Below are 112,866 nucleotides of genomic sequence, written 5' to 3' on the forward strand. Positions count from 1 at the left end.
TATACCGTCGTCGATCCGGCGACCGTCGTCGCAACCCACCTCAACAACAGCATCGTCGCCGCGTCGTCCGACCTGTTCGGTATCGACGATGCACAGGCGCTGATCGACAATCTCAAGGCCCAATATCCGCAGCTCGCGGCGAGCCTGACCCCGGCGGGCTATGCGCTGCCGCGCATCGCCAGCCTGTGCAAGGCGCTGCTGATCGAGCGCATCCCCTTGCGCGATTTCCGCAAGATCGCCGAGGCGATGGTCGCCTTTTCGGGCCAGCAGCTTGGCGAAAGCGACCTGGTCGAGGCGGTGCGCCAGCGCATCGGCGCGCTGATCGTCCAGACGATCGTGCCGAGCCGTATGCCGCTCCCCGTCGTGACCTTCACACCCGAGATCGAGATGCTGCTCAACCAGGCGGTGCGCGCCAATCCGGGCGCCGAATGGCCGTTCGAACATGGCATGGCGATGAAGATCGTCGGACAGATCGGCGAGGCGGTCGAACCGCTGCTGTTGTCGACGCGCAGCTTCGCGCTGGTCGCGTCGCCGATCTGCCGCCCCGCGCTGTCGCGGCTCGTCCGCGCGACGTTCCCCGACGTCGCGGTCATTTCCTACCTCGAAATTCCCGCCAGCAAGGCGACCGAGATCGTTGCGACGATCGGTGCCGATGTGCCGCGGCTAGCCGACGAAAGCGCCGAGCAGATGAAGGACCATCATCATGAGAATTGAGCCTGCCGAGCAATTCGCCGGCGCGGCGGCGCGCGCCGCATCGCCGCAGGGCTATGGCACCAGCGCCGAGGACCTGATCGACGAATATGCGCCGCTGGTGCGCAAGATCGCCTGGCAGGTGTTCTCGCGCCTGTCGCGGACGAGCGACCTCGACGACCTCGTCCAGACCGGGCTGATCGCGCTGATCGAGGCGAGCCGCCACTATGAAGAACGCGGTTTCGCCTTTGCCACCTATGCCTCGACGCGCATCCGCGGCGCGATGATCGACCAGCTGCGTCGCGAGGCCGATGTCGGGCGATCGGCGATGGTCGCCAGCAAGCGCATCGGCAGCGTCCGCGCGGCGCTCGAACAGAATCTGATGCGCGCGCCGACGACCGCCGAAATGGCGGCGGCGTTCGAAATGTCGGCGGAGGAATATTTCGCACTCGAGCGCAGCGCGACGCACGGGCGGTCGACCTCACTCGACGCGATGCTGGACGAAGGCAGCTTCCTGCTCGCCGACGACAGCGACGGGGCCGACGACCGGTGCGAACAGGACGATCTGCTCGAAGCGCTGGGCGAGTGTATCGCCCGGCTACCCGAGCGCGAGCAATTGGTGCTGCAGCTCTATTTTTTCGAGGAACTCAATCTGCAGGAAATCGGGCTGACGCTCGATGTCAGCGCGGCCCGCGTGTGCCAGATCAAGGCGGGCGCGATGGCCAAGATCGACCGGATGTTGCGCGATATCACCGAATAGGATGACCGGGCGCGGCGACCGGGGAGGCCAGCCGCCGCATCCCGGCCGGAGGGGACTACATTGCGAGCCGGCGACGGCTGTTCCACGCATGGCCCATTTTTTCGAAATAGCGCGTCATGCTGTCGACGCCATTGTCGGTGAGCCGCACGATCGAGCGGCGGCGGTCGCGTTCGTCGATGAAACGTTCGGCGAGATCGAGCTGTTCGAGCAGCGCGATCATGCGCAGCCCCGACGACAGCGGCACTCCGGCGCCGGTCGCGAGATCGCTGGCGCTGAGTTCGCGGTCATTGGTCTTGGCCAGCATCAGATCGAGCAGCATGTCCCAGGTCGGCCCGGTCAGCTGGTTGCTGCCGAAATGCGACTTGCGCGTGCGGCGCATCTGAAGACTGAAGTTGAGTTGCTCGATCAGGCCCGGAACCGGCGCGTCGATCCGGTCGGGCTGCGACACGACCGGGACCTGCCCGCCAGCACCGCTGCCAAGCATTTCCTGGATCTGGTCGATCCGCGATTTGATTTCCGCAATTTCAACATTCGAAAATTGCTGCATGGATTGGGACCCCCGGGGCGCCCGCTATGCGGTCGCCCTCACGTCACCCCTCTGTTCCGTCGATCCCGCCGCGTACATGATCACGAGCAGGATCGGATAGGATATATATATCGAAAGCAGCGAATAGGGACGCGCCAATATCTCCGAAAACATCAGCTTCTGGATATGCCCGAAAATCGCGATGAGCTGCCAACCGGTGATCCAATAGGGCCAGAAACGCTCTGTTTTGAAGGCGATGTACCAGAAACTTATCAAGACGATGAGGTCTATGACGAAGATATTGATTTCGATATTTGTCCATTCCGGAACGGGTGACACCAATGTGGAGCAGACCGATGCGATCAGCGCGGTGTAAGCCGCCCAGCGTTCCAGGGGACCGCCGCGCTTCATCGCGACGGCCACCGTGATCAACAAAACGCTGTAATAAATCGCAACGGCCCACATGTGGCTTTCGTCAACCTTCCGTAGTGATTACGAAGCCTTGGCCAGCGGCATTTCCACGACGTCGGCGCGAACCAGATCGTTGCTGCCCTCGTCGAGCGACGCGCTGGCGGGCTTTACTCCGGCGCCGAACATGCGGGTGCCGAGACCGACCTCTTTCTGCGTCACGGTCAGCGCGAGATGCGCATCGGTGAGCAGCTGGCGGACGTCGCCGGCGGCGGCCAGGGCGTGCGCGACTTTCGACATCGCTTCCTGACCGACGATCGCCGACATGTTGGTGTCGCGGCGCACGGTGGGCAGGGTCGCGGCGAGGTTGGCGATGCGGATCATCACCTCGTCGATGGCGTCTTCGGCCTGGTGCAATTCGGAAGCGATTTTTTTCGCGCCGGAGAGTCTTTGGTTCAGCATTTCTTGGTCCTTGAAAAAAGAATGCTACCGGTTCCCCCCCGCAGCATTCGGCTCGAACGTCAGGTCAACCGACCAAGTCCGACAAGGATCGAGTAGAGAGCGGAGAAGGCCAAAATCGTCACAAATGCGATCAAGATCGGCCAGATAATCCTTTCCAACAACCCATGCCGATTGATCGGCTGGGACTTGGTCGGAAACGGCAAACCAATGTTGAAGATCTGCCGAAACGACCCGTGCCCCGGGTCGCCTTCGTCGGCGGGCAGGGAATCGGAAAGGTTAACCGGTTGATATGTCAAAGGCTGATAAGGGGTAACATCTTCGAAGACACCGTTACGAGCCAATATCGTTGCGGCCTCTACCCTGTTAGAAACGTTGAGTTTTTTTAGAGACCTTCGCACGCGTTCGTCGACCGTGTGCGGCGACACGTTCATCAGCCGCGCGATCTCCTTGGAATTTTTATGCTCGAAAACATGCCGCAGCGTTTCGATTTGCGCGGCAGACAGCAGGCTGATGTAATTGTCAGGATCGCCTTGCACGGGTCGGGAATAGTACATCTCGAGTCGAAAGCAAGCTGGCTAACTAGGTGTTAACGCTGTGGCGCGCGCATGCGGCGACCGCACCGGCGGCCCGGCGATGCCGCCGTCCTGTTTCGACAAGATGTCAAATCGCTTCATTCTAGTCTCCGCTCGCTGTTGTGCTCATCGGCGGAAGCCGACCCGATTTTTATCTATGCCCCGCTGAATCACGAAGGGCGACCGAACGCAAGCCCGTTGTGACACCGGGTGTCCCGCGTTGCGTCGCCCGGACGGCGAGCAAAATCGCGCCAAGCGGCCCGGCATCCTGCTTCAGCGCCGGCGGAGCGACGATACACGACAATGCCGTAAGGTCATAATCGGCGATATAGATCACCAGTCTTTCGGCGGCGAGGATCGCGGCGCGCGCCACCACATCAGGCTGGCCGAGGGCGACGCTGCCGCCGACGATGATGCGGTCTGGCGACAGGGCGAGCATCAGCACGGCAAGGAGTTCGGCGAGGTCGGACGCGACCGCCGCCCAACCCGGATCGGCCGGATCGACGGTCGCGGGATCGCGCCCGAAGCGCGCGCGTAGCGCCGGCCCGCTCAGCAGCCCCTCGACGCAATCGCGGTGGAAGTGACAGGCGCCGACGAAACCATCGCCCGCGGCGCGGCGCAGCGACATATGCCCGATTTCGGGGTGAAGGCGCCCGGTCACCGGCTGACCGTTCACGATCACCCCGCCGCCGACGCCGGTGCCGATGGTCAGATAGACGATCGTCCTGCAGCCGCGCCCGGCGCCGAACTCGGCCTCGGCGATCCCGGCGCCGTTGACGTCGGTATCGAGCGCCACCGGACTGGCGAAACGCGAGGCGAAAGGGGCGACGACGCGCGCACCGGTCCAGCCGGGCTTCGGGGTGTCGAGGATCGTGCCATAGTCGGGCGCGGCAGGGTCGACGCGGATGGGGCCGAAACTGGCGATCCCGATCGCCGCGATCGGCGCCTGCCGGTCCCATGCGGCGACGATATCGACCGCGGCGCTCAGCGTTTCGTCGGGGCTCGTGGTCGCAAGGCTGCGCTGGTCGACGATGTCGAGCCCGTCGGCGAGGGTCACGACGACCTTCGTCCCGCCCAGTTCGACCCCGGCGAAACGGCCGGCCGGCGCGGGTGCGGTCGTCGTCATCGGGCGTCGCGCAGCCGCTCGCCGACCGAATTGGCGAAATGCCGCTCCATCGCGGCCCGCGCCCGCGCCGGCTCGCGCGCCGCGATCGCATCGGCGACCTCGTGGTGGAGGGTCAGCGATTCGGCGCGCTCTTCGGGCAGCGCACGCTCCTGCCAGGCGCGCGGGACGGCGCGCGCCATCATTTCCTCGAACGAACAGATGATCTGGTAGAACAGCGGATTGCCGCTCGCGGCGGCGATCACCTGATGGAATTCGGTATCGGCGGCGGTGCGCGCGACCTCGTCCCGATCGACCGCGAGCCGATGCGCGGCGGCCGATATCGCGCGCGCCTGATCGTCGCTGCGGTTGAGCGCGGCGAGTTCGGCGGTGCGCAGTTCGAGCGTGCGGCGCACGTCCCAGACGTCAGCGAGGCTGACCTGCGCGGTGTTGATCGCATGGCCCAGCGATGCCGCCATCGCCGACCCGTCGATCGCGCCGACGCGCGGGCGGCGGCCGTTGCCGACATCGACGAGGCGGAGCGCCGCGAGCGCCCCGAACGCCTCGCGCATCACCGGGCGGCTGACCCCCATTTGCGCGGCGAAGCTCCCCTCGCCCGGCAAGCTGTCGCCGACTTTCAGGTCGTGGGTGCGGATATGATCGCGCACCATCTCCATCGCGCGCTCGACGAGCGATCGGCTCGCGGTCGCATCGATCGCGGCGACGCGGCTCATGCCGCGACACCGATACGGCGCATCGCGGTCGGCGCCATGCCGAAACGCCGCGAAAAGGCGCGGGTGAAGCTGGCGTTGTTGAGATAGCCGCAGCGATAGCCGATGCTCGCCACCGGCAGGTCGCTCGCCGCGAGCATCTGCCGCGCCTGGCGCAGCCGCCGTTCGCTCAGCGCCTCGGCGACGGTGCAGCGATAGAGTTCGCGAAAGCCGCGTGTCAGCTTGTCGCGGTTGAGGCCGCAGCTCTTCGCGATATCGTCAATGGTCAGTTTTTCGTGCCAACGTTCGTCGACGATCCGCCGCGCCGCGGCGATGCGCGCGATGTCGCTTTCGCACAGGCTCGGCTGGCCATCGACCGGCACCATGCGCCCCGCGGCGAGCGCGGCGAAAAACTGGCAGAGCAGTTCAAGCGAGCGCGCGAGGCGCAGCGTGTCGGCGGCGCGCGGATCGCTGTCGGGCGCAACGATCGACTGGCCGAGCCCGCGCAGATCCGACGGCAGATACCAGCGCGCGGCGGGATCGGGCAGGTCGCCGAACAGGCGGCGGCACGCGGCGCGCGACACCGCGAAGATCAGCAGATGATCGTCGGCGACAGCATCGAGTTCGGCGAGACCGAGCGTGCTGACCACCGGTTCCTGCACCCCGCCAAAACCGAGCAGCAGCGCGTCGGACGGCAAGTGGCGGCGATCGCAGCCCCCCGACCCGACAAAACTCGTCATGTCCTGCGAAACGATCACCACATGCTTCGACGTCATGGCTGTTCTCCCATGCGTCGTTTAAACCTGTCAGACAGCTCTTGGCAACAGCTGTATGACAGGTTGGCCGCGCGCTTAGCTGGCCCCCGCCATCGCCGCGTCGGCACTCGCGACTTCGCGTTCGGCCTGGGTGAAGCCGTAAGCGGGAACAATCGCGCCGTCGCGGTCGATCACGCGCGGCAGTTCGGCGATCAGCCGCTGGCCCGCATCGGCACCGGCGCCGATATGGAGCCCCTGCGACAGCGTGACGTCGGCCACTGCGAAATGTCCTGCCCCGGCACACAGGATTATACGGGTCGGCGTATCGTCGACGACGAGCGGCAGCAGCGCCGGGCTGACCAGCGCCGGGTCGAGCCGGTCAAGGCTGGCGTCCGACAGCACCCCATGCGTCATCTGCGTCGCCGCGGTCGGCGCCAGCGCATTGACGCGGATGCCATATTTCTCGCCCTCGATCGCCAGCGTCTGCATCAGCCCGACAAGCGCCATCTTCGCGGCACCATAATTGGCCTGGCCGAAATTGCCCCACAGTCCCGACGATGAGGTGGTCATGACGATGCGGCCATATTGCTGCGCGCGCATCACCTCCCACACCGCCTTGCAGCAGATCGCGGCGCCGATCAGATGGACGTCGATCACGGTGCGGAAATCGTCGAGGCTCATCTTGGCAAAGCTCTTGTCGCGCAGGATGCCGGCGTTGTTGATCAATATGTCGATGCGGCCCCATTGGTCGAGCACCTGCCGTACCATCGCCTCGACCGCCGCTTCGTCGGTGACCGAGGCCGCGACCGCGAGCGCGGTGCCGCCGCCCTGCTCGATTTCGCGCACCACCGCCTGCGCCGGTTCGATCGCAAGGTCGTTGACGACGACGGCGGCGCCCTGGCTTGCCAGATACAGCGCGTGCGCGCGGCCGAGTCCGCCGCCCGCGCCGGTCACGATCGCCACCCGGCCGCCGAGCGACAATTCCGAACCCGATGTCGTCATCCTGAAAACTCCTTTGTTCACTCTCTAGTTAGTTAATATCTTTCGCAGCGAAGCTTTGGCGTGACGCGTGGAGCCCCCGCTCCCGCCTCAGGCCGTCTTGTGGCAGATCTGCAGGAAGCCCGCGGCCATGAACGAGGCCATGCGCGCCTTGATCGCTTCGAAATCCTCGGACTTGCAGACGCCACCCGACAATTTGTCGATGCGTCCCGTCCGCGCCAGCGTGACCATCAGCGCGCCGGTGACGAAGTGATAGCCCCAGAAGATGTCGCGCTCGGCGCAGTCGGGCAGCGCTTTCTTGAGCAGGTCGATCAGCCGCAGCACCACCGGGTCGAAATGGCTGTCCATCAAATCGGCGCCCCATTCGGGGGTGTTGGCGACGAGCGCGCCGAGCGCGCCGTAATTTTTCCAGCCCTCGCCGCCATGGATATAAAGGTCGAGGTCGGTGTCGAGAAAGGCATGAAGCGCACCCTCGACGGTCGGCGTGTCGCCCGCCAGTTTCTCATAATCGTCGAGCGCCTGCATCCGCCGCTCGCTGGTCACCACCGCACGGCGCGCGAAGACCGCGTCGAACAGGCTTTTCTTGTCGGCGAAATAATAGTTGAGCAGCGTGTGGTGGACGCCGACGCGCTTGGCGACGTCCTTCAGCGTGACGCCGTGCAGACCGTGCTTCGAGAAAAGATATTCGGCCTCGTCGAGCATCTGCTCGATCGTTTCGGCGCGCTGTTCGGCCTTGGTCGACCGCCGACGCGTTTTTGGCTCGTCTGCCACTGGCACCACTTCCGATCCCTGTTCCCCGGCGCCCCGCGCCGCAGTCCGCTCAACCCGCTCCATGCTCGTTCCGCAAGCGAATCTTATCGATTTTTCCGGTCGGCGCCAGCGGCATGGCGGCGAGCCGCACCACCGCATCGGGAATCCACCAGGTCGCGACGCGGCCCGCGAGCGGCGCGAGCAGCGCGGCGTCGTCGATCTCCTCGCCGCCGCGCATCTCGACCAGCAGCACCGGGCGCTCGCCCCATTTGGCGTCCTGCCGCCCGATGACGGCGGCGAGCGACACCTGCGGCAAGGCCCCGACCACCGCCTCGATCTCGGCGGGGTTGATCCATTCGCCGCCAGACTTGATCAGATCCTTGGCGCGGCCGGTGATGATCAGATTGCCGCGCGCGTCGATGCGCGCGAGGTCGCCGGTCGGGAACCAGCCCTCGACATCGGTCGCGGGCGCCTCCTCGCCGAAATAGCGGTCGACTACCGACGCGCCGCGTACGTACAAATGTCCCTCGCCGCCGCGCTGTTCGGGAAGCGGCGTGCCGCCTGCATCGGTCAGCCGCAGGTCGACGCCGATCGCCGGCCGCCCCGACACCGCCGCACTGCGTTGCGGATCGTCGGGCGGCGCGATGACGCCGAGCGGCGACAATTCGGTCATGCCCCAACTCGTCTGCACGGTGACGCCGAGCCGGCTTTCGAGCCGTTCCATCAGCGCCGGAGCCATCGGCGCGCCGCCGACGATCAGGCGTTCGAGCGACGGCAATTCGCCGCCGACCGCCTCGAGATGTTCGACCAGCCCCAGCCAAACCGTCGGCACCCCGACCCCGATCGTCACCCTCTCGGCGGCGATCAGCCGCGCGAGGCTGGCGCCATCGGCCTGACGACCCGGCAGCACCAGCTTGCCGCCGACTGCGGGCAGCGCAAAGGGCAGCCCCCAGGCGTTGGCGTGGAACATCGGCACCACCGCGAGCACCGCGTCGCGGCTGGTGAAGGCCATGACATCGGCCTGCAGGCTGCGCAGCGTGTGGAGGAAACTGCCGCGATGCGTGTAGGTCACGCCCTTCGGCGCGCCGGTGGTGCCCGAAGTGAAGCAGAGGCCCGCGGGTGCGGTTTCGGGGAAATCGCCCCAGACGGCGCCATCTGGCGCGTCAGCGATCAGGCTTTCGAGTTTGGTTACCGGGACGTTCGCGCCGCCCTCGCCTCCCGGACCATCGATCAGCAAGATGCGCTCGATCGCCGGCGCGCGCTCGGCGATCAGCTTGGCCAGCGGTAGCAGGTCGGCGCTCGCGACCAGAATCTTCGCGCCCGACTGCACCGCCATCGATGCGAGCTGCGGCCCCGTGAGACGCGGGTTGAGCGTGTGGCACACCGCCCCCATGCCCATCACCGCATACCAGAGCTCGACATGCGCCGAGCTGTTCCACGCCAGCGTCGCGACGCGGTCGCCCTGCCCGATCCCGACACCATCGAGCAGCGACGAGATCGCCAGACTGCGGATGCGGAGCGCGGCGTAAGTGACACGACCGATGCTGCCGTCGTCGCGCGCGCTCACCACCTCGGCCTCGCCATGCCAGCGCGCGGCATGGTCGAGGAAGCGGTTCAGCGTCAGCGGATAATCCTGCATGCTCCCGTCGATCATGGACAATCGGCGCCCTTGACGAGCACCGGCGACAAGATGCCGGTGTTCCAGTTCCACGGCAGATTGCCGGCGGCGCGGCGGCGGCACATCGCCGCCTCGTGCAGCGCATACATGCCCGGCATCAGCCGCACGCCGGGGCGCGGGATGTCGGCGAAGGCGAGGAAGGCGGCGTCCTGGCCATAGGGACGCCAGACCGCCTGACCCGCTGCCTCGGGCTTGCCGGTCTTCGCGAAGGACACCCAATAATCGCCCATCGCCGCCGCGAAGCGCTTTTCGGCGACCGTGTCGGGGATTTTGGGCCAATAGGGCGGCGTGTCGGTCGCGGTGCCGAACACATAAGGGATTTCGGCGGCGTGGAAGCCGTGCAGCCCCGCCTCGCTCGTCGCCGGATAGCCATGGTCGAAAAGGTAGAGATAGGCGGGCTGGCCGAGCGCACTCTGCTTGACCGCGAGCCGCTCGGACGTCCAGCCATAGAGCGCGTCGCGCGTGGTCGCGATCACCGCTTCGCCCAAATCCTTGGCGGGATAGAGCTTGAGCCAGCCATCGGCGAGATCGCCATAACGCTCGCGGATCGCCGCCTCATAGACCGCAGCACTCGCGGGCGCCGGCGGCGCGAGCATACGCAGCGAGCGGATTTCACCGATGTTGAACCCCGCGATCATAGCCACCGGCGCCTGCTCGCCGCGGTCGAAACTGTCGACCAGCTGTCGCGGCAGCACCTTGCCGTCGACGGTACCCCAGGGGAAATAGCCGGCCTTGAGCGCGCCGTCGTTGAGCGCAGTGGCATCCATCGCGCGCAGCGCCGCGAGGTCGGCGGCGCCGAGCGCCGCGGCGACCTTGGTCCCCATCGTCTCGGCCGGCACCTCGCCATGCAGTGCCTCGCGGAGCGACGGGGTCGAGATCATATAGGCGCTCTGCGCGATGGCCTTGTGGAACAGCCCGCGCGCTTTGGGCGCGGTCATCAGATACATCACGCTGAGCGCGCCCGCGGACTCGCCCGCGATGGTGACATTGTTCGCGTCGCCGCCAAAGGCGCCGATATTCGCCTTTACCCATTCGAGCGCCGCGATCTGGTCGAGCAGCCCATAATTGCCCGACACCCCGTCGGGCGATTCCTTGCTGAGTTCGGGGTGCGCCATATAGCCGAGCGCGCCGAGCCGATAGTTGATCGACACGATAATCGCGCCGCGCGCGGCAAGCTTGGCGCCATCGTACATCGCCTCATGGCTGTAACCGTTGGTCAGCGCGCCGCCGTGGATCCACACGATCACCGGCGCGTCCTTGGCCGCCTCGGGCGCCCAGATGTTGAGCGTCAGACAGTCTTCAGAGGCCTTGGCAGGCGGGTTGGTATAGATGCCGATCGCGGTCGGGCGCGGCTGGATGCAGGCGGCGCCGAAGCTCTGCGCCTTGCGCACCCCCTGCCACGCGGGCAGCGCGACCGGCGGCTTCCAGCGCAGCGGGCCGACCGGCGCCTGGGCGAAGGGAATGCCCTTGAATATCCGGACCTTGCCTACCGCCTTGCCCTCGACCGATCCGGCGGGGGCGTCGACCACCGGCGCAGCGGCGACGGCGGGCGTCGCCACCAGCATCGCGGCGGCGAGCAGCGTAGTTGTCTTTTTCATGCCGAAGCCTCCTCGCGGCGCAGCTGCCGTGCGAGCCAGAGAAAGAGAGCGATGGCGACGAGATAGAAAGGCGTCAGCGTGTAGAGCGCGGTCTGCAGCCCGTGCGCGTCGCCCTGCGCCTTGAACCAGTCGCTTGCGAAACCGACCCATGTCGGCCCCAGTCCCAACCCGATGAAATTCATGATGAGGAGCAGCAGCGCCCCGGCCAGCACGCGCTGGTTCGGCTTCACTTCCTCCTGCACCAGCGCGACCGATGCCGAGAGATAGAAATAGTTGAAGACCATCACGACGCTGAGCAGCGCGAGCGCCAACGGCCAGCCCGGTGCCCAGACGAAGCCGATATAAAAGGGCATGGCGACGACCAGCGACAGCGCTGGAGCGATCGCATAGCCGGCGCGCGATTTCCGCACCATGCGGTCTATCACCCGCCCCGACACGATCATCCCGCCGCCCATGCCGACCAGCAGCACCAGCGCGTACCAGATCGCGACATCGCCCAGTTCCATGCCCTTTTCGCGCATCAGGAACAGCACCGCGAAATTGCCGAGGCCGTAAGTCACGAACTGCGTCGCGCCGCTGCCGAGCGCCGCGAGCATCAAGATCGGGTGCGACAGGAACATGCGCACCGTCGGCCAGAACTCCGCCTTCTCGTCCGCAGGCGAACTCGAAACCGGCGCCGCAACATCGGTCGCCCCGCGCTTCGGCTCGCGCACTGTCAGCCACACGACCAGCGCGGTGACAATGCCGATGACGCCGACCGCGATGAAGGGGATGCGCCAGCCGAAATGCTCGGCGATCGCGGCGCCGAACGCCACCCCCGCCGCGGCGCCGATCGCCGGGCCGAGGTTGAAGATGCCCAGCGCGGCGGCGCGCTTGCCCGGCGGATAGGTGTCGGTGATGATCGCATAGGAGGGCGGCACGCCCCCCGCCTCGCCAAAGCCGACGACCATGCGCGCGATCGCAAGCTGGGTGTAGTTCGCCGCCATCCCGCACGCGACGGTCGCGCCGCTCCACACCGCGCAGGCGAGCGACAGCACCCCGACGCGGCTCGTTCGGTCGGCGAACCAGCCGACCGGGATCGCGATGAAGCAATAGAACATCGCGAAATAGAGCCCGCTGATCAGCCCGAGCTGGCCGTCGCTGATCTGGAGCGCATCCTGGATCGGCTTGGCGAGGATCGACAGCAACTGGCGGTCGAGGAAGTTCAGGACATAGACGAAGCAAAGCATCCCCAGCACGAAGCCGGGCCTGCCACTCGGCCGCGCACCCGGCGCGGCGGAGGGCGAGAGATCGGCGACCGCCACGGCTTAGAGACTGTAGCCGAGACGAATGCCGAAGGTGCGCGGCCGCATCGTGCCGAAGCGGCTGTTCAGGAAGGCCTCGGGATGGATGTAGGTGATCGAATGATCGTCGAAGACATTCTCGACATAGAGCTGCGCCGAGATATCGCCCTTCTTCAGCCCGAGGCTGAGGTTGACGTTGCTGTAAGCATCGGTCTTGCCGAAGGTCGCGAGCGGCACGTTCGGCGCGCCCGGGGTGTTCGGGAAGCTGCTGTTGTACGACCCGATATGCTGCGCATTGACCGCCAGCAACGCATCGACGTCGGACCCGATCTTGAAATTATACGACATATAGGCCGATCCCTGAATCCGCGGCGCCGACAGCCGGTGCCCGAGCACCGCGCCCGAAATCGCAGCTTCCGCCGCCGACAGCCTGGTGATCTTGCTGTCATTATAGGCGCCGTTGAAACCGATCGACCAGCCGGTCACAGGGATCACCGCGACCTCGAACTCGAAACCCTTGCTCTGCGCCGCGCCGATGTTGGTCGCGAACTGCACCGAGTCCGACACGCGGTTCGCCTGCGCCTGGATATTGCTCCAGTCGATCAGGTAAAAGGCGGTGTTGATCGACACGCGCCCGCCGAGCCAGCGGCCCTTGGCTCCGACCTCATAGCTTTTCAGGCTGTCCGACGTTGCGCCGAAAGGGATGATGATGTCGTTGGGATCGACGATACTCGCCCGGCCGGCAAAGGCGTTGACAATCGGCGCACGGAAACCGGTCGAAAAGGTCGCATAGGTGGTGAGGTTCTCGCTCGGCTTAAACGTCGCGCTCGCTTTCCAGGACGGCTTTGATCCCTTCGCCTTGACTCCAGTGACCGCGTCATATGCGGGAAAATAGTTGAAGGCGACGTTGCGGATGTTGCCCAGCGCCACCGAGAAATAGTTGAGGTCCAACGGCGGGTTGGGCGCCGGGAGAGGGATGCGCACAAAGGCGAGGTACCCACCCGCCTCGGTAAAGCCCTGCGCCGAGGTCTCGCCGTAACGCATGCCGCCCGTCAGCCAGAACTTGTCCGAGAAGCGATAGGTCAGCTCGCCAAAGCCCGCGAGTTCCTTGCTGACGGAGTGGGTATATTGCTTCTGATAATATTTGTCGGGCAACCCAGTGTAGTTGCGTTCTGCCAGGAAGGCCAAGCTCGAGCGGTAGAAATAATCGACGTCGCGGCGGCGATCGAGATAGAAGCCGCCGACCACGAACTGGAACGGGCCGTCGAGCGTCGAGGCGAGCCGCGTTTCCTGCACGAACACCTTGTCATAACCATCGGCGTCGAGGCCGAAGGCGATCGGCGCGCCCGGGAACGAGCCGGGTTGAAAGGTGCCGGCGAGGTCGACGTAGAAACGCTGCTCGAAATCCGAATAGGTCGACGAACTGGTGAGTTTGGCGAAATCGAATTCATAGTCGATCGTCGCGTTCGCAATCAGTTGCTTGCCGGTGAAACGATCGGGTTCGTCCGACACGCGCTTGTTGCGCCCCAGCGACGGGCTGGTCAGCGAGCTGTCCTTGGGGTTGCTATATTCGTAGCTGCCGAGCAGCTTGATCGACAACCGGTCGGTCGGCTTCCACAGCAGGGTGGCGCGACCGCCATAATCGATCAGCGTGTTCGAATTGTGGACGCCCGTCCCGACATTGTCGAGATAGCCTTCCTCGTCACGATAGAAACCGACGACGCGCAGCGCCAGCTTGTCTTCGACCAGCGGCACATTGACCATCGCATTATAACGCTGACGAACGCTGTCCGATCCGGTCAGCCCGAGATCGACGAGCGCGGCGGTGTCGAAATCGTTGAGATCGGGGCTTTTCTGCAGGATGCGCATCGCGCCCGACAGCGAACCCGATCCGAACAACGTCCCCTGCGGCCCGCGCAGGAATTCGACGCGCTCGACGTCGAACAGATTGGGGTCGACGACGGTGGTGTTGCCGATCGTCGAGACCGGCAGTTCGTCGATATAGATCGCGACCGAGCTTTGCAGGTTGGCGTTATAGCCGTTGGTCGCGATGCCGCGGGCGGTGAAATTGTTGAAGTTGGCGGTCGGCTTGTTGAGCACGACGCCCGGCGTCTCGCGCCCGATGCCTTCATAACCGACGATGCCCTTTTCGGTCAGCTCTTCCTGCGAATAGGCCGAGATGCTGAGCGGCACGTCCTGGATGCGTTCGGCGCGGCGTGTGGCGGTGACGATGATCGACCCGTCGTCGCCATCCGGCTCCTCGGCCTGCGGGGCGGTGCCCCCGGCATCCTGCGCCACGGCGATGGTCGGAACGGTGAACAGCGCGCCCGCGCACACGGACGCCAAGAAAATTGCCCTCATCATATCTCTCCCAGCATGCGCCGATCGGGTGTCGGCGTCGGGATGTTTATGCCGAGGCTTCACGGGTGAGTCAATATTCACTCTCTCGTGTGTGAATATTATTTATGGAGAGCGTTTCAGTGTGAAGTTGGGCGGAAATCTGCGGTGAAAGCGACCGTTCGGCGACGCACGCCGTCACCCTTCCACCGGCGCTGCCAGCCGCCCCCTCTCTCTCCCGCCGGGAGAGGGAGGGATGCGCGATGCGCCGGAAGGGTGAGGGTGACACCTTATATCTAGTGGTCCGAAGCCCCCGCCGCGCCGATGCCGGTTTCGGCACGGACGCGCTGCGCCGGGTAACCCGCCCGGTCGACCGCCGCCCGCCCACTCTTGTCGGCGAGCGAGACGAGCCAGATCGCGAGGAACGCCGCGGGCATCGAGAAGATCGTCGGCGAGCTGTACGGAAAGACCGGCTCGGCATGGCCGAGCACCGCGACCCAGATCGCCGGCGACAATATCGTCAGCACCAGCGCCAGCAGCACCCCGACGAAGCCGCCGACGACGACGCCGCGCGTCGTGCAGCCATCCCACAGCAGCGACATCACCAGCACCGGGAAATTGCCCGACGCGGCGAGCGCGAAGGCCAGACTGACCATGAAGGCGACATTCTGCTTCTCGAACGCGATACCGAGCAGGATCGCCAGGATCGCGAGCACCGGAACGGTCAGCCGCGAAATCTTGAGCTCATCCTCCGACTTCGCGTTGCCGCGCTTGATGATCGACGCATAGATGTCGTGCGACACCGCCGACGCCCCCGACAGCGTCAGCCCCGCGACCACCGCGAGGATCGTCGCGAAGGCAACCGCGCTGACGATCCCCAGGAAGATATCGCCGCCGATCGCCGAAGCGAGGTGGATCGCCGCCATATTGCCGCCGCCCTTCAGGCTGCCGTCGGGCATCAGATAGTCCGGGTTCGACGCAACGAAGGTAATCGCGCCGAAGCCGATGATGAAGGTCAGGATATAGAAATAGCCGATCCAGCCCGTGGCCCACAGCACCGACTTGCGCGCTTGCTTGGCGTCGGGAACGGTGAAGAAGCGCATCAGGATATGCGGCAGGCCCGCGGTGCCGAACATCAGCGCCATGCCGAAGCTGATCGCCGACAACGGGTCCTTGATGAAGCCGCCCGGCCCCATGATCGACAGGCCCTTCGCCGCCGCGTCCGCGGGCGCCGCACCCGCCGAGGCGGCAAGCCCGGTCTTCACCTCGACCGCCCTGGCGAACAGCGCCTCGGGCGAGAAGCCGAAGTTCCACAGCACCGCGAACGCCATGAAGCTTGCGCAGCCGAGCAGCATCACCGCCTTGATGATCTGGACCCAGGTCGTCGCGATCATGCCGCCGAACAGCACATAGCAGGTCATCAGCGCGCCAACGATCAGCACCGCATAGGTGTAGGGCAAGCCGAACAGCAGTTTGATCAACTGCCCCGCGCCGACCATCTGTGCGATCAGATAGAAGAGCACGACTGCGAGGGTACTGAATGCCGCAAACAACCGCACCGGGGTCTGCGCGAAGCGGAAGCTGACGACGTCAGCGAAGGTGTAGCGGCCGAGATTGCGCAGCCGCTCGGCGAGCAGGAAAAGCAGGATCGGCCAGCCGACGAGGAAACCGGTCGAATAGATCAGCCCGTCATAGCCATCGGCAAAAATCTGTGCCGAAATGCCGAGGAAGGACGCCGCCGACATATAGTCGCCGGCGATCGCGAGGCCGTTCTGGAACCCCGTGATTCCGCCGCCCGCGGTGTAGAAATCGGACGCGGTACGCACGCGTCCCGCCGCCCAGCGCGTGATGCCGAGAGTCGCGAGCACGAAGGCGGAGAACATCAGGATCGCCGGCCAGTTCGCCGCCTGCTGCTCGGTCTGGCCGGTCAGCGCATCGGCCGCCGCGACCGCGGGCCAGCCAAGCGCCAGCAGGATCAGCGCGGTGCGGGTGATCGGAAAGCGGCTCATGCGCCATAATCCCGGCGCAGCGCATCGAGATCGCGATCGAATATCTTGTTGGCACGGCGCACATAGAGCGCAGTGAGCAAGATGCCCGCGACGATCACTCCGAGTCCGAGCGGAATGCCGAGCGAGGTCACGCCGCTCCCCAGCGGGCGCGCGAGGATATGCGGTTCAAACGCGATCAGCAGGATATAGCCGAAATAAATGACCAGCATGACGATCGTCAGCCGCCAGCCGAAGCGCGACCGCGTCGTCACCAGCCGTTGATAGCGTTCGTCCTGCTCAATATCGCGCGTCGCGGCGGCGGCTTGTGCCCCCTGCCCCTCTCCCCGTTGTTCCAAACCGTGTCTCCCGTTTGTTGCAACAGCTATGCGGGTGCCGGACGGGAAACCCAAGCGCTTATTCGGGCCGCCATTCCGACGACAGCACACCAACCGGTCCGAACAGCGCCGTCATCGCATCGGGACCTGCCACGGCTTCGCGCAGCCGATCGGCGAGCGGGTCGTCGACCGGGAAAGCACCGCCGCGCAAAAAGGCGATCCACGCATCGATCGCCGCGAGAAGCGACGGACAGCGCGCGCCGCGCCGCTGGTGCCAGGCCAGCGTTTCGAGCCAGCGCTGCGGAATCTTCTGGCTGCCGTCCATCGCGATCTGGATCAGCCTATGGTCGAGCGCGGGGTTGGCGAAGCGGTCGAGCAGCGCATCGGCATAGGCGGACAGGTCCTGCCCCGGCGCGGCGTCGATCGTCGGCGCCGCCTCGTCGCGCATCAACCGTTCGATCAGCGGCCGGATCGCCGGGTCGGCAATCGCCTGATGGACATAGTCGTGCCCCCGCCCCAGCCCGATATAGGCGAGCGCCGAATGCGCGCCGTTGAGCAGGCGCAGCTTCGCGGTTTCATAGGGCGCGACATCGCCGACAAGCTGCGCCCCGACCGCCTCCCAGCGCGGGCGCGGGCCGGCGAAATCATCCTCGATCACCCATTGGCTGAAACCCTCGGTGACCACCGCGCCCTCGTCGCGGACGCCGAGTTCCGCCTCGATCGCAGCGCGGTCGGCCTCGGTCGTCGCGGGAACGATGCGGTCGATCATCGTCGCGGGACAGCGGCAATGGGCGTCGAACCAGCCGGTGAGGCCGGGATAGTCGGCCGCCAGATAGTCGCGCATCAGGCGGCGCAGTACCGCGCCATTGTTCGCCAGATTGTCGCAGCTGAGCAGCGTCAGCCCCGGCAGGCTCGACGCCGCGCGCGCCGCCAGCGCCGCCCCGACGAAGCGATAGAGGCTCGATGGTCCACGTGCGGCATCGAGGTCGAGCGATCCGTCGATGCCGCGCAAATAGCCCTTCTCGGTCACCGTAAAGCTGACGATATGCGTGGTCGGCGCGGCGATAGCGGCGATCACCGCCTGGCCGTCTTCGGCCGCAACGAGCACTTTCTGCACCGCACCGATCAGTCGCAGCGCGCTGCCCGCCGCGCTGCGGGTTGCGACGCCATAAAGCCCGCCCTGCGGATTGAGCTGCGCCGCGACATCGCCCGAGCGCAGCGACACGCCGATGATGCCCCAGTCGCGGTCGCCCGCGCCCATCGCATCGTCGGTGTAGACCGCCTGATGCGCGCGGTGAAAGGCGCCGATGCCGATATGGACGATCCCCGCGGTCTGCGCGGCGCGGTCGTAACCCGGCACCCGCACCGACGCCGGGAGCGGCGTTTGCGCCGAAAGCCTCACAGCTTGTACGCGGCCTTGGCGAGATTGTAGCTGAGGTCGGTCGCCAGTTCGGCGGCTTCCCATTCTTCCATGCGGTGCTCGGCGACGAGCTGGGCGAGGAAGCCGCAGTCGATCCGCCGCGCGACGTCGTGCCGCGCCGGGATCGACAGAAAGGCGCGGGTGTCGTCGTTGAAGCCGACCGTGTTGTAGAAACCCGCGGTCTCGGTGACCTGATTCCGGAACCGGCGCATCCCCTCGGGACTGTCGTGGAACCACCAGGCGGGGCCAAGCTTGAGCGCCGGATAATGGCCCGCGAGCGGCGCGAGTTCGCGCGCATAGCTCGTCTCGTCGAGCGTGAAGAGAATGACCGTCAGCGCCGCCTCATTGCCATATTTGCCGAGCAGCGGACGCAACGCCTGGACATAATCGGTGCTCATCGGAATATCGGCGCCCTTGTCGCGCCCATAATGGTCGAACAGCCAGGCATTGTGGTTGCGCAAGGCGCCGGGGTGAATCTGCATCACCAGCCCGTCGTCGAGGCTCATCCCCGCCATCACCGTCAGCATATGGGCGCGGAACAGCTCGGCGTCGGCGGCGCTCACCTCGCCGCGCGTGACGCGCGCGAACAGCGCCTCCGACTCGGTGCGCGTCAAGTCGGCGGTCGCGGCGGTCGGATGGCCATGGTCGGTCGAGGTCGCGCCCATGCTGGCGAAAAAGGCCCGACGCTTGCGGTGCGCGGCGATATAGCCCGCATAGCTGTACGCGTCCTCGCCGGTCAGGTCGGAGAAGCGCGCGAGATTGGCGTAGAAACCTTCGAAGTCGGGGTCGACCACCGGGTCGGGGCGATAGGCGGTGATCACCCGCCCCGCCCATTCGCCGCTGTCGTTCGCGGCGCGGATCACGCGATGATGCTCGAGCGTGTCGAGCGGGCTTTCGGTGGTCGCGATCACCTCGATGCCGAAGCGGTCGAACAAGGCGCGCGGGCGAAAGGCGTCGGTCGCCAGCGCTTCGGTGATGCGGTCGTAATAATGGTCCGACGTCGCGCCCTCGAACTGCACGTCGATCCCGAACGCCTCGGCGAACACCCAGTCCATCCACATCCGCGACGGGGTGCCGCGGAACAGGTGATAGCGCTCGGCGAACAGCCGCCAGCTTTCGCGCGGATCGGCAGCAGGGTTGCGAATGCCGAGCGCGTCGAGCGACACGCCCTGCGAATAGAGCATGCGAAACACATAATGATCGGGGTGCAGCAGCAGCTCTGCGGCGTTGCCGAACGGCGCGTTGTCCGCGAACCAGCTAGGGTCGGTGTGTCCGTGCGGGCTGATGATCGGCAGCCCCGCGACCTCAGCATAGAGCCGCCGCGCGATATCGCGCTGCCCCGGGTCCGACGGGAACAGGCGATCGGGATTGAGGGCGAGCGGACGGGTCATGCGGGGGCAGCATCGCTTTCTACGGTCACCGGCGCAAGCTTGGGGCTGAGCAGGTGGATCGCCAGCACCGCGAGGAAATAGACGGTGGTGCACGCGGCGAAGATGAGCGTGTAGTTGCCGCCGGTCGCGTCGAGGACGAGGCCGGTCGATTTGGCCATGATCATGCCGCCGACGCCGCCCATGAACCCGCCGAGCCCGATCACCGACCCCACCGCGCGTTTCGGGAACATGTCGGGGGGGATCGACAGGATCGTCGACGAGAAGGCCTGATGCCCGGCGAGCGCGATGCCGATCAGCACCACGGCGAGCCACATATTTTCGAGGCCGGTGACGAACAGCAGCGGCAGGACGCAGAATCCCGCGCCCAGCATCGTGACCTTCCGCGCGAAATTGACGCTATGTCCCTGTTGAATCAGCTTCGACGAGGTCCAGCCTCCGACGATGCTACCGACGTCGGACAGCAGATACATGATGATCATCGGCAGCAGGACGACCTTCAGGTCGACATTGTAGGTCGTGCTGAAATATTTGGGCAGCCAGAACAGCATCAGGAACCACACCGGGTCGGTCAGGAATTTGCCGACCGCAAAGGCCCAGGCTTCGCGCTTGGTGACGATCTTACTCCAGCCGAGGCGTTCGATCTTCTCGGGCGGGTCATGCTCGATCCATGCGAGTTCGGCTTCGCTGACCTTGCCGCTCTCGCGCGGATTGCTGTACAGCCAGAGCCACAGGACGAGCAGGATCGCGCCGAAAATACCGGTGTAGATGAAGGTCTGGCGCCAGTCGAAACCCATCCAGACCATGAACAGCCAGATGGTCGGGGCGGTCAGGATGACGCCGATCGTCGTCGCGCTGTTGACCCAGCCGATGGCATAGGCGCGCTCCTTCTGCGGAAACCATTCGCTCGATGCGCGGACGACCGACGGGAAATGCCCCGCCTCGCCGACCCCGAGGATGACGCGCGCCATCATGAAGGAGACGACCGACGAGGCGAAGCCATGCGCGACATGGCCGATCGTCCAGATCGAAATCGCGATCGCATAGCCGACCTTCGGTCCGAAACGGTCGATCAGCCAGCCCATCAACAGGAAGCCCATCGCATAAGCCGCCTGGAAGGCGGTGACGATGTTGCCATAATCATTCTCGGACCAGCCGAGATCGTCGCCGAGCACGGGGGCGAGCAGCCCCAGCATCGTCCGGTCGATATAATTGACCGTCGTCGCGGCAAAAAGCAGCGCGATGATCAGCCAGCGGTACCGTCCGGCCCGGGGCACCGGCGACGCCGTACCTCCGTCCGCGATTGCCTGTGCCATGAATCTCTCCCGTTATCGGCTCTTGTTAGCCCGTGATTTTGCAGCTGACGCGGATTTTTCCGTCGAACAGCGCCTCGGCGTCCTGGCCGGGGCGAATTTCGTGCACTCCGGTGATCGCCCCCGCCGACACCCAGGTGCCGGGCGGGATGGCGATGCCGCGGGCGCGCAGCGCGCGGATCAGGAACAGCGCGGATCCGAAGGGACCGTCGAGCATCGTTTCCATCGTCGCCGCTCCGATCCGTTCGCCATCGATGCGGAATTCGACCGGCATCGCGATCAGGTCGGCATCCTGCCAGTCCGCGATGCGCGGACCGAGCACCAGCCCCTTGTTGTTGCCATAATCCGACGCGGTGACCGCGGGGCCATGTTTGTTGATATCGGGAAACGGCGAACTCGCGATCTCGATCCCCGTGCGCACTTCGTCGATCGCGTCGCGGACCGAGGCGATGTCGTACTCGCGCGTACCCACGTCGCCGAAGCGCAGCAGCACCTCGGCCTCGGCCGCCGCGAACCCCCCGCCGTAGACCGGCATGGCGGGGACCGCCCCGTCGGCGGCATCGACGATCTCATTGGTAAAGATCGGCCCCGCGATGCGGTGGCCTCCGAAACGCGCGACCAGTTCGTCGGCTACCCGCCCGACCTTCCAGCCGCCGATCGGGCGGCCGTCGAAGGCGATCGCCGAATCCTGGATCGCATAGGCCTCGGCCAGGCCCTGCGGCATGGCGCCAGGATAGTCGGTAAGCGGTGTCTTTGCGGCCCGCGCGGCCAGAAACGCCTTGGCTATGGCTTGTTGTTCGCTCGTTGCCAGCATCTTTGTCATTTCCCTCATCCGAAAATTCCTGTAAGAGACACCGGTGTCAAAAGCAAGCGAATAGCCATCAGCGCGGTTGATTTTGTGACAGCGGGCGCGCAGTAGGAAACAGCGGGCCGGACCAACCGGGTCCGCACAGGAAAAGTGAAACCTCCATGGCGCCACGCACGCGGGAAAAAAGCGGCAAGCAACCGACGATCAACGACGTCGCTGCACTTGCCGGCGTCTCGAAAAAGACCGTCAGCCGGGTCATCAACCGGTCCGAATTCATTACCGACAAGACGCGCCAGGCGGTCGAACAGGCGATCAAGATGCTCGGTTTCGTGCCCAACCCGCAGGCGCGGGCGCTGGCCTTTCGCCGCAACTTCCTGATCGCGCTGCTCCACGATAACCCGAACGCGCAGACGGTGCTCAATTTCCAGCAGGGCGTGCTCGACGCGATCAAGGACAGCGACCTCGCCTTGCTCGTCCGCCCGGTCGACCGCGGGTCCGACCGGATGCTCGACGATGTGCGCGTGTTCCTCGAAAAGCAGCGCCCGATCGGCGCGATGCTGCTGCCGCCGATTTCGGAGAATGACGAACTCGCCGCGCTCTGCGAGGATCTGGGCGTGCGCTACGTCCGGGTCGGATCGGCGCAACTCGACGACGCCAAGCATTGCGTGTCGTCAAACGACCGCGAAGTCGTTGCCGAGGCGGTCGGCAAGCTTGTCGAACTCGGCCATCGCCGGATCGGTTTCGTGCGCGGCCCGGTCGGTTTCCGGTCGGCCGCCGAACGCGAAAAAGGCTTTCACGAGGCGCTGGCCGCGGCCGGACTGACGCTCCCCGCCGAACTGTCGGCACCGGGCAATTATCGCTACACTGCGGGCATCGAGGCGGGCGAGGCCTTGCTGTCGCTGACCGCGCCGCCGACCGCGATCTTCTGCTCCAACGACGAGATGGCGGCCGGGGTCATGAGCGTCGCGCACAGCAAGGGCATCGCGGTGCCCGCCGGCCTGTCGATCATCGGCTTCGACGACAGCCCGACCGCGACGCATATCTGGCCCGCGCTGAGCACCGTGCGCTGGCCGATCCGCGAAATGGGGGTGCGCGCGGCACGGACATTGGTCCCCGACTTCCTCGATATCGGCACCAAATCGTCCGACGAACCCAATGTCATGGCGTCGACCTTCGTCGAACGCCAGTCGGTCGCCGCGCCGAAAGGCTGAGGCGATGACGAATATATCCGATCCCCCGACGACGTTGACACCGGTAACCGCGCTGCGGATCGATCCCGGCGACACCGTCGCGACCTGTCTGGCCGATACGGCGGCGGATGATCGCATAACGGTGGATATGGCGACGATCACCCTGATCGACGCCATCCCGCGCGGGCATAAATTCGCCCTCGCGCCGATCGCGCGCGGCGATGCGGTGATCAAATATGGCTTTCCGATCGGCGTCGCGACGGCCGACATCGCGGCGGGCGCGCATGTCCACAGCCACAATCTGGCGACCGCGCTCGGCGGCGGCGACGATTATCATTATGCGCCGCGCGGTGCCGCGCCCCCTGCCCCGCCGGTCGCGATCCGCAGCTTTGCCGGTTACCGCCGCGCCGACGGACGCGTCGGCACGCGCAACGAAATCTGGATCCTGCCGACGGTGGGCTGCGTCGGCAATCTCGCGGCGCGGGTCGCAAGGATCGCGGGCGCGCGCCATGCCGGGCGCGTCGATGGCGTCCATGCTTTCAAACACCCCTTCGGCTGTTCGCAGCTTGGCGACGATCTGGGGCACACGCGCGGCCTGCTCGCGGCGCTCGCACAGCATCCGAACGCCGGCGGGGTGCTGATCGTCGGGCTCGGCTGCGAGAGCAACCAGCTCGGCGCGCTGATCGACACCATCCCGCCCGATCGGCGCGCGGCCATCCGCACGCTGTCGGCGCAAGCGGTCGAGGACGATCTCGCCGCCGCGCTCACGCTCGTCGATGAGCTGGTGGAGATCGCCGCCGCGACGATACGCAGCGATGTGCCGCTCTCCGCCCTCACCCTCGGGGTCAAATGCGGCGGATCGGACGGCCTTTCTGGGCTCACCGCCAACCCGCTCGTCGGGCGCATGGCCGATGCCGTCGCGGGAGCGGGCGGCAAGGTCATCCTCACCGAAATCCCCGAAATTTTCGGTGCCGAACAGATGCTGATGGACCGCGCCGTGTCGCGCGAGGTGTTCGACCGCGCCGCCGAACTGGTCCGCAGCTTCAAAACCTATTTCATCCGCCACGGCGAGCCGGTGAGCGAAAACCCCTCCCCCGGCAATATCGCCGGCGGCATCACGACGCTCGAGGAAAAGTCGCTCGGCGCGGTGCAGAAGGGCGGGCAGGTACCGCTCGTCGATGTCAAACTCTATGGCTGCGAAGCGGTGCTGCCCGGGCTGACCCTGCTCGAAGCACCCGGCAATGACGCGGTGTCGTCGACCGCGCTCACCGCCGCGGGCGCGACGATGATCCTGTTCACCACCGGGCGCGGCACCCCGCTCGGCTTCCCCGCCCCGACGCTCAAGATCGCCTCGAACAGTTCGCTGGCGCGGCGCAAGGCGGGGTGGATCGATTTCGACGCCGGGCGGGTGCTGATGGATGGTTTCGATGCGGCGTCGGATGCGCTGCTCGACCTGATCGCCGCGACCGCCTCGGGTGCGCCGACGCGCGCCGAGGCGAATGAGGAACGCGACATCGCGATCTGGAAATCGGGCGTTACGCTCTAAGGGGGCGCCGCGCGAGAAAAGTTTCGCGCAAAGACGCGAAGATACGAAAAAGGCGTGCAAAATTGCAAAGCCCGTTGCCGCCGCGAGCGACCTTTTCGCTAGCGATCTTGGCCGTTTGCGAAGGCCGATGGGGTATGGCCGGTATCGACCGCGGGCGTTCAACTTTTCCGTTCGACGATCGAAAACCGGGGTGTCGCCTTAGTCAACACGTCCATGCAGGCCCAACCGGTCACGAACTGATAGTGCACAACGGGATCACTTACTTCTTTCCACGTTTCGGATTGCAAGCGAGCAAATCGGCTTCCCGTTATTTCATACGCGAAATGGTCCGCCACACGGCCTTCATCCGGCGTATCATCCTGCTCAGTGCTCAATGCCATTTCGTCGAGCACCCTGACAATGCACGGAAGATCGAAGGAAACACGCAAATTTCGTTCTGGCTGATCAGGCAAAATGAAATCAGCTACGATCCCATTTGTGTCCCACTGAAAGCCGACGAGGTCACTTGCAACGGCGCTCAGTTTTATTCCCGGATCTATCGGTCGGCAGATAGGCATTCGGGCATCCTTGCATTCGATTGGGATGTTATCAATCCACTCCATATCGGCCGTTCGCTGCAAACCTCACGGCAACGGCGACAAACGACCGGTTGCGGACATAAATCCTCCCTGCGGCGTAGCCGTGGGGAAGGGAACCACCGCGAAGCGGTGGTGGAGGGCTGCGGCCTCGCGCCAGCTTTTGACGGCGTCGGCCCCTCCGTCAGCGGCCAAAGCCGCTGCCACCTCCCCATCGCTACGCGACAGGGAGGAGTGGCAACGCCAGCTTCCCACCCCAAAGCCGACATTCGTTCCATGGGTTTCTTCGCGCATTGGAGAGGCGAGCGCCGATCCTTGGCGCGTGCCTACTTGGTGTCTTTGCGTCTTTGCGCGAAACAGATATCGCTACGCCAGCGCCTCGAAGCGGAAGTTGCGGAACTTCGCCTCCCCTGCCCCCGCCGAATACAGTCCCGGCCGCAACATCAGGAAACCGCCGCGCACATTATGGTGGTAGCCCGACACCTCCATACCGCGATCGAAGCGATGCCAGGTCTTTCCGCCGTCGCCGCTGGTGTCATAGGTGACGATATGCCGGTCGTTGGTCACCCGCATCCGCATCGTGCGGCCATGCGGATTGGCCGGGCGGCCGCGTTCGATACCATATTGGTGGGTGACGAAGCGCTCGCCGTCGAAGCCGAGGCCGCAGTACAGCTTTTCGTCATAGAAAAGGATCAGCCCGGCGACCCCGCCCGGCGCGATCTCGATATCGCATTCGAACCTGTACGCCTGATCGCCCGCGATCAGCAGCAGCGGCGACGAATCCGACGGCGCCTTGCCGCGCGCCGTGAGTAGCAGCGCGCCATTCTCGACCCGCGCGCGGTCGCGCTCGTCGGGGGCGGGCTTGAAGAAATTCCATTTGGCGCCGAGCGCCAGCGTCTTGAAATCGTCGGACAGAGCCATGCCATGCGATCCCGCGACGGCCCCGCCCTCGGGCTTGGCGATCGGCTGCGACAAATCGCCGCCCGTCATGCGAAACCAGCCGTCGTCGGTCCACTCGATCGGGTCGAGCAGCGCCTGCCGCCCCAGCGTCCAATAGCCGTTCTCGAACCCGTGATAGACGCTCCACCAGTCACCCGCCGGGCCTTCGACCAGCGTCGCATGACCGCGCGACCACCATTTTTCGCCCGCCGATTTGGTGTGGACGAGCGGGTTCGCCGGGCAATTTTCCCACGGGCCATGGATCGACTTCGAGCGGGCGGCGATCACCATATGGCCGGTCGGCGGGCCGGCGGTGCCGCCGACCGCGGTGACCATGTAATAATAATCGCCGTGACGGGTGATCTTCGGCCCCTCGGGCGCGAAGCCCTCGACCACCCAGTCCGACGGATAGCGCCAGGGGTCATAGACATGTTCGGGTTCGCCGATCCGCGACAGGCCGTCGTCCGCCAGCCGCACCCGGTCGCCCCCCGACAGGAACAGCCAGCGCGATCCGTCCTCACCCACCGCATGGCCGGGGTCGATATGGTTGGGCAGGTTCAGGTCGACGGGGTCGCTCCACGGCCCCTCGATCCGGTCGGCCCAGATCACCCAGCTGGTGTTCGGGCCCTTGGTGGGGATGTAGAGGTAGAAGCGCCCCTTGTGCTTGCAGAGTTCAGGCGCCCACACCGACCCGATATTCCGGTGCAAGGCCGGGCCGATCGGTCGCCAGTTCACCAGGTCGCGCGAATGCCAGATGACCAGCCCCGGATAGCTGTCGAAGGTCGAGAAGGTCATGTAATAATCGGCGCCGTCCTTCAGGATCGACGGATCGGGATGGTCGCCCGCCATGATCGGGTTGAGGAAGCGTCCGTCGCCGAGGTCGGCCTTGCGCTGGCCGTCGAAGCCCCTGGCCCAGGGCGGCGCGACGCCGCCCGGCGCGGGCGCTGCCTGCGCCAGCGCGGCGGGGGCGGCCAATCCCGACAGGCCGGTCGCTAGCAGCCCGGTTCCGGCCAGTTTCAGCATCTCGCGGCGATGGGTCATCATGCGTTCCTCGAAAAAGAAAGGCCCGGCCCCCGCAAGCGAAGACCGGGCCTTTCCGGGGACTAGCTCGCGATCATCACATCTTGAAACGCGCACCGAACAGGATGGTGCGGCCGAAATGGTTGTTCTCGTAACTGCGGTCGGCATCGAAATCGGTGAAACGATAGCGATAGGTGTCGAGCAGATTGGTCCCCTCGACCGACAGTTCGACCCACTCGGTCAGCTTGTAACGGATCGACGCATCGACATTCCATGTCGCGCCATAACCTTCGAAGACATTGCCGGTGCCGCTGTTCGAATCGACATAGCGGCTGCGATAGCTTGCCGATGCGCGCGCGCTGAAGGCCCCGTCGTCATAATAGAGCGTAGCGTTGTAAGCGCGCTTCGACACGCCGAACAGGGTCGAGGAACGCGGCCCGCTGATCAGCGGGCCGAAGCTGCATGCGGGCAGCACGCAATCGGTGATCGCCGGCCCCTGCACCGTATAGTCGGCCGTCGAGCTGATGAAGGTCGCGTTGGCGAGCACCCCGAAGTGGCTGAGCAGGCCGTCTTCGACGAACGCACTGAACGGGATCTGGGCGGCCAGTTCGACACCCTTCAGCGTCGCACCCGTCCCGTTGACCTGCGCCGAAACCGTATACAGTTGGTTGGGGTCGTTCGCGATATAGGCGGGCGAGCTGGGCAGCAGCACGCTCCGGTCGACGCCGAGTTGCGCCAGCGTCGCCTGATAGGCGCCGGCCACCGGGAAGCTTTCCACCTTTTTCACGAAGCCGGCGACCGACAGCAGCGCCTGCGGTGCGAAATACCATTCGATCGCGGCATCGAAATTGGTCGCGCGATAGGGGTTGAGATAGGGGTTCCCGTAAGTCGCGCGATAGTTGAAGCCGTCGAAGGTGCCGCTGGGATTGAGGTTGCCGAAGCTCGGCCGCGTCATCACCTTGCCGATCGCGCCGCGCACGACGACATCCTGCGAAGGGTAGAGCGCGACGTTGACCGACGGCAGCCAGTCGTCATAGCTGCGCTTGACGCTCACGCCATTGGCCGCCGACGAGATCTGCGCCGTCCGGACATAACGGATGCCGGCATTGGCCGCATATTCGAGCCCGAAAAGTTCACCCTTGGCATCGAACTGAAGATAGCCGCCCGATGTGGTTTCCTGCACCGAACGGGTGTTTGCCGCATCGATCGCGGGGTTGCGACTGTAGAGCCGGGTGAAATCGGTCGCGGCCGGGAACGCCGGAATCAGCCACTGCGTCGTCGTGCCCGCCGGTTGTCCCGCCTGGCCGAGCGTGAACAGCTCCGACAGGGCCGCCGTGACCGGGAAGCCATAGACGGCGTTCGGGCCGAAGAGGCTGGTCGGCGTGCAGGTGATCGTCCCCGACGTGCTCGTCACGAGGCTGGTACCGCCATTTCCGCACACCGCGGTGTCGCGAGTGAAGGCCATGGTGTCGAAATTGAACCGGCGCCACATGCCGCCCGCCTTGACCTGGAATCCGTCGGCGACATCCCATTCGGTGCGCAGCTGGACCGTCTTGAACCGGTTGGTGACGTTCGACGGACGATCGCGGATTTCGGCGAGCTGGAAGTTCGCCGGATCGGTGACGCTGGTGCCGAAAGTCAGCACCGGACTCTTCATATCACTGTAATCGTAGAAATAATTCTGGGCATCACGGTCATCGAACACGACCGTCGTTTCGACCGGAATGTCGGCGTTCGATTTCGAAAAGCCGCCGAGCAGGGTGAAACGAAGGCTGTCGGAAATATCCTGGTCCCAGGTTCCGCCAAGCTGATAGAATTCGGTATCCGATTTGCGCAGATAATGTTCGGTGCGGACGTACACATCGTTCAGCGTCGCCGAAATCATATTGTTGTCGGCATCGTAAACCGGGTTGACCACGTTGATCGAACGCTCGTTCGACCGCAGCAGCACCTCACCCCATTTCTCTTCACGGCTTTCCTTGAAGCGCGAATAGAGGCCATCGATCGAGAATTTCGTCGAATCGCTCGGTTCGAACTGGACCGAAGCCGTCAGCCCCAATCGTTCACGGCGATGTTCGATCTCGCCATAGCGCGGGATACGGGGGTGAAAGGACAGGGCGGCCTTTGTGCATCCGGCGCTGGGAACATAGGTGCCGCCGCTGTTCGCGGTGGTCCAGCAGTTGGTTCCATCCACCGAGTCGAACCGTGCCTGCGCCCAGCGGACCGAGTTGTTGCCAAGCTCCAGCGTATCGCTCTTCGAATAGGCACCGGACACCGCCACGCCGAAGGTGCCGGCATCGTTGCGCCAGCTCAGCAGCCCGGCGACGCGCGGCCCGACATTGTTCGACAGGTCGTTATAGGAACCGACGATCGACAGCGCACCGCGCAGCCCGGATTTTCCACCCAGCGGATTGCCGGTGTTGAGGTCGACCACCGCGCCGAGCGAGCCTTCGTCGAGCGAGGCTTCGGCGGTCTTGTGAACGACGATGCTGCTGAACAGCTCGGACGCGAAGACGTTGAAGTCGAACGAACGATCACGGTTCGACGACGCACCGTCGGTCGAGGTCGCGATGGTCTCCAGCCCGTTCACGCGAACGCGGGTGAATTGCGCACCGAGCCCGCGAACGGTGATCGCCCGGCCCTCGCCACCGTCACGCTGGATCGAGATTCCGGGAATGCGCTGCAGCGATTCGGCGAGATTCTGGTCGGGGAATTTGGCGATGTCCTCGGCGACGATCGCGTCGACCGCACCGACCGAGTCGCGCTTGACGTTGAGCGCGGCCTCCAGCGAGGCCCGAAAACCGGTGACGACGATTTCGTCTTCGGGGGCGACCTCGTCGGCGGGCGCGGCGGCGTCGGCCGCGTCCTGCGCCCAGGCGGGCGACGCCATCAGCACGGCAAGCGAAACGCCGCATGCCAACCTGCTCAAATTGCGGACGCCCTGCATTGCGTGAATAGCCATCATGTTCCTCCCTTTTACCAGTCCATCCAGCGCTTCAGGCAAGAATGACACCGGTTACTTTACGCGACAAAGTCGATCGCCCCGATCCTTTGTCCAGAAATTTAAGAGAGTAGCGCAATGCCGTCGCGATTTCGCGACGGGCCATCCATTGGCCTCTCCCCGACAATATTTTCTCGTTGACCGGTTGGGGTAACCGGTGTCAGGAAGATTGAAGGAATGTGACCATTGTGTCAATACCCCAATGAGAAGGAGAGGCAGGATGCTGAAAAAGCTCTGGCTTGCAGCGCTTTTGCTGACGCCGACCATCGTCGCACACCCCGCAACCGCGGCCGATTCGTCCCCCCTCGCCTTTCCCGGCGCGGTGGGTCCGGCGGCGCAGACGGCCGGCGGGCGCGGTGGCCAGATCCTGCGCGTGACGACGCTCGCGCCCGACGGCCCCGGCTCGCTGAAAGCGGCGATCGAGACCCCCGGACCGCGCATTGTCGTGTTCGAGGTCGGCGGCGTGATCGACATGGGGCGCACGACGATCGAGGTGAAGCACCCCTTCCTCACCATCGCCGGCCAGACCGCGCCGGGTCCCGGCATCACGCTGATTCGCACCGGCATCGACGTGAAGACGCACGACGTGATCTTTCGTCACCTGCGCGTCTATACCGGGGTCGACGGCCAACCGAAGCGCAGCGGGTGGGAGGCCGACGCCTTTTCGACCGTCGCCGCCGCCAATGTGATCGTCGACCATTGCACCTTCCTGTGGGCGATCGACGAGAATATGTCGGCGTCGGGCCCGCGCTTCACCGGCAAGACGGTCGACGAATGGCGCCAGGGCACCAGCCACAATATCACTTTTTCGAACAATCTCGCCGCCGAAGGCCTCGCCGACGCGAGCCACCCCAAGGGCGAGCACAGCAAGGGGTCGCTGATCCACGACAACGCCACCGGCATCGTCTTTTACCGCAATGTCTGGGCGCATAATGTCGAGCGCAATCCGCTGGTCAAGGGCGGCGCGCAGGCGCTGATGATCAACAACCTGATCTACAATCCGCAGCACCGCGCGGTACACTATAATCTGATGAACCTCGAATGGGTCGGCCATCCCTATGTGACGGGCCAGATCACCGCGATCGCCAACGTCATGCGCGGCGGCAACGACACCGATCCGAACCTGCCCTTCCTGATGCTCGGCGGCGACGGCGATCTCGAATATTATGGCAAGGACAATCTGGCGGTCGATCGCCATGGCGAGCCGCTACCCGAGGTTGGCCGCTATGGCGAAACGCGCGCGCAACTGATCCGCGCCAAGGCGCCGCTCGCGCCGATCGCGGGATACAGGATCCTGCCGGTGCGCGACGTCGAAACCGCGCTGCTCGCGACGGCGGGGGCGCGGCCCTGGGCGCGCGATGCCGAGGAGATTCGCGTGCTGTTCTTCGTCGCCGAAGGCCGCGGCGAGGTGATCGACGACGAGAAGGAGGTCAGCGGCTATCCGAAGGTCGCGTCGGCGGTGCGCGCGCCCTTCGTCGCGGACGACTGGAACCTCGCGACGATGGAGCCACGGTCGGGCCTCTATCCCGGCCAGACCGCGCCGATGCCGCAGGAGCATCTGTCGGCGCGCGACCTCGATTCGCGCGGCGGCGTGAAATGAGCGCGCTGCTCGCCCTGCTCCTCGCCGGCGGCGCGGCGCCCGCGATGGTCGTGATCGACGAGGCCGCGACGCTACGCGAGGAAGCGCCGCCGCACGGCGCGATCGGGATGTCGACGGCGTACCGGATCAGCGATGCCGTCCCCGCGCCGCGCAGCTTCGAATTCCGCAAGCGCGCGCTGCACGTCGGCGCCGCGATCGGTGTCCATCCGATCGACCATGACGAAATCTATTATGTCCTGTCGGGTACCGGCATCGTCCATTCGGACGGCGAGGAGAAGGACCTCAAGGCTGGCACCGCCGCCTGGCTTTACAAGGGCGCGAAGGTCGGCATCCGCCAGACCGGCAAGGCACCGCTGGTGCTGATCATCGCCTATCCCAACAAGGCGGCCGAATAGCGATGCGGTTCGGTCGCCGCCTCCTGCTCGCCGCCGGGCTGACGCTGCCGCTGATCGCCACGGGAAACGCCAGCGCGAAAAGCGCCTGGACGCGCCCGGCCGGCCTCGCGCCCGACGACAGTATCGCGCTGTGGCCCGAGGGCCATCTGGCGGTGCCGGCGGGCTTGGTCGAAAGCGTGGTCCAGCGCAGCGACGACCCGAACGCCAGCGACCGAATGCTGCAGGGCATCACCCGCCCGCGCCTCGACATCTTCCGCCCCGAAAAGCCCAATGGCGCGGCGGTGATTCTCGCCCCCGGCGGCGGCTATCGCTACGTCGTGGTCGACAAGGAAGGTTATGAGCTGGCGCGCTGGCTCCGCGATCGCGGGGTCACCGTCTATGTCCTCTTCTACCGCCTGCCCGGTGACGGCTGGGCCGACCGCTCGAACGTCCCACTCGCCGATGCGCAGCGCGCGGTGCGGCTGGTGCGCAGCCGGGCGAAGGCCGACGGCATCGACCCGGCGCGCGTCGCCTTCGGTGGCTTTTCGGCGGGCGGCCATGTCGCGACCAGCCTGCTGACGCGCTTCGATGCCAAGGTCTATGCGCCGGTCGACGCCGCCGACCCGCTGTCGGCGCGCCCCGACACCCTCGCCGCCTTTTACCCGGTGGTGTCGATGGACCCGGCGATCGCCCACGCCGTCAGCCGAGAAAAATTGCTCGGCCCCGCCCCCGACGCGACGCGCGCGGCGCTCTACTCGCCCGAGCGGCAGGTCCGCGCCGACATGCCGTCGCTGTTTCTCCTTCATGCCGAGGACGATAATGTCGTGAAGGTCGAGAACAGCCTGCGCCTCCAAGATGCCGCGCGCGCGGTCGGCGTTCCCTGCGAAGCCCATTATTTCGCCAAGGGTGGCCATGGCTTCGGGTTGATGAAGACTGCAGGGCTGCCCGTTGCTGCGTGGCCCGAACTGCTGTGGAACTGGCTCGCGGCGCAGAAGATCGTTTGACCTCCGCTTCCGTCATCCCGGCGAAGGCCGGGATCTCGCCCTCACATCCTGCTGCACCGCCGGGATCCCGGCCTTCGCCGGGATGACGTGGTAGAGTTAGGGGCTGTTTCAGCTGCCCGGCTGGATATAGGGCACTCGCGCGAACAGCTCGCGCTCCCACGCGCGCGGATTGTCCTCGACGCGGGGACCGGCGTCGAAGATCATCGTGCGGCGCTTCTTGAGGTCATAGGCCGCCCAGCCCGGATTGCCCGTCTTCGCAAAGCGCGTGAAGGCCGTCATCATCGCCGCGCTTACCTGATGCTTGCACGTCGACTGGTCGGGGCCGGTGCCGAAGACCAGCGCGATGTCGTCGGCGTGCTTCGCCTCCATATAGTCGAGCTGATAAACAAAGGCCGGCGCGCCCGCCCGCGCGCGCGCCTCGGCCTCCTCGACCTGCCCGCGCCAGCTGCGCGCGGCGGTGACGATGCGGTGGAAGAGTTCGAGCGGCTGCGCGCCCGGATAACGCGCGCGGAACTGCGCGACGACCCAGACCGGATCGATGTCGACGCGCATTTCGGGGCCGATGCGTGCCGCAAGATTGTCGAAGCTCAGCCCCGAAAGCTGCTTGCCGTCGGCGGCGAAAAAGGCCCGCGTCTCCATCACCGTATTGCCGAGCATCATCGGGATGGCGAGCGATTGCGGTGCGGGGTCGGGCCAGAAGGGATGGCGCGTGAGATGCTTCATGTCGAGCACCGGCCCCATATAGACCCCGCCGCCGATGATCGGGTCGGTCGCCGACAGCGCCGCGACCAGCTGTTCGACCGGCGCGGTCGCGGGATCGACGCCTTCACCGAGCTTGGCGAGAAAAGCCTCCGCGCGCTTCGCCGCGTTGAGCGGCCCCGAGGCGGTCACCTGCTGCCCGCTCATCGTGATCGCCTTGTGGAACAGCCCCGCCGCCTCGGGCATCGCCATCAGGGTCGCGATCTTGGCGCCGCCGCCCGACTGGCCGAAGACGGTGACATTGGCCGGATTGCCGCCAAAGGCTGCGATATTGCGCTGCACCCATTTGAGCGCGAGGATCAGGTCGAGCTGTCCGGCGTTGCCGCTGTCGGGAAAGCGGCCGGGCAGATAGAGGTAACCGAGCGCGTTCAGCCGGTGGTTGACCGTCACCACCACGACGTCACCCTGTGCCGCGAGCGTCGCGCCGTCGTTGAGCGGGTCGGTCACGCTGCCCGACGAATAGGCGCCGCCGTGGAAATAGACCATCACGGCGCGCGGTTTTTTGGCTGCAGCCGTCGGCGTCCAGACGTTGAGGAACAGGCAGTCCTCGGATTGCGGCTGGTAGCGGTCGCCGGCCTGCGGGCAGGCGGGACCATATTGCCCCTGATCGGCAAAAGGCTGTTCGGCGGTGGTCACCGGCACTGGGGCGCGGAACCGTTCGGCGTGCGCGTAACGAATGCCGGGATAGGCGGTCGTCCACAGCGGCGCATTCTCGCTCCGCGGCTTGCTGCGATAGGTGCCGTCGGCTGCGGATACGGTCGCATTGACCGCCTGCGCCCATGAAGGCGCGGCACAAGACAGCAAGACCAATCCTGCCGCTCCGCCCAGCAGCAAACGACGACCAAACGGCTCAGCGCCGGACATCGAGCCCTCCCCCGTGAAATGCGTCGATATCCGCTTGGCTAAAGCGGCTCGCATCTCCGGGCAAGCTATGTTTGAGGCAGGTGAGCGCGAGGCCGCTGTCGGCCATTGCGCGGGCATTGCCGCGATCCAGCCACGCGTGCAGCACCCCCGCGGCGAAAGCATCGCCCGCGCCAATCCGGTCGACGATGCCGGTGACGTCGATGTCATCGGTCTGATGCGCGCTGTCGCGCAGATCGACCCGCGCCGCGATGCGGTGATGATCGGCCGACACCGTATGCCGGGCGGTCGAGGCGATCAACTTGAGGTCGGGGAAGGCGGCAAAGCCCGCGTCCGCCGCTTCGCGCCGCCGGTCCGCGCCCTCGCCCGAAAAATCGCGCCCGAGCACCAGCGACAGGTCGCGGTGGTTTCCGAACAAGATGTCGGTCAGCCCGATGAGTTCGGACAGGATGGCGCGCGGATCGCTGTCCCACGCCTCCCACAGCATCGCGCGGTAATTGCCGTCGAAGCTGATCGGCACGCCCTGCCGCTTGGCGGCACGCGCCGCCGCCAGCGCGGCCTCGGCCGAGCGCGGGCCGAGCGCGGGGGTGATGCCCGACAGGTGGAGCAGACGCGCGCCGGCCAGCAACGCGTTCCAGTCATAATCATTGGCTCCGCTCGCGGCGAAGCTCGATCCGGCGCGATCGTATACGATCTCCGACGCCCGCAGTCCCGCCCCGACGCTGAGGAAATAGAGCCCCATCCGCCCGGGCGATGGCGTGACGGCGGTGCAATCGACGCCTGCGCCGCGCACCGCCGCCACCGCTCCGCGACCCAGAGCGTTCGAAGGAATTTTGCTCACCATCGCGCAATCATGGCCGAGATGGGACAGGCCGATCGCGACATTCGCCTCGGCGCCGCCGACATGGAGCGACAGCGCGGGGGACTGCATCAGCAGCTCATTACCCGGCGCGGTCAGGCGGATCAGCAATTCGCCGAAAAAGACGAGTCTACCCTCTGCCATCCCCACTCCGTTCGCCGCCTGTTGCGGTTCTATGCGCGATGCTAGCGCGCGAGCCAGCCGCCGTCGACCGCGAGGATATGGCCCTGCACATAATCCGACGCGCTTGAGGCCAGAAAGACCGCCGCCCCGCCGATATCCTTGGGATCACCCCAGCGGCCCGCCGGGATACGCTCCATGATCTGGCGGTTGCGCGTCTCGTCGCCCTGCAGCGCCGCGGTGTTGTTCGTCGCGATATAGCCCGGCGCGATCGCATTGACCTGAATGCCCTTCGCCGCCCATTCATTGGCGAGCAGCTTGGTGAGGCCGCCGACCCCCGATTTCGACGCGGTGTAGCTCGGCACCCGAATGCCGCCCTGAAAGGTCAGCATCGAGGCGATGTTGATGATCTTGCCCGACCCGCGCCCGATCATGTGGCGCCCGACCGACTGGCAAAGGAAGAACAAGGTCTTGAGATTGGTGTCCATCACCGCGTCCCAATCTTCCTCGGTGAAATCGACCGCGTCGGCGCGGCGGATGATCCCGGCATTGTTGACGAGGATGTCGATCCGCCCGAACTCACCGAGCACCGCATCGACGAGCGGCTGCACCGCCGCAACGCTCGAAAGGTCGGCAGCGAAATTCTCACCCTTGCGGCCGAGCGCCTCGACCTTGTCGACCGTCTCGGTCGCGGGCGAGCGGCCCGCGGCGGCGATGTCAGCCCCCGCCTCGGCGAGCGCGAGCGCGATCCCCTGCCCGATACCGGTATTGGCGCCGGTGACCAGCGCCACCTTGCCCGAAAGATCGAAGAAACCCGCCATTACGACAGCTGGCAGATGTCGAGGACGTTCATGTCGGTATAGTCCTGATTCTCGCCCGCCATCGCCCAGATGAAGGCATAGGATTTGGTGCCCGCGCCCATGTGGATCGACCAGGGCGGCGAGATCACCGCTTCCTCATTCTGCATGACGATGTGGCGGGTCGCCTCGCCTTCGCCCATGAAGTGCATCACGCGGTCGGTGTCGACATTGTCGAGTTCGAAATAGAAATAGATCTCGCTGCGGCGCTCGTGGATGTGCGGCGGCATGGTGTTCCAGACGCTGCCCTCGTTGAGCACGGTCAGACCCATGACGAGCTGCGCGCTGTCGCAGACGCCCGGAATGACGAGCTGGTAGATCGACCGTTCGTTCGACTCGGCGAGACTGCCGCGGTCGAGCTTGTTCGCATCGGCGATACCCAGCTTGCGCGTGGTAAAGGCCTTATGCGCCGGGCACGATGCCAGATAGTAACGCGCGCCTTCGCCCGCGAAGCTGACATCGGTCGCGCCCATCGTCACATAGAGGCAATCCTTGTTGCCGAGCGTAAAGCTTTCTCCGTCGACGGTGACGATGCCCTCGACCGACGAGACATTGACGATCGCAAGCTCGCGGCGTTCGAGGAACGGGTGGCCCGCCGCCGACGGCGGCTCGGTCTGTGCGGGCAGTTTGACCGGGGCCGCGCCCACGGCGACGCCGCCGATCACGAAGCGGTCGGCATGGGTATAGTTGAGCACGCACTCGCCGGTGCGGAACAGGTCCTGGATCAGATAGCGATCGCGAAGCTCCGCATTCGACACCTCCTCCATCATGACCGGATGGGTTGCATAATAGGTCTTCGAAAACATCGGGGCATCCTCGCGATTGATGTTGGTGATTGGCCACCTTGCTACGCCGCAAGGTAACCGGTGTCAAGATCGACGTCACGGGCAACCGGAGCAGTCGGCGATTTCCTCTGCGCCGCGATGAAGCTAGGGTGACGCCGCGTTCGACGAGGAGACAATGAGTTGAGTATCGCCAGCATCGCCCTGCCCCGCATCCTGCGCATCGGCGGCGGCGCGTCGAAGCAATTGCCCGAGGTGTTGACGGCGCTGGGCCTCGCGTCCCCGCTGATCGTCACCGACGCCTTCCTGCAAAGCAGCGGCCGCGTCGCCGAATTGCAGGGCGGCCTGACAACGGCGGGCATCGCGGCGCGTGTCTTCGCCGACACCGTGCCCGACCCGACCGTCGCCTCGATCGAGGCGGGCTTGGCCTTCCTGCGCGAAGGCGACCATGACTGCGTCGTCGGTTTCGGCGGCGGCAGCCCGCTCGACAGCGCCAAGGCGATCGCCCTGCTCGCGAAGCACGGCGGCGTGATGGCCGACTATAAAGCGCCCCACATTCAGGACGAACCCGGCCTGCCGGTCATCGCGATCCCGACCACCGCGGGTACGGGGTCGGAGGCGACGCGCTTCACGATCATCACCGAGGAGGCGACCGACGAGAAGATGCTCTGCCCCGGCCTCGCCTATCTGCCGGTCGCCGCGCTCGTCGATTATGAGCTGACCTTCACCAAACCCAAAAGGCTGACCGCCGACACCGGCATCGACTCGCTCGTCCATGCGATCGAAGCCTATGTGTCGAAACGCGCCAACCCGTTCAGCGACGGCATGGCGCTGCTCGCGATGCGCGCGCTGGCGCCGAATTTGCGCCGCGTCTGCGCCGACCCCACCGACGCGGCGGCGCGCGAGGCGATGATGCTCGGCGCGACGCAGGCGGGCATCGCCTTTTCGAACAGCTCGGTCGCGCTGGTCCACGGGATGAGCCGCCCGATCGGCGCGCATTTCCATGTCCCGCACGGGCTGTCGAACGCGATGCTGCTCCCCGCGGTCACCGCCTGGTCGGCGCCCGCGGCGCGGCATCGCTACGCCGACTGCGCGCGGGCGATGGGCGTCGCCGACGAAGCCGAGGGCGACCAGTCGGCGGTCGCGCGGCTGCTCGACGAACTCGCCGCGCTCAACCGCGAGCTCGAAGTGCCCGGTCCGGCGGCATGGGGCATCGACGCCGCGCGCTGGGACGCGCTGGTCCCGACGATGTGCGCGCAGGCGGCCGCGTCGGGATCGCCCGCGAACAACCCGCGCGTGCCCGATGCCGACGAAATGGCGATGCTCTATGCGCAGGTCTGGGCGGGGTAGCAGCGGCGCAAGACCCTAGCGCCGCCGGCGCGCCAGCTGCCAGTCATAGAGTGACGGCACCGCATCCAGCGCCTGCCCGGTCGCCTCAATATAGGGCGCGGGGGTGTAGCTGATCGCGATTGCGCGGTTCGCGTGCAGCCCGACGATGCGCTCGCCCGGTCCTTCGAGACCGCTGGCGATCGTCACCGTCGCGTCGGCGGGCACGCTGTCGGGCATCACCAGCCGCGCGTTCCACAGCGTGTTGTACAGACCGTGCCCGGGCTTCCAATAAGGCGCGCCACCGCCGACCCACAGCTGATAGGCCCATTCGCCCTTCGCCTGTTTCGGGTCGATATGCATGACGATCTGGTCGAACAGATTCTGGTGGTTCGACCCGCTATGCTGGTCGATAATCGCATCGCGCATCACCTCGGACCGAAGGAACACCGACCGTGTCGAGCGCGTGTTGACGCTGAGCGGGTGAATGACGGGGTTCTCGACCTTCAGGTCCTTGACCAGCACATTGTGGACCGCGCCGACATGCACCGAATAATGCGCGCGGCGGTCGCCGGTGGTCGTGACATTGGCAATCGTCAGGCTCGCCGCATTGTCGGTCAAAATGCCGCTGTCCGAACGGTCGATGACGAGGTTGCGGATCCAGCCGTCGAACACCCCGGTCATGTAGATGCCGTTATATCCCTGCTCCAGATGGTGGCCGAACGACGGCGCCTCGGGAAATTGCAGGCGCAAATTCTGGATGCCGACGTTGGTGAGGTGCCGCCACGCGGCGATCACCGCGGGCTGGTCGGGTCGCACGTCGTGGAGCAACGGATCGCCGAGCGTCACGCGCTTGCCGCTGATCGCGGTGACGCGGGTCGACTGCGCGACCACCGGCCGGTTCGGCGAGGTCCAGTGGTGCGACCCGATCGGCAGGTCGGTGTCGCCATAGAGCGACTTCAGGATTTTGCTGTTCGGACCGTCGACCGAATACCATTGCAGTTGCACGACGTCGCCGACGCGCAGCTTGGCGGCATCGTCGACCTGCAACGCGCGCGCGAATTGCTTGCCCGCCACGCCGTTCGCCAGCCTGTCGTCGCGCACATCCTTGTTGCCGTCGTAGGAGACCGGCCGGGCCTTTTCGGGCGCGACGAGGATCATCCCGCCGGCCCAGCTATATTCGGTGAACAGATAGTCGATATTATGCTCGGGTTCGACCTGCTGCTTCTTCTCGCGGACGAGATATTCGCGCAGCTCGTCATAGTCATGGCTCTTGTCGATGATCTTGAGCGGGCGCGGGAAATAAAGCTCGCTGCCCCCCGCCCCTTCGCCCGCACCGTCGAGGACGATGTCGCTGCGGGTGATGCGCAGCACCTCGGTGATCTGGGTGCGCCCCTTGGGGAAACGCAACGTCACCCGGCCCTTGACCGCATTGGCGGCATCGAGCGCGCGCAGCACCGCCTTGCTGTCGTCATACCCGTCGTCGGGGATCGCGCCATAGGCGGTGACCTCGACGATGGTGCCGGCATCGTCGGGGATCGGCGCGATACCGAAACCATAGCCGGCGTAGGAATAATCGGGCAGCGGCGCCGCCGTCATCGTTCCGCGATCGGACAGGATCTTCGGCAGCGACGTCGACTGGGCGAGCGCGGGAAGCGCCGCGCCCACGGCGATGGACAGGGCAAGGCCGAGGACGCACTTGTCCCTGTTGAGCGGCTTCATCACGTCATGTCCTCGTCTTCAGAATTTGGCGCGCAACCCGACCGAGTAGCGCCGCTCGGACAGCGCATAGCTGTTGAGCGCGGTCGAGTTGGAATTGCTATACTCGCTCGTCGCCGATTTCCGCGGCATCAAGTTCTGCGCCTGCAGCGACAGCGCGAAATTCCTGGTGATGTCGAACCCGACCTGCGCATCGAGCTGCGAGCGCGCGCCCACGAAGCTCGGCCGCCCTTCGGAAAATTCGAACACCGCCTCGTCGCGATAGTTATAGGCGACACGCGCCGAGAAGGGACCCTTTTCGAACAGGCCGACAAGGTTGTAGCTGTTCTTCGACACCGCGACGAGCGGGAAGCCCGCACCGTCCTGCCCATCCGAATAGGTGTAGTTGGCGATGATGCCGAGGCCGTCGAACGGCGCGGGCAGGAAATCGGCGAACTGCTGGATGCCGATTTCGAAACCCTTGATCCGCGCGCTCGACAGATTCTCGGGCCGCGAGAAGGTCAGTTCGCGCCCCTGCGGATCGAGGTTGGTATCGATGCCGGTGGTCACGAAGCTGGCGATGAAATTCTTCACATCCTTGTAGAAGAAGGCGCCCGAGATCAGCGAACTCTTGCCGGTATAATATTCGAAGCTGATGTCGGCCTGGGTCGAAATCGGCGGCTCGAGATTCACATTTCCGCCGGTCACCGACAGGTTGGTCGCGTTGAAGAAGGTCGACGGCGCAAGGTCGGCGATCGAGGCGCGCTGCATCGTCTGCGACGCCGACATGCGGACGAGGAAATCGTCGGTGACGTTGAACGCGATATTCGCGCTCGGCAGCACATTGGTGTAGCGGTTCTTGTCGTTGACGAGCGTGCTGACGGTGCCGACATTGACATAGCTGTCGACCGACAGCCGCGTGCTCGCGATGCGCACCCCGGCGTTGGCCTTATACGGGATGCCGACGATCTCGCCCTCGCCCGACACCATCAGATAGGCCGCGAGCGTGCGCTCGCTGAAATCATAGTCGCGCTGCAAATTGGGCAGCAGGGTCGACAGGCCGTTGGCGTTCGGATTGGGCTCGGCCGCCTGCGCGCGGGTGAAGACATAGTCGAAGGTCGGCGCGGTGCTGAGGAAGCTGCGCGGGAAGGTCCCGCCGATGTCGGACAGGAAGTCGCCCATGTCGACCAGATTCAGATAGGGTTCGAGTTCGGCGCGGGTGGGGGTGACCTGGCTGCGGAACGCATTCGAGCGTGCATGCAGGTCGGTATAACGCGCACCCGCCGAGATGGTGACGCCGCCGGCGGTTTCGTAGCTGACGTCGAGCTTGCCCGTCCACTCCTCGAGCAGCCCGATCAGGCGGTTGCTGCGCACGCCGTTGTTCGCGGGGTTGTACGACGCATAGCTGGTCGGGTTGAACGTGCCGCCGAGCGTCAGCGACGGGATCGTCACGTCACGGAAATCGAAGGCGCCCGGGACCGCCGCGGTCCCTTGCAGCGTGATGATCTGGATCGTCTGGTCGATCGTGCCCTTGCTGTAATAGCCGTCGGCCTCGATCGTCAGCCCGTCATTCTCATATTTGCCGTTGAGGCCATAGAGGAAGCTTTCGGTCGGCTCCTTGCGGATCTGCCCGGCGGTGGTGACGGTGCCGTTGGCATTGCCCGCGACGACCATGCCATTTTCGACCACCGCATTGGTCACCGGGTTGGTGCCGGTCGGCAGGCGGAACGCGAAGAAGTCCTGTTTCCGGCCCGTCGTCAGCTTCGAATAGAGCGCGTCGGCGGTGATCGTGAATTCGGGGGTCACCTCGAACTGAATCGCGCCGTTGAGCCCGAGCCGCGAGCGGTCGACGGTGAATTGTTCATATTGCAGCAGCACGGGGGTCTGCTGGACGGTGGTGACGCCGTTCGCGGTATAGTTGCGGTTGAGGAAATTGTTGCGCTCGAAGGTTTGGGTGGTCGAGGTGCGCTTCTGATATTCGCCCGCCAGCATGATACCAATGCGGCCGTCGGCGAATTTGGTCGTCGCGAAACCGGTGATCGCAGGTTCGAACTTGTCGCTATTCTCCGAATAGACCCCCTGCACGCGCAGCGAGACGGTCGGCTCCTTGAAGCTCAAGGGCTTCGGGGTGACGAGGTTGACGGTGCCGCCAAGCCCACCCTCGGCCTGGCTCGCGAGCGGCGACTTGCGCACTTCGAGGCGGCCGAACAGGCTGGACGGGACCGAATCGAGCCCCGACGACCGGCCGAGCTGGTCGTTCTCGGGCGGCGAGAGGCGCGCCGACCAGCCGAGCAGGGTGCGGCCATCGACCTCGACGCGGACCTGCTGCAGCCCGCGGACCGAGACAGACTGGCCTTCGCCGAAGACGCGGGTGATCTGGACCCCGGTGACGCGTTGCAAAGCCTCGGCGACGTTGGCGTCGGGCAGTTTTCCGACATCCTCGGCGGTGATGACATCGACGACCTGGTCGGCCTCGCGCTTGATGTCGGCCGCCTGTTCGAGCGAGGCGCGGATGCCGCTGACCACAATCTCGTCCCCCGGGGGCGGCGCGCCGACGGCGTCCTGCGCAAAGGCGGGCGCCATCGCGAGCGCGGCCAGCGATGCCCCGCCCGCCAGCTTCGCCAGAAAATTTGTGCCGCGCATCGCCATCTCGTCTCTCCCACCCTGGCCGCTCGATCCCGCGATAGCGGAATGGCGACTTTTTGATTTTCAAGTTCTTGTGCGCCGATCTTGGTAACCGGTGTCAGCCATGATCGATTCTTGAGGCAATCCTGTCAAGAAAAAACTTGTATGACAACCTTTGGGGCGGCGTTGGTGCGGTTAGCGCCCTGAGAAGCGACCAATAATGGCGTCGGGCAACCACAGCAGCGGCTGGCGCACCGGGAAATTGCGCACGACCTCGCCGGTCGATGGATCGGGATCGAGTCGCCGCCATAGCGCCAGCCAGTCGTCGCGACGCAGCGCGAGGCCGCCGAACAACAGGCTAGGCTGACGCACCGGAAAGCCGTCCCGATATTCGACATCGGGCGGCAGCGGCCACGCCGCCTTGTCGGCGATATAGGGGGCCATCCAGCCGATCGCGCCCGCGATCGAGCGGCCGTCGTCGGTCCGCCACCCGATCAGGTCGCCCTCGCCTCCCAGCAACCAGGCGGTCGCCGCGAGCACGTCGAGATTGAACAGCGCATAGGCATAGGGCTTGGTCCGCGCGAGTTCGAGCGGCTGGCGTCCGGCGGGCTCGATCTGGGTCGGGATGATGACGGTCTTCAGCCGCGTGCGCGCGTCGTCGAGCACGTCGTTGCGGCCGAGCAGCGCGGCGAAGGACGCGGCTTGCAACAGCCAGCAGGTTCCGTGATTATTCCTTTCGTCGCGCTCCTCGATGCCGAAGGGCGACGTGGTGAGCCAGTCGAGATACGCCGCGAACCAGCCTTCGACACCCGGGCGGATCGCGGCATAGCCCGGCGCCTCCGCCTGCACGAACAACTGCGCGGCGCGCGCGACCTCGACGATCTGCAGCGTGTCGATCACCCCGATCGCGCGGCCATTGTTGACCCCGATGATCGCCTGCGCGTGGTCCAGCTTCGGGTTCATCCGCGTCGCCGGATCGACGAACCAGGCCGCCAGGTGGCGCATCGCCGCCGCCGCGAAGCGCGCGTCGCCGGTCAGCCGCCACGCCGCCGCCAGCGTCGGCACGGTGCGCCCGAACGCGATCAGCGCGTCGCGGTGGCCGTCGAACTTGTCGGGGTTCGATCGGCCGTCGCGACGGATATAGGGGCCGCCGGGGTTCGCCGGGTCGGGCCACCAATAATCGCCCTCCGAATAATAGTCCTGCCGCCCGGCCGGGCTGCGCGGCGCGGGGATCGCCGCGATCGTCCGCGGCGCCGCATCGAGCAGCGCGAGCGCCTGCGGCACCACGCGCGCGCGTTCGATCGCTGCGATATCGAGCGGCAGGCCCTTGCCCCGCGCCAGCGTCGCCGCCGGACCGGCGAGCATCAGGCCCAATAGCAACGCACGGCGCGCGATCATGCCGGTATCCGGGGAGGAGAAAATACCGCCGCCGCGAGTGGCATCGCGGCGGCGGCTGTGACCGAAACCAGCGGGAGGTCGTGCTGGGCCGGCCAGATCATATATCGAGGATGGTGCCCCATCATATGGCTGACACCATAGTTGTAGGACAACTTAAGTCAATCGATGTTGTGATCCGGCCCCGCGCGGGCGCCGCGGGTCAGTAACGCCCGCGTTTGCGCGCCAGGTCGTACATCGCCGAGCCCGCCAGCAGGAAGGCCCCGCTGCCATAGAATTGCGTTTCGGTCGCCGAGACGCTGTCGGGCCGGTCGCCGACCTGCTGCACCCAGCCGAGCATGCCGTCGGGTTGCACCGCGCGAACGACCGCGTTCCAGCCGCGGATCGCCGCGGGTTCATAGGCTTTGCGATCGAGCAACCCCGTGTCGACGCCCCAGGCAAAGGCGTAAGTGAAAAAGGCCGTGCCGCTGGTTTCGGTCGGCGTGCCGGGGTTGGTGTCGAGCAGCGAGGGCGACCAATAGCCATCGGCCTTTTGCAGGCTCAGCAGCTTTGCCGCCATGTCCTTGAACTGCTTTTCATACGCCGGTCTTTTCGGGTCCTTGCGATCCATCGTTTGCAGCATGCGCACGAGTCCGCCCATCACCCAGCCATTGCCACGGCTCCAGAACAGCTTGCGCCCGGCACTGTCGCGCTGGCCGAAAAAGCGACTGTCGCGAAAATAGAGCTGTTCGGCCGGGTCATAGAGATAGTCGGTGGTCGCCTTAAATTCTTCATGCGCGAAATCGGCATAGCGCGGGTCGCCGGTCGCCCTGCTCATCTTGAGCAGCGTCGGCGGCGCCATGAAAATCGCGTCGCACCAGCACCAGCGGTCGGTGCAGTCCGACGTGCCCTTGCCCGGAGCATGCGGGACGAATTCCAGCCCGATCGTCGGCGGGTTGGCGAGAACATGGTCGAAATAGGCGCGCGCCGGCGCGATCGCCTCCCGCTCCGCGCCATGGCGCGCCGCCCACAACCACGCCTGCCCGATCAACTGGTCGTCGGCGTGAAAGGGCCGGTCGCCGAGCTGCCACGCCTGTTCGCGGCCAAGGTCGAGCAGCGGCTGCGCGTAGCGCCGGTCGCGGTTCGCGAGTTCGGTGAGCGCGACCCAGAAGGTCGCCTGTTCCCAGCCGCGCGGCTCGCGCACGCTTTTGCGCCCGGCGGGGATCTTCGCCCAGTTGGTGCGGTTGGCGAGTTGCCAGTCGGCGACGCGGCGGGTGTCGGCAAGGATCGCCGATGCGCGTGGCATCTGGGGCACGGCCTCGGTTGCGGCGGGGGCAGTCGCGGATTGCGCGGCGCCCGACCCCGGCAATGCCAGCATTCCGAGTGCGACGATGGTCGCGCCGACAAGTCCTATGCTTCGAACCACATCCACCTCCCTTGGGTCACTGCCCGGGCTTTTACCCTTGACACCGGTGACAATATCTTTCCTTTTCCGGGAAACATGTCAATAAGGTTGTCTGACAACTGAGCCATGCGCGGAATCGCGCCAAAGGGGATGGAATGCCGAAGATCGTGTCTGCCCGGGTGATCGTCACCTCTCCGGGCCGCAATTTCGTCACGTTGAAAATCACATGCGACGACAGCACCACCGGCGTCGGCGACGCGACGCTCAACGGGCGCGAGCTGGCGGTGGCGAGCTATCTGGCCGACCATGTCGTCCCCTGCCTGATCGGGCGCGACGCGCAGCAGATCGGCGACATCTGGAATTACCTCTACAAGGGCGCCTATTGGCGGCGCGGTCCGGTGACGATGACCGCGATCGCGGCGGTCGACATGGCGCTGTGGGACATCAAGGGCAAGGTCGCGGGGCTGCCCGTCTATCAGTTGCTCGGCGGCGCGGCGCGCAGCGGCTGCATGGTCTATGGCCATGCCAATGGCACGACGATCGCCGACACGATCGAGGCGGCGCTCGACTACCAGCGCCAGGGGTACAGGGCGATCCGCCTGCAATGCGGGGTGCCGGGCATGGCGTCGACCTATGGCGTCAGCAAGGACCGCTATTTCTACGAACCCGCCGACGCCGACCTGCCGAGCGGCAATATCTGGTCGACCGAGAAGTATCTGCGCGTCGTCCCCGAATTGTTCGCCGCGGCGCGCGAGGCGCTGGGCTGGGACGTCCACCTGCTCCACGACATTCATCACCGGCTGACCCCGATCGAGGCGGCGCGGCTCGGCAAGGATCTCGAGCCTTACCGCCCTTTCTGGATCGAAGATGCGACCCCGGCCGAGGATCAGGAGGCGTTCCGCCTGATCCGCCAGCACACGACGACGCCGCTCGCCGTGGGCGAAATCTTCAACTCGATCTGGGACTGCAAGGCGCTGATCGAGAACCGGCTGATCGACTATATCCGCGCCACCGTGCTCCACGCCGGCGGCATCACCCATATGCGCCAGATCGCCGCGCTCGCCGAGCTGTATCAGGTCCGCACCGGCTGCCACGGCGCCACCGACCTGTCGCCGGTAACGATGGCGGCGGCGCTGCATTTCGGACTGTCGATCCCCAATTTCGGCATCCAGGAATATATGAGGCACACCGATGAGACCGACGCCGTCTTCCCCCACGCCTACAGCCTGACCGACGGGCTGATGCATCCGGGCGAGGCGCCGGGGCTGGGGGTCGATATCGACGAGGCACGTGCCGAGACCCACCCCTATGCCCGCGCCTATCTGCCGGTGAACCGGCTCGAGGACGGGACGATGTGGAGTTGGTGATGCGCAGCGCCCTGCTCGGTCTTTTGCTGCTTGGCGCACCCGTCGCGGCGCAGGACAAGCAGCCCCTGCGGCCCGCGACGGCCGAGGAGCAAAAGGCGCGCGCCGCGGTTTCCATCGCCGATTATCGCTACGATGATTTGCTGTGGGAAAACGACCGCACCGCGTTTCGCATCTATGGCCGCGCGCTCGAAGACCACGAACCACCATCGACGTCGGGTATCGACGCGTGGGGCAAGAGTGTCCGCTGGCCCTTCATGGAACGCCAGCTGCGTACCGGCGAGCAGCACGACAATCATGGCGAAGGGCTCGATTTCTATAATGTCGGTACCGGGCGCGGCGTCGGCGGGCTCGGCATCTGGTACGACAACAAGCTGTGGACCTCGCGCAACTATGTCCGCCCGCATATTTTGAGCGCCGGGCCAACGGTCGCCGACTTCACCGTCGATTACGATCCCTGGCCGGTCGACACACTGCGCACCGTCCGCGAGACGCGGCGCTTCACCCTGCCCGCTGGCACCAACTTCACGAAGCTGACCTCGACGATCGCGTCGAGCAGCGACGCCGAGATTATCGTCGGCATCGGCATTTCGAAGCGCCCGATCACTGGCGGCAAGCTGGGCGAGATTTACAAGGACGACAGGAACGCCAGAATGAACTGGTGGGGACCCGCCGACGGCGAGAAGGGCCACATGGCTGCCGCGGTGATCGTCGACCCCGCCGCCTTCGCCGGCTTTGCCGAGGATGCCGACAATTACCTCATCCTGATCCGCGTCACCCCGGGGCGCCCGTTCGTCTATTACAGCGGCGCGGCTTGGGACGGCGGCGGCGACTTTGCGACGCGCGAAAGCTGGCAGCGCTATGTCACCGCGCAGCGCCCCGATTTCCGCCCCTAGCCAGCCCGGCGGCGCGATGATAACGCTATCGTCCATGAGGGTAACCAAGGCGGCATCGCTGGCCGACGATCTGGTCCAGCGCTTCGAGGAACAGATCGAGACGGGCGAAATGCCTGCCGGATCGCGCTTCCCGACCGAAAAGGCGATCACCGAGGCGTTCGGGGTCAGTCGCACGGTGGTGCGCGAGGCCTATTCGCGCCTCGCCGCGCGCGGACTGCTGGTGTCGCGCCGCGGATCGGGCGCCTATGTCGCCGACGGCGCGCGCTATCGCGCGTTCCAGATCGCCGCCGACGAATTCAGCGAGATCGAGGATGTGCTCCGCCTGCTCGAAATGCGCATGGGGTTCGAGGCCGAAATGGCCGACCTCGCCGCACGCCGCCGCACCGATGCCGACCTTGCGGCGATCCGCGACGCGCTCGACGCGATGGAGAATAGCGAGGACGTCGACGCCTCGGTCGTCGCCGACGCCGCCTTTCACGCCGCGATCGCCGCGGCGACGCGCAACGATTATTTCCTCCGCTTCACCCAGTTTCTCGGCGTGCGCCTGGTCCCCTCGCGCAAACTCTATCTGCAGGGCAGCGACCGGCAACGGCACCAGCAATATGCGCGCACGATCAACCGCGACCATCAGGCGATCTACGACGCGATTCTGGCCGGCGACCCGGCGGCGGCGCGGCGCGCGGCGCGGCGGCACATGGACAAATCGATCGCCCGCTACCGCGCGATGCAGGACGGCCTGCCCGCGGAGTCGGTCGAGGACTGAGCGCACGGTGCTTGCACGCCGACCGCAACATCCTATTGCGGACGCATGACGCAGTTGCAGACCCTTTCCCTGGCGATGCGCCGGCTCGATTTCGCCGGGACCGATGACACCGCGACGCTGCGCGACCTGCCGATCGAGGCGCCGGTGTCGGTCGAGGTTTGCGGCATCGGCTATGCCGTGATGATGGCGACGCCGTCGGACCTGGAGGATTATGCGATTGGCTTCGCGCTCGGCGAAGCATTGGTCGAAACCGCCGCGCAAATCCGCAGCATCGACGTGCATCCGGTCGAGGGCGGCATCGCGCTGCGTATCTGGCTTCCGCCCGAACGGACCGAAAAGGCGCTCGAACGCGCACGCAAGCGGGTGAGCGAAAGCAGCTGCGGGCTGTGCGGGATGGAGAATATCGAACAGGTGCTGCGCCCCTTGCCCGCGTTGGCGGCGCGGATCGCGACCGACCGCGCCGCGATCGCGGCGGCGCTCACGGCCCTGCCCGACCATCAGCCGCTCGGCCGCGCCACCGGCGCCGCGCATGCCGCCGCCTTTTGCAACCCCAACGGCGATATCCTTCGCGTCCGCGAGGATGTCGGGCGGCACAATGCGCTGGACAAATTGATCGGCGCGCTGGCGCGGGACGGCATCGATCCGGGCAGCGGCTTCATCCTGCTGTCGGCCCGCTGCAGCTATGAACTCGTCGAAAAGACGGTGCGTGCCGGTTGCCCGATGCTCGTCACCATCTCGGCGGCGACCAGCCTTGCCGCCGAGCGCGCGATCGCGGCGGGACTGACGCTCGTCACGCTGGCGCGCGCGGATTCGGCGCTGATCGTCGGCGACCCGCACGGGATGATCCGATGAAGACGCTCGGCGCGGTGCTCGCGGGCGGGCGCTCGTCGCGTTTCGGGTCGGACAAGGCGGCCGCGTTGCTCGCGGGGCAGAGCCTGCTCGACCATGCGCTGGCGGCGCTGCGCCCGCATGTCGATGCCGTCGTGGTGGTCGGTCGCGCGATCGAGGGTCAGCCGATGATCGCCGACTGGCCGGCGCCCGACCTCGGGCCGATGGGCGGCATCGCGGGGGCGCTGCGCCATGCCGAGGCCGCCGGCTTCGACCAATTGCTCTGCATCTCGGTCGATTGCGTCCGCCTGCCCGCCGACCTGCGCGCGTTGCTCAACCCCGCACCCGCCTATCTCGCGAGCCAGCCGGTGATTTCCCTCTGGCCGGTGTCGGCACGCGGCGCGTTCGAAAAACAGCTGATCGGGGGCGACGACCGCTCGGTCCGCCGCTTCGGCAACAGCATCGGCGCACGCGCCGTCGCCAGCGATTTTGTCCCGCCGAACATCAACAGTGTCGCCGACCTCGACCGCGAGACAAGCCTATAAGCCCCCGAGCGCGTTCACGGTGAAAGCCAATATCCCCATGTTGAACAAAAACGCCGCCATGCAATGGCCGAGCACAACGCGGCGCATATGCGCGGCGGTGACGCTGACGTCCGAGGTCTGGAAGGTCATGCCGAGGGTGAAGGCGAAATAGAGGAAATCCCAATAATCGGGCTCGTGCGTCCCCGGCACGTCCAGCCCGCCCCGGTCGTGACCCTTCACGCGCAGATAGAAGAGATGCGCATAGTGGAGCGTGAACACCATGTTCGCGAACAGCCACGCGAGCGCCAGCGTCGCGATGATCAGGATGACGTCGCCGCGGCCAAGATCACCGGGCCCGGCGATCAGACCGCCGACGGTGAACAGGATCACCAGCGACAGCAGCGCCGAAATCGCAAGCAGCCCGGCGCGATTAGCGTCGTTGTCCTGCGCGTGCCGGCGCATCGATTCGGGGTCCGCCGACAGCAGCGGCAGGATCGACACCAGAAAAACGACCGCCGCGATGTCGAAACCGACCAGCGCGGCGCTACGCGGATCGAGACCGAAGGCGCTCGCGCCGCCGGCCGCGACCACGAGCACCGCCGCGAAGACCAGAAAGCGCATCGGCGCGATATGCCGACCCGGCGCGAAGGAGCTTGGGCGCGCCATCGGCGACCTAATCCGCCGCCGCCACGATCCGCACCGGGATCGACTTCGCCGCCGGACAGCCGCTGATCTTGTCATAGAAAGCGAGCGGCAACAGCGGGTTGAGTTCGGGATAATAGCCCGCCACCGCCCCGCGCGACATCGGATAGTCGAGCAGGGTCAGCCCCTCGACGCGCCGCGCGACGCCATCGTCGCTGAACGTTTCAAGCGCGACCTTCGCTCCCGCCGCAAAGCCGCGCGCTTCACGATCCTCGGCGTTGACGAAAAGTACCATCCGGTCGCCATACACGCCGCGATAGCGGTCGTTATAGCTGTACACCGTGGTGTTGAACTGGTCGTGCGACCGCACCGTGGCGAGCCGCAGCATCGCCGGATCGACGACAGGGTCGTTAGCGTGCAGCCCTGGCAGGATCAGGAAATTCGCCTTGCCGTTCGGCGTTGCCCACACCCGGCGACGCGGCGGAATGTCGAGGTGGAAGCCCGCGGGGTTTTTGATCCGCTCCGAAAAGCCGTCGTAGATGGCGGGATAGACCGCGGCGATCTTGTCGCGGATCGCGTCATAATCGTCGATATAGCGTGCCCAATCGACCTTGCTGTCGGGCAGCGTCGCCATCGCCATGCGGCAGACGATCTCCGTCTCGGTCAGCAAATGCTCGCTCGCGGGGTCGAGCACCCCGCGCGAGGCGGTGACGTTCGACATCGAATCCTCGATCGTCACGAACTGCTCGCCCTTCGCGGTTTCGATGCGTTCCGAACGCGCGACCACCGGCAGGATCAGCGCATCCTGACCATGCACCAGATGCCCGCGATTGAGCTTGGTCGCGATCCCGACGGTCAGCTTCAGCTTGCGCATCGCTGCATAAGCATGATCGGTGTCGGGGACCGCGCGGACAAAATTGCCGCCCATGCCGATGAAGACCTTGGCGGTTCCGGCCTGCATCGCCGCGACGGATTCGACACTATGATGCCCTTCGGCGCGCGGCGGTTCGAACCCGAACACATCGCGCACCTTGTCGAGATACGCCTGGCTCGGCTTCTCGTCGATGCCGACGGTACGGTCGCCCTGGACGTTCGAATGGCCGCGGATCGGTGAGATGCCCGCACCCGGCTTGCCATAATTGCCCTTCAGCAACAGCAAATTGGCGATCTGCTGCACCAGCCGCGAACCCTCCTGATGCTGGGTGATACCCATGCCGTAACAGATGATCGTCGCCGACGAGCGGATATAGATTTCGGCGCAGCGCCGGATCTGCGCCTCATCGACCCCCGACACCGCGACGATCTCGGCCCAGTCCTGCGCCATGATGTCGTCGTGCAGCGCCTCATACCCTGCGGTATGTTCGGCGATGAACGCGTGATTGAGCACGGCCTCGCCCGCCGCCTCGCGCTCGAAGAGCATTTTCATCATGCCCTTGAGCAGCGCCAGGTCGCCGCCGATCGCGATATGGACGAATTCGCTGCTGATCTCGGTCGAACCGAAGGTCGCCATCTGGACGACATCCTGCGGCTCGGTGAAGCGGATCAACGCGCGTTCGGGCATCGGGTTGACCGCGACGATCGGCACCCCGCGCTTGCGCGCCTCGACCAGCGGGGTCATCATCCGCGGCGCGTTGGTTCCGGCATTGTGTCCGATCAGGAAAATCGCTTCCGCATGCTCGAAATCGTCGAGGATCACCGTGCCCTTCCCTACCCCGATCGAATGCGGTAGCCCGCGGCTCGTCGGCTCGTGGCACATGTTCGAACAGTCGGGGAAATTGTTGGTGCCGAACTCGCGGACAAAGATCGAATAGAGGAAGGCGGTCTCGTTCGCGGTGCGGCCCGAGGTATAAAACTCCGCCTCGTTGGGGTCGCCCAGCGCGCGCAAATGCGTGCCGATCAACGCGAAGGCATCGTCCCAGCTCACCGGCACATAATGGTCGGTCGCGGCGTCATAACGCATCGGCTCGGTCAGCCGCCCCTGCATTTCGAGCCAATAGTCCGACTGCGCCATCAGCTCCGCAACTGTATGCTGCGCAAAAAATTCGCGGGTGACGCGAAACTTCGTCGCCTCATGCGCCAGCGCCTTGGCGCCATTTTCGCAGAATTCGAGTTTCTTGGTGCAACTCGCGTCGGGAAAGGCGCAACTCGGGCATTTGAAGCCGCCCGGCTGGTTCATCGACAGCAGCGCGCGCGAGCCCTTGCCCACCACGCTTTGCTCAAGCAGCACCTTCGCGGTCGCCGCCGCGGCGCCCCAACCACCGGCGGGGCTGTTGTAGTTTTTGTATCTCGGTTTCTCACCGGCCATGATATCGCGTCCCGAACCAATGCTTCTCGCGAGACTAGAGCATTTCGGGCGGCCTGTATCTATCGCGAAAACATCGGCGATCGGTCAGCGCGCGGGAACCAGTTGGACGATATGCACTTCCGGACCCGACCGCTCGCCGAGCCGAGGCTTGACGATCAGGCGGGTCGTGCCGCCCGCCAGCAGCCGGTCGTAACGCGCCAGTTCTTCGCGATAGCCGACCGGATCGGCGCGATAGCGAAGGTGATTGGTGACGACCGCGAAATCGGCACGGCATGATTCCAGCTTCGTCCTGTCGACATGACCGACGTCGACGATCGCCCCGCCGCCGCGCAAGCGGTCGACCTTCGAATAGCGGATCTGTCCCGACAGCAGATCGCCGACATCGACACATCCCGCCGACCCCATCGCGGTGCGCAGTTCGAACGGCGCGGCGAGCAGGTCGAACGCGGCATGTTCGATCAGCACGCTGCTCCCCGGCGGTGCGTGATCGCGCAGCCACGCCGACGCGATCTGGCGGGTGTCGTGCCGCCGCTCGGCCGCCTCGATCCGCGCCTCCCAGACCATGGGAGTCAGCAGGATGAGCAGCGCTACGGGCAACGCTGCAATGCGCAACCGATGGCGTGGCAGGAGATCGACGAGCGCGCACAAGGCGCGCGCGGCGGCGAGCGCCGCGAAGGGCAGTAGCGGCACAACCCAGCGCTCCCAACGCAACGACTGAAAACAGATCATCGCGAAGAACAGCAGGCAGAAGGGCAAGATCACGAAGACCCACAGGCGCCTTTTACCGCTGCCCCAGACGAAGCCGGCGGCGGCGAGCAGCAATCCGCCGACGCCCAGCGACGACAGCAGGGGACCCGCGACATACCAACCGAGATTGGCGAAAAAGCCGCCACCCGTCGCGCCGGGGTGCAACGGCCGCGCTTCGCCCGACAGATTGGCGACCACCGTCGCATGATCGATCAGCAGATAGGGCGACACGGCGAATAAGGTGATGACCGCCGCTGCGACCACCATCGCCAGCCGGCTCCAATGGCGCTCACCGGGCGCTCGATAAGCCCAAGCGCCGAGCGCGGTCATGATGATCGCCGCTGCTGGCCATTTCGTCGCGCACGCCAGCCCGGCGCAGATGCCGGCGAACAGATAGTCGCGCCGCCGGCCCTGCTCGGCGATGCCGACCGCCGCCAGCGCGCCGAGGAGCATGAAGACGCTCGCCTGCACATCGGTGCGGATGATCTGCGAATATTCGATATGCACCGCATTGACCGCGAGGATCGCCGCCGCGACCAACCCGATCCGCGCGCCGCCGAGCCTTTTGCCGAGCCGGAAGGTCAGCCAGACGCACAGCACGCCGCACAGCACGATCATCACCCGGGCGGGCAGGAACAATAGCCCCGGATCGGCATAGGCGGCCGCCGCCAACGCATCGGCGTCGGCGAAACGTCCCGTCGCGATGCCGGTACCGCCGACCGCGGCGATGACCAGCGCCAGCGAATAGAGGGTGATCGTCCCCGGATGGCCGAACCAGCCGGGGTCGAGGCTGTGCTTCTGCAGCATTTCGAGCGCGGTCATCATGAACAGCGGCTCGTCGGGGTCGTTGAGCGCCGGCAGCCCGAAGCCGACGCCGTCGAGCCGCAGCCAAAGCGCGGCGAGCAGGATCGCCCAGAGGGCGAGCATTTCGGCCGACGGACGCCAGCGGGCGGCGATCGTCATCGCGCGCCGTTGTCGCGGAAGGTGACACGATTGTGCCAGAACCAGCTGCCGACGATCACAATGAGCGTGAAGCCGGTCTGCGCGATGATCGGCGGCACGCCGACGACTTCGACAAGGAGCGGCAGCGCCAGCCAGTTGGCGGCATAGTTGGCGAGGTAAAAGCTCGCGAAGGTCCCGAATTCGCGCAGCACATTGCCCCGCGTGCGAAAGACCGCGAGCTTGTAGGTCGTGAAGGCAAAGCACAGACACACCGCCTGCGCGATCCCGAGCGCGATCATATAATGGACCGCGAACAGCGGCACCGACCACAGCAGCAGCGGATAGAAACTGAGACCGAACGCCGTGTTGACGCCGCCGACCATCAGGAAGCGCAGCGGCTTCCCGAGGCGGAGGAAACGCGCGGTCACCACGCGGCTCATCCCTCGTCCATCAACGCGATGCGCATATTCGCTTCCAGCACCTCGCGCGGCAGGAAGGGCGACAAATCCTCGAGCGCCGGTGAGGTGATGCGCCCGTCGGGATGCTGTTTCGCACCGAGCTTGGGGGCGAAGCCGACATGCTCGTCGACCATGATCTCGCAAAAGGCGGGACCATCGGCCGCGAGCGTCGCGGCGATGGCGCCGGCGAGGTCGGCATGGTTTTCGGCGCGCGCATAAGCAAAGCCGAAAGCGCCCGCGACCTTCGAGAAATCTGGGAAGGTCACATGGCTCTTCGGCCCGCCGCCGACTTCCTGCCCGTTGAAGAAATTGCGCTGGGTCTGGAAGATCGAGACATAACCGCTGTTGTTGATCAGGATCACCTTCACCGGCAGCCTATATCCGGCGATCGTCTGCATCTCCTGCAAATTCATCATGATGCTGCCGTCGCCGGCGATTGCGACGACCCGCTGCTTGCCCTTCGTCGCCGCGCACACGCCGATCGCGGCGGGCAAGTCGTACCCCATCGTCGCGCAGCCCGAATTGGTCCACAGCCGCTGCCCCGGATGCAGATGCGCCGCCTGGAAACCGACGACGCAGGCGCTGCCGTTGCCGGTGACGACGATGTCGTCGCCGCCCAGCTGGCCGAACAGTTCGTCCATCGCGACATAGGGATGCACCAGCACCGCATGGTCGCGATATTCGGGCAGCACCGTCGGGAAATGCGCGACGCGCGCGCGCGCCCAGCCGAGCCATTCGCACTGCGCCTCGCTCGGTCCGGCATAGGGCTGCGCGAGCAGCGCCGGGATCAGTTCGGCAAGGTCGGCGGTCACCGGCATGTCGGGAGTGACGGTCGGCTTGGCGAGTTCGACCGGGTCGATATCGACCCAGATCTTGTACGCCCCGCGCGCGAAACTTTTCCAATTGTAGCTGACCTGCCGGATGTTGAGCCGGCTTCCCAGCACGAGCAGCAGGTCGGCGCTCTGCGTCACCATATTGCCGCCGCGGTCGCCGACCGTGCCGGGCTTGCCGCAGTTGAGCGGGTGATCGGTCCACAGCGCGTCGTGCGCGTTCCAGCCGGTGACCACGGGCACGCCGAGCCGCTCGATCAGCGTCAGGAATTGCGCGTGCGCGCCGCTCAGCCGGACCCCGCTGCCCGCGAACACAACGGGGCGTTCGGCCCCGGCGATGCGCTCCAATATCTCGGCCGCAACCGCGTCGAGGTCACCGCGCTTCCACGGTTCGTCGAGTTCGGCGGGGTCGAAGCCGGGCAGCAGATCGTCGGGGTCGATCTTCGCCGCCTGCACGTCGAGCGGGATGTCGAGCCACACCGGCCCCGGGCGGCCGCTGGTCGCGAGATACAGCGCCTTTTCCAGATGATAGAGGATCGAGCGCGGGTCGGTGACCATCGCCGCATATTTGGTGATCGGGCGGACCAGTTCCTCGATATCGAGTTCCTGGTCGCCATATTGGCGCAGCGGCAGCCCGGTGTGGCGCACCGTCGTCTCGGTCTTCACCTGCCCCGAAATCACCAGCATGCCGATCGAATCGACGAAGGCGCCGTAAACGCCGGTGATCGCATTGGTGCCGCCGGGTCCCGAGGTGACATTGACCACCGCGAGCCGGTTGGTGAGGCGATAATAGGCCTCGGCCGCCATCGACAGCGCCTGCTCGTGATGGGTGAAGGTCGTCGTCAGCGCGGGATGCGTGCCGAGCGAATGGTTGAGGTGCATCGCGCCGCCGCCGGTCAGCATGAAGACGTCGGTGATGCCGCGGTCGGCGAGGGTCTGGGCGACCCAGTCGGAAAGCTTGATCTGACTCATTCTATCCATCCATTGAAAATTGCGGTGCGGCGGATTGCCGCGTCGAGGGTGATGGTCGGCGCGACGCCGAGCCGGCTGCGGATCGCCGCGGTCGAGGGGACGTAGCGGCCGGGGTTCCACCCAGCGTCGGCGCGTCCCAGCACCTCGACCCCGGGACCGCCGAGGACGGCGGCGGTGCGCCGCGCGAGGTCGGCGATCGACACCGCCTCCTCCGACCCCATGTTCCATGTCGCGCCGCGCGGCGCGCGCAGCAGCATCAGCCACAGCCAGGCAGTGAGATCGGCGGCATAGAGATAAGAACGTACCGCGGTACCCGCGCTTTCGATGCGGATCGCCCGCCCCGCCATCGCATCGCGGATGAAATTGCCCGCCGCGAAATGGATATCGAGCGACAGCAAGGGACCGAGCAACGCGAAGATACGCGAGGTCACGACGTCGAGCCCGAACTGCTGGCCGTAAATGGCGCAGAGCAGTTCGGCGGCGCGCTTGCCCTCGCCATAGGCCGATTTGGGATCGCGCGGGTCGGGGCCGCCATGCCAATCCTCGGCGACATGGCCGACGTCCCACGGCTGGGCGCCATAGACCGCCCCCGAACTTAGGAAGAGGACCCGCCCCGCTTGCCGCTCGATCGCGAGATCGAGCGCGTTGCGGGTACCGGTGACGATGGTGTCGAACATGCGGCGCGGGTCATTCGCGTTGAGCGCCGCGCTAGCATCGGTCGCGGCGTGGATGACATGGGTGAAGCGGCCCGGCGGCGCGGCGAAATCCATGACGTCGCCGGCAACGAACTCGAATCGGCTGGCCAGATGCGGCGCGCGCGCCGCGAAGGCATCGGGATCGCGGCTGAGGATCACCACTTCGGCATCGCAATCCGAAAAGGCCAGCGCTTCGAGCATCCAGCGCCCTATGAAGCCGGTGCCGCCGGTCATGAAGATGCGCGCGCCCTTGAGCCCAGCCCAGTAAGGCGCCAGCTGGCGGTCGATCGCGGTCAGGTCTTCGGTCAGGATCATGCGACCACCAGCCCCAGCGAAGGGCGTTGGCTGCGATGCGCGCGCACGACGCGCACGATGCTGTCGAGCGACAACGCCCACAGCATGATGACGATCAGCCCCGGCCGGATGAAATGGCCCGCGGTCAATCCGAAGCTCGCGGTCACCGTGCGCTCGCCCAGCCAGCTCGCGCTGGTCACGTCGAGCACCGTCGCCAGCGGCCAGTCGCCGACGAGGCAGAGCAGGTAAGCGCAGACGATCGCGGCGATCGACCCCGCGCCCTTCCATGTCTCCATCAAGACGAGAAACAGCAGGAACAATTGCGTGTAGCCGCCCGGTGACTGGGTCACCAGATAGGCGCCGAGCAGGATCGCCGCGATGCGGTGCGTCGGCAGCGCCCTGGGCTGGAGCCACGCCGCGGCGAGCGCGGCGAGCGCGACCAGCTGACTCGAGCGGATGACGATCGGCACCAGAAACTCGATCGTCTCGATCAGCCGCGACGGCACGAATTGCAGCAGCGGAATATCGAGGGTGCGGAACATCAACAGCGGCGCGTAGCTGGTCGAATAATTGACTTCGTTCCATACCTGACCGCCTTGGAAGACGACCCAGTTGGCGGTGTTCGCCGCCAGTTCCATCGGCGTCCCCGACCCGACGAGCGCGAGGGTGACGAGATAGAGCGCGATCGTCGCGATGCCGGCGACCTCGAGCGTCCGCCAGTCGCGCTTCACCGCATGCGCGAGCATCGGCAGCACCAGATAGGGTTTGAAATTGATCGTCACCGCGGCGGCGAACCAGCGCCACGGCTTCGACGCGGTCACCGGCCCATGCGCGATCATGAAGAAGGCGAAGGCGACGAGGATCAGATTGCCGCGCTCGATCGTGAACAGCATCGGCAGCCCGAGCGCGATCGCGATCGTCCGCATCGGGGCGGTGCGGCGGTCGAGGCGGCGGAAACAGACCCACGCCAGCACCACGTCGATGACATAGAAGGCGTAGATCGTCCCGCGTGCCAGCCAGTCGCAATCGCGCGCGGTAAAGCTGTTGTGCAGGTAACAGCCCGGCAGGCTCGTCGCGTCGAGAAAGACGAACGACAGCGGCGGATAGATGCTGCGCCACACATTGTAGATACCGGGATTGTTCGCCCAATAGGCGGTGTTGAACCAGTCCATGAACGTGTCGTTGGTGTCGAACACGAAGGGCTGGGGCAAATAGCCGAACTCGAGGAAGAAGCGCAGCGTCCAGGCGGCGCTCGCCACCACCGCGAGCGCGAGCAAGGCTTCCGGGACCAGCGGCAGCAAGCGGACGCGCGGCGCGGTCATGGCCGGCGGATGTGGGTGCGGGCCGCGGGCCGCGACCGGTCGGCGGGAAAATTGATCCGCTCCTCCTCGATCACCAGCGGCACGTTGCGGCTGCGTTCGGCGAGCATACGCACCTGCTCGCCGATCAGCCCGAGGAAGAGCAGCAGGATGGCGAACAGCGCAAAGCCGAGCGCCAGGCCGAGCAGCGCCCAGACCGGGCCATCGAGCGCCAGCGCGACCGGCGCGGCGACCAGCAGGCACAGCGCCAATGCGGCGATGTAGACCGAAAGAAACAACGGCAACCGCAACAGCGACTTCGCCGACCCCGCCAGCCCCGACAGCGCGAAGGACGCGAGCGCGACGAAGTCATTCTTGCTCTCGCCCGCCGCGCGGCCGGGCCGGTCGAACGGCTCCAGCTCCAGGCGGAAACCACTTTCTACCACCATGCCGCGAAAAAAGGGCTCGGGTTCGTTCCACGCCGCCAGCGTGTCGATCACAATGCGGTCGAACAGCCCGAAACCGGTCGCGCCCGGGATCACCGGATAGTCGCCGAAACGGCGCAGGAAGCCATAGCCCATATGCCGCGCCGCGCGCAGCATCGGCGACGCGCGTTCGGACCGCCGCTGCCCCAGCACCACCTGTGCGCCCGCGCGCCACCGCGCGACGAACGCGCCGATCATCTCGGGCGGGTCCTGGAAATCGGCGCACATGCCGATCACCGCCCGCCCCTCGGCCTGGTACAGGCCATAGGTCGGCGAGCGCATCTGGCCGTAATCGCGGTTGTTGAAGATCACCCGCACGCGCGGATCGACGGCGCAGATCGCACGCATGATCGCGCGGGTGCCATCGGTCGAGCCATTGTCGATCAGGATGATCTCGTGACTCGCCGCATGCGCCTCGGCCTCGGCGGTCACCGCGGCACAGATCGCCGCGACATTCTCCGCCTCGTTATAGCAGGGAATGACGACCGACAGTTCGGGCGCGGCGTCCGCCGTCATGGCGCGCCGTCCGCCTTGCGCGCCGGAAACAGGCGGATCCCCGTCGCGGGCGCATAGATTTCGGTGAACAGCGCCGCGAGGATGACGAGCGCCAGCAGCGCGACCGCCGCGACATTATATTTGCGGTCGGGATCGAGCCGCGGCGCCTCCAGCACCTGCACGCTCGCCGCGGTCTCACCCGCAAGCGTTTCGACCGCGACCTCTTCGGACGAGCGCGCATAAACCTCGTACAGCGCCTGCGCGAAGCGATAGTCGCGATAGAGGTTCAGATATTCGCCCGACACTTCGCTGAGGCCCGCGACATTGGGCCCCGCGGCACCCGCCGCGGGCTGTGCCGAGCGCGCGATCTGGGCGCGCAGCGATGCGACTTCGGTCTGGACCGCCAGCAGTTCGGGGTTTTCGGGCCCCTGGACCTTTTCCAGCGTCTGCAGCTGGACCTGCTTCGCCTGCAGCCGCGCCTCTAGCCCCGCGCGCAGCGACAGCGCCGCGCCGAGTTCGGCCTGCGGTTCGGCGAGCCGGTTGCGGCGGCGGAAATTATTCAGCGCGGTTTCGGTTTCGACGACGCGGTCGCCGGCTTCCTTGAAACGCTGCATGACGATCGCGCGCTTGCGCTCGACGCGGTCCTTGCCAAGCGCGACGATACGGTCGCCGATCGCGGCGACATAGGCCCGGGTCAGCGTCTCCGCCTCCTCGGCGTCGCGGGTGCGCACCTCGACCTCGACGATGCCTCCGGTCAGCGTGTGGATGTCGACCTTCTGCGCCAGCGCGACATGCGCCCTGGTCGCGCTGGCATAGCCGTCCGGCCCGACGAGCTTGAGCCGCTTGATCACCGCATCGCCGACTTCGCTGCTGCGGCTGACCGCCAGATACATGTCGGTCTGCTGCTTCGCGCCGCCGAACAGCGCGGCGAACCCCTGCAATTGCCCGCCGAGCGCGTTGAGCGTCGAGCCGAGCCCGATGCTGCTGCTGTCCTGCGGCAGCAGCTTGGCGCGTGCGACATAGGGCTGCGGAAAGACCGTCAGCATCGCGAGGATCAGCGCCGCGAGCGCATAGCCGCGACGGCGCCACCGCGCGTCGGCGGCGAAAGCGATCAACCGGCTCATTTCGTGATCGCCGCGACCGACGCCGCGCCGACGAGCCCGCTGAACAGCGTCCCGGTGATGTCGCGCAGCCGCGCCCAGAACTCGCCGCGATTGGCGTCGATCGGGACATAAACGAGGTCGCCGGGCAAGGCCGCGGCGCGCAGCGCGCGCTTGCCGCCCGCCAGCACCGTGCCATTGGCGCGCACGACGAAAATCTCGTCCTTGTCGCCGATATTCTGCACGCCCCCGGCGGATTTGACGAAATCCTCGACGCTCGCGCCCGGACGGTAAGCGAAGGACGCCGGGCTCGGCACCGCGCCGAACACCCCGACCGTCACCGACCGCGCGGGGACATGGACGATATCGTTATTCTCGAGGATCAAATCGCCGGGCAGCGCCGCGGCGTCTACGGCCAAGTCGAACACCAACCGCCCGTCGGGCTCGCGGCGCCGCAGCTGGTCGACGATGCTGTTGATCAGCGCGATATTGCCAGGCTGCGCGAGCTGGGCGCGGTTGACCGAGGTCACCGGCTGTGCCGCGAGCAGCAATTCGACGTCGCTGATCGCGCGGTCATAGCTCAGCCGTTGCTGATGCTTGACGCTCTCGCGCGTGATGACGCTGGCATAGGGGAAGGCCTCGCCGGTCAGCCCGCCCGCCTGCGCGACGACATCGGCCATGCGGGTACCGGGCTGGACATAATAATGACCCGGCCGCGCCACCTCGCCGCTCAGCGTGACCAGCACCGGCTGCTGGCGCAGCGGGCGGGCGATGCCGATGTTCGACAGGATGCGGATCACGTCGCCGCGCCGCGCCTTGCTGCTCGCGGCGTCGGCGGCGGACAATTCGCGCCAGCCGCTCGCATCAGGGCTCAGCGCGTTGAGCACCATCAGCCGCCCGTCGTCGGCGACGGTGTTGACCCCGCCGGCATAGACGATCGCGTCGGTCAGCGTCTCATCGGGCGCGAGTTCGAAGATCGCCTCGCGGTTGATGCTGCCGATCACCGCGACCTCGGCGCCCGCCGGCGCAACATAAAGAACGTCACCATTCTGCAGCACCGCGTCACCGCGCGTGTCGCCCTTGAGCAGCAGGTCGTAGAGATCGAAGTCGGAGATCAGCTGGCCGCCGCGGCGCAGCTGGATCGACCGGAAGCTGCCCCCCGTCGCGGGTCCGCCCGCGGCGAGCACGACGTTGACAAGCGTCGACAGGCTGCTCGCCGAATAGGAGCCGGGACGCGCGGCAAAGCCGGTGACATAGACGGTGATGCCCTTGAGCTTGGCGACCCCGACCTCGAGGTGGAAACCGCGATACTGGCGCGACACCTCGCGCTCGATCACGCCATGGACGTCGCCATAACGCACCCCGCCGACGCGGATCGCGCCGACGCGCGGCACAAAGATGCGGCCTTCGCTGTCGATGACGAGGCGCAGGCCCGATGCCTGCACCGATCCGGTGAGGCCGATCAGCAATTCGTCGCCGGGGTTGAGCCGGTAGTCGGGCGGAATCGCGGTGGTCGACGGCGCGGTGAAATCGCGCGCGCCGGGGATCAACAGGTCCGACCCGAAACGGCGCAGCGGCTTGCCGGCGACCGAGGACACCCAGGTTTCGAACTCGCTCGCGACCGGCGGCGCCTTGCCGACCGGGCGGCGGCCGCCCTCGTCGGGCGCTTCGGGCGCGAGCGCCGGCGCAGGCGCCTCGATCACCGCGGGCGCGATCGGCGGCAGCTCGACCACCGGCACCGCGACCTGTTCGGCGGCGCCGCGGCTCGCGGCATTGTCGCCCGGCGCGCCGACCGGCGACGCGAGTTGCGCCGACGCGGGCGCCAGCCCGAACAACGATAGCGCCAACGACGCCGTCGCCAGCCGCTTCCACCCATGGCTCATCGCGATATGTCTTTCATGTCCACCAGCCCGGCTTCGGCGCCGAGCAATATCTCGGCCGCGGCCTGCCACAGGTCGGGCGTCGCCGCGGCCAGCATCCCCTGCCCCGTTCCGCCGACCCGATACGGCCGCCCGTCCCAATGCGTCGCCTTGCCGCCCGCCTCGGTCAGGAACAGAGCGCCAGCGGCGTGGTCCCACGGCAGGATGCGCTGGAACAGCGCGACATCGTCCTGCCCCAGCACCAGCCGCGGATAGCTTTCGGCGGCACAGCGCGGCACCGGCTGCACGTCGAGGCCGTTCGCGGCGGCGGCATGCACCCGCTCGCGGCGGTCGGGCGGCAGGAAATGCGTTCCCAGCGCCGCGCGCGGCACCCTGCGTGTCGCGGACCGCGCCCGCACCGGCTGGCCATCGCAGGTCGCGCCCTTGCCGCGCTCGGCATGGCACAGGCGCCCGGCGAGCGGGTCGAGGATCCACGCCGCCAGCGGCGCGCCATCCTCGACCAGCGCCACCATCATGCCGAAAGGCGCACGCCCTTCGGCGAAATTGGCGGTGCCGTCGAGCGGGTCGATCAGCCAGACCAGCCCCCGATCGACGCCCTCCAGCAAGTCCGGGTCCGCCTCGGCCGCCTCCTCGCCGACGATCCGCGCGCCAAGCCCGAGCGCCGCGAGACCGTCGTGGAGTCGCCGTTCGCTTTCGCGATCGACGATCGTGACGATCTCGCCGGGGCTTTTCTCGTCGATCTCCTCGGGTGCGAGCAGGCGGAATCGTGGTATCACCACGTCCGCCGCGACATCGCGCATCAGGGTCGAGACTTGGTCGCGCAGCGGCATCGGACTCAGGCGGCGACGCTGGCGAGATGCGCGCGCTTGGCGACCGCGCTGCGCTCTTCCATCATGCGGATGCGCGGCAGGTCCTCGGCGGCGATCGCGCCATAATAGTCGCGCTTGTTCTGCAGCCAGGCGAGTTCGAACGCGACCGCATTGGCGACCCCGGCGTCGAAGCTGGCGCTCTCGACCGCCGCGCCGTCGAACACGATCTTTCGCGTCTCGAAGCGGTCGAGCCGAACCGCGCGGACTTCGCGCAGCGCCTCGGCCGCCTCGACCGCGACCGAACCGCCTACGACGAGTTCGAGGTCATGCTCTGCGCAGGCATGCGCCACGCGCAGCACCGCATCGGTGATCGCGCGCTCGTTGATCGCAGCGCGCGGCATCCCGCGCGACAGGGTGAAATCGACGCGGCCGAAAACGATCCCGTCGAGTTCGCTCGCCAGCGGCAGCATCGCGTCGAGATTGCCGAGGGTGGTTTCGGTTTCGAGGTTGAACAACATATGCGTGTCGCCGCGCTCGGCGCCATAGACCTTGGCCGCGGCATCGACGAATTTCGAGAGCGCGTAGGGCGTCTCGACCATCGGCGCGATGATATAGTCGGCGCCATAAAGCTTCGAAGCGTGGAGGTCGGTAACCGCCTCGCAGCCGCCGATCTTGAGCGCGAATTTCAGGTCGGCGCGCCAGGTCAGTTCGAGCAGGCGCAGCAGTTCGTCCGAGCGCGTGCCCTCGGCTTCGAACTCGGCCTTGACCGCGACCACGCCATAGTGGTCGCGACCCTTTTTGAGCATGTCGAGCATGCGTTTTTCGGTGGAATTCATTTTCCGTCTCCCTTCGGTGCAAAGGCTGGTGACACAGCCGAAGACGAAGGAAGGCGGTGCATTCCGTAAGGATTTCAGCACAAAAATATTTCTGCTGGCCGATCCAAGGCTAGGCACGTGTCGTTCCGTCATTACAGGAAATGCCTGTGCCCCCGGCTCTTCGTCCAACCCTCGCCTTGTGGCTGCTTTGCGCCGCGGGAAGCGCGACAGCAGCCGAACAGGCGGTGCTTCCGTCGGGCGACAGCACCGCGGTGCGCGAACGCATGACCGGCTGGTCCGCGCCGCCGCCCGCGCCCGTCCTCGCACCGCCGCAACAGCAGCGCGCACCGTCCGCCCCCGCCCGTCTGCCCCGCCTGTCCTCGGGTTTCGGCACCCGCGTCGATCCGATCGACGGCAGCCACCGCGCCCACCGGGGCCTTGATATGCCCGGTCGCGCCGGGACGCCGATCCTTGCCGCGGCGCCGGGAACGATCGCCTTCGCGGGCCGCGCCGGGGGTTATGGCCAGATGATCGAGATCGACCATGGCGGCGGTCTCAAGACACGTTATGCGCATCTGTCGCAGATCCTGGTGCGGCCGGGCGAAACGGTATCGCGCGAACAGGCGATCGCGCTGATGGGATCGACCGGCCGCTCGACCGGCAATCATCTGCATTTCGAAGTCCGGATGAACGGCCGCCCGACCGATCCGCTCGGCTGGTTCGGCAGCGCCCCCGCGCCGCGCGCCGCGATGCCCGATGTGCCGGTCGCGCCCCCCGCGCCGCATATCTCCGACTTCGCGCACCGCCGCGCGCCGGCCGAAGCGCGCTAGACGATGGAAGCGGGCGACACCGCCAACGATCTGCAGCGGGTGCTGCTCGGCGAACGACCCCGGCTGGTCCGCTTCCTCGCCGCGCGCGGCGCCGGGGACGAGGCCGAGGATCTGTTTCACGACCTGTGGCAGAAGGTCGCCGTGCTGCCCGACCGCGCCGTCGACGACCCGCTGTCCTACCTGTTCCGCGCCGCCGAAAATCTGATGCGCGACATGCGCCGCGCTGCGATCAGCCGCGACCGGCGCCAGTCCGAATGGCACGGCCTGTCCGACGCGCCGCACGACCGGCCGGCGGGCGAGCGGGCGCTGATCGCGCGCGAGCAGCTGACGGCGATCGAGGCCACGCTCGCCGCGCTCGGCCCGCGCGCCGAACGCATTTTCCGCCGTTATCGGCTTGACGGCGCCGGACAGGCCGATATCGCCGCCGAATGGGGGATCAGCCTGAGTTCGGTCGAAAAGGACCTGCAAAAGGCCTATCGGGCGATTGCGGAATTGAAGGCGCGCTTCGATGCGGAATAGGTCACCCGGCTTCGTCATGGGGTAAAATCCCGTCGAAACAGGGAAGTGGGGAATGCCGACGCATCCATCCGAGCTGAACGAGATCGCCCGCCGCTGGGCGATCCGCGTCGGCGACCCCGCCTTCGGCGATTGGGAGGCGCTGACCGCGTGGCTGGAAGCCGATCCCGCGCACCTCGCCGCCTATGACGCCGCAGTCGACAGCGAAACATGGGCCAGCGCAGCGCTGACCGACAAAAAATCCGCGCCGAAAGAATGAGCGAGCCGAGCGCCCCCGCCCTGCTGAAGGATATTCTGGGCCGCCCGGCGCTGGCGACCATCGCCGATGCCGGCGTCGCCGCTTCGCCGCGCTTCGATCGCCAGGCGTTTCTCGCCGCCGCCTCGGACGGCCTCGACGCGCTGTCGATCATGGAACGGGTCCGCCATATCGCCGACGCGCTCGCCATCGCCCTGCCCGCCGACTATCCGGCCGCGCTGCCGATCGTCCGCGCGATGGCGCCGCGCCTGACCCACGGCTTCCAGGCGGTCGCGGTCACCGAATATGTCGCGCGCCACGGCCTCGACGATTTCGAGGCGTCGATGGCGGCGCTCGCCGATCTCACCCGCCATGGCACCGCCGAATTCGCGATCCGGCCCTTCCTCGCGCAGGACGCGCCGCGCACCCTCTCGGTCATGCTCGGCTGGACGGCCAGCACCGACGAGCATGCCCGCCGCCTCGCCAGCGAAGGCTGCCGCCCGCGCCTGCCCTGGGCGGCACGCGTTCCGGCGTTGAAGGCGGACCCGACGTTGGGCGCCCCGATTCTCGAAGCGCTCAAGGCCGACCCCGCGCTCTATGTGCGCAAATCGGTCGCCAACCATCTCAACGACATCGCCAAGGACCGCCCGGACTGGCTGCTCGATCGCCTCGGCGGCTGGTCGCAGGACGAGGCCGCCACAAAGTGGATCGTCCGCCACGCGCTGCGCACGCTGATCAAGGCGGGCGAGCCGCGCGCGCTGGCGCTGATCGGGGTCGGCCATGGCGCAGCGGTCACGGTGCGGCGCTTTGCCATCGAACCGGCGACCATCCGCCTCGGCGACCAGATAGCCATCGCGGCCACGCTTACATCCGATGCGACCGACGCGCAGTCACTCGTCGTCGACTATCGCATCCACTATGCCCGCGCCGGCGGCAAGACCGCGGCGAAGGTGTTCAAATGGAAGAGCCTCGACCTCGCCGCCGGCGAAACCGCGGCGCTGGCGATCCGCCAGACGATCCGCGATTTCAGCACGCGGCGCCATCATCCGGGCCGCCACGCGGTCGACCTGATCGTCAACGGCCGGACTATGGCGACGAGCGCGTTCGAGATCGAAGGACGTCGGGACCGTCCCGACCCTGCCTGATCGATATGGGAAGATTTGGTAGCGGAGGAGGGATTCACACGAAAAACATAAGATACTGATTTATAACAACGTTCTTGATCGTCGTGCCGATAATTCCGCTCAATCCACCCCCAATTTTACCCCTTCGCGACAGGCCGTGCCGAAATATCGACAGGCCGACATGCGCGATCCCTGCTACGCCCGAGAACGCGGCTGTTTACAGTGTGATCGCAGAAAGGACCGCAGACTATCGACAAACACCACGGTTGCACGGCCGACCTTGGCTGCCTCGATGTCGCCGGAAGCGATGAGCTGGTAGATCTTGGATTTGCTGAGCCCCGTCATCCGTACTGCGTCGGGAATGCGAACGCTTATCGGCCCAATCGGGGGCGCGTCGTCGCCATTCGTTGCAGGCTGCCGGGCCGACATCGGACTATTTCTTACGTGCCCGGCTGAACGAGCGGTCGCTCGCCAGGAAGCCGCTAAGCATGAATGGAATGAGGTCCGGTACGGACTCGCGTCGGCCGTAGGCCGCCTCATAGGCCTCGGCGTAGTCGTTCAGCGCTTCGATGAGATCCGGCATGACGTTGATCGTGATCTTAGCCGGCGTCCGATCGGGCAGCCTTGGCAGCTTCAAATCAGCCATGACGGCCTCCCCAGGGTCCGGGCAATATGATGTCTTTGTGCACGACCACCCGTAGCGGCCAGCCGGGACGCACGCGCAAGGTCGGCTGGATATTGAGATTGCGCGTGACGAGCTGATCGCCGGCGCGCGCGCCGCTCTGCTGCGCTGACTCGCGGATCGCCCGGACAAGGTCGCTTTCGGTGCTGCCGAAGCTCAATTCAGTGCCGACGCCCAGCAGTGTCGACAGGGCGACGCCCTTCAGAAGTTGCCAAGTATGCCGGTCGATCCGGTCGGACAGACCCGCATAGCCCTGCGTATCGGTCGCCGGCACATTGTCGATACGAATCGACGAGCCGTCGGGCAGGATAATCCGCTGCCAGACGACCAGCGCACGGCTCTGCCCAAACGCTACAACGCTGTCGTAGCTGCCGATCAGCCGCGATCCTTGCGGAATGAGCAGACCGCGCCCGGTCACACTGTCATAGACGTTCTCCGTGATCTGCGCGGTGACGAGCCCGGGAAGATCCGAGTTGAGCCCGGTTATGAGGCTCGCGGCAATGATGCTGCCGGCCTGCAAGGTCCAAGGCGATACGGACTGCGCCAGCGCGTGCGGATTGATGTCGTCGTCGCGATTGGCGTGGCCGACCAATTCGTTCTTGCGCCCCTGGGCGTTAGGATCTCGGTCAGGGTCGAGGAGCGGCTTGGCAGTCTCGGCCGATGCTGGCGGAACACTTGCATCGGTAGTCACCGGTGCAGGGGCGGCGGCGCGACCGCCGCCCGCCAATTGCAGCATGACGCCAGACTCGCGTGCGGCCTTCTGCTCAGCGGCGATGCGCTGGCGCTCGGCTTCGGCTTCCTGCGCGGCCCGGCTCACCGCATCGGCAGCGGGGTCAGGGGGAACCATCCCGCCAAGCTGCCGCTGGCGCTCGAGGATCGGCCGCCCGAGATCACCGGGAAGCGGTAGCCCGAGCTTCGGCACGTCGCCATAGCTCGTCGGCGCGCCCGCGAGCGCATCAGGCGGCGCCTTCGCGCCAACCAGCTTTTCATCGCTTCGTGCGATCAGGCTCAGGGTCGCGGGCTTGAGCGCCAGCCAGGCGACGCCGATGATCGCGGTCGAGCCGGCGGCAGCGATGGCGACGATCGCACCGCGGCGAAAACGGGTGACGCGGCCCGGCGCCGCGCGCAGAACGAGCGTTTCGGGGTCGGCTTTGGGCGCCGCGATCGGCGCGGAAGAAGCGGTTGGATCGGTCACGCGCCCCTCCCGGCCTTGCGCTGCCGGCTCTTCGGCTGGGCGGCGGTGATACGGACAATCTGCTGTTTCTTGCCGCCAAGGCGCAGCTCGGCGACACCGAACAGGCGGTCGACCACATAATAGCGGCCGGCGACGCGATAGTTGACGAGCTGGGCCTCGCCATCCTCGCCAATCACGAACAGCGGGGGCGCCTCACCCACGGCGATCGCAGGCGAGAACTCGATGTAGGTCTGCCGCCCATCGTCGAACGCGCGCAGCGGCCGCCAGGCCGGCTTGTCGCCCGAGATCGCATAGTTGAAGTTGAGGCTTTCGACCGAGAGGCCCGACGCGATCGGCGTCGCCGCCACGGCTGCATCGCGCTGACGCCGGAGCGCGATCAGCTCGTCATGTGGATAGGTCCAGGAGATCGCCGCCATCGCGGTCGCGGGCGTGCTTTCGAGCTGGAGATGGTAGGTCCGGCGATCGGTAGCAATGACAAGGTTTGTGCGTAGGCCCGCCGAAAACGGCTTGACGAGGATGTGCACGCGCTTGCTTTCGCCGATGCCGCTGGTGGTATCGCCGACAGTCCAGCGCACGGTGTCGCCGGCGGCGACGGACACAATCGTTTCGCCCGGCTGCAAGGCAATGTCGGTGATGCGCTCGGGCGCGGCATAGAGCCGGTAGAGCACGCCTTCCGCCCAGGGATAGACCTGGACGGCATATATATATCCCGCGCTCGACGGCTCGCGCAGTGCCGCCCGGTTGGCGGCAGTGACGCGCGCGGTGGGTGACGCGGGTTCGCGGCTCTGCGCAGCGACGCCCATGGCAAGCGCCATCGCGCTCGCCGCCAGGATGAGGGCACGGATCATTGGTCGGTCCTTTCGGGGGATGGTGCGGCTGCGGGTTGAGCAAGGGTCGGATCGAGCGGCGAGCCCAGCGGAATGTCGGTGGGCGGCGCGACCGGGAGTGATTGTGCGGGATCGGGCACGGCCGATGGTTGCGGCGAAGGCGGCCGGTCCTGAGGCGTTTCCAGTTCGCGGCTCCAGTCGATCGCGTCAACATAGAGACCGAGCGGGTTTTTTCGGAGCACATCGGCCAAGCGCGGCGGCTTGATCTTCACCGTGAGCATCGCCGTCCAGCGTGACGTGCTGGCGAGGCTTCCCCGCTCATATTGCTGCTCGGTCCATTTGACCTGGAAGCTCGTATCCGACGCGCGGACGACGCTCGTCACCTGCACCGAAACCGTCTTGCGCCCGACATCGGCGAACGGATTGGAGGTGCGGGCATATTCGCCGAGGAACAGTGACGCACGTTCGGTCGCGAAATCATAGGCTGATAGCCAGTTTTCACGCATCAATACCGGATCGAGCGAGCGCGCTCGAACGCCGGTGATGAACCGGCCGAGGAACCATGCGATCTGCGGATCGGTCGGCCGATAGTCCTTGGCGGCAGGCGCGACGGCCTGTGCTTGCCCGAGTGCATCGACCTCGACCACATAGGGCACGACGCGGCTTTGCATCGATTGCCAGACCAGCGCGCCCGACAGACCAGTGGTCAGGAACAGGCCGCCGAAGGCCATCAGCCGCCAGTTCTTCGCCTGTGCGCGAGCCGAGCCGATACGCTCATCCCAAAGCTGGCCCGCTCGTTGGTAGGGTGTCTCGGGTTCGGGCGTTCGCCCATAGCGCTGCAATGCGCGTCGAAATTTCATCGCTCAGTCCCTTTCCTTGATGTCTGGAGTGGCGCCAGCGCCGCCGCGGTCGCCGCCCTGGATTGCGTGGATCGCCATCTGGCGGCGGTGGCGAGCATTCTGGCTGGCATGAAGCTTCTGCGCCCAGGCGGGTGTTCCTTCAGCTGCGCCTATCGGCGCGGCTGCGGGGGCGGCGCCGCCGGCACGGGTGCTTCCTGCTTCCCATGCGGCGCGCTGCCCACGATCGGCGGCAGCGCTAACGCCGAGACCGCCGCTCATCCGGTTGGCAGCCGCGCCGCGCATGGCGGTCGCAACGCCGCCGAGGCCCGCGCCGACGCTGGTCGAGCCCGAGGTTTCCTGCCCGAGCTTGTAGGCAGTGGATGCGGCAGACCCCATCGATGTACCGGCGCGGATCGCGCCGAGACCGGCCCCCGCGAGACCGCGTGCCGCGCCGACGGCGCCAGCGCCTGCCATCGCAAGACCTCCGCCGGCAAGCACGGTAGTGGCGATCACCGATCCGGCGCCGAGCTGCGGCGCGCCGGCGACGAGGCCGGATGCGATTCCCGGGCCGAAGATGGAGAGGCCAAAGATCGCGAGGCTCGCGAGCATCAGCGACACGGCCTGTTCGATCGACACCTCGTCGCCGGTGATCGCACTGGTGAAGTCGGCGAAATAGTTAGAGCCGATGCCGACGATGACCGCGAGCACCATGACCTTGATGCCCGAACTGACGACGTTCCCGAGCACCCGTTCGGCGAGGAACGACGTGCGGTTCCACAGCGCAAAGGGCACGAGCACGAAGCCGGCGAGCGAAGTAAGCTTGAATTCGAGGATTGTGATGAAAAGCTGGATCGCGAGGATGAAAAAGGCGGCGATGACGACGACCCAGGCGATCACCAGCACGGCGATCTCGATGAAATTGTCGAAGAAGGCGATCGGGCCAACCAACTCCTTCGCCTGCTCGAGGAGCGGCCATGCTGCCTCGAAGCCGGTCCCGGCCAGCTTGCCGGGTCGCAATAAATCGTCAGCCGTAATCGCGCTGCCCCCTGCGGTGAGGCCGAGGCCGGCGAAGCTGCGAAAGATGATATCGGACAGTGTCGAGAAGCTGTTGAGGATCAGGGCGAAGACGCCGACATAGAGGATCTTTTTGAGGAACTTGGCGATGACGTCGTCTTCGCCGCCGAGCGCCCAGAACAGCCCGGCGAGCGTGATGTCGATGCCGATCAGGATCGTGGTCAGGAAACCGACGTCACCGCCCAACAGGCCGAACCCGCTGTCGATGTAGGAGGCGAAGGCCTCCATGAACTGATCGATGACATTCAGGTCATCCATATGGGCGGGTTCCTGCTTGAAGTTGAAAGGTGTCGCGGGGACCGGCGGCCATGAGAGGGGCAAGCCCTACGGCCCCCGCGACGAGACAGGTTCGGACCCGGGGGGAGCTGGGGGCGCGGTCCTCGCCTGCCTCAGCTCATTGGCGTGGCGTGTAAGCCTTGCCGTCGCCGAGGAAGCGGCGCGTCGACTCGCGTGCCTCGCGCGCGATCTGGCCCCGCTGCGCCTGCTCGACCGATTCCGCCCGGAACTGCGCCGCCATCATTTGCTGAAGCTGGAGCTGCTGCTTGGCGGTGAGCGCGAGAAGCTGGTTCGTGGCCTGCTGCGCCTGAAGCGAGCCTTCCGCGCCCTGGCTGCGCGCGACGATGTCGGCGAGCGCCTGCGTGTCGCTCCGTACGTTGTCGACGATGCGGTTCTGGACCCCCATCGTCTGGCGAAACGCGGACATCGCGGTATCGAGTTGATCGCGTGCGCGAGCCACACGCTGATCGCGGCGGAACACCTGATCGAACTCCTGCGGGTAGAGCTGGCGGAAGCGCTCGTCGAGCTGATCGATGCGGAAGTCGACGCCCTGCGCCTGGCCCATGAGCTGGTCGATCTGCTGGAGGCGCTGGCGAAGCTCCTGAAGTTGCGGGAAATCGATCCGGGACAGGTTCTTGCCCTGGTTGATCAGCATCTGCGCTTCGTTCTGGAGACTCTGGATCTGGTTGTTGATCTGGGCAAGCGTGCGCGCGGCGGTGAGCAGGTTTTGCGAATAGTTCGATGGATCGAACACACTGAGCTGGGCCGCGACGGGCGTCGAGGTCAACGCGATGCCGATACCGAGCGAGCCGACGGCGCCGAGCGCGAGAGCGGAGAGGCACGCATATTTGCGGATAGGGATACGGGGCACGGGAAATTACTCCTTGTCTTCTGGGGGGCGGGCGGCAGGGTGACGCCCAAGCAGGTCGGCCGCCCAATCGAGGCCGGCTTGGGAGAGAAAGGTCGCGGCGAAGTCGGCCTGGCCCTTTTCGGCCAGCACCGCGTCTATGCGCTTCTGGCTGTCGGGATCGGACGCGCCGCACAACGCCAGCGCGATCGGGCCTAGCCCAAGCTCGAACAGCCGGTTGCCGCGCGCTGATTGCAGATAATATTGCCGCTTGGGCGTCGCGCGGCTGACCAGTTCGATCTGGCGCGCGTTGAGACCGAAGCGGACGTAGACCGTCTGGCCCTGCGGCTCGATCGCCCGATCATTGGGCAGCAAGATGCGCTGCGGACAGCTTTCGATGATGGCCGGCGCGATCGTGCTGTCGGCGATATCGGCTAGGCTCTGTGTCGCGAACACGACGCTGACGTTCTTCTTGCGCAGCACCTTCAGCCACTCACGGATGCGCGCGGCGAACAGCGGGTGGTCGAGGAACACCCAGGCTTCATCCAGTACGAGAAGCGTCGGCCGCCCGGTGAAGCGCTCCTCGAGACGATGGAACAGGTAGGTCAGCACGGGCGCAACGACGCCCGCCTGCCCCATCAGCGCTTCAGTCTCGAAGCACTGCACGTCGGCGATCGCTAGATCGTCTTCGGCGGCGTCGAGCAGGCGGCCGAACGATCCTTCGAGCGTATAGGGCGCGAGCGCCGATCGCAGCGGTGCCGATTGCAGCAGCAGCGACAGGCCGGTGAGCGTGCGTTCCTCGATCGGGGCGGTCGCGAGATTGGTGAGCGCCGACCAGACGGCCTCCTTGATCTCGGGTGTGACCAGTACTTTCTCATGGGCGAGCAGCGCGCCGATCCATTCGGTCGCCCAGGCGCGTGCGTTGGAGCGATCGATGTGGCGCAGCGGCTGGAAGGCGATCGTTCGCCCGCCCACGTCATCGGCATGACCGCTCTCACCGCCAAGCCCGAGCGCGTGATGCGCGCCGCCCATCGCCAGCACGGCCGCGCGCGCCGAAAATCCCTTGTCGAAGACATAGACCTGGGAGTCTGGATATCGCCGGAACTGAAGCGCGAGCATTGCGAGCAGCACCGACTTTCCGGCCCCGGTGGGTCCGACGATCAGCATATGACCGACGTCGCCGACATGCGTGCTGAGACGGAACGGCGTCGAGCCGCTGGTTTCCGCATAAAGCAGCGGCGGACCGTCGAGGTGCGGATTACGCGCCGGTCCTGCCCATACCGAGGACAGCGGCATGAGATGCGCGAGATTCAGGGTGTGGACGATCGGTTGCCGGACGTTCGCATAGACATGGCCCGGCAGGCTCGACAGCCACGCCTCGACCACATTCATGCCCTCGCGGATGCAGGTGAAGCCGAGCCCGTTGACGATGCGCTCGACCGCGCGGACCTTTTCCTCGACGCGGGCGCGGTCGATATCGGCAACGGTGATCGTCGTCGTCAGATAGCCGAACGCGACATGATCGCCGCCGAGCGCCTGCAAGGCGAGGTCGGCATCGACCACCTTGTTGTCGGCATCGCTGTCGAGAAGCTGGACCGGCTGGTTGTAGATGACTTCGCGCAGCAGCGCGGTGATCGACTTGCGCTTGTTGAACCACTGCCGCCGCAGGCGAGTGAGCGCTTTGGTTGCGTCGGTCTTGTCGAGCGCAATGAAGCGCGTCACCCAGCGATAGCCAAAATCCTCATGGTTGAGTCCGTCGAGGATGCCGGGACGGCTCGCGTTCGGAAATCCGAGGATGGTGAGCGTCCGCAGATGCTCGTCGCCGAGCATCGGTTCGAGCCCGCCGGTCAGCGGCGTGTCGGCGAGCAGCCCGTCCAGATAGATGGGCGTTTCGGGCACGGCGACGACATGGCGGCGCGCGGAGATCGCACCGTGGAGAAAGGTCAGCATTTCGCTGTCGCCGAGCGCGCGCACCTCGGGCATGAAGCCTCTGAACAGGTCAAGCGCACGATCCGTCTCGGCGATGAAGCCGGCAAGCGCTTGTCGCCAGTCGCGGCCCTTCGCGTCGTCGCTGCGCTCGATCAGCGCTCGGCCCGCCGTGTCCGCCTGATCGGGCGGAGGCAGGAGGGTGAGCGTCAGATAATAGCGGCTCTCGAAATGCGCGCCCGCGCTTTCGAACGCCGCGCGCCGTTCCTCATCGACCAGCCACGACGCCGCATCGGGAAAGCTGCTGTCGGGATAACCCAGCGCTTCGCGCCGCTCGGCCTCGAAATGGAGTGCCCAGCCCGAGCCGAAGCGCTTCAGGACATTGTTCGCCCGCGCGCAGGCGGCGACAAGCTCGGCTTCGGTGGCGGATTCTAGATCGGGGCCGCGGAACCTGAGGACGCGCAAAAAGCTGCCGTCCTTGTTGAGCACCACGCCGGGCGCGACAAGCGCCGCCCATGGAAGATGATCGGCGAGCCGGTCGGCCTTCTGACGGTATTCGCGCAGATTCAGCATGACAGATGCCCCTTCTGGCGAAGGTGGCGGACAAGGACCGGGGCGAAGTCGGGATCGCGCTTGGCGGCGAACACCGCGAGAGTGTGCCCGAACGCCCACATGGCCAGCCCGGCGATCCACTGCTGGAGACCGAGTCCGAGCGCGGCCGCGATCGTACCATTGACGATCGCGATCGCTCGCGGCGCCCCGCCAAGCAGGATCGGCTCGGCAAGCGCGCGGTGCATCGGCGCCTCGAACCCCTCGATATGGCTGGCGCCATAGGAATTTGGCGCGTTCACGAGATGAGCGCCCCGCCGCCGAAGCTGAAGAAGCTGAGGAAGAAGCTCGACGCCGCAAACGCGATCGACAGGCCGAAGATGATCTGGATGAGGCGCCGGAACCCGCCTGCCGTCTCGCCGAACGCGAGCGTCAAACCGGTGACGATGATGATGATCACCGCGACGATCTTGGCGACAGGACCCTGGACCGATTCGAGGACCTGCTGAAGCGGTTCCTCCCACGGCATGCCCGAGCCGGCGGCCTGCGCGGTGGCGGCGAGCGCAAGCCCGAGGCCGATGGCGGCGCCGGTGAGGAAGATGCTCCGACGATCGGGAATACGGGCAGGAATACGGGACAAGCGCATGGTCATTCTCCTTGGGGTTCGAGGGCGTGGTCGGGAGTAAGGTCGAGGACGGCGTAGCCGCCGTCGGGATCGAGGCCGGCGACGCGCGCGATCGTGTCGACGCGGCGCGCGAGGCCGCGCCCGGCGATGAACACGATCATGTCGATGGCGTCGGCGATCAGCCGGCGCGGAACGGTGACGACGCTTTCCTGCACGAGCTGCTCGAGCCGGTAGAGCGCCGACACTGCCGAATTGGCGTGGACGGTTGCGATGCCGCCCGGATGCCCGGTGTTCCAGGCTTTGAGCATGTCGAGCGCTTCGCGCCCGCGCACCTCGCCAACGACGATGCGATCGGGGCGGAGCCGCAATGTCGAGCGGACAAGATCAGCCATCGTGACGCCGCCGGCTCCGGCAGTGCCAATCGTACGCGTGCGCAGCCCCACCACGTCGGGCGCGGCGCATTGCAACTCACGCGTGTCTTCAATGATGATGACGCGTTCGTCGAGGTGCGCCATCTCGGCGAGCAGCGCGTTGGCAAGCGTCGTCTTGCCCGAACTGGTGCCACCCGCGACCAGGATGTTCTTGCGCTCGACCACGGCCATCGACAGCAGTCGCGCCGTGTCGGCGGGCATGATGCCGTCCCGCACATAGTCGAGCAAAGTGTAGATGCGCGCCGCGGGCTTGCGGATCGAGAAGCACGGCGCGAGGCTGACCGGCGGCAGGATACCCTCGAACCGCTCGCCCGCGCCTTCGCCGTGCGGTGGCAGCTCGGCTGACACGATCGGCGCATTGCCATGAACCTCTGTCCGTGCGTGGCTGGCAACCAGGCGGATGATCCGCTCGACCTGCGCGGGCTCATATTTGGTGCCGGTATCGATCCGGCCTTCGCCGAGTCGATCAAGGCGCAACACGCCGTCCGGGTTCACCATGATCTCGATGACCACCGGATCGGCCAGCGCTGCGGCGATGGTCGGCCCCATCGCGGTGCGCAGCATCGCGCGCCGACGCCCTGCGGAATTATCGGAGCCGAAAAGCGTGTCGCTCATCGCCCACCTCCATTGTCTTTCGCGGAGGCAGCAAGCGTGCGCTGGCCGCTGGCGAGCGCTTCGCCGACGCGGGCAATGAACGCCTCGAAGCGGTCTCGGCCGATCGCACGCGCCGCTTCGTCGGCTTCGGCCAAAGGGGCCTGCACCATCAGTTCATAGCGGATGAACAGCGCCAGGCTCTCGAGCAGCACATGCCCGTCACGCTCGACACGCCCCAGCGCGAGCGACATGCGATCGAGCCGCTGGCTGAACTTGTTCTCCAGCTCGCTCGCCGCCTGCCGGTTGAGCCAGGCGGTGAGCGCGTCGGTGAGGATCGCCGATTTGGACGCGCCGGGCTGGCTCGCCAGCGCCTCGAAGCGGTGGCTCAGATCTTCGGGCAGGAAGAGCTGGTAGCGGACGCGGTTGGGTTTGATCGCGGCCATTGTCAGAAGTCCGGCAGCATGTCGGCGCTGCGACCCTGATTGATCGCGTGAGCGCGGATCAGCGTGCCGGTGGCGCCGGCGCGGTCCATCGCGTGCTTGTCGGCGATCGTGTCGGTGTCGTCGCTGTCCAGGCCGAGCAGGTCGAGCTGCTTTGGCGGCTCGGGTTTTTTGGCGGGTTCTTCGCCGAGGCCGGGGTGGCGCTGCTGTTGCAAGCCGCCGTCCTCATCCGCCTTCGCATCGTCATCGGGCTTGCCGAGCCGGGTATCGGGCGCGCGGACCAGTCCGCTCCAGTCGTTGGGGCGTGCCTGCGGCCGGTCGGGATAGTCTCCGGGCGCGGGCTGCGGCGGCGGTGCGATCCGCTCGCGGAAATTGCGGTCCTCGTAATAGCGCAGCTTCCTCGCGCGGATCGGGGCCATGCCGGAGACAAGGACAAGCTCATCCTTGGGCGGGAGCTGCATCACCTCGCCGGTGGTCAGGAGTGGCCGGGCGGTCTCCTGCCGGCTGACCATGACGTGCGCCAGCCAGGGCGCGAGCCGGTGGCCGGCATAGTTGCGCATCGCGCGCTGTTCGGTGGCGATGCCGAGCGCGTCCGAAATCCGCCGCGCCGTGCGCTCGTCGTTGGTCGCAAACGCGACGCGGACATGGCAGTTGTCGAGGATCGAGTTGTGCTCGCCATAAGCCTTCTCGATCTGGTTCAAGGACTGCGCGATCAGGAAGGCGCGCACTCCATAGCCCGCGAGAAAGGCAAGACTGGTCTCGAAGAAGTCGAGCCGCCCCAATGCCGGGAACTCGTCGAGCATCATCAGGAGCTTGTGCTTGCCCGCCCTGGCGGGATCGGCATCGAGCTTTTCGGTGAGGCGGCGGCCGATCTGGTTGAGCACCAACCGCACCAGCGGCTTGGTGCGGCTGATGTCCGATGGCGGGATGACAAGGTAGAGCGAGACCGGATGGCCGGCCTCGACGAGATCGGCGATCCGCCAGTCGCAGCGCGATGTCACCGCGGCGACGGTCGGGTCGCGATAGAGCCCGAGAAACGACATTGCGGTGGAGAGGACGCCGCTGCGCTCGTTCTCGCTCTTGTTGAGCACCTCGCGCGCCGCCGAGGCGACGACGGGATGGATCTGCGGCGCATCCTTCGTGCCGAGGTGATTGGTGGTCATCATCCGCCGGAGCGTGGCGGTGAACGGCCGCTGCGGGTCCGACAGGAATGTGGCTACCCGTGCGAGCGTCTTTTCTTCCTCCGCATAAAGGACGTGGAGGATCGCGCCGACCAGGAGCGAATGGGAGGTTTTCTCCCAGTGGTTGCGCCGTTCGAGCGCGCCTTCGGGATCGACCAGGATGTCGGCGATGTTCTGGACGTCGCGGACCTCATGCTCGCCGCGCCGGACCTCCAGCAGCGGGTTGTATTTGGCGGAAGCGGGATCGGTCGGATTGAACAGCAGGACGTGGGAGAAGCGCGCGCGCCAGCCGGCGGTGAGCTGCCAGTTCTCGCCCTTGATGTCGTGAACCACGGCGCTGCCGGTCCAGCCAAGCAGTGTCGGTATGACCAGCCCGACGCCCTTGCCCGAACGGGTTGGCGCGAACGCCATGATATGTTCGGGGCCGTCATGCCGGAGATAGCGGCCGCGCGAGCGGCCCAGGAATACGCCGGCATCACCGTAAAGGCCGGCCCGCTCGATCTCGTTCGGCCTGGCCCAGCGCGCCGAACCATAGGTGGTGACGTGACGCGACTGCCGCGCGCGCCAGAGCGAGCCTGCGATCGCCGCGCCGCAGCCGATGAAACCGCTCGCGCCGGCGAGCGCGCCGGCCTTGTCGAAAACATGCGGCGCATAGGCATCGTAGTGATACCACCAGGGGAAGAGCGCCCAGGGACGATAGACCGGCGTGCTTCCAGCCATGAACCAGGCCGGACCAAGTTCGGGCTGGTAGGCGAGCATCGCCGCCGCCCATTGGGTCGCCGCCCAGAGGCCCGCGATCACGATTGCGAACACGACAAGGATCTGGCCGATGAGCAATTTGGTCGGGGTCACGTTGAAGCTCCCGCCCATACCGCCGGATGCGGTCGGGGCGCGGCTTCAAGACTCGGCTATGGGCCGCCCGAAATGAACGGAGCCGCTGGGGGCTGGTGGGTGACCGAAGGAGATCACTCGTCGGCGACTGACTCAATATTCCAGCTCTGTTCTTTTGATCGAGCTATGACCCGAGTTGATGATTCTGCCCTGTCGTTGTCCCTCGAGGTGGCACTGACCACCACACCGCACCGCCGATGACCCGCTACACCCTGCAAAAATCCGAGCTGCAAATTCGGGCTTGCGTGTCGGATTATCAGACATTATATCGCATTTAATGTAGTGAAATCGTGCGAGGCATGCATGGCGACAATCGCTCCTCCGCAGCCCGCGGCAACCGCGTTTCCCAAAGCCGACGCCATTAGGGCGTTGGTCGACGAACTGCTGCAAGTGGCCAGGGCTGAGGCACAGGTGCGCGGAATTGCCCTGCCTCCGGAAAACCCGAAGATCATCCAGGCGCCCGTGCCACTCGACTCCTTGTCCGTGGTCGACACGCTTTGCGCGGTGGAGCAGGTCCTCGACATCGAGCTTCGCGACAGCATCGTCCGCACCGGCGGCTACAATTCGATCGAGAAGGCGATTGACGACCTCCTCCCTAAGATCGAACGCGTCTGGGTTAAGAAGAAAGGGTCGAAGCCATGACCAATCTCGCACTCCGCCAGGAAGGCGACGAGCAGGAGCGGCGGCGCTTGGGCGACCGTCTGCGCGAAGCACGGAAATATCTCGGCCTCAAGCAGGAAGAAGTTGCTGCCTATCTCAAGATTCCCCGGACCGCGCTTACCGATATCGAGAATGGCCAGCGCCGCGTTGAAGCGATCGAACTGACGCGGCTTGCCCGTCTTTACCGCCAGTCGGTGGCCTATTTTACCGGCGAAGACGAGGCCTCCGCGAGCCTTCCCGCCGATGTCGCCCATCTGGCGCGACGCGTTGCGGCCTTGTCGACTGAGGACCGGGCCGAGCTGAGCCGGTTTGCCGAATATCTCCGCTCGCGGTCTGGCGGCGAACGGAGCTGATCGATGGCGTCGGATTATGCGAGCGCGGTTCGCGCTGGTACGATGGCAGCGGGCCGCCTGCATCGCGAACTCGATACGCGCGCACTGATCGAGACCCAAGGCGGCAGCGTCGATGTCTTCGGCGCGATCCATGCCGTGGGTCTACCCTTGCTGCTTCGTCCTCTGAAAGGCCTGCTCGGCGCCTATCTCAGCGCACCTGCTCCTGGCGTTCTCGTCACGACGGAACGACCGATGAGCATCCAGCGCTTCACGGCCGCGCACGAACTCGGGCATTTTTCGATGCGACACGAGCCGAGCCTCGACGATGAGAGCATCCTGCGCCGGATGCCGATGTCGCCCGAACCGGGAAACAACTTCGAGGAAACCGAAGCCGACGCCTTTGCGATCGCCTTCATGATGCCGAAATGGCTGGTGCTCGCGCACAGCGCGCGACAAGGATGGCAGATCGATCATTTCCGGCGCCCCAATGTCGTCTATCAGCTCTCGCTGCGGATCGGCGCCAGCTATGAGGCGACGTGCCGCACCCTGGTTCGCTACAATCTGATTTCGCCATCGGTGATGACCGACCTGCTCCGGACGCAGCCGCGCAGCCTGAAGGTCGATCTCCTCAAGGACTATCGGCCCGACAACTATCGCGGCGACGTCTGGCTGCTGACCGAGCGCGATGCCGGCTCGCGGATCGATGGCAGTCGCAATGATCTTTTCGTGCTGCAGCTCGAAGAACATAGCGGCGGTGGGTATCTCTGGGATCTCGACCAACTGATCGCCAGCGGCTTCGCCGTCGTTCGAGACGAGCGTGAGGCAATCGACGGCGATGGCATCGGTGGTCCCGTTGTCCGCCGTGTCACCGCGGCGCCCGATGCGCCGCGGCGCGGCCGCATGTCGCTCGACGAGCGGCGGCCGTGGCAGCCTGCGCCGGCCCTCACCAGCCTGACGCTCGATTTCGACCTCACCGGCCCGGAACAGACGGGCCTGTCGCGCGCCGAACGGCGGCACCTGCTCGAGGCCGCCTGACGCCCCATGATCGATATCGTCCGTGACCTTCGGCCGCTGTTCGGGCCTGCGCGCGATCAAGGCGCGCGGCCGACATGCCTCGCATTCGCCGCGAGCGACACCCACGCCGGGCTTCGCGACGGCTGGGCACCGCTGTCGTGTGAATTCGCCTTTTATGCCGCGCAGAAACGGGCGGGCAGACCGCCGACGAGCGGCGCACTGCTATCCACAATGCTGGACGCGCTACGGCTCGATGGCCAACCCGACGAGAAAGGCTGGCCGTATCTGGCAGCGGTTCCAGCCGATCATCGACTGTGGACGCCGCCGGCGACCGTTGGCCCGCTCTATGGCCGCAACGGACAGAGGGATGGAACCGACCTGTCATCCATCCTTGCCGCGCTGGATCGTGACACGCCGGTGCTCATGCTGACGATGCTGTCACGGTCTTTCTTCCAGCCGCGCGGTGATGGCGTCGTCGATCCGGCGAACGACGAACTCCCCGAGCCAGCGCAACGGCACGCGGTCGTCGCGGTCGGGCATGGAACCGTGGACGGCACCCCGGCCATTCTCATCCGCAACAGCTGGGGACCAGGTTGGGGCTTGGAAGGCCACGCCTGGCTTACTGAGCGCTTTCTAGCGCCGCGCCTTTTCGCCACGGCAAATTTGACGGAGGAAGTCGATGTATCTTCCCATACCGCCGCAGCCTGACTGCGTTGCTGGCTGGCGCGAGGCGGTCCGGCTCGTCGACCTCGCCACCGGACACCAGGCGCAGAATGTCGTCATCTCCGTGGCCGAGCCGACTGCGCGCGCAACACTCGCCGATCCCGTCGTGGCGGAAGTCGATGCCTTCCTTTCGGGCCATGGCAAGAAGCCCATCGAGACGGTCGCCAACACGATTTTTCCGGCAGCGCTGTACAGGCGCTACGGCGCGCCGCAATTCTTCGACCGGTTTCGCGACAACGTGCTGCCGAAGGTCCGGAGGTCGGGCGCTTGGTCGGGCTATTATTTCGAACGGATGATGGAATTGCCCCGCGCCGACGGCCAGCCAATCAATCAAATCTGGGGCATCGTCGAGCGCCTGCGCAACCCGAACGTCCGAGCGCTCAACAAATTCGAACTGCTGATCTTCGACCCCGCCCGCGACGTGAATGACTCGCCCTACGGCGGTCAGTGCCTGAGCTTTGCCAGTCTCAAGCTGATCGGCAAGGGCGACGATCGTCGCCTCGGCATGACCGCGCTCTACCGCAATCACTACTATATCGAAAAACTGCTCGGCAATCTGATCGGCCTCGGCCGTCTGCTCGAATTCATCGCCAAGGAAGGCGGGGTCGCGCTGGGTCCGCTCACGATCGTCTCGACCAACGCCACGGTCGACACCGCCAACTGGAACCGCGGCGATCTTAAGCAACTCTTTGAACGCTGCGATCAGGCGAGCGCACATCTCCGTGCTGCGGCGTGAGGCGCGCCCAACGGCAGTTCTAGCGGCTCATCGTTGTCATCCGCGACACCGTACAGGCTGAACATGCCCTCGATGAACTCGCGCTGCCCGCCGTAGCTCGGATGGCGGACCGCGGTGGTCGGAATGTCGAGACCGTCCAGCGCCAGGTGAGCGTCGCGCCCGATCGCGACGATCTGGCGGGGCCGGATCATTGACACGAGGGCTTGCAATATCGGCCAGGTCGCCTCGCGCTCGCTTCGCGTGTGGCATCGGTTCGACATCGGATCATCCGCTTCATGGGGATGGAACGGGAAAACGTTCCAGAGCATGACAGGCTGACCGATCCGCTCTAGCACACGCCAGACGATCGCCGCGGTGCGCTCCGCCACGGCGGGTCCCTGCGTCGCACGTTCAAATGCGATGCCGCCCATCAGCGTGCCGGCATGTCCGAGGTGAATTTCGTCGGTCAGCGGTACGCCCGTACGCCGCCCCCCGCGATAGCCGAGATCACGCGCGATCCAGATCGTTTCGACGCGATGATCAAGCGCCGCGGTGAGCAGCATTTCGAGATTGTCGCGGCGCCGGGCGGCGGCGTCGCTGCGGTCATGGACCGTGCAGCGATCGCGCCAGGGATTGAACACTGAGGGAAGTTCGGTCGCCGCCAGGGTGGACACAAAGGATTTCGGGGTCATGACGGCAATTCCTTGATACGCAGGCGGCGATTGGCGAAGTCGATCAGGACGCGGCCGCGCCGATGCTCCTGAAGGAAGCGGAAAGCCGTATAGCCCTGGAGGATCGCTTCCTCCCAAAGCCACAGCGGACAGCGTTCTGATTCGTAGCCGGCGACGAACTGGCGGACATGCTTCAGCATGTCCAGCGGAAGGCCACCGCGCTTCACGTTTTCAAAGTACCGGAGTTGCTGCGCTTGTCCGAAAATCCAGGAAGTTATGCCCTCTTCGATGAGAATCGCCCGAGCACCGTCTTCGGCGTCGTCGAGTTTCGGATCGCTCTTGCGCTTGAGACGGAGCAGCGCACGCAGCACTGGCGACCAGCCAAGCACCGCGACATAAGCGTAGTGAAAGACATCGTGGAAACGATAGTCGTCGGGTTCGAGCGCGTTGTCGGTGAGCCGGTCGCCGACATACACACCGCTTGAGCGTTGATACACGAATGTCTGCCCGCGAACGGTGCGTTCATAGACGTCGATCGCCATCCGCCGCGGCAATTGCTCTTCTGGGTCGAGCGCCGCATCGGTCGGCGCCGGATAGATGCGCTCGCGCGGCCAGCGATCGAAGATCTTGTGAAGATTCTTCACGGCGGCAGCCTCGATGGTAACACCGGATTCGTTTGCCGCCTGGATCAACCGGCGCATGACCGCGACCAGCCGGCCCGCGAGTGCTTCGCGGTCCTTCGCAAGACCGCCCGCCTGGAAATCGTTGATGAGCAGCCCAACGTCGCCTGCCAGCGCGAGCAGGCTATGCTCGAACTGCGGCATCGGTGCCTTGGCAAGCGGAATGTGCTGCGGCTGCAGCGCATGGAAACTGAGCGTTTCGTTGCCGCCCGTCTGCCATTGTCCGCCGTTTGTCGCCGCGGCGGCAGCGATGTCGCTGAGCGCCATGCGGCTGCGCCGTGCGATCGCCGCCAGATACCAAAGGACGTCACCAAGCTCTTCCGCGACGGCGTGAGCGTAACCCAGGTAGGAGGCATCGTCGCGCTGCTTTTTCTTGGCCTCACTGAGCAAGCTGCCGACTTCGCCGAAAAGGCCAAGCATCGAGAAGCCCAGTGCGCGGCCACCGCTGCGTTGATCAGTCCGCGCGGCCTGCTTCGCATAATCCGCAACAGTGAGAGCTTCGAAATCCTCGCTCATCGCCTGCCCTTCCGGCGATCCGATATCGCGTCTGCGGGGACGCTCACGCCATAGGCTTCAAGTGCCCGCAGTACGATCATCCGGATCGGCTCGCGGGAATCGAGCGACCGTTGACCGAGATCGCGTTTCGTAACGGCAGGAATCTGCACCTGAAGATGCTCGTCGCCGACATCGGTTTGCGCTGCGATATTTTTCATGAATCCATGAAAACATAATTTCATGAAAATAGAAAGCCCGAATCCTCCGGATCAGGAGACGCTCGGCCCGCTGCGCTGCCGCCCGAGTGTCCAGTTGATCCCGCCGTCGCGCATGATGCCCGAGACCGATTTACCGACATGGCGATCGAGAACAGAGCGCCACGGCACCAGCGTGAAATCGCGCGACCGTTCGATGAGCGCATGGCGACCACTCGTCATCTCGACTGCGCGCACGAGCCTGCCTTGAACAGCCTCCCCCTCTCTGGCCTCGGCGAACGGAACGCCTAACTTGTCGGAGAGCTGGCGGGCGACACGCAGCAATTCTCGCCGCTGGAGCGCGGCGAGCATCCCTCGCCGATAGACCGTCTGCCCATCCTGTTCGTCTGCAAGCTGTTCGGTGATCAGCCATTGCCGTCGCATCGCCTGCGCTGAACGAACCTCGTGCCCGAACCCAGCATCGCGCACTGGCACCGGCGCTTCGGCGACCAGCTCGCGATCGAGCCAGGTCGCGGCATCGGTTCCCGGTAATTTGTCGAGCGGGATCGCCGACAGGGTTTCAATGGCAACGGGGTGGTCGCGGAACTGCATGGCTTCGAACCTCTCGACCCTGGCGAGATGGTCCGGCGCGATGATCCAGCTTCCGTCGGGCTCGCGCTCGACGACGCCCGAGATTTTTCGCATCGCTTCAAGCCGCCGGACATGCGTTTCGGCGAAGCGTTCGCTGGCGGTCGGATCGTGCTTCAGATGGGCGTCGATCGAATAGCGCCCGCCGTTCGCCGCCGCGATCTCGTCGATCGTCCGATCGACGGCGCGAATGCCGCCCTCGCGTGGCGCGATCCGGACGATGGCATTTTCGGGGATCGTGTCGACCAGCTCGCCCTTGCCGATCTCGGCATAATGGGTGCGCCCGTCGATGCCGTCGACCAGCAGATAATGACGGTCTTCATGTTCGTCGGCGAGCCCGCGCATCACGACGCGGCCGATGATCGGCGTCGCCTCCTTCGCGACCGGGTCGTAGATGACGCGATCGACCGCAGCACGATCGAGCTTCCGCGCGGTCAGCTCGCGCTGCATGGTGCGGATGATGTCGCCGCGCTCGCCGATCTGGCGCAGTGTGTTCGCAAGGTCGGGCTCAAGCCGCCAGGTGCCGTTGCCGACATGCGAGGCGAGTCCCATGCGCCCGAGTTTCTGCAGGCGACCGACGCGAAGCGATTGCTGGAAGGGATCGCCATCGCTCGCGCTGACCAGCCGCGCGGTATCCATGTCGCGGATCAGCCGTCTGTCGATCGCGGTCAGCCGCTCGGCACCCGTATCGCTGCGAAGCCGCTCTTCGATTTCAAGGTCGGTGCGCGGCCCCAGGTCGAGGTTGACGATCTCGATCGCCCGCTGCCGGCTCCCGTGCGAGATATACTCGCGCGCGATCAGCAGATTCTCACCCCGATCGTTTACGCCGCGCACCACGATATGCGTGTGCGGATGGCCGGTATTGAAATGGTCGACCGCCACCCAATCGAGCTTTGTCCCAAGATCCTGCTCCATCTGCGTCATCAGCCGGCGCACGAACGGCTTCAAGTCGGGATACTGGTCGGCGTCCTCGGCCGACACGATGAACCGGAACTGGCGGCGGTCGCCGTCACACCGTTCGAGGAACGCCTTGCCATCGGCGACGTCGCTGTCGGGCGAGTAGAGCGCACCAGCCTCGCCCTCACGGGTCACGCCGTCGCGCTGAATATAGCGAAGGTGCGCCTTCGCACCGCCCATGCCTTTCCCGCCAAGGCCGACAGGCCGTATCTTGACGATCACGCGGCGCGACCGGAACGCGCCCAATCGGTCGCGCGATCTGAGCACCCGCGCAACACTCGCGCCGCGCCCGATCCGGCTGCCGTCGAAACGGCCGCGCCTGCCCGTTTTCATGCCGGCCCGCTTTGCCGCTTTCACGACGCGGCTCAGGTAGCGCTGCTCCTTGCCCCGGCCGCGCATCCGGCCCAGCTGCGGTTCGAACTCATCATCGCGCATAGCGGCGTCCTTCCATGCCGGAATGACGCTCCCCGCCGATAAGAATGGCGCGTCCTCGCCAGAGCGCAAGGAGTCTCGCGATTGGGATCGGAAAAGCCCAGAAAACCGCCACTCCTGGTAACCCTGTCTCGCACTCAAAGGGCGAGTCTCGCAAAAGCCTTCAAAAAACGATGTGCAGACAAACACTTACAAAATCGCGAGATTTTGCCTCTATCTTGCCATCGAGCCCGACTGCCACCTGCCGCCCCAGACGCCCGCTTTGCCTTCCCGCCTTCCCGATCAAAAAAGGGGAGCGGCGCCATGCGGCACCACTCCCGCGAACCTGCCCCTTCAACAGCGCATCGCCTTATTGCCAGCCTGCCTGTTCGGCCTGACGCAGCGCCCGATTGCACCGCTTCAGCCTCTTCTCAGCGGCCCTTAATTCGGCTTCGATCTGCCGCCGTTCTCCCGCGTCATCGCACCATGAAAGCTCCGCGCGAAGCTCCTCGATCTGTTGTTCAACCGACATCTCATCCTCCTGATACAAGCGAAAGATGAGCCATCGCCCGGCGGGGAGCGGGCGGGGTCAACCACCGCGCAGCGGCCGCGAAGCGGGCGACGGGGGAGCCGATTTTCTCGTCGCCGGAGTGGAGCGAAGCGGAACGCAGGTGGCGTGAAAATTGGGGGAACCGTCGATGGTTGAGGCGGTCCGTTCGCCGCCGGATACTCGGTGCTTGCTGAGCGGATTTCTTCCTCTCTGCAGGCCCGCAAGCGCGTTCCGGTGCAGGAAAAGGCCCACGCCAAGCCCTCAAGGCATGAGGAAAGCCCCGCGCCGGGTGACCGGCGCGGGGCCGATCCGGCTCAGTCGCCGGGGTTCCAGATAACGGCGAACGCGTCGTCGTCGTCCTGCCCGGCGGCGCGGCCGAGATTGGCGTAGAGGGTGCGGCCGCCAAGTTCGGGGGCCGACATGGCGAGGCGGACATATTCGCGCTGGCTCACCTCGCCGGTGCGGATCCAGCCGCCGCCCAGTTCGACGCCGTTCGACAGCACGCGGTAGTCGGGCTGGTCCCCGGTCTTACTGCGGTTGGGGATGATGGCGATCTCGGCATTGACCGAAAGCGTCTTCAAGGCGCCCCGGAACGAACCGTCGTTCTGGCGCTGGACATGACCGATTGAGGGCATTTCTCGTCTCCTTGCACATTCGCCCGACCCGATGCCGGGCGATGGGCGGACCGAAGGGACGGCCCTTGAGCGCGCTGCGAACCGCAGGCCGAAGCGAAGCGGAGGACCGGAAGCGCGGGGCTGATTTGGAGCGAAGCGGCCGCGAGGAGCGCCGCCAAAGCGGCGCGGGGAAATCAGTTCCGCGCGATGGTTTCGCGAGGCGCGCGGCCGTCCCAGGTCATGCGCCCAAGGAGCCGGCGACGGGTTGGTGAGACACGAAAGGACGAGATGCGCGCGCGGACAGGAAGCCCAGTCCGGCGTCTTTCCGGGAAGCCATGATTGCTTTCGCGGCCACGAGGCCGCGGCTATAGCCTCACGGCGATGAACGAAGGAACGACGATTGCGGGGCAGATCGAACGGCTGATCGTGCGGCTGGACGGCGCGGCGGTGTGCGATGCCTGCGTGACTGACCGGCTCAACCTGTCGGTTACCGCACAGGCCAATGTCGTCACCTGCGCGCTCGGCGGCACGCGCGGATTCGAGCGGCAGAAGGACGAATGCACGTTATGCGGAAGCGCCCGGACGGTGATCCGCCGCACCGCCCGGTAGGTCAGGCGGCAGGGGTTTTCGGCACGCGAGCGCGCAGTGCGGCGCGATTTGGGCTAGTTGCCGTCGCCCGCGAGCGCGCGCGACAGCGCCTCGTTGGTCGCGTCGATCTCGATGCGGTCTGCGAAAATCGCGCACCAGCCGCCACCGAACTCCCCGATGCGGGGCTTGGAACAGGTCATGGCCCATTCAAAGCCGATCGGCCCCTTGGCGAGCGTTTCGGGGCAACATCGCTGGATCACCACCGCGATGGCAGCGGCATCGAAATCGTCCATGCTGGCGAAACACACGATCCGCGCGGATGGATCGTCGGGGCAGGTTTCAGCGATGAAATCGGCTCCGATGGTGGGAAATTCGGGATCGTTGAACGCCTCGCGAAACCCGCTCCACCGCGCGTTCGCATCGTCCGGCGGAAAGGCTGCGAGCAGCGCCGCGCTCGGCGGATCGGGCGCGTCGTCATTCGCTAGCGCGTAGCCAGCGTTTGCGACTTCCTCGATCAGCGCGCACTCGGCGGCGGTGCAGCGAAAGGCGAAGCTGCCCTGAATCCAGATGTCAGCCATTGCTCGCCTCCTCCCGTTCGGGCGTGATGACAAGCGGGGGCACCGCGAAGTCGGCCGCATCGAAATGCGCGATGATCGCCGCATAGCTGCCCAATCGCTCGGCGGTGCAGCGCCCCATGAGGATATAGTCGTCCTCGTCGGCAGCGTAGCTTTGCGGTTCGCCGCTGCCGGTGAACACGGTGCGTTCCGCACCCCACTGGCAGGCATAGGCGCCCGACCAGCGCGCGAAGAAAAGCCCATGCGCGATGCAGAAGGCTTCGAGTCCCTCGAACCGCCCCCAGGCGACCTCGTGCGCCATGAGCGCCAAGGGCTCGCCCTCGGGCAGATCGCCGAGCGCGAAGGGTTCGCCGTCCCATTCGGTGGACAGCCCTTCGTTCGCGATGGCCTCGGCGAAGGCGGGAAGCTGGCTGGCGGGGAGCGTCCCGCCGATGGTGATGGATGCCGAAACACGGTCGGCCATGACAAGTCTCCTGTCTGAAATCCGCGCCGCGAGGGCCGCTTGCGGCCGAGCGGCGCGGCGATTTTATGGGGGACGGAACGGGCGGCGGGTGCGCCGCCGCCCGTCCAGTTTCATGCGGCTTCGCGCTCGGGCTGTTCCTGCGGCTCGGCCTTGGCAGGGGCCGGAAGCGCAATCACCGCGCCGGGGCCGGTCGGTTCCGGCTCGCGGTCGGGGCGCGCCGCGAGCACCTTGGCATGAGCCGCGACGGTGCCGACGCCGCCGCGCGCCGTATAGGTAGCGGGCGGGAACGCCATCCATTTCGGCACCCAACCCTCGACCTTGGGCCGCCCGTTCGCACCCTCCAGATGGTCGCGGACGATGCGCTTCAAGACCTTGCCCGGTTCCTTCGCATTGGCGGCGGCGACAGGTTCGCCCGCCACCTCGGCGACGATGCGGGTCAGCACCTCCTTGTCGCGGACACACTCGAAAAAGGCGTCGTCGGCCTGCCAGTAGCGGGCCATATCGACGCCGATCTCGCCGCCGACCGCCTCGATGGCGGCGCTGCCGCTGGCGAGCGTTTCGCCCATGACGATGACGATCACGTCCATTACGGCGCGGTCGGGCACGTCGAGCAAGCGCAGGAACACGCCGACCAGTCCGAAGTCGTCGCCGTTGCCGCCTGTGACGGTCGGTTCCTCGGGCGAGAAGCCGAGAAGGTCCAATACGGCGCGGCGCTTCGCGTCGAAGTCGGTTTCCGCGCGGCAAGTTTCGACGCTTTCGCGCACATCGTCGTTGCGCGCGGTCTGCGGCTCGGGCTTGACCGTCCACAGTGGCGACCCGACGATGACATGGGCGACCATCAAGCGCAGCGCGACCTTGGGATGACGGGTCAGCGAGGCGCGGACAGCGGCATGACGGTGCAGGTTGATATAGGTCTGCATCGTGCTCGTCACTTCGGGGCGCGGCACTTTGGGGCCGGTTTCGATTGCCTCGCCGCGTTCGAGCCGCTTGGCCTCCTTGCTCGTCACATAGCCTTCGTGGACCTCGACCTCGCCGCTTTCGCGCACATCTATATACACGCGCCCGCCCTTGCGCTTGGGTGCCTTGGCGAACTCATAGCGGTAGAAATATTCGCCGGGCGGGACGATCACCACGTCGAACCATCCGGCATCCAGATAGTCCTCCTTGCGCGCGTCGATTACGGCGTTCTGCGCGGTCCAGAACGCGTCGGCATCTGCAAAATAGCGGTCTTCGCCGAACAGATCGGCGACGATCGCAAGGCCGCTCGCATCGACGTCGAACAGGGCATGTTCGACCTTGATCGACTGCCCGCCGAACAGCCATGCCTTCAATTGCTGGCCGGTCGGGCAATAGGCGTCGTCATCGTCGTAGAGCGCCAGCCATGCCTTCTGCTGCTGCTTGCTCGCCAGCGTCAGATGCCGGACGGTCGCCGCGTTGATCTTCTCCTTGCGGTAAAGATCGCGGATGCGCGGAAGCAGGTTGCCGAGCGCTAGGATACGCTTCACGCCAAGCTCGGGAATGCCGAACGTCGCGGAGATATCCGCAATGTCGCGGCCCTCCTTGACCAGCCGTGCGAAGGTTTCCCATCGCGTCACCTCGTCGGGATCGAGCCGGGTGTTCTCGAGAAGCGATGCCTCGATGGCGTCGGCGTCGTCCCCGGCGTCGAGGATGGCGACGGGAAGCGGGCCGTGGTCGATGCCCTCGACAAGCGCGATGGCGTTCGCCGTCCAGCGCCGCCGCCCGGCGACGATTTCGTGGACGCCATTATCGTTGCCCGCCTGCGGGCGCACGATCAGCGGCACGATGACACCGCGCTTGCGGATCGAGGGCAGAATGTCGCCCACGTCCGGGGGCTTGGGTCCGTGCCGCATGTTCACCTTGGACGGAACCAGCTTGCTATGGTCGATAAAGTCGAGTTTCATTGGTCTGCTCCTTCTGGAGCGCCGGTCCCGTTTGTCTTGCTGGATGGGCGGGACCGGCACTCAATGCGGCGAAACGCGCCGCGCGTCATCCGGCCCCTCGATCATCAAGAGGCGGCGGAAGCTCGTTGCCGTTCCGGCTATCGGTGATGCGGCGAAGTTCGGCTTCGGCCAGAACGATTGCACCCATGCGCCGCGCGGTATCGGACCATAGCGAAAGCGGGGCCAGCGGCTCGAAATGCTCGTCGCGCTCGATGAACAGGCCGAAGGGCAAGCGGACGCCCGCAATCTCGGTAAGCGAGAACACGCCCATTTCCGGGCATCCGAACCCCAAGTCGGCGAGGCCGAACAGCGTGTCTCCATCGTCGTAAAGCTCGGTGGCGATCCACGTCGCCGCGCCGACCGGATTGAAGAATTTGACCACCGGGAACGGGTCGAACCGTTCGTCGCGCTGCTCGTGGAGGCGGCTGGCGCGCGCATTCGCGCGCAGCGCCGAAAGGATCGCATGGGGGAGCGTAATCATGCCGCTTCCCTCCCTTCGTCCTGCGTCTCGGCGTAGCGGGCAAGCAGCCAATCGGCGGCCTTGCTCGCCTGACTGGCCGCGCGAAAGATCGCGCGATTGTCCTCGCGCAGCACGTCGAGCCATGATGCCAGATAATCGGCGTGACGAACGGTCGGCACGATGCCGAGCGCGGCGCAAAGGAAGGCCGATCCCATCTCGGCGATCAATTCTTCGCGCGCATAGTCCTTGCTGCCGAACGCATTGCGCAGATTGCGATTGAGGCGCGACGGGTGGCCGCTGGCATGACAGAGTTCGTGCAGCGCCGTCCGGTAGAAATTGATCTGTTCGTGGAAGGCCGGTTGCGGGGGCACCTGCACATAGTCGGCGCTCGGGACATAGTAGGCCTTGTCCCCACCGATGCGGAAATCGACGCCCGATGCCGCAATGACCGCTTCGGCGATCGGCACGACTTGGCGTTCGGGAAGCGGTGCGGGGTCGGTGGCAAGGCCGGGGCGCAAGCCTTCGCACTGTGCGACGTTGAACACGGTGAAGCGTTTGAGGAACGGCACCGCGCGGGCTTCGCCGCCGGTCTGGCGCGCGCGTTCCTTCTCGGCTTCGGGGGTGAAGCGGTCGGCATAGACAACCCTTGTCCCGCGCTCGCCTTTCCTGACATTGCCGCCCGCCTCCAAGGCTTGGCGGAAGGTCAGCCACGATTGCGACGGATAGCCGTTCTCGATCACTGCTCCCCACAGGATCAGGACATTGACGCCGCTGTAATTGCGGCTGGTGAGCCCGTTGCGCGGGAGGCCGGGGGCGGCGGAGAAGCCTTGACCATTGGGGCGGCCCCAAGGCTGGACCCAAGGGAAGCGGCCCGCCTCAAGTTCGGAAACAATGCGGCCCGTCACCTCGTCGTAAAGATTGGCGCGCTCCGCCGGGGGCTGGCGTTTGCTGCCCTCTGCGCGCGCGCGTTGGCTGCCGGTCTGGTGCATGGCTATCCTCCAATGCCGCCCCAAAAACCCCAGGGCCTCCCCCGGAGCGGGGGTGGGCGGCGAATTGCGACCTGCCGGGCGCGGCCAGGAGGCGGTCCGCACCCGCAGGGCCGAAATGCAATGGAGGAGCCGGACCCGAGCGCAGTCGAAGGCCGGCTTGCGGGACGCCGGGCCGGGCCCAGAAGGGAGCGCCGCCCACCCGCGCGACGAGGGGAAGGCCCAACGAAAAATGCCGCCGCGCCGGTCAGGCGCGGCGACGACAGGCCGGAGCAAGGCTCCGGCATCCCGCCAGTCCGATCGTCACCTTTGGCCGGGACGCGCGAAGCGTGGCCCGGTGGAGCTTGGCGAACGGATGTGAGCCTAGCGGAATAGAGCGGCGGTCGCGCCGCAGGCGCGAGGCGCCTGAAAACCCGGATGCGTCAGGTCAGACCCTGCCGTCTTGAAGCACTCTCGTCGTGGTCGCCATGCGCGCGGTGACACGAGGAGCGAGCACTCGGCCCACTGGCCCCAACAGATCAACCGTGCAGCGGGGATCCGTTCGAACCGGTGCAAGCGGTCATCGCGGGCAACAGGCTCATCATGGCGGCACCGGCGATGATGATCGCGCCGACCGCCGCGGCGATGCCGGTCGCGGTCGGCCCCGCACCGCCGAGCTGCATCAGGCTGGAGACGACACTGCCGCCGGCGATCCCGGCGGGCACGGCGAAGAGAAGCGCGATCGCTCCGCGAAGCGGAACGGGCAACCGCGACGCGATGAGCATGCGTCCGATCAGCAAGACCGCGACGCCGACGACGAGGCCGAGAAGCAGACCGAGCAACGGCCCCAGTTCGCCACCCCCCGCCCACAGAAATGCGGCCGCACCGAGCCCGACCGGGAGTGCGAAGACGGCGAGCCGGAACATCGCCCAGGCGAAGAGGACGATGCCGGTGGCGGACAGGATCAGACCGAGCAACATCACGACCAACTCCATAGGCTCGGAACATAGCAGAAACACGATTCGGCATGAAGCCCCGATCGGCTCGCACTATGGGCGGTCTGGCGCGTTCTTCTCGGGCGACGTCGATCGCAGCGCGACGAACAGCGTGGCCGCACCGGCTTCGCTCCGGCCGGCAGGGGGCCGGTCGCCGATCGCGAAGAAGATGGCATTGACGGTACGCGGCGTTGCACTGGCGGCCGTGACAGCCGACCGGGAATTGACGGGCACTCCGGCGACGCTCGCGAGATAGGCGCGGGTCTCACCGGGCAGCGCGCGGCCGGTCCGCACGTGCTCGGCATAGCGTGCCGGTCCCGCGTTATAGGCTGCGAACAGTCCGGGATAACCGAAGCGGTCATACATCAGACGAAGATAGAGCGTCCCCGCCAATATGTTGTCGCGCGGGCTATGGGGATCACGTCCGAGCCCGAGCCGCGCGCGCATTTCGGACCAGGTGCCGGGCATGAGCTGCATCAGTCCCATCGCGCCGGCGTGGCTGGTAATCGGGCGCCCGTCCAGCACCGTGCGCCCGCCGCTCTCGGCGCGCATGACGCGCTCGATCCATTCTACCGGCACGCCGAAACGCGCCGAGGCTGCCTCGATATAGGGCCGCCAGTGAACGACCGACTGCGCGTCAGCCGGTGCCGCCGCCAGCAGCGCCAGGGCGGTGATGGCGACCCTCAGCCCAGCCACAGCAGTCGCACCTCGCCGATGACGTCGCCGCGCGATGTCGGTCCGAAATAACGCCCATCGAACGAATCCGGGCTGTCCATCAGCAGGAACAATGCGCCCGAACGCAACATCACGCAGCCATTCCACCACGGCATCGGACGGTCGCGGCCATCGGCTTCGCGGCGTTCGGCCACCGGGTGGCCGTTGACATAGATCTCCCGCCCGCGCGCACAGACGCGATCGCCGGGCGCGGCCGCGACGCGCTTGACCAGCGGGATATTGATCGGAATGTAGCGCCGCTCGGCGGCGAGCCGGCGCCAGCGGTCGGGCACCCGGACCAGCACCATGTCGCCCGATGCGATGTCCTGCCGTCCGCTGACGGCATAGAGACCGATCGGCGCGCTGGCCGATGCGTTCCAGACCAGCCACGGCGTTGGCGGCAGCGCGATCGTGGTCGCCAGCGCGGCCGCGCCGAGACCGATCAGCGCGGTGGGTTTAGCCGGCAGACGGGAGGGTAGCAGCCTAGCCATTGCCTCCCTCCCGCATGTTCGCGCGCGACCAGGCCTCGATATCGTCGATATGGTAGCGCCAGACGGTGCCATGCTTTCGGCACGGCGGGCCGCGCCGCTCCCGGCGCATCTTCTTGAGCGTGTCCCCCGCGAGACCGAGATGGAACGCGGCCTGCTTGGTTGTCAGAAACGGGCAATGCTCGCGTGCCCGCCGAGCGCGCTCCGCGGCCGACGACGCCGTGGCTCCACCGTCCACAGCGGATGAATCCGCCTCGATCCGTGTTCGCGCGCCGCCGCCTGCTTCGGGGTTTGGATCGTGTGTCATGAGTGCAGCGCCCGGTCCGACGAACCCGCGTTACCCGCCGATCAGGCCCGCACGCGCGGCTTCCTGTTCGGCGACATAGGCATCCAGCATGTCGGCCTGGCCGGGGAGCAGCGCGTCGATCGCAGGGAGGCCGTCGATATCGTCCCGGTGAAGCAGCACGGACGGGCACTGGCCTTCGACATTGCCGAGATTGGGGCGATGCTGGGCATAGCCGATGAGCGCGGCCAGATCGGGATCGAACGCTCGAGCGATGGCGGGCGGATAGACGAGATACTGATTCTCGAACGTCCGCAGCCATCCGAGGCAATAGGAGGTGATGACCGCGCGGCGCACATGATCGGACTGGTTAGCGCCGGCACCATGCAGGATCGATCCGAGGAACAGCAGCGCGGAGCCGGGTGGCATTTCGGCGGCGACCGGACGTGCATCGCCCGGTTGCGATGCCGCATCGTGATGGCTGCCCGGCCAGACCAGCGTCGCGCCACTCTCCAGCGTGAACGGATCGATCGGCCAGATGACGTTGATCTGATAGTGCATCCCGGTCTTGACGCCGCCCCAGAGATCCTGGTCGCGGTGCGGCACCTGCGCGAGCGCGCCGGGATGGATTTCGATCGCCTGGGTGAGGTTGAGAACGATACGATCGCACCATTCCCCGAGCACCGTTTCGGCGATACCGCGGATGATCGGGTGCAGCACAAGGCCGGCGATATGCCGTGAACGCCGCAACAACGCGCCAAAGCGCTTGGTGCGGGCTCCGTAGAATCCGCCTTCGCAAAAGGGCGTGGCGACGAAGCGCGGTGCGAGTTCGGCTTCGAGCGCGGTGATTAGCTCGGTCGGCACGGCGTTATCGACAATGACATAACCGTCGGCGAGCAGCATCGCGGCGAGGCGGGCGGGGTCGTGCATCGCCATTCCCTTCACGCGGCTCTTGCCGCCGCATCGGGAGTGATCGCACCCGGTACATAGATGCCGTTCGACGCCAGCAGCGCAGGCGTACCGGCGCAGATCTCGATGCGGAACGCTCCAAGGAACGCGCCATCGATGCGGCGCGCGGGGCCGAGCGGCGCTGCGCGCCAGCCCATCGCCAAAACCTCCTCGCGAAAAGCAGCGGTCACGACGCCGGTTAGCATGGTGATTCCGCTGCCGAGCGCATGATCGACCATCGCCGAGATGAGCCGGTTGCGGACACGCAGGCGTCCGGGGGCGCCCAATCGTTGCGGCAGGCAAAGTCGCGTAATCTCGCGAACCTGCTCCCCCCGGGGCGCATCGCACTCGCAGAGCGACGCGAAACGATCGGCGAGAAGATGTGCGCCCTCTGTCGATAGCAGCCGCATCGACCCCTGGTGAATGCAGCCATCGTCGGTGGCGATCAGATAGACCGCCTTGTCGCCGTCATAGCTGTCGATTTCATAGCGGCCGCCGACGACCGGAACATCCCAGCCCAGCAGATCGACGAACAGGGTCTTGCGGTCCTCGAACATCGAGGCGGCGCGCGCATCGGTAAGCGAGCACCCTTTGACAATATGGATCATGGCAGTAGCTCCCGTTCAAATTGAACAGTCGCGAAGGGAGCAGAGATGAAGGGCTCAAACAGTCGTCAATATTGAGGATGCGGCGATCCCGCTCAGAACCGCGGGACGATCTCCTCGATGCAGACGATTCCGCAGGCGAGCGCGATCGCCGGGAGCTGCGCGCGGGAATAGATTCCGAAATGTTCGCGCAGGTCACGCATGTAGGTGCGCACTGTCGTCGGGGCGATGTTCATCATGATCCCGATCTCGACGTCGCTCTTGCCCATCGCCGCCAAGCGAAAGCATTCGAGCCGCTTTGGGCTGAGATGGGGTAATTTCAGCGGGCGCGCCGGAAAGCCGTGCAAGCGCCGCGCCTCGGTAAACGCCTCGCTCGCCATCAGCGTCGCGATCCGGCAGATATGCGATGGCGGCAATTGCCCGTCGCGCGTTGCGAACGTACAGCATCCGGGCGGCTCGCCGGCGACGCCAATCGGAACGGTGAGGCCGTTGCGCAGGCCATGACGCGCGGCTTCGCGCACGATGCGCGCCTGTCGCCGCGTGAAGCCGCCCAGCAGTCGCTCCATTTCGTGCCAGCAGAACGCCCGGCTTGTCGAGCGCGCCGCGAGCAAGGCGGGATCGTCGCGGTAATAGCCTTCGGCGACGAAAACGTCGCCCCAGCTCTGGAAATTGTCCATGCGGAAATATCGCCCACCGGGCTGAAAGAAGGCCATGCTCTGGACGATCGCGAGCCATGGGAGGCCGAGCTGGCGTGCGGCGGCCTCGCTGCAACTGAACAGCTCGCGATCACTGTTCGCGCGCCTGGCCTGCTTAATATAGGCATCGAGGTCGCGAAACGGCACCGAGGGGCACTCCTTTCGACGCGCGCGTTGCGGGCGCGTCTATCGGGCGCGTGGTTCCAGCCCACGCGCGTGCAGCCCCCGATGATTTACTTGGTCTTGCTCGGCCGCCCCGTCGGCTTGTGCGGATGGCGCCGGAGCGTCACCGCCGGGCGCGCCAGTATCGCGCCGATTTCCAGTTCGTCGTCCGAAACGATCGAGATCGATATCCGGCCGGACAAGAGATAGACGGCATTAACGCCGAGTGCCTTCGCGAGCCGCTCCATTGCTTTCAGCGTCGGGCTCGACCGGCCATTTTCGATCGCACTCAGATAAGAGCTGCTCGTGCCCGCATCATGGGCGAGCGCTTCTTGCGTGATGCGCATCGCAAGCCGCAATTTCCTGAGATTCAAACTGAAGGACTTCGACGCATCCATAAGGGCGTAAGTTCACGCCCTGCGACCATTACTCCACACTGGATACAGGTTGGAGTTATTATCTATATTATTACGTTTTTACAAATATTTAAATGAGATTCCCGAACAACGCGCACTCAACTCTGATGCGGATTCTCAGGCGCGCCAAAAGACCGCATTCGGACGGTCGAATCGGTCGATGACCGAAGCCCTCACGCCAGGACATTGGCCGTGGACGCCGCAGTGGAAATCCCATCGGCGTCGTCACATCCGGGGCGAGCATTGATTTCAAGCGCCGAGCGAATCACGATGCGAACAACGTCCCGTGGACACGTCCGCAATCGCCGTTCCGGCGTGGCGTACAGGAATCATCGGATAGTTTGACGTGCCTGTGTGTCGTTGTCTCCTTTGATTTGAATGCAGCGCAGCGAAGCGGAGCGTCGCATTGGTTCATAGTTATGAAATCACCGTTCGTGTCGGGCCGCTGGCCGCCCACCATGCCAACCGACTACTCGCAACAGTCGGTTCTGGCGGTAATCCCGCAGCGGTCCGGTTTGCTCCAGCCCCGCCGAATTGTACTCGGATCTTCATGATGCAGCGGGATCGGTCCGGGGATCGGTAGTGACGAGCCCGAAAAACGTGGCGCCGGCATTGCCTGGAGGATATTGTCGATCTCCCGATAGACGCCTCGCGCTGCCATATGAGGATGGCGCGCCGCTTCGTCCGGATCAAGCACGGGGGCAAAGCAGGCATCGCTGCCTTCCAGCAGTGTGCGCCATTCTTCCCGTGTCCGCATGGCGAATATCTCGCTAAAACGCTGCTTGAGCTCGGGCCAGGCATCACGATCATAGCCGTCGTCAAAACTGCTATCGCCGGCCAACCCCAGCTTTTTGCAAAGCAGCGCATAGAACTTGGGCTCGAGTGATCCGACTGAGATGAAATTCCCGTCGGCGCACCGATAGGTCGAGTACCAGTGAGGGCCGTCAAGGATGCTGCAGCCGCGTATGCTGGCAACCTGGCCGGCGGCCTTCAGGCTCAGGAGCAAGTTCATCATGTGAGCGCTCCCATCGACGATCGCGGCGTCAACCACTTGCCCATTCCCGGTATCCCGCGCGTGCATTGCCGCTGCGAGGACGCCGATGGCCAAATAGAGCGCTCCACCCCCAATATCGCCTACCAGGCTTGGCGGCGCCATTGGCGGTTCACCGGGATGCCCAGCATACCAAAGGGCTCCTGACAGCGCGATATAGTTGATGTCATGGCCGGCCGCTTGGGCGAGAGGTCCCTGCTGCCCCCAACCCGTCATGCGACCGAATACAAGGCGGGGGTTACGCGCTAGGCAAACCTCGGGACCAAGGCCGAGCCTCTCCATCACCCCAGGCCGCATGCCTTCGATCAGTACATCGCCCCTTTGGACGAGATCCAGGACATGCGCGACGCCTTCGGGGGACTTCAGATCCAAGGCAATTACACGTTTCCCGCGGTTCACAATGGCGCCGCTGCCAAGATCGATATTTTCGGAGTTAGGGCTTACGCGTTCAATGACGACGACATCGGCGCCAAGGTCGGCCAACAGCATTCCGCAAAACGGCGCCGGGCCGATGCCCGCAATTTCGAGTATTTTGAGGCCTGCAAGCGGACCAGTTTTCGTCATTCAGGCATACCTGCGTCTGAGACCTTGGCGCTTTGATCCAGGCCGTTTCGCCGCTCCAGATTTCGAGACGGGTTGCAGTCGTGCTGGGCGGCAGTGTCGAAAGTAAGATTGGCAAAATGACCTTGATTCGCCTAATTCATTCTCTGGAGCAATTATTCCTGTGGGGCATGTCCATGCTCGATTCTCGCCTCAAGCATGCCGTCGCGGTTGGTCAGCTTCGTTCCTTCTCCAGGGCAGCGGATGCGGTTGGTGTCACGCAGTCGGCGGTGACCAAGAGTGTCGCTGAACTCGAACGGCATCTTGGCTATTCCCTTTTCCATCGGACCTCACGGGGCGCGATGCCGACAGAGGAGGGACGCGAATTTATTGATCGCGCAGCGCGCTTGCTTGCCGACGCAGCTGAACTACTCGGAGATACAGCCCGCCGCGCCGACGCCTATGCGGGCCCGCTTCGAATCGGACTGTTCCCAGGGTCAATCGACTGGTTGCTCACCCAACCTCTGGTTTCTTTGCTGCGGCGCCATCCGGCAGTGCGCGTCGAAGTCGTTTCGGGCAACAGCGAAAGGGGCGTGCGACTCCTGTCGCGCGGCGATATCGATGTCGCCTTTGGACTTGAAGCGGCCTTTGCACGCTGGCCGGAATTCAAGTGCGAGCGGGTCGCCTCGATCGAAATACTGCCTTTTGTGCGGAACAATCATCCCATTCTGGGGATAAACCCGACCAGCAAGGAGCCGCTGGTCCAGTTCGAATTCGTAGTGCCCTCATCTTCCGAACCCTACACATCGATCATTCAGCAGATGTACGAAAAAAGCGGTAAGCGTCCCGCTGACTGGATCCACATGACAGACTATTTTCAATTGGTTCGACGGATCGTTGCCACATCCGATGCTATCGGGATGGTTGCAAAACAGTTCACCGAGAACTCATGGTTTCGCGCCAATTTCGTGGCCTTGGAGGGAATCGGTTTATTCGATCCATTGACGCTTTGTTATGCTGTGCGTAGCCGCTGGCAGGTAAAACCGGCTGGCCGTGCGCTCGTCAGCCTTGTTCGTCAGGCATGGCGCACCGCATCATCGGATTAACGGCAAGGGGGCGGGGTGCGATCGGAAATCCGCTGCATCCGTCGCGATCAGCTAGAGCATTTCGCGCAGAAGTGGGAACCGGCTTTCCGGCAGGAAATGCTCTAGCAAATTGATCTTGGGCATTTTCCGAGTTGGCGGGTGATTCCACTCGCCTCGAAAATGGCCTAGAAGCTAATCGCCACTTCTCCGCCGATGACGCGCCCCCTGTTTAGCGGTGAAAGGCTTGCACCCGTGCCCCCGAAGGCCGCCGGCAAAGGTGTATCGCCGCCAATCGTCACCTCATTCAGGAGGTTTCGGCCATAGATGGAGAAGCGCCAGTGCTTGTTGTCGGTCGCCAATGTGAGGCTCGCATCGAGCATATCGGCGCCCTGAAGGAAGCCGACGTTGTTGTCGGTGAATGCCGCCTTGTCGCGATGCGTGAAGCTGACACGCGCCGTTGCTGTCCCCAATTCGCCAAGCTGCTGATCATAAGTCAGCCCCACGCCATAGGTCCATGGCGACAGCCTTGGCAATTTGAGCGCACGATCCACATCGTTGATGACGCCATCACCGCTGAGGTCGAACTGGACGTTGCGATACTGGCCATTCACGTAGCCGAGCTGACCCGAAATCACGAGGTTGGACAAAAGAAAAAACTGCCCCTCGGCCTCGACGCCTTTGATTGTGGCGTCGGCGGTGTTCCGTATGACCTGGCTGACGCCAAGCGGTCCGGGCAGGTTGATCTCGCGCTGCAGGTCCTTCATGCGATTGTAGAAGGCCGCCAGGTTGATCCGGTGGCGCCCGAATTGCTTCTTGGCGCCGAGTTCGAAACTGTCCTGGGTCTCTTGATTGAATGGCCCCGGCGGCACAGCGGGATCGGTGTTGCGCAAATTATATCCGCCGCTGCGGAACCCGCGCGTGTAAAGGCCATAAATCTGCGTGTCGTCATCCGGCTTCCACTGAAGGCCGATTTTCGGCGTAAACCCTCGCCATTTTGCCGCGTCGGCGAAATTGGTTGCACAGATCAGCGTGTCTAGATTGCAACCATTTGCGCGTAAGGCCGAGACCCGAACGGCTTTGCGTTCCCAACTATACCGCGCGCCGAGATTCAAGGTCAGCGTATCGGTGAAATGCCAGTCGGTCGAAGCAAAAATGCCCCATGTTGTCTGGTCTTGCGTACCCCCACCGGAAACGATCCGAGCACCGCCCAAAAGATTCCGCAGCTCGGCGTAACGAAGATCCTGGGAAAAATAGTATAGACCGGTTGTCAATTCGACGTCACCGAACCTTCCGGCATAACGAAGTTCGTCGCTGAGTTGATCCTGGTCGATTTCGAAAAAGGCATGAAAGAAGGACTGTGGTGTTCCATCGATATCAGCGCCCGCGGAGGATCGGAATTTCCGATAGCCAGCGATGTTGGTGAAGACGCCTTCGCCCAGACCGACATCGATGTTGGTTTCCACGATCGCCTGGTCCCATTTGGCATCATAGAAACCTGGGAAATTGATCGAAAACCTGAAGCTGTCGCGGGGAAACAGCGCGTGACTCTGGACAGGGGCTCCATCGCTTTCGACATCGCCATGCTCATAGCGGAGATCCATTCGGAAGCGGTCGCCACCCTTGAGCGAAAGTGCCGGGCGAATGATAAGGTCATGTGATTTACCGAAGCTGCGATTGTCGAAGCGGTTGCGAAACCAGCCATTGTCGTCGCTGTAGTAGACGGCCAATTTGGCAGCCAAAACGTCATCGACGATAGGTCCGGTAACCGTGCCGCTTACGGTCTTTTTCAGTCCCGTTTCAATGGATAGCTTGGCTTTGGCTCCAAAATCGAAGCTGGGCCGCGTGGTCCGCACAACCACGGCACCGCCGGTAACGTTGCGACCGAAAAGCAAGCCTTGCGGTCCACGCAGAACTTCGATCCCCTCAAGGTCGAAGTTGTCCAGCACGACACCAGCGTTGATGCCGAGGTAAATACCGTCAGTGAAAACGCCTACGGTGGGGTCGATCGATGGGATCGTGCTGTTGATGCCGAGGCCCCGGATAGTGAAATTGGCATAGCCCGGTGCCGTACCCACATCCTCGAGCTGGACGTTGGGAACGTCGTAGCTCAGACTTTGAAGATTCTGGACGAACTTGGCATCCAGCTGCGCTTCACCAAAAGCCGTGACCGCCATCGGTACTTTCTGCACGCTTTCGCCATAGCCCTTTTTGGTGGCGGTAACGACTAATGTCCTCAGCCAGCGCTTCCGTGGCGCTCCCGGTTTGGTCGTTCGCCTGGGGCGTTGCTTCCTGGGCAAATGCTGTTCCCGAGCACAACAACGCGGCAGAAGCCAATAGACATCCTCTCATGGCTGATCCTCTCTTCCCAGGAGATATTGTGTAGTTCATGCCGTTTGGCGGCATTTGAGGGCCGTCGTCCAATTCAATTCGCTGCAGAACTATTCCTGCTGCTCATCGATATCTGGCGGCAGCACGACGCCATCGGCAGCCCGACGGCCGCTCAAAAATATCATGGTAATTCATCGGGTTGATTACGCTCTCAGCGCCCGTTCTACCGCCTCAAGGCTGTCATTCAGCCCGAGCGGGTGCTCGGCATCCGTGAAGTCGACAATTCTACCCCAGTGCCGGGCGACATCATCGAGCGTGAACGCCCTGTCCGCTCCGAAGGCGTGCCCAAGCGCGCGCTCCCACCTAAGCTTGGCGATATAGCCGGCTCCAACTTCAAAAAGCCCTTTGGTTTCGCTGCAATTCTCGTGCGCAAGCCAACCGACCAATGGACTGATCGCTTCCGCTCTGAGATTGGCGAGAAACTCTTGTGGAAAGGCAGTCGCGGTCATACGCGATGCGGCGATTGGGGCGATCGTATTAACCTGGATGTTTCTGGACCGCCCCTCCTCCGCCAGCGCGTTCGCAAGCCCCAATATTCCGAGCTTGGCTGCGGCATAGTTGGCCTGACCGAAGTTGCCGTAGATTGCGGCTGCAGACGTGGTCATGACGATGCGGCCATAGCCCTTGTCGCGCAGTATCGGCCATGCTGCCTGCGTCACTGCCCGCGTCCCATTCAGATGGACCCGCTGAAGCAGTGTCCAGTCTTCGTCGGTCATTTTGTGGAAGCTCACATCGCGCAGGATGCCGGCATTGTTGATGACGACGTCAACGGTTCCGAAGTTGTCAACCGCGGCTTGGATGATCAGCGCGCCCTCCTCGACCGACGCATAATTTGCCACCGCCTGACCGCCCGTGGCTCGAATTTCGTCGACCACATTGTCAGCGGCTGTGGAGCAGCTGCCGCTCCCTTTCTCGTCGCCACCCAGATCATTCACCACCACCTTGGCTCCGCGCCCGCCAAACATCAGCGCGTACTGGCGCCCAAGTCCGCCTCCGGCTCCGGTCACAACCACTACCCTGCCATCGAAACGAAGCTCTTCGTCCATCGCTTGTCTGCCTCTTTTACCTGAGCGACGCATCTGCGCATTTGATCCTGTGCGAGTCAGGCACGCGGCTCCATTTCCGTCGACGCTGTCGTTTTCGTCTGAGCCTTACCGAAAGGCTTGAATGCCGGTCAGGGCGCGCGAAACAACAAGCTTTTGAATCTCCGTCGTGCCATCGGGGATGGGGCAAATGATCGCCTCACGCACCAGCCGCTCAACGATGAATTCGCGGGTGACGCCGTTGCCGCCATGGATCTGAAGCGCATCGCGCGTCGCTTCGATCGCCATTTCGGTGGCGTACCACTTGGCCATCGAGCATTCCGTCTCTGCGCGCGTGCCCGCCTGGACGAGGGATATTGCCCGGTGCGTCAACAGACGGGCTGCGTCGATCTTGGTCGCCATGATGGCGATCTTGTCGGCGATCAGCTGATGGCCGGCGATCTTCTTGCCATGCTGCGCGCGATCGCGAGCGTACGCGATCGCCTCATCCATTGCTCGCCGTGCGATGCCGATACTCCACATCGCCATATGGCAGCGGGCAATCTCGAACACTTGCAACGTATTGCGCAATCCATCGCCGACCCGGCCGATCGTGTTTGCCACCGGTACGCGGCAATCGGACAGGAATATCTGTGCAGTCGATTGGCCGTTGAGCGCCATCTTCTGGATATCGCGCACCTCATACTCACTCTCGTCACGATCGACCAGGATGTGAGTGACTTCATTTTCGCCAGTCTTGCACGTACAGATGAAGATGTCCGAGTAGGCTCCGTTGGTGATCCAGGTCTTTTCGCCATTGATGACCCAGAAATCGCCGTCTCGTACGGCGCGTGTCTTGATGGCGGCGACGTCCGAGCCGACATCGGGCTCCGAGATGCCGAGCGAAACGAACTTCTCGGCCGCGACGAGGTCGGCAAGATAGCGTTGCTTGATCGTCTCCGGGGCGAAGCGGCGGATGAGTTCTGCGCCAACCGCGTTGATGAAGCCGGGTATGGCCACATCGAGCGAGGAATAGGCGATCTCCTCGAAAATGAGCAGATGAGTGAGCCATCCCATATCAAGCCCGCCCCATTGCTCCTGATGCGGTGCGGTAATATGGCCATAGCCGGTCAGTGCTTGAGTCCATTCCTTCATGAGCGGTTTGGGGATGAATCGCTCCCCATGCCGGCGGATTTCCGGCTCAAGCTTGTTGTCGAGAAAGCGGCGGACGGTTTCCACCGCCATGCGTTGTTCATCGGACAGCTCAAAGTTCATATCGTGACCCCGTGTTTCCCTAGGCGCGCTCTGACAACTACCGGCCCAGGATCGTGACGGCGACCACCGCCTCTTCCACCCCGATGACACCTCCGCCGTTCTGCGCGATCGCGAACCGGGCATTCGGAACCTGTCGATCTTCCGCCTCGCCGCGCAATTGCAGCGCAAGCTCGTAGATTTGGCCGAGCCCGGTGGCGCCGATCGGATGTCCCTTGCATTCAAGCCCGCCCGACGTGTTTACCGGAATACGCCCACCCAGCGCCGTCTCACCGCGCTCTGCCGCGAGTCCGCCCTCGCCAGGCGGCGTCAGGCCGAGCGCCTCGATTTCAATGATCTCGCCAACCGCCGTGGCGTCATGCACCTCCGCGACGCCAATATCTTCTGGCCCCACGCCGGCCATCGCATAGGCCCGGTTCGCCGCAAGGCGGCTGACATGGTGGTCATAATCAAAGGGATCGCGCGCGGCGCCGGTTTGCAGCACAGACGCCAGGATTCTTAGCGCCCTGTCCGGGGCTGCCGACAGTTTGCGCCGACCGGCTTCGCTGCAGATGATCGCAGCGGCGGCGCCGTCGCTGATCGGGGAGCACATCGGCAGTGTGAACGGGTAAACGATCGGAGGCGCAGCGAGTACACTTTCGACGGTATATGGGAGGCGATACTGGGCAAGCAGATTGCGCGTCGAATGCATGTGATTTTTCGCCGAGACGGCCGCGATTTGCGCTTGCGTCGAGCCGTAGGTCTTCATGTGCGCGCGTGCCATCGCGGCGTATACATCCATGAAAACGCTGTAAGGCTGACTCGATGTCGTTCCTTCCGGAACATCGACGCCATTGCCCATGGCCAGCAGCTGCGCGCGGCCCGACTCGGTTTCATGCACGTCCCAAGCGCCATCGAATGCACTGAACATGAGCGCCTTGTCGGGCGAGTACATCTTCTCCGCGCCGAGCGCGAGTACGACATCCGCTGCCCCCGATCGAACATAGGCGGCGGCCATGTGCAAGGCCGTGGAAGCCGTCGCACATGCGTTTTCGACATTCACCACGGGAACGCTTGAGATGCCCATCGCTCGCGCCACGATTTCGCCGCGGATCATGTCCTGGCCCTCCATATGCCCCTGGACGCAATTGCCGAAGAAGATGGCTTCGACATCGCCGGCGGTGCATCCTGCGTCGGAAAAGGCCTGCGACGAAGCTTCGGCGCAGAGCATTTTCAGGCTCTTGTCGAACTGTTTTCCGAACGGGGTCATCCCAACCCCCATGACGAATATGTCGGTCATTCGTTGATCCATTCTTCCAATGTGTTCCGCATCCGATCAGGTCTCACCGGTCGGAAAAATCGGGCTTCCGCTTCTCCCGGAATGCCGCCAGTCCTTCGACAATGTCGTTGGACAAGGCGTAAGCAGCCATGGTTTCGAGTTCCTGACGCAGCCCGACTTCGAGCGAGCTATCCTGCGCAGCGCGGACTAGCTGCTTCATGTAGGCGAGCCCTGGCCGGCTCTTTTCTGCAAGAGATTCTACCAGCGCTTGCGCTGCCGCAATGAGATCCTCGGGAGCAACCAGTTGGGTCACGAGTCCGGCTTCCTTCATCTCGGCAGCCGAGATGGTCCCGCCGGTCATCATCAGATGTTTCGCACGCGCTTCGCCGATCTTCCTAGGGAGTCGAACCGACCCTCCACCGCCGGGCAACAGGCCGTAATTTGCATGGGCGTCGCCAAATCTGGCCGGGTGCGCGGCAATGACGAGATCACAGCACAACACCAGTTCCAAGCCGCCGGCGAGCGTAAGGCCGTTGACCGCCGCAATTATCGGAAGGCGCGACGTCTCGATCCTGTTAAAAGCCTGACCGAGCGGCGGCAGAAACAGATTTAAGCGTTCGGCGAGAGTTTGTCCGCCTGTTCCATCGCCAATTGCGAGCAGATCCGCGCCAGCGCAAAACGCCCGTCCGGCGCCGGTAAGAATGCAAGCGCGCACCGTCGCATCTGCTTCCGCTGCCTCGATCGCTGCGGCGAGTTCCTCGGCCAAAGCCAACGACAGACTGTTCAACGCTGCCGGCCGGTTGAGGGTCACCCAAAGCGCTGGGCCGCGTTGCTCAACCAGGATGTATTCATAGTCCATTGCAGTCTCCCGCGCGCCGGCAGGCGGTCACCGGAATAGAGGATGTGGCTAGGATGGCTGCGTCGGTCATGCCCCCGAAATGCGCCGGTCCTGGCCCGCCCAATAGGGCTCTCGAAGCTTTGAACGAAGCACCTTTCCGACATTGCTCAACGGCAGTGGCTCGGCGGTAAAAACGACCTTGCTTGGCTTTTTTGCGGAGCCCAGACGCTGGCGCACCAAATCTATTATCTCGGTCTCCGTGATTTGTGCTCCGGGCTTGACACGCACCATTGCAAGCGGCGTTTCACCCCATTTTTCATGGGGCACGCCAAAGACCGCGACCTCGAGTACACCGGGATGGTCGGCAATTACGTTTTCGATTTCGGTGGGATAGATATTGAAGCCGCCTGACACGATCATGTCGTTGTTGCGATCGAGCAGATACAAAAATCCGTTTGTGTCGATCATGCCGACATCGCCGGTTTTGACCCAGCCATCTTCCATGCGCCGGGCGGTTTCCTCCGGATCGTTCCAGAATTCCTCCATCTGGCCATTTTCGAACCGTGCGACGATCTCGCCGGGCTCGTTTGGTCCCAGCACCTTTCCGTCCTCGTTACGGATTTCGATATCGGCGCCACTCATGGGACGTCCGACCGCCCGAATTGGGGCAGAACCTTCAAATTCGCCGAACCACTCGTTGGGCCCCATAGACGCGATGGGCAGGATTTCGGTCTGTCCATAGCCCGAATGAAGAACATGATTCCCGAATATCTGGCACGACTTGCGAAGCGTCGGCTCGGAGATCGGCGCTGAAGCACTCAGCAGAAACTTCAAATTCGGAAAGTGGCGGCCATATGCCCCGTCGTGATGCACTATGGCATTGAGCATGGTGGGGGCTACAAAGGCATGGCTGATCCGTTCCTGCTCGAGAGTGTCAAGAAAGGACGCTGGATCGAAGCCGTCCATCATCACGTTGCGGGCGCCGCAATACCAGGCCGGCACGAACAGGAAGCCCGATGCATGGGACAACGGGCCGACATGCAGAATGGCATCCCCTGGGGCCACTTGGGGGCCGATGCTGAAAAATGCGGCGGAGATCGTCATCCATGAACGGTGCCGATAGGCAACGCCCTTGGGTTTGCCCGTCGTGCCGCCGGTGTGGCGGATGACACAATAGTCCTCCGGCGCGACGACGGGATCAGGATCCCGGTCCGAGGCTGTCGCCAACCAATTCTCATAGTTGTGATCGCGGATAATGATCCGCTCAAGCGTCGGAGCTTGGGCATCCAGCCCCGCCAACTCCGAAGCCAATGCCTCATCGACCAGCGCCAACCGAGATCCGGTACTCGCGATCATATGGGCGTGCGCTTCACATCGGTTGCGCGCATAGAGAGGAACACGCGTATAGTTTCCAATGGCAGCCGCCAGTATGATGTCGGCGGCCTCGATGGAGTTCTTCTCCAGCGTAGCAATCCGGTCACCCGGTTGAAGGCCGCACTCCGCAAGAGCATTTGCGAGCTTCACGCCGCGCAACCAGGCTTCCGAGAAAGTCAACCGCCTGTGGCCGTGAACGAGAGCCTCTTGCTGGGCGAAATAACGTGCGGCGCGACGTATTTGCGTACGGACGTCCATCAGCCGCGCTCCTCTAAGGCGCTCGCCCACAATGGCGCAGTCGACACATAATAAACTGACATGCGATAGGCCTCTCCGGACTTCTTTTCGTAAGCATCTGTGTCTGCAGCATTGATCCAATCGTCCAATTCAATATTCTGCGATGCTATTCTTGCTGCTCATATTATCGTGCCGGATCATGTCGGCGGCTTTCTCGCCGATCATGATGCAGGTTGCATTGGTGTTGCCGTTGACGACTGATGGCATGATCGAGGCATCGGCCACGCGGATATTTGCGAGGCCGTGAACGCGCAGGCGGTTGTCGACCACCGCCATCTCGTCGGTGCCCATCTTGCATGTTCCCACCGGATGATAAGCATGATTGGCTTCTGCCCGGATATAGGCGTCGATCTCTTCATCAGTTTCAAGGTAGCGGTCAGGATAGAGAGGCCGTTTCATCATCGCCTTCATGCGATCCGAATGCAGGATCTCCTGCACGACACGGAAGGCATTGCGCAACGTCTTGAGGTCGTCGGGATGACTCAAGAGATTGAGGTCCATCTTGGGATCGGATTCGGGGTTTGAGTCATGTAAGGCAACCCAGCCGCGGCTCTTTGGGCGCCCAATATTGAGAATGATCGTATAGCCCCATTTCGTCATCAGCTTGTAGTCGCGCGCATGGTCGCGATAGGCGAGCGGCACGACATGGACCTGGCAGTCCGCCCGGTTCTGCCCCGGCGCGGATCGCAAGAAACCGCCTGCAGCCGTGGGCGGCGATGCCAGCCAGCTTTTCCTTTGCGTGAGATACTGGAATAGGTCTCGCACGGTCTTGAGCGCGCCAACGACATTGAGTGCGATCCCGAGCCGCTTCTTCGACTGGTAGACCAGCATCAGGTCAGGATGGTCGTGAAGATTCTGGCCGACACCGGGAATATCATGAATCACTTCGATTCCATGCTTCTCCAACTCATCACGCGGTCCGATACCGGAAAGCATCAACAGTTGGGGCGAATTATAGGCGCCGCCGCTGACAATGACTTCCTTTTCGCACGGGATCGTCTTCAACTGCCCGTCCTGGGAATACTCGACTGCCACCGCGCGGTTGCCCTCAAACCTGATACGATGGACGCGGGCATGTACTTCGACGCGGAGGTTGCCGCGCCTGCCCATCACCGGATCAAGGTAACACGCCTTCACGCTGGCGCGCTTCCCGTCCTTCACGGTAAACTGATAGATGCCGACACCTTCCTGGCTGGCACCATTGAAGTCCGGATTGGCTTGATGGTCCAGTCCAGTCGCCGCCTCGATGAAAGCATCATAGACATCGAATTCGCGCTTGCCGTTGGATACGTGAAGCGGTCCCGACGAGCCGTGAAACTCATCCTCACCGCGCTCATTATTCTCAGCCTTGCGGAAATAGGACAGGACATCGTTGTAACCCCAGCCGTCGTTGCCGAGTTCGGCCCAGTGGTCGAAATCCGACCGGTCGCCGCGGATATAGACCATCCCGTTCATACCGCTCGATCCACCCAGCATCTTCCCGCGCGGATTGTAGAGGCGGCGGTCGTTGAGCGCCTTTGAAGGGTCGGTGTTGAACCGCCAGTTGAGCGTATTGATCCGATAGTCTTGGATCAGCGCCGCAAAAGCGCCGGGCGTGGACACAAGCGGCGAGGTGCCTGGGCCGCCTGCCTCGAGCAGGCAAACGGTGACATCGGGGTCCTCGGACAACCGGCTGGCGATAACGCCGCCCGACGACCCACCTCCAATAATTACATAGTCAGCCATTTGCTTCCCTTGTCATTCGACCCATGCTGGCGACCCGGCGTCATGCAACATGCCAGCATCAACCGCCGCAGCCACGTCAGAGGATCTTTTCGAAGATGTTGAGTAGTCCTTCGGTCTTGCTCGAATAGGGTGGCAGAAGTTGACCAAGCAGGCTGAGTTTCGGCTGAGAGAACACCGGCTTGTAATGAGTGAAGCGCTCGAAACTGGCGACGCCGGTATAGGCACCGATGCCGCTCTGTCCGATGCCACCGAAAGGCAGCCGGCGCTGGAAGACGTGCATGACCGTGCCGTTGAGAGTCACGCCGCCAGCGTGCGTTTCGGAAATGATCTTGCGCCGTTCCTCACTTTCGTCGCCAAAATAATAGAGCGCCAGCGGGCGCTCATGCCGGTTTACGTAGCGAATGAGCTCGTCTTCGGAGCGATATGGCATGATCGGCAGGATCGGTCCGAAAATCTCCTCCTGCATCATCGCCATGTCATCGGTAACGTCGAGAACCGCCAACGGCACGATCCGATGCCGTTCAGGAAGCGTTCCATCGCCGTTGTCCGAGAGGTTGAGCACCGTCGCGCCCTTGGCTTCGGCATCATCGAGCAAACCTTGGAGCCGCGCGAACTGTCGGTCATTGATGATACTGGTGAAATCGGGGTTGCTTGCCGCGTTGGGGTAGCATTTGGCAACCTGAGCGCGGAGTGCGGCGACGAAGCTTTCCATCTGATCGACATGGACGAAGGCATAGTCAGCGGCGATGCAGGTCTGGCCGGCGTTGAGCAGCTTGCCGAACACTAAGCTTTCACAGACTTGTGCAAGCGATGCACCCTTGCCCACGATGGCAGGGCATTTGCCGCCAAGTTCCAGAGTAACAGGTGTAAGGTTGGCAGCCGCCGCTTCATAGACTTTGCGGCCAACCGCGGGTGAACCGGTGAAGAGAATATGGTCGAAAGGTAGGGCCGTCATCGCCTGTGCCATGTCGGGCCCGCCCTGGACAATCGCGAATTCCTCTTCGGCGAAATAC

General features: G+C 65.1%; 108 protein-coding genes (2 of these 108 cut by a window edge). 25 read left to right on the plus strand and 83 right to left on the minus strand.

What is annotated here, in order from left to right; all coding sequences use genetic code 11:
* Positions 1–714 carry the final stretch of a flagellar biosynthesis protein FlhA gene (gene flhA / locus AC3WS4_RS01460; protein WP_492740139.1) on the plus strand. 1,410 nt of this gene lie to the left of the window's left edge, so only the last 714 of its 2,124 coding nucleotides appear in the window; its start codon lies beyond the left edge, outside the window; the stop codon is at positions 712–714.
* On the plus strand, positions 704–1,450 hold the full coding sequence (locus AC3WS4_RS01465) for a sigma-70 family RNA polymerase sigma factor (protein WP_187139376.1): 747 nt from the start codon (positions 704–706) through the stop codon (positions 1,448–1,450). Before flhA ends, AC3WS4_RS01465 begins: the two co-directional genes overlap by 11 nt.
* 55 nt (positions 1,451–1,505) lie before the next feature.
* Here AC3WS4_RS01465 and AC3WS4_RS01470 read toward each other — a convergent pair whose 3' ends face one another.
* The 19 genes from AC3WS4_RS01470 to AC3WS4_RS01560 form a co-directional block, all read right to left on the minus strand.
* Positions 1,506–1,997 carry a helix-turn-helix domain-containing protein gene (locus tag AC3WS4_RS01470; protein WP_187139375.1) on the minus strand — a complete coding sequence of 164 codons (492 nt, stop codon included), beginning with the start codon at positions 1,995–1,997 and terminating at the stop codon, positions 1,506–1,508.
* 24 nt (positions 1,998–2,021) lie between these two features.
* A complete protein-coding gene (locus tag AC3WS4_RS01475) occupies positions 2,022–2,441 on the minus strand; it encodes a hypothetical protein (RefSeq protein WP_492740138.1) in 420 nt (139 codons plus the stop codon).
* A 27-nt stretch (positions 2,442–2,468) separates the two neighbouring features.
* On the minus strand, positions 2,469–2,846 hold the full coding sequence (locus AC3WS4_RS01480; RefSeq protein ID WP_056349369.1) for a hypothetical protein: 378 nt from the start codon (positions 2,844–2,846) through the stop codon (positions 2,469–2,471).
* Positions 2,847–2,905: 59 nt separating this feature from the next.
* On the minus strand, positions 2,906–3,382 hold the full coding sequence (locus AC3WS4_RS01485; RefSeq protein ID WP_492742587.1) for a response regulator transcription factor: 477 nt from the start codon (positions 3,380–3,382) through the stop codon (positions 2,906–2,908).
* A gap of 187 nt (positions 3,383–3,569) precedes the next feature.
* Positions 3,570–4,544, minus strand: a complete 975-nt coding sequence (locus AC3WS4_RS01490) for an ROK family protein (protein WP_492740136.1) — start codon at positions 4,542–4,544, stop codon at positions 3,570–3,572.
* Complete coding sequence (locus AC3WS4_RS01495) at positions 4,541–5,254, minus strand: FadR/GntR family transcriptional regulator (protein WP_492740135.1); 714 nt, start codon at positions 5,252–5,254, stop codon at positions 4,541–4,543. The genes AC3WS4_RS01490 and AC3WS4_RS01495 overlap by 4 nt, the downstream gene beginning before the upstream one ends.
* Entirely contained in the window at positions 5,251–6,006 is a 756-nt protein-coding gene (locus AC3WS4_RS01500; RefSeq protein ID WP_156377742.1) for a helix-turn-helix transcriptional regulator, read from the minus strand. The genes AC3WS4_RS01495 and AC3WS4_RS01500 overlap by 4 nt, the downstream gene beginning before the upstream one ends.
* A 75-nt stretch (positions 6,007–6,081) precedes the next feature.
* Complete coding sequence (locus AC3WS4_RS01505; RefSeq protein ID WP_492740134.1) at positions 6,082–6,987, minus strand: SDR family NAD(P)-dependent oxidoreductase; 906 nt, start codon at positions 6,985–6,987, stop codon at positions 6,082–6,084.
* Positions 6,988–7,074: 87 nt separating this feature from the next.
* Positions 7,075–7,764 (minus strand): TetR/AcrR family transcriptional regulator, encoded by a 690-nt coding sequence (locus AC3WS4_RS01510; protein ID WP_492740132.1) that lies wholly within the window; start codon positions 7,762–7,764, stop codon positions 7,075–7,077.
* Positions 7,765–7,804: 40 nt separating this feature from the next.
* Positions 7,805–9,388, minus strand: a complete 1,584-nt coding sequence (locus AC3WS4_RS01515) for an AMP-binding protein (protein ID WP_492740130.1) — start codon at positions 9,386–9,388, stop codon at positions 7,805–7,807.
* Positions 9,385–11,010, minus strand: coding sequence for a carboxylesterase/lipase family protein (locus AC3WS4_RS01520; protein ID WP_492740129.1), 1,626 nt, complete (start codon positions 11,008–11,010; stop codon positions 9,385–9,387). Before AC3WS4_RS01520 ends, AC3WS4_RS01515 begins: the two co-directional genes overlap by 4 nt.
* Positions 11,007–12,239: a spinster family MFS transporter gene (locus tag AC3WS4_RS01525; RefSeq protein WP_492740349.1), complete on the minus strand. Its 1,233-nt coding sequence runs from the start codon at positions 12,237–12,239 to the stop codon at positions 11,007–11,009. Before AC3WS4_RS01525 ends, AC3WS4_RS01520 begins: the two co-directional genes overlap by 4 nt.
* Before the next feature lie 78 nt (positions 12,240–12,317).
* Complete coding sequence (locus AC3WS4_RS01530; protein ID WP_492742589.1) at positions 12,318–14,654, minus strand: TonB-dependent receptor; 2,337 nt, start codon at positions 14,652–14,654, stop codon at positions 12,318–12,320.
* A 272-nt stretch (positions 14,655–14,926) separates the two neighbouring features.
* Positions 14,927–16,639: a cation acetate symporter gene (locus AC3WS4_RS01535; RefSeq protein WP_492740127.1), complete on the minus strand. Its 1,713-nt coding sequence runs from the start codon at positions 16,637–16,639 to the stop codon at positions 14,927–14,929.
* A complete protein-coding gene (locus tag AC3WS4_RS01540; RefSeq protein WP_262408112.1) occupies positions 16,636–16,974 on the minus strand; it encodes a DUF485 domain-containing protein in 339 nt (112 codons plus the stop codon). The genes AC3WS4_RS01535 and AC3WS4_RS01540 overlap by 4 nt, the downstream gene beginning before the upstream one ends.
* 58 nt (positions 16,975–17,032) lie before the next feature.
* Positions 17,033–18,355: a mannitol dehydrogenase family protein gene (locus tag AC3WS4_RS01545; RefSeq protein ID WP_492740125.1), complete on the minus strand. Its 1,323-nt coding sequence runs from the start codon at positions 18,353–18,355 to the stop codon at positions 17,033–17,035.
* Positions 18,352–19,764 (minus strand): glucuronate isomerase, encoded by a 1,413-nt coding sequence (gene uxaC, locus AC3WS4_RS01550; RefSeq protein ID WP_492740124.1) that lies wholly within the window; start codon positions 19,762–19,764, stop codon positions 18,352–18,354. Before uxaC ends, AC3WS4_RS01545 begins: the two co-directional genes overlap by 4 nt.
* A complete protein-coding gene (locus AC3WS4_RS01555; protein WP_056349337.1) occupies positions 19,761–21,077 on the minus strand; it encodes an MFS transporter in 1,317 nt (438 codons plus the stop codon). The genes uxaC and AC3WS4_RS01555 overlap by 4 nt, the downstream gene beginning before the upstream one ends.
* A gap of 25 nt (positions 21,078–21,102) precedes the next feature.
* Positions 21,103–21,897, minus strand: a complete 795-nt coding sequence (locus AC3WS4_RS01560) for a 2-keto-4-pentenoate hydratase (protein ID WP_492740122.1) — start codon at positions 21,895–21,897, stop codon at positions 21,103–21,105.
* 146 nt (positions 21,898–22,043) lie between these two features.
* Here AC3WS4_RS01560 and AC3WS4_RS01565 point away from each other — a divergent pair, with 146 nt between their 5' ends.
* Together AC3WS4_RS01565 and AC3WS4_RS01570 are read left to right on the plus strand one after the other, a co-directional pair.
* On the plus strand, positions 22,044–23,093 hold the full coding sequence (locus tag AC3WS4_RS01565; protein WP_492740121.1) for a LacI family DNA-binding transcriptional regulator: 1,050 nt from the start codon (positions 22,044–22,046) through the stop codon (positions 23,091–23,093).
* A 4-nt stretch (positions 23,094–23,097) separates the two neighbouring features.
* Positions 23,098–24,618 (plus strand): UxaA family hydrolase, encoded by a 1,521-nt coding sequence (locus tag AC3WS4_RS01570; RefSeq protein WP_492740119.1) that lies wholly within the window; start codon positions 23,098–23,100, stop codon positions 24,616–24,618.
* A 158-nt stretch (positions 24,619–24,776) separates the two neighbouring features.
* Here the strand turns inward: AC3WS4_RS01570 and AC3WS4_RS01575 are convergent, their stop codons facing one another.
* The 3 genes from AC3WS4_RS01575 to AC3WS4_RS01585 all read right to left on the minus strand — a co-directional run bounded on the left by AC3WS4_RS01575 (position 24,777) and on the right by AC3WS4_RS01585 (position 30,114).
* The gene (locus AC3WS4_RS01575; protein WP_492740118.1) at positions 24,777–25,220 is read right to left on the minus strand and encodes a hypothetical protein; all 444 of its coding nucleotides are present in this window, start codon (positions 25,218–25,220) and stop codon (positions 24,777–24,779) included.
* A 339-nt stretch (positions 25,221–25,559) separates the two neighbouring features.
* Positions 25,560–27,173: a family 43 glycosylhydrolase gene (locus AC3WS4_RS01580; RefSeq protein WP_492740117.1), complete on the minus strand. Its 1,614-nt coding sequence runs from the start codon at positions 27,171–27,173 to the stop codon at positions 25,560–25,562.
* Positions 27,174–27,249: 76 nt separating this feature from the next.
* A complete protein-coding gene (locus AC3WS4_RS01585; RefSeq protein WP_492740116.1) occupies positions 27,250–30,114 on the minus strand; it encodes a TonB-dependent receptor in 2,865 nt (954 codons plus the stop codon).
* Positions 30,115–30,373: 259 nt separating this feature from the next.
* Here AC3WS4_RS01585 and AC3WS4_RS01590 point away from each other — a divergent pair, with 259 nt between their 5' ends.
* From AC3WS4_RS01590 to AC3WS4_RS01600, 3 genes are read left to right on the plus strand one after another with little or no spacing between them, the layout of a single operon-like run.
* Complete coding sequence (locus tag AC3WS4_RS01590) at positions 30,374–31,753, plus strand: pectate lyase family protein (RefSeq protein WP_492740115.1); 1,380 nt, start codon at positions 30,374–30,376, stop codon at positions 31,751–31,753.
* Positions 31,750–32,148, plus strand: coding sequence for a cupin domain-containing protein (locus AC3WS4_RS01595; protein ID WP_492740114.1), 399 nt, complete (start codon positions 31,750–31,752; stop codon positions 32,146–32,148). Before AC3WS4_RS01590 ends, AC3WS4_RS01595 begins: the two co-directional genes overlap by 4 nt.
* A 2-nt stretch (positions 32,149–32,150) precedes the next feature.
* On the plus strand, positions 32,151–33,131 hold the full coding sequence (locus AC3WS4_RS01600; protein WP_492740113.1) for an alpha/beta hydrolase: 981 nt from the start codon (positions 32,151–32,153) through the stop codon (positions 33,129–33,131).
* 108 nt (positions 33,132–33,239) lie between these two features.
* Here the strand turns inward: AC3WS4_RS01600 and AC3WS4_RS01605 are convergent, their stop codons facing one another.
* From AC3WS4_RS01605 to kduI, 4 genes are read right to left on the minus strand one after another with little or no spacing between them, the layout of a single operon-like run.
* Positions 33,240–34,754, minus strand: coding sequence for a carboxylesterase/lipase family protein (locus AC3WS4_RS01605; RefSeq protein ID WP_492740112.1), 1,515 nt, complete (start codon positions 34,752–34,754; stop codon positions 33,240–33,242).
* On the minus strand, positions 34,741–35,754 hold the full coding sequence (locus tag AC3WS4_RS01610; RefSeq protein ID WP_492740111.1) for a sugar kinase: 1,014 nt from the start codon (positions 35,752–35,754) through the stop codon (positions 34,741–34,743). The genes AC3WS4_RS01605 and AC3WS4_RS01610 overlap by 14 nt, the downstream gene beginning before the upstream one ends.
* A 41-nt stretch (positions 35,755–35,795) precedes the next feature.
* Positions 35,796–36,551: a 2-dehydro-3-deoxy-D-gluconate 5-dehydrogenase KduD gene (gene kduD / locus AC3WS4_RS01615; protein ID WP_492740110.1), complete on the minus strand. Its 756-nt coding sequence runs from the start codon at positions 36,549–36,551 to the stop codon at positions 35,796–35,798.
* A complete protein-coding gene (gene kduI, locus AC3WS4_RS01620; protein WP_492740108.1) occupies positions 36,551–37,393 on the minus strand; it encodes a 5-dehydro-4-deoxy-D-glucuronate isomerase in 843 nt (280 codons plus the stop codon). The genes kduD and kduI overlap by 1 nt, the downstream gene beginning before the upstream one ends.
* A gap of 159 nt (positions 37,394–37,552) precedes the next feature.
* Here kduI and AC3WS4_RS01625 point away from each other — a divergent pair, with 159 nt between their 5' ends.
* A complete protein-coding gene (locus AC3WS4_RS01625; protein ID WP_492740107.1) occupies positions 37,553–38,719 on the plus strand; it encodes an iron-containing alcohol dehydrogenase in 1,167 nt (388 codons plus the stop codon).
* A 15-nt stretch (positions 38,720–38,734) separates the two neighbouring features.
* Here the strand turns inward: AC3WS4_RS01625 and AC3WS4_RS01630 are convergent, their stop codons facing one another.
* From AC3WS4_RS01630 to AC3WS4_RS01645, 4 genes are all read right to left on the minus strand, one after another.
* The gene (locus AC3WS4_RS01630; protein ID WP_492740106.1) at positions 38,735–40,417 is read right to left on the minus strand and encodes a hypothetical protein; all 1,683 of its coding nucleotides are present in this window, start codon (positions 40,415–40,417) and stop codon (positions 38,735–38,737) included.
* 18 nt (positions 40,418–40,435) lie between these two features.
* Entirely contained in the window at positions 40,436–43,036 is a 2,601-nt protein-coding gene (locus tag AC3WS4_RS01635) for a TonB-dependent receptor (protein WP_492740104.1), read from the minus strand.
* A 177-nt stretch (positions 43,037–43,213) separates the two neighbouring features.
* Positions 43,214–44,416 (minus strand): alginate lyase family protein, encoded by a 1,203-nt coding sequence (locus AC3WS4_RS01640; protein ID WP_492740103.1) that lies wholly within the window; start codon positions 44,414–44,416, stop codon positions 43,214–43,216.
* Between the two features lie 199 nt (positions 44,417–44,615).
* Positions 44,616–45,818 (minus strand): glycoside hydrolase family 88/105 protein, encoded by a 1,203-nt coding sequence (locus AC3WS4_RS01645; RefSeq protein WP_492740102.1) that lies wholly within the window; start codon positions 45,816–45,818, stop codon positions 44,616–44,618.
* A gap of 134 nt (positions 45,819–45,952) precedes the next feature.
* On the opposite strand from AC3WS4_RS01645, the gene manD reads away from it, so the two are divergent.
* From manD to AC3WS4_RS01670, 5 genes are read left to right on the plus strand one after another with little or no spacing between them, the layout of a single operon-like run.
* Positions 45,953–47,164, plus strand: a complete 1,212-nt coding sequence (manD, locus tag AC3WS4_RS01650) for a D-mannonate dehydratase ManD (protein ID WP_492740101.1) — start codon at positions 45,953–45,955, stop codon at positions 47,162–47,164.
* Positions 47,164–48,057, plus strand: a complete 894-nt coding sequence (locus tag AC3WS4_RS01655) for a DUF4861 family protein (protein WP_492740100.1) — start codon at positions 47,164–47,166, stop codon at positions 48,055–48,057. The genes manD and AC3WS4_RS01655 overlap by 1 nt, the downstream gene beginning before the upstream one ends.
* Positions 48,058–48,091: 34 nt before the next feature.
* Complete coding sequence (locus tag AC3WS4_RS01660; protein WP_492740098.1) at positions 48,092–48,820, plus strand: FadR/GntR family transcriptional regulator; 729 nt, start codon at positions 48,092–48,094, stop codon at positions 48,818–48,820.
* Between the two features lie 45 nt (positions 48,821–48,865).
* A complete protein-coding gene (gene fdhD, locus AC3WS4_RS01665) occupies positions 48,866–49,672 on the plus strand; it encodes a formate dehydrogenase accessory sulfurtransferase FdhD (RefSeq protein ID WP_492740097.1) in 807 nt (268 codons plus the stop codon).
* Positions 49,669–50,193: a molybdenum cofactor guanylyltransferase gene (locus tag AC3WS4_RS01670; protein ID WP_492740096.1), complete on the plus strand. Its 525-nt coding sequence runs from the start codon at positions 49,669–49,671 to the stop codon at positions 50,191–50,193. The genes fdhD and AC3WS4_RS01670 overlap by 4 nt, the downstream gene beginning before the upstream one ends.
* Here AC3WS4_RS01670 and AC3WS4_RS01675 read toward each other — a convergent pair.
* The 12 genes from AC3WS4_RS01675 to AC3WS4_RS01730 form a co-directional block, all read right to left on the minus strand.
* Positions 50,188–50,838, minus strand: a complete 651-nt coding sequence (locus tag AC3WS4_RS01675; protein WP_492740095.1) for a DUF1345 domain-containing protein — start codon at positions 50,836–50,838, stop codon at positions 50,188–50,190. The genes AC3WS4_RS01670 and AC3WS4_RS01675 overlap by 6 nt on opposite strands.
* A 7-nt stretch (positions 50,839–50,845) precedes the next feature.
* Positions 50,846–53,119 carry an FdhF/YdeP family oxidoreductase gene (locus AC3WS4_RS01680; protein WP_492740093.1) on the minus strand — a complete coding sequence of 758 codons (2,274 nt, stop codon included), beginning with the start codon at positions 53,117–53,119 and terminating at the stop codon, positions 50,846–50,848.
* An 84-nt stretch (positions 53,120–53,203) separates the two neighbouring features.
* Complete coding sequence (locus AC3WS4_RS01685) at positions 53,204–54,829, minus strand: ArnT family glycosyltransferase (protein ID WP_492740092.1); 1,626 nt, start codon at positions 54,827–54,829, stop codon at positions 53,204–53,206.
* Positions 54,826–55,248 (minus strand): GtrA family protein, encoded by a 423-nt coding sequence (locus AC3WS4_RS01690; RefSeq protein WP_492740091.1) that lies wholly within the window; start codon positions 55,246–55,248, stop codon positions 54,826–54,828. Before AC3WS4_RS01690 ends, AC3WS4_RS01685 begins: the two co-directional genes overlap by 4 nt.
* Complete coding sequence (locus AC3WS4_RS01695; protein ID WP_492740090.1) at positions 55,245–57,068, minus strand: thiamine pyrophosphate-binding protein; 1,824 nt, start codon at positions 57,066–57,068, stop codon at positions 55,245–55,247. The genes AC3WS4_RS01690 and AC3WS4_RS01695 overlap by 4 nt, the downstream gene beginning before the upstream one ends.
* Complete coding sequence (locus AC3WS4_RS01700) at positions 57,065–58,078, minus strand: NAD-dependent epimerase/dehydratase family protein (protein ID WP_492740089.1); 1,014 nt, start codon at positions 58,076–58,078, stop codon at positions 57,065–57,067. Before AC3WS4_RS01700 ends, AC3WS4_RS01695 begins: the two co-directional genes overlap by 4 nt.
* Positions 58,075–59,379 (minus strand): hypothetical protein, encoded by a 1,305-nt coding sequence (locus tag AC3WS4_RS01705; protein ID WP_492740088.1) that lies wholly within the window; start codon positions 59,377–59,379, stop codon positions 58,075–58,077. Before AC3WS4_RS01705 ends, AC3WS4_RS01700 begins: the two co-directional genes overlap by 4 nt.
* The gene (locus tag AC3WS4_RS01710; RefSeq protein WP_492740087.1) at positions 59,376–60,356 is read right to left on the minus strand and encodes a glycosyltransferase family 2 protein; all 981 of its coding nucleotides are present in this window, start codon (positions 60,354–60,356) and stop codon (positions 59,376–59,378) included. Before AC3WS4_RS01710 ends, AC3WS4_RS01705 begins: the two co-directional genes overlap by 4 nt.
* Positions 60,353–61,459 carry a capsule biosynthesis protein gene (locus AC3WS4_RS01715; RefSeq protein WP_492740086.1) on the minus strand — a complete coding sequence of 369 codons (1,107 nt, stop codon included), beginning with the start codon at positions 61,457–61,459 and terminating at the stop codon, positions 60,353–60,355. The genes AC3WS4_RS01710 and AC3WS4_RS01715 overlap by 4 nt, the downstream gene beginning before the upstream one ends.
* A complete protein-coding gene (locus AC3WS4_RS01720; RefSeq protein WP_492740085.1) occupies positions 61,456–63,318 on the minus strand; it encodes an SLBB domain-containing protein in 1,863 nt (620 codons plus the stop codon). Before AC3WS4_RS01720 ends, AC3WS4_RS01715 begins: the two co-directional genes overlap by 4 nt.
* Positions 63,315–64,145, minus strand: a complete 831-nt coding sequence (locus tag AC3WS4_RS01725; RefSeq protein WP_492740084.1) for an inositol monophosphatase family protein — start codon at positions 64,143–64,145, stop codon at positions 63,315–63,317. Before AC3WS4_RS01725 ends, AC3WS4_RS01720 begins: the two co-directional genes overlap by 4 nt.
* A 5-nt stretch (positions 64,146–64,150) precedes the next feature.
* Positions 64,151–64,960 (minus strand): aldolase/citrate lyase family protein, encoded by an 810-nt coding sequence (locus AC3WS4_RS01730; RefSeq protein ID WP_492740083.1) that lies wholly within the window; start codon positions 64,958–64,960, stop codon positions 64,151–64,153.
* A 176-nt stretch (positions 64,961–65,136) separates the two neighbouring features.
* Between AC3WS4_RS01730 and AC3WS4_RS01735 the strand changes: the two genes are divergently transcribed.
* From AC3WS4_RS01735 to AC3WS4_RS01750, 4 genes are read left to right on the plus strand one after another with little or no spacing between them, the layout of a single operon-like run.
* A complete protein-coding gene (locus AC3WS4_RS01735) occupies positions 65,137–65,769 on the plus strand; it encodes a M23 family metallopeptidase (RefSeq protein WP_492742591.1) in 633 nt (210 codons plus the stop codon).
* A gap of 3 nt (positions 65,770–65,772) precedes the next feature.
* The gene (locus AC3WS4_RS01740; protein WP_187142347.1) at positions 65,773–66,288 is read left to right on the plus strand and encodes a sigma-70 family RNA polymerase sigma factor; all 516 of its coding nucleotides are present in this window, start codon (positions 65,773–65,775) and stop codon (positions 66,286–66,288) included.
* Between the two features lie 52 nt (positions 66,289–66,340).
* Positions 66,341–66,544, plus strand: coding sequence for a hypothetical protein (locus AC3WS4_RS01745; RefSeq protein ID WP_492740080.1), 204 nt, complete (start codon positions 66,341–66,343; stop codon positions 66,542–66,544).
* On the plus strand, positions 66,541–67,665 hold the full coding sequence (locus tag AC3WS4_RS01750) for a DNA alkylation repair protein (protein WP_492740079.1): 1,125 nt from the start codon (positions 66,541–66,543) through the stop codon (positions 67,663–67,665). The genes AC3WS4_RS01745 and AC3WS4_RS01750 overlap by 4 nt, the downstream gene beginning before the upstream one ends.
* 174 nt (positions 67,666–67,839) lie before the next feature.
* On the opposite strand, the gene AC3WS4_RS01755 is transcribed toward AC3WS4_RS01750, so the two are convergent.
* The 13 genes from AC3WS4_RS01755 to AC3WS4_RS01815 form a co-directional block, all read right to left on the minus strand.
* On the minus strand, positions 67,840–68,073 hold the full coding sequence (locus AC3WS4_RS01755) for a helix-turn-helix domain-containing protein (protein WP_051035681.1): 234 nt from the start codon (positions 68,071–68,073) through the stop codon (positions 67,840–67,842).
* A 4-nt stretch (positions 68,074–68,077) separates the two neighbouring features.
* Positions 68,078–68,290, minus strand: a complete 213-nt coding sequence (locus AC3WS4_RS01760; protein ID WP_017499928.1) for a DUF2274 domain-containing protein — start codon at positions 68,288–68,290, stop codon at positions 68,078–68,080.
* On the minus strand, positions 68,283–69,521 hold the full coding sequence (locus AC3WS4_RS01765) for a TraB/TrbI/VirB10 family type IV secretion system protein (protein WP_017499929.1): 1,239 nt from the start codon (positions 69,519–69,521) through the stop codon (positions 68,283–68,285). The genes AC3WS4_RS01760 and AC3WS4_RS01765 overlap by 8 nt, the downstream gene beginning before the upstream one ends.
* Positions 69,518–70,324 (minus strand): P-type conjugative transfer protein TrbG, encoded by an 807-nt coding sequence (gene trbG / locus AC3WS4_RS01770; protein WP_411157953.1) that lies wholly within the window; start codon positions 70,322–70,324, stop codon positions 69,518–69,520. The genes AC3WS4_RS01765 and trbG overlap by 4 nt, the downstream gene beginning before the upstream one ends.
* Before the next feature lie 41 nt (positions 70,325–70,365).
* Positions 70,366–71,208 (minus strand): conjugal transfer protein TrbF, encoded by an 843-nt coding sequence (trbF, locus tag AC3WS4_RS01775; protein WP_026108910.1) that lies wholly within the window; start codon positions 71,206–71,208, stop codon positions 70,366–70,368.
* A gap of 3 nt (positions 71,209–71,211) precedes the next feature.
* Positions 71,212–72,519, minus strand: coding sequence for a P-type conjugative transfer protein TrbL (gene trbL / locus AC3WS4_RS01780; RefSeq protein ID WP_017499931.1), 1,308 nt, complete (start codon positions 72,517–72,519; stop codon positions 71,212–71,214).
* 136 nt (positions 72,520–72,655) lie between these two features.
* A complete protein-coding gene (gene trbJ / locus AC3WS4_RS01785) occupies positions 72,656–73,393 on the minus strand; it encodes a P-type conjugative transfer protein TrbJ (protein ID WP_136176538.1) in 738 nt (245 codons plus the stop codon).
* Between the two features lie 21 nt (positions 73,394–73,414).
* The gene (gene trbE / locus AC3WS4_RS01790; protein ID WP_017499933.1) at positions 73,415–75,883 is read right to left on the minus strand and encodes a conjugal transfer protein TrbE; all 2,469 of its coding nucleotides are present in this window, start codon (positions 75,881–75,883) and stop codon (positions 73,415–73,417) included.
* Positions 75,877–76,107, minus strand: a complete 231-nt coding sequence (locus AC3WS4_RS01795; RefSeq protein WP_051035683.1) for a VirB3 family type IV secretion system protein — start codon at positions 76,105–76,107, stop codon at positions 75,877–75,879. The genes trbE and AC3WS4_RS01795 overlap by 7 nt, the downstream gene beginning before the upstream one ends.
* Positions 76,108–76,157: 50 nt before the next feature.
* Positions 76,158–76,511 (minus strand): TrbC/VirB2 family type IV secretion system protein, encoded by a 354-nt coding sequence (locus AC3WS4_RS01800; RefSeq protein ID WP_017499935.1) that lies wholly within the window; start codon positions 76,509–76,511, stop codon positions 76,158–76,160.
* Positions 76,508–77,530: a P-type conjugative transfer ATPase TrbB gene (gene trbB, locus AC3WS4_RS01805; protein WP_017499936.1), complete on the minus strand. Its 1,023-nt coding sequence runs from the start codon at positions 77,528–77,530 to the stop codon at positions 76,508–76,510. The genes AC3WS4_RS01800 and trbB overlap by 4 nt, the downstream gene beginning before the upstream one ends.
* Entirely contained in the window at positions 77,527–77,952 is a 426-nt protein-coding gene (locus AC3WS4_RS01810; RefSeq protein WP_017499937.1) for a hypothetical protein, read from the minus strand. Before AC3WS4_RS01810 ends, trbB begins: the two co-directional genes overlap by 4 nt.
* 2 nt (positions 77,953–77,954) lie before the next feature.
* A complete protein-coding gene (locus AC3WS4_RS01815; protein WP_038292469.1) occupies positions 77,955–79,982 on the minus strand; it encodes a conjugal transfer protein TraG in 2,028 nt (675 codons plus the stop codon).
* Between the two features lie 342 nt (positions 79,983–80,324).
* Here AC3WS4_RS01815 and AC3WS4_RS01820 point away from each other — a divergent pair, with 342 nt between their 5' ends.
* From AC3WS4_RS01820 to AC3WS4_RS01840, 5 genes are read left to right on the plus strand one after another with little or no spacing between them, the layout of a single operon-like run.
* Positions 80,325–80,663: a hypothetical protein gene (locus AC3WS4_RS01820; protein WP_017499939.1), complete on the plus strand. Its 339-nt coding sequence runs from the start codon at positions 80,325–80,327 to the stop codon at positions 80,661–80,663.
* The gene (locus tag AC3WS4_RS01825) at positions 80,660–81,034 is read left to right on the plus strand and encodes a helix-turn-helix domain-containing protein (RefSeq protein WP_017499940.1); all 375 of its coding nucleotides are present in this window, start codon (positions 80,660–80,662) and stop codon (positions 81,032–81,034) included. Before AC3WS4_RS01820 ends, AC3WS4_RS01825 begins: the two co-directional genes overlap by 4 nt.
* 3 nt (positions 81,035–81,037) lie before the next feature.
* Positions 81,038–82,048, plus strand: a complete 1,011-nt coding sequence (locus AC3WS4_RS01830; protein WP_017499941.1) for an ImmA/IrrE family metallo-endopeptidase — start codon at positions 81,038–81,040, stop codon at positions 82,046–82,048.
* 6 nt (positions 82,049–82,054) lie between these two features.
* Entirely contained in the window at positions 82,055–82,735 is a 681-nt protein-coding gene (locus AC3WS4_RS01835) for a C1 family peptidase (protein ID WP_017499942.1), read from the plus strand.
* The gene (locus tag AC3WS4_RS01840; protein ID WP_017499943.1) at positions 82,707–83,486 is read left to right on the plus strand and encodes a thymidylate synthase family protein; all 780 of its coding nucleotides are present in this window, start codon (positions 82,707–82,709) and stop codon (positions 83,484–83,486) included. Before AC3WS4_RS01835 ends, AC3WS4_RS01840 begins: the two co-directional genes overlap by 29 nt.
* Here the strand turns inward: AC3WS4_RS01840 and AC3WS4_RS01845 are convergent.
* The 6 genes from AC3WS4_RS01845 to AC3WS4_RS01870 form a co-directional block, all read right to left on the minus strand.
* Complete coding sequence (locus tag AC3WS4_RS01845; protein ID WP_017499944.1) at positions 83,453–84,157, minus strand: uracil-DNA glycosylase; 705 nt, start codon at positions 84,155–84,157, stop codon at positions 83,453–83,455. The two genes, AC3WS4_RS01840 and AC3WS4_RS01845, sit on opposite strands and share 34 nt — an antisense overlap.
* On the minus strand, positions 84,154–85,332 hold the full coding sequence (locus tag AC3WS4_RS01850; RefSeq protein WP_017499945.1) for a nucleoside triphosphate pyrophosphohydrolase family protein: 1,179 nt from the start codon (positions 85,330–85,332) through the stop codon (positions 84,154–84,156). Before AC3WS4_RS01850 ends, AC3WS4_RS01845 begins: the two co-directional genes overlap by 4 nt.
* Positions 85,329–85,529 (minus strand): hypothetical protein, encoded by a 201-nt coding sequence (locus AC3WS4_RS01855; RefSeq protein WP_017499946.1) that lies wholly within the window; start codon positions 85,527–85,529, stop codon positions 85,329–85,331. The genes AC3WS4_RS01850 and AC3WS4_RS01855 overlap by 4 nt, the downstream gene beginning before the upstream one ends.
* A 51-nt stretch (positions 85,530–85,580) precedes the next feature.
* Complete coding sequence (rlxS, locus tag AC3WS4_RS01860; RefSeq protein WP_017499947.1) at positions 85,581–87,545, minus strand: relaxase/mobilization nuclease RlxS; 1,965 nt, start codon at positions 87,543–87,545, stop codon at positions 85,581–85,583.
* Positions 87,546–87,891: 346 nt separating this feature from the next.
* Positions 87,892–88,053, minus strand: a complete 162-nt coding sequence (locus AC3WS4_RS01865; protein WP_168196079.1) for a hypothetical protein — start codon at positions 88,051–88,053, stop codon at positions 87,892–87,894.
* Positions 88,054–88,385: 332 nt separating this feature from the next.
* On the minus strand, positions 88,386–88,706 hold the full coding sequence (locus tag AC3WS4_RS01870; RefSeq protein WP_017499949.1) for a DUF736 domain-containing protein: 321 nt from the start codon (positions 88,704–88,706) through the stop codon (positions 88,386–88,388).
* Positions 88,707–89,066: 360 nt separating this feature from the next.
* On the opposite strand from AC3WS4_RS01870, the gene AC3WS4_RS01875 reads away from it, so the two are divergent.
* Positions 89,067–89,294, plus strand: a complete 228-nt coding sequence (locus tag AC3WS4_RS01875) for a hypothetical protein (protein WP_017499950.1) — start codon at positions 89,067–89,069, stop codon at positions 89,292–89,294.
* Positions 89,295–89,347: 53 nt separating this feature from the next.
* Here AC3WS4_RS01875 and AC3WS4_RS01880 read toward each other — a convergent pair whose 3' ends face one another.
* From AC3WS4_RS01880 to AC3WS4_RS01945, 14 genes are all read right to left on the minus strand, one after another.
* On the minus strand, positions 89,348–89,851 hold the full coding sequence (locus AC3WS4_RS01880) for a hypothetical protein (RefSeq protein ID WP_017499951.1): 504 nt from the start codon (positions 89,849–89,851) through the stop codon (positions 89,348–89,350).
* Positions 89,844–90,311, minus strand: a complete 468-nt coding sequence (locus AC3WS4_RS01885) for a hypothetical protein (RefSeq protein ID WP_017499952.1) — start codon at positions 90,309–90,311, stop codon at positions 89,844–89,846. The genes AC3WS4_RS01880 and AC3WS4_RS01885 overlap by 8 nt, the downstream gene beginning before the upstream one ends.
* Before the next feature lie 110 nt (positions 90,312–90,421).
* Positions 90,422–92,233, minus strand: a complete 1,812-nt coding sequence (locus AC3WS4_RS01890) for a ParB/RepB/Spo0J family partition protein (RefSeq protein ID WP_017499953.1) — start codon at positions 92,231–92,233, stop codon at positions 90,422–90,424.
* An 85-nt stretch (positions 92,234–92,318) separates the two neighbouring features.
* On the minus strand, positions 92,319–92,753 hold the full coding sequence (locus tag AC3WS4_RS01895) for a DUF2958 domain-containing protein (protein ID WP_017499954.1): 435 nt from the start codon (positions 92,751–92,753) through the stop codon (positions 92,319–92,321).
* Positions 92,750–93,721, minus strand: coding sequence for an ArdC family protein (locus AC3WS4_RS01900; RefSeq protein WP_017499955.1), 972 nt, complete (start codon positions 93,719–93,721; stop codon positions 92,750–92,752). Before AC3WS4_RS01900 ends, AC3WS4_RS01895 begins: the two co-directional genes overlap by 4 nt.
* Positions 93,722–94,236: 515 nt before the next feature.
* Positions 94,237–94,680, minus strand: a complete 444-nt coding sequence (locus tag AC3WS4_RS01905) for a hypothetical protein (protein WP_136175471.1) — start codon at positions 94,678–94,680, stop codon at positions 94,237–94,239.
* Positions 94,681–94,746: 66 nt separating this feature from the next.
* Positions 94,747–95,388, minus strand: coding sequence for a lytic transglycosylase domain-containing protein (locus AC3WS4_RS01910; RefSeq protein ID WP_017499957.1), 642 nt, complete (start codon positions 95,386–95,388; stop codon positions 94,747–94,749).
* On the minus strand, positions 95,376–95,897 hold the full coding sequence (locus AC3WS4_RS01915; RefSeq protein ID WP_017499958.1) for a S26 family signal peptidase: 522 nt from the start codon (positions 95,895–95,897) through the stop codon (positions 95,376–95,378). Before AC3WS4_RS01915 ends, AC3WS4_RS01910 begins: the two co-directional genes overlap by 13 nt.
* On the minus strand, positions 95,890–96,201 hold the full coding sequence (locus tag AC3WS4_RS01920; RefSeq protein WP_081095412.1) for a helix-turn-helix domain-containing protein: 312 nt from the start codon (positions 96,199–96,201) through the stop codon (positions 95,890–95,892). The genes AC3WS4_RS01915 and AC3WS4_RS01920 overlap by 8 nt, the downstream gene beginning before the upstream one ends.
* A gap of 30 nt (positions 96,202–96,231) precedes the next feature.
* Complete coding sequence (locus AC3WS4_RS01925; protein ID WP_017499960.1) at positions 96,232–97,113, minus strand: phytanoyl-CoA dioxygenase family protein; 882 nt, start codon at positions 97,111–97,113, stop codon at positions 96,232–96,234.
* A gap of 5 nt (positions 97,114–97,118) precedes the next feature.
* Positions 97,119–97,733 (minus strand): acyl-homoserine-lactone synthase, encoded by a 615-nt coding sequence (locus AC3WS4_RS01930; protein ID WP_017499961.1) that lies wholly within the window; start codon positions 97,731–97,733, stop codon positions 97,119–97,121.
* Between the two features lie 92 nt (positions 97,734–97,825).
* Entirely contained in the window at positions 97,826–98,572 is a 747-nt protein-coding gene (locus AC3WS4_RS01935) for a LuxR family transcriptional regulator (RefSeq protein WP_017499962.1), read from the minus strand.
* 86 nt (positions 98,573–98,658) lie between these two features.
* On the minus strand, positions 98,659–98,985 hold the full coding sequence (locus AC3WS4_RS01940) for a helix-turn-helix domain-containing protein (protein ID WP_017499963.1): 327 nt from the start codon (positions 98,983–98,985) through the stop codon (positions 98,659–98,661).
* A 487-nt stretch (positions 98,986–99,472) separates the two neighbouring features.
* A complete protein-coding gene (locus AC3WS4_RS01945; protein ID WP_026108913.1) occupies positions 99,473–100,618 on the minus strand; it encodes a CaiB/BaiF CoA transferase family protein in 1,146 nt (381 codons plus the stop codon).
* Positions 100,619–100,650: 32 nt separating this feature from the next.
* Between AC3WS4_RS01945 and AC3WS4_RS01950 the strand changes: the two genes are divergently transcribed.
* Positions 100,651–101,700 (plus strand): LysR family transcriptional regulator, encoded by a 1,050-nt coding sequence (locus AC3WS4_RS01950; protein WP_026108914.1) that lies wholly within the window; start codon positions 100,651–100,653, stop codon positions 101,698–101,700.
* 164 nt (positions 101,701–101,864) lie between these two features.
* On the opposite strand, the gene AC3WS4_RS01955 is transcribed toward AC3WS4_RS01950, so the two are convergent.
* Positions 101,865–103,868 carry a TonB-dependent receptor gene (locus AC3WS4_RS01955; protein WP_231735665.1) on the minus strand — a complete coding sequence of 668 codons (2,004 nt, stop codon included), beginning with the start codon at positions 103,866–103,868 and terminating at the stop codon, positions 101,865–101,867.
* Between the two features lie 108 nt (positions 103,869–103,976).
* Between AC3WS4_RS01955 and AC3WS4_RS01960 the strand changes: the two genes are divergently transcribed.
* On the plus strand, positions 103,977–104,210 hold the full coding sequence (locus tag AC3WS4_RS01960) for a hypothetical protein (RefSeq protein ID WP_082734761.1): 234 nt from the start codon (positions 103,977–103,979) through the stop codon (positions 104,208–104,210).
* Here AC3WS4_RS01960 and AC3WS4_RS01965 read toward each other — a convergent pair whose 3' ends face one another.
* The 7 genes from AC3WS4_RS01965 to AC3WS4_RS01995 form a co-directional block, all read right to left on the minus strand.
* On the minus strand, positions 104,211–105,113 hold the full coding sequence (locus AC3WS4_RS01965) for an SDR family oxidoreductase (RefSeq protein ID WP_011415065.1): 903 nt from the start codon (positions 105,111–105,113) through the stop codon (positions 104,211–104,213).
* A 105-nt stretch (positions 105,114–105,218) separates the two neighbouring features.
* Positions 105,219–106,364, minus strand: a complete 1,146-nt coding sequence (locus tag AC3WS4_RS01970; RefSeq protein WP_017499968.1) for an acyl-CoA dehydrogenase family protein — start codon at positions 106,362–106,364, stop codon at positions 105,219–105,221.
* A gap of 37 nt (positions 106,365–106,401) precedes the next feature.
* Positions 106,402–107,640, minus strand: a complete 1,239-nt coding sequence (locus AC3WS4_RS01975; protein ID WP_011415063.1) for a thiolase family protein — start codon at positions 107,638–107,640, stop codon at positions 106,402–106,404.
* A gap of 43 nt (positions 107,641–107,683) precedes the next feature.
* The gene (locus AC3WS4_RS01980; RefSeq protein ID WP_011415062.1) at positions 107,684–108,478 is read right to left on the minus strand and encodes an enoyl-CoA hydratase/isomerase family protein; all 795 of its coding nucleotides are present in this window, start codon (positions 108,476–108,478) and stop codon (positions 107,684–107,686) included.
* Positions 108,479–108,544: 66 nt separating this feature from the next.
* A complete protein-coding gene (locus AC3WS4_RS01985; RefSeq protein WP_026108915.1) occupies positions 108,545–110,089 on the minus strand; it encodes a class I adenylate-forming enzyme family protein in 1,545 nt (514 codons plus the stop codon).
* Positions 110,090–110,218: 129 nt separating this feature from the next.
* Positions 110,219–111,853 carry a GMC family oxidoreductase gene (locus AC3WS4_RS01990; protein ID WP_137890625.1) on the minus strand — a complete coding sequence of 545 codons (1,635 nt, stop codon included), beginning with the start codon at positions 111,851–111,853 and terminating at the stop codon, positions 110,219–110,221.
* 76 nt (positions 111,854–111,929) lie between these two features.
* Positions 111,930–112,866 carry the 3' portion of an aldehyde dehydrogenase family protein gene (locus tag AC3WS4_RS01995; protein ID WP_157228455.1) on the minus strand. 488 nt of this gene lie beyond the right edge of the window, so the window shows 937 of its 1,425 coding nt (coding positions 489–1,425); the start codon falls outside the window, past its right edge — the gene reads right to left on this strand; its stop codon occupies positions 111,930–111,932.

The sequence above is a fragment of the Sphingopyxis sp. EU05-FHT14B03 genome (assembly GCF_058790875.1).

Excerpts from the sequence above, each read along its gene's own strand:
- AC3WS4_RS01465 (WP_187139376.1), top strand. The coding sequence starts at position 704 with ATGAGAATTGAGCCTGCCGAGCAATTCGCCGGCGCGGCGGCGCGCGCC.
- AC3WS4_RS01470 (WP_187139375.1), bottom strand. The coding sequence starts at position 1,997 with ATGCAGCAATTTTCGAATGTTGAAATTGCGGAAATCAAATCGCGGATC.
- AC3WS4_RS01475 (WP_492740138.1), bottom strand. The coding sequence starts at position 2,441 with ATGTGGGCCGTTGCGATTTATTACAGCGTTTTGTTGATCACGGTGGCC.
- AC3WS4_RS01480 (WP_056349369.1), bottom strand. The coding sequence starts at position 2,846 with ATGCTGAACCAAAGACTCTCCGGCGCGAAAAAAATCGCTTCCGAATTG.
- AC3WS4_RS01490 (WP_492740136.1), bottom strand. The coding sequence starts at position 4,544 with ATGACGACGACCGCACCCGCGCCGGCCGGCCGTTTCGCCGGGGTCGAA.
- AC3WS4_RS01495 (WP_492740135.1), bottom strand. The coding sequence starts at position 5,254 with ATGAGCCGCGTCGCCGCGATCGATGCGACCGCGAGCCGATCGCTCGTC.
- AC3WS4_RS01500 (WP_156377742.1), bottom strand. The coding sequence starts at position 6,006 with ATGACGTCGAAGCATGTGGTGATCGTTTCGCAGGACATGACGAGTTTT.
- AC3WS4_RS01505 (WP_492740134.1), bottom strand. The coding sequence starts at position 6,987 with ATGACGACATCGGGTTCGGAATTGTCGCTCGGCGGCCGGGTGGCGATC.
- AC3WS4_RS01515 (WP_492740130.1), bottom strand. The coding sequence starts at position 9,388 with ATGATCGACGGGAGCATGCAGGATTATCCGCTGACGCTGAACCGCTTC.
- AC3WS4_RS01520 (WP_492740129.1), bottom strand. The coding sequence starts at position 11,010 with ATGAAAAAGACAACTACGCTGCTCGCCGCCGCGATGCTGGTGGCGACG.
- AC3WS4_RS01525 (WP_492740349.1), bottom strand. The coding sequence starts at position 12,239 with ATGCTTTGCTTCGTCTATGTCCTGAACTTCCTCGACCGCCAGTTGCTG.
- AC3WS4_RS01530 (WP_492742589.1), bottom strand. The coding sequence starts at position 14,654 with ATGAGGGCAATTTTCTTGGCGTCCGTGTGCGCGGGCGCGCTGTTCACC.
- AC3WS4_RS01535 (WP_492740127.1), bottom strand. The coding sequence starts at position 16,639 with ATGAGCCGCTTTCCGATCACCCGCACCGCGCTGATCCTGCTGGCGCTT.
- uxaC (WP_492740124.1), bottom strand. The coding sequence starts at position 19,764 with ATGACCCGTCCGCTCGCCCTCAATCCCGATCGCCTGTTCCCGTCGGAC.
- AC3WS4_RS01555 (WP_056349337.1), bottom strand. The coding sequence starts at position 21,077 with ATGGCACAGGCAATCGCGGACGGAGGTACGGCGTCGCCGGTGCCCCGG.
- AC3WS4_RS01560 (WP_492740122.1), bottom strand. The coding sequence starts at position 21,897 with ATGACAAAGATGCTGGCAACGAGCGAACAACAAGCCATAGCCAAGGCG.
- AC3WS4_RS01565 (WP_492740121.1), top strand. The coding sequence starts at position 22,044 with ATGGCGCCACGCACGCGGGAAAAAAGCGGCAAGCAACCGACGATCAAC.
- AC3WS4_RS01570 (WP_492740119.1), top strand. The coding sequence starts at position 23,098 with ATGACGAATATATCCGATCCCCCGACGACGTTGACACCGGTAACCGCG.
- AC3WS4_RS01575 (WP_492740118.1), bottom strand. The coding sequence starts at position 25,220 with ATGGAGTGGATTGATAACATCCCAATCGAATGCAAGGATGCCCGAATG.
- AC3WS4_RS01580 (WP_492740117.1), bottom strand. The coding sequence starts at position 27,173 with ATGACCCATCGCCGCGAGATGCTGAAACTGGCCGGAACCGGGCTGCTA.
- AC3WS4_RS01585 (WP_492740116.1), bottom strand. The coding sequence starts at position 30,114 with ATGGCTATTCACGCAATGCAGGGCGTCCGCAATTTGAGCAGGTTGGCA.
- AC3WS4_RS01590 (WP_492740115.1), top strand. The coding sequence starts at position 30,374 with ATGCTGAAAAAGCTCTGGCTTGCAGCGCTTTTGCTGACGCCGACCATC.
- AC3WS4_RS01595 (WP_492740114.1), top strand. The coding sequence starts at position 31,750 with ATGAGCGCGCTGCTCGCCCTGCTCCTCGCCGGCGGCGCGGCGCCCGCG.
- AC3WS4_RS01600 (WP_492740113.1), top strand. The coding sequence starts at position 32,151 with ATGCGGTTCGGTCGCCGCCTCCTGCTCGCCGCCGGGCTGACGCTGCCG.
- AC3WS4_RS01605 (WP_492740112.1), bottom strand. The coding sequence starts at position 34,754 with ATGTCCGGCGCTGAGCCGTTTGGTCGTCGTTTGCTGCTGGGCGGAGCG.
- AC3WS4_RS01610 (WP_492740111.1), bottom strand. The coding sequence starts at position 35,754 with ATGGCAGAGGGTAGACTCGTCTTTTTCGGCGAATTGCTGATCCGCCTG.
- kduD (WP_492740110.1), bottom strand. The coding sequence starts at position 36,551 with ATGGCGGGTTTCTTCGATCTTTCGGGCAAGGTGGCGCTGGTCACCGGC.
- kduI (WP_492740108.1), bottom strand. The coding sequence starts at position 37,393 with ATGTTTTCGAAGACCTATTATGCAACCCATCCGGTCATGATGGAGGAG.
- AC3WS4_RS01630 (WP_492740106.1), bottom strand. The coding sequence starts at position 40,417 with ATGAAGCCGCTCAACAGGGACAAGTGCGTCCTCGGCCTTGCCCTGTCC.
- AC3WS4_RS01635 (WP_492740104.1), bottom strand. The coding sequence starts at position 43,036 with ATGCGCGGCACAAATTTTCTGGCGAAGCTGGCGGGCGGGGCATCGCTG.
- AC3WS4_RS01640 (WP_492740103.1), bottom strand. The coding sequence starts at position 44,416 with ATGATCGCGCGCCGTGCGTTGCTATTGGGCCTGATGCTCGCCGGTCCG.
- manD (WP_492740101.1), top strand. The coding sequence starts at position 45,953 with ATGCCGAAGATCGTGTCTGCCCGGGTGATCGTCACCTCTCCGGGCCGC.
- AC3WS4_RS01655 (WP_492740100.1), top strand. The coding sequence starts at position 47,164 with ATGCGCAGCGCCCTGCTCGGTCTTTTGCTGCTTGGCGCACCCGTCGCG.
- AC3WS4_RS01660 (WP_492740098.1), top strand. The coding sequence starts at position 48,092 with ATGAGGGTAACCAAGGCGGCATCGCTGGCCGACGATCTGGTCCAGCGC.
- fdhD (WP_492740097.1), top strand. The coding sequence starts at position 48,866 with ATGACGCAGTTGCAGACCCTTTCCCTGGCGATGCGCCGGCTCGATTTC.
- AC3WS4_RS01670 (WP_492740096.1), top strand. The coding sequence starts at position 49,669 with ATGAAGACGCTCGGCGCGGTGCTCGCGGGCGGGCGCTCGTCGCGTTTC.
- AC3WS4_RS01675 (WP_492740095.1), bottom strand. The coding sequence starts at position 50,838 with ATGGCGCGCCCAAGCTCCTTCGCGCCGGGTCGGCATATCGCGCCGATG.
- AC3WS4_RS01680 (WP_492740093.1), bottom strand. The coding sequence starts at position 53,119 with ATGGCCGGTGAGAAACCGAGATACAAAAACTACAACAGCCCCGCCGGT.
- AC3WS4_RS01685 (WP_492740092.1), bottom strand. The coding sequence starts at position 54,829 with ATGACGATCGCCGCCCGCTGGCGTCCGTCGGCCGAAATGCTCGCCCTC.
- AC3WS4_RS01690 (WP_492740091.1), bottom strand. The coding sequence starts at position 55,248 with ATGAGCCGCGTGGTGACCGCGCGTTTCCTCCGCCTCGGGAAGCCGCTG.
- AC3WS4_RS01695 (WP_492740090.1), bottom strand. The coding sequence starts at position 57,068 with ATGAGTCAGATCAAGCTTTCCGACTGGGTCGCCCAGACCCTCGCCGAC.
- AC3WS4_RS01700 (WP_492740089.1), bottom strand. The coding sequence starts at position 58,078 with ATGATCCTGACCGAAGACCTGACCGCGATCGACCGCCAGCTGGCGCCT.
- AC3WS4_RS01705 (WP_492740088.1), bottom strand. The coding sequence starts at position 59,379 with ATGACCGCGCCGCGCGTCCGCTTGCTGCCGCTGGTCCCGGAAGCCTTG.
- AC3WS4_RS01710 (WP_492740087.1), bottom strand. The coding sequence starts at position 60,356 with ATGACGGCGGACGCCGCGCCCGAACTGTCGGTCGTCATTCCCTGCTAT.
- AC3WS4_RS01715 (WP_492740086.1), bottom strand. The coding sequence starts at position 61,459 with ATGAGCCGGTTGATCGCTTTCGCCGCCGACGCGCGGTGGCGCCGTCGC.
- AC3WS4_RS01720 (WP_492740085.1), bottom strand. The coding sequence starts at position 63,318 with ATGAGCCATGGGTGGAAGCGGCTGGCGACGGCGTCGTTGGCGCTATCG.
- AC3WS4_RS01725 (WP_492740084.1), bottom strand. The coding sequence starts at position 64,145 with ATGCCGCTGCGCGACCAAGTCTCGACCCTGATGCGCGATGTCGCGGCG.
- AC3WS4_RS01730 (WP_492740083.1), bottom strand. The coding sequence starts at position 64,960 with ATGAATTCCACCGAAAAACGCATGCTCGACATGCTCAAAAAGGGTCGC.
- AC3WS4_RS01740 (WP_187142347.1), top strand. The coding sequence starts at position 65,773 with ATGGAAGCGGGCGACACCGCCAACGATCTGCAGCGGGTGCTGCTCGGC.
- AC3WS4_RS01745 (WP_492740080.1), top strand. The coding sequence starts at position 66,341 with ATGCCGACGCATCCATCCGAGCTGAACGAGATCGCCCGCCGCTGGGCG.
- AC3WS4_RS01750 (WP_492740079.1), top strand. The coding sequence starts at position 66,541 with ATGAGCGAGCCGAGCGCCCCCGCCCTGCTGAAGGATATTCTGGGCCGC.
- AC3WS4_RS01755 (WP_051035681.1), bottom strand. The coding sequence starts at position 68,073 with ATGTCGGCCCGGCAGCCTGCAACGAATGGCGACGACGCGCCCCCGATT.
- AC3WS4_RS01760 (WP_017499928.1), bottom strand. The coding sequence starts at position 68,290 with ATGGCTGATTTGAAGCTGCCAAGGCTGCCCGATCGGACGCCGGCTAAG.
- trbG (WP_411157953.1), bottom strand. The coding sequence starts at position 70,324 with ATGGGCGTCGCTGCGCAGAGCCGCGAACCCGCGTCACCCACCGCGCGC.
- trbF (WP_026108910.1), bottom strand. The coding sequence starts at position 71,208 with ATGAAATTTCGACGCGCATTGCAGCGCTATGGGCGAACGCCCGAACCC.
- trbL (WP_017499931.1), bottom strand. The coding sequence starts at position 72,519 with ATGGATGACCTGAATGTCATCGATCAGTTCATGGAGGCCTTCGCCTCC.
- trbE (WP_017499933.1), bottom strand. The coding sequence starts at position 75,883 with ATGCTGAATCTGCGCGAATACCGTCAGAAGGCCGACCGGCTCGCCGAT.
- AC3WS4_RS01795 (WP_051035683.1), bottom strand. The coding sequence starts at position 76,107 with ATGCACCGCGCGCTTGCCGAGCCGATCCTGCTTGGCGGGGCGCCGCGA.
- AC3WS4_RS01800 (WP_017499935.1), bottom strand. The coding sequence starts at position 76,511 with ATGACCATGCGCTTGTCCCGTATTCCTGCCCGTATTCCCGATCGTCGG.
- trbB (WP_017499936.1), bottom strand. The coding sequence starts at position 77,530 with ATGAGCGACACGCTTTTCGGCTCCGATAATTCCGCAGGGCGTCGGCGC.
- AC3WS4_RS01810 (WP_017499937.1), bottom strand. The coding sequence starts at position 77,952 with ATGGCCGCGATCAAACCCAACCGCGTCCGCTACCAGCTCTTCCTGCCC.
- AC3WS4_RS01820 (WP_017499939.1), top strand. The coding sequence starts at position 80,325 with ATGGCGACAATCGCTCCTCCGCAGCCCGCGGCAACCGCGTTTCCCAAA.
- AC3WS4_RS01825 (WP_017499940.1), top strand. The coding sequence starts at position 80,660 with ATGACCAATCTCGCACTCCGCCAGGAAGGCGACGAGCAGGAGCGGCGG.
- AC3WS4_RS01830 (WP_017499941.1), top strand. The coding sequence starts at position 81,038 with ATGGCGTCGGATTATGCGAGCGCGGTTCGCGCTGGTACGATGGCAGCG.
- AC3WS4_RS01835 (WP_017499942.1), top strand. The coding sequence starts at position 82,055 with ATGATCGATATCGTCCGTGACCTTCGGCCGCTGTTCGGGCCTGCGCGC.
- AC3WS4_RS01840 (WP_017499943.1), top strand. The coding sequence starts at position 82,707 with ATGTATCTTCCCATACCGCCGCAGCCTGACTGCGTTGCTGGCTGGCGC.
- AC3WS4_RS01845 (WP_017499944.1), bottom strand. The coding sequence starts at position 84,157 with ATGACCCCGAAATCCTTTGTGTCCACCCTGGCGGCGACCGAACTTCCC.
- AC3WS4_RS01850 (WP_017499945.1), bottom strand. The coding sequence starts at position 85,332 with ATGAGCGAGGATTTCGAAGCTCTCACTGTTGCGGATTATGCGAAGCAG.
- AC3WS4_RS01855 (WP_017499946.1), bottom strand. The coding sequence starts at position 85,529 with ATGAAAAATATCGCAGCGCAAACCGATGTCGGCGACGAGCATCTTCAG.
- rlxS (WP_017499947.1), bottom strand. The coding sequence starts at position 87,545 with ATGCGCGATGATGAGTTCGAACCGCAGCTGGGCCGGATGCGCGGCCGG.
- AC3WS4_RS01865 (WP_168196079.1), bottom strand. The coding sequence starts at position 88,053 with ATGTCGGTTGAACAACAGATCGAGGAGCTTCGCGCGGAGCTTTCATGG.
- AC3WS4_RS01870 (WP_017499949.1), bottom strand. The coding sequence starts at position 88,706 with ATGCCCTCAATCGGTCATGTCCAGCGCCAGAACGACGGTTCGTTCCGG.
- AC3WS4_RS01875 (WP_017499950.1), top strand. The coding sequence starts at position 89,067 with ATGAACGAAGGAACGACGATTGCGGGGCAGATCGAACGGCTGATCGTG.
- AC3WS4_RS01880 (WP_017499951.1), bottom strand. The coding sequence starts at position 89,851 with ATGGCTGACATCTGGATTCAGGGCAGCTTCGCCTTTCGCTGCACCGCC.
- AC3WS4_RS01885 (WP_017499952.1), bottom strand. The coding sequence starts at position 90,311 with ATGGCCGACCGTGTTTCGGCATCCATCACCATCGGCGGGACGCTCCCC.
- AC3WS4_RS01890 (WP_017499953.1), bottom strand. The coding sequence starts at position 92,233 with ATGAAACTCGACTTTATCGACCATAGCAAGCTGGTTCCGTCCAAGGTG.
- AC3WS4_RS01895 (WP_017499954.1), bottom strand. The coding sequence starts at position 92,753 with ATGATTACGCTCCCCCATGCGATCCTTTCGGCGCTGCGCGCGAATGCG.
- AC3WS4_RS01900 (WP_017499955.1), bottom strand. The coding sequence starts at position 93,721 with ATGCACCAGACCGGCAGCCAACGCGCGCGCGCAGAGGGCAGCAAACGC.
- AC3WS4_RS01915 (WP_017499958.1), bottom strand. The coding sequence starts at position 95,897 with ATGGCTAGGCTGCTACCCTCCCGTCTGCCGGCTAAACCCACCGCGCTG.
- AC3WS4_RS01920 (WP_081095412.1), bottom strand. The coding sequence starts at position 96,201 with ATGACACACGATCCAAACCCCGAAGCAGGCGGCGGCGCGCGAACACGG.
- AC3WS4_RS01925 (WP_017499960.1), bottom strand. The coding sequence starts at position 97,113 with ATGGCGATGCACGACCCCGCCCGCCTCGCCGCGATGCTGCTCGCCGAC.
- AC3WS4_RS01930 (WP_017499961.1), bottom strand. The coding sequence starts at position 97,733 with ATGATCCATATTGTCAAAGGGTGCTCGCTTACCGATGCGCGCGCCGCC.
- AC3WS4_RS01940 (WP_017499963.1), bottom strand. The coding sequence starts at position 98,985 with ATGGATGCGTCGAAGTCCTTCAGTTTGAATCTCAGGAAATTGCGGCTT.
- AC3WS4_RS01945 (WP_026108913.1), bottom strand. The coding sequence starts at position 100,618 with ATGACGAAAACTGGTCCGCTTGCAGGCCTCAAAATACTCGAAATTGCG.
- AC3WS4_RS01960 (WP_082734761.1), top strand. The coding sequence starts at position 103,977 with ATGCTGTTCCCGAGCACAACAACGCGGCAGAAGCCAATAGACATCCTC.
- AC3WS4_RS01965 (WP_011415065.1), bottom strand. The coding sequence starts at position 105,113 with ATGGACGAAGAGCTTCGTTTCGATGGCAGGGTAGTGGTTGTGACCGGA.
- AC3WS4_RS01970 (WP_017499968.1), bottom strand. The coding sequence starts at position 106,364 with ATGAACTTTGAGCTGTCCGATGAACAACGCATGGCGGTGGAAACCGTC.
- AC3WS4_RS01975 (WP_011415063.1), bottom strand. The coding sequence starts at position 107,640 with ATGACCGACATATTCGTCATGGGGGTTGGGATGACCCCGTTCGGAAAA.
- AC3WS4_RS01980 (WP_011415062.1), bottom strand. The coding sequence starts at position 108,478 with ATGGACTATGAATACATCCTGGTTGAGCAACGCGGCCCAGCGCTTTGG.
- AC3WS4_RS01985 (WP_026108915.1), bottom strand. The coding sequence starts at position 110,089 with ATGGACGTCCGTACGCAAATACGTCGCGCCGCACGTTATTTCGCCCAG.
- AC3WS4_RS01990 (WP_137890625.1), bottom strand. The coding sequence starts at position 111,853 with ATGGCTGACTATGTAATTATTGGAGGTGGGTCGTCGGGCGGCGTTATC.